This is a genomic window from Achromobacter arsenitoxydans SY8 (genome assembly GCF_000236785.1).
Lineage (GTDB): Bacteria > Pseudomonadota > Gammaproteobacteria > Burkholderiales > Burkholderiaceae_B > Achromobacter > Achromobacter arsenitoxydans.
In genome coordinates, this window is sequence record NZ_AGUF01000074.1 from 1 (window position 1) to 113,341 (window position 113,341).

General features: G+C 66.0%; 104 protein-coding genes, 1 tRNA gene and 1 pseudogene (1 of these 106 cut by a window edge). 57 read left to right on the forward strand and 49 right to left on the reverse strand.

Translation table 11 applies throughout. The features are described 5' to 3' along the window. Window positions 1-194: pseudogene (locus KYC_RS29070) on the reverse strand (acetylglutamate kinase); the annotation flags it as partial. A gap of 273 nt (window positions 195-467) precedes the next feature. Here KYC_RS29070 and KYC_RS22605 point away from each other — a divergent pair. Continuing rightward, window positions 468-1,256, forward strand: a complete 789-nt coding sequence (locus tag KYC_RS22605; protein ID WP_008166826.1) for a MetQ/NlpA family ABC transporter substrate-binding protein — start codon at window positions 468-470, stop codon at window positions 1,254-1,256. A gap of 103 nt (window positions 1,257-1,359) precedes the next feature. On the opposite strand, the gene KYC_RS22610 is transcribed toward KYC_RS22605, so the two are convergent. The 4 genes from KYC_RS22610 to KYC_RS22625 form a co-directional block, all read right to left on the reverse strand. After that, window positions 1,360-1,854: a peroxiredoxin family protein gene (locus tag KYC_RS22610; protein WP_008166827.1), complete on the reverse strand. Its 495-nt coding sequence runs from the start codon at window positions 1,852-1,854 to the stop codon at window positions 1,360-1,362. Then, on the reverse strand, window positions 1,851-2,591 hold the full coding sequence (locus tag KYC_RS22615; protein WP_008166828.1) for a BON domain-containing protein: 741 nt from the start codon (window positions 2,589-2,591) through the stop codon (window positions 1,851-1,853). The genes KYC_RS22610 and KYC_RS22615 overlap by 4 nt, the downstream gene beginning before the upstream one ends. Continuing rightward, window positions 2,588-3,181 carry a phosphoheptose isomerase gene (locus KYC_RS22620; protein ID WP_008166830.1) on the reverse strand — a complete coding sequence of 198 codons (594 nt, stop codon included), beginning with the start codon at window positions 3,179-3,181 and terminating at the stop codon, window positions 2,588-2,590. Before KYC_RS22620 ends, KYC_RS22615 begins: the two co-directional genes overlap by 4 nt. A gap of 95 nt (window positions 3,182-3,276) precedes the next feature. After that, complete coding sequence (locus tag KYC_RS22625) at window positions 3,277-3,759, reverse strand: YraN family protein (RefSeq protein WP_008166832.1); 483 nt, start codon at window positions 3,757-3,759, stop codon at window positions 3,277-3,279. Between the two features lie 65 nt (window positions 3,760-3,824). Here KYC_RS22625 and rsmI point away from each other — a divergent pair, with 65 nt between their 5' ends. Both rsmI and KYC_RS22635 read left to right on the forward strand, forming a co-directional pair. Continuing rightward, window positions 3,825-4,760, forward strand: coding sequence for a 16S rRNA (cytidine(1402)-2'-O)-methyltransferase (rsmI, locus tag KYC_RS22630; protein ID WP_008166835.1), 936 nt, complete (start codon window positions 3,825-3,827; stop codon window positions 4,758-4,760). A 3-nt stretch (window positions 4,761-4,763) separates the two neighbouring features. After that, on the forward strand, window positions 4,764-5,348 hold the full coding sequence (locus KYC_RS22635) for a methylated-DNA--[protein]-cysteine S-methyltransferase (RefSeq protein WP_008166836.1): 585 nt from the start codon (window positions 4,764-4,766) through the stop codon (window positions 5,346-5,348). A 12-nt stretch (window positions 5,349-5,360) separates the two neighbouring features. Here KYC_RS22635 and KYC_RS22640 read toward each other — a convergent pair whose 3' ends face one another. Both KYC_RS22640 and rapZ read right to left on the reverse strand, forming a co-directional pair. After that, entirely contained in the window at window positions 5,361-6,323 is a 963-nt protein-coding gene (locus KYC_RS22640) for a septal ring lytic transglycosylase RlpA family protein (protein WP_008166838.1), read from the reverse strand. Further along, window positions 6,320-7,192, reverse strand: coding sequence for an RNase adapter RapZ (rapZ, locus tag KYC_RS22645; RefSeq protein WP_008166841.1), 873 nt, complete (start codon window positions 7,190-7,192; stop codon window positions 6,320-6,322). The genes KYC_RS22640 and rapZ overlap by 4 nt, the downstream gene beginning before the upstream one ends. Window positions 7,193-7,377: 185 nt before the next feature. Between rapZ and KYC_RS22650 the strand changes: the two genes are divergently transcribed. Both KYC_RS22650 and KYC_RS22655 read left to right on the forward strand, forming a co-directional pair. Further along, window positions 7,378-8,136: a c-type cytochrome gene (locus tag KYC_RS22650; protein ID WP_081478096.1), complete on the forward strand. Its 759-nt coding sequence runs from the start codon at window positions 7,378-7,380 to the stop codon at window positions 8,134-8,136. A 12-nt stretch (window positions 8,137-8,148) separates the two neighbouring features. After that, a complete protein-coding gene (locus tag KYC_RS22655; RefSeq protein WP_008166845.1) occupies window positions 8,149-9,429 on the forward strand; it encodes a c-type cytochrome in 1,281 nt (426 codons plus the stop codon). 14 nt (window positions 9,430-9,443) lie between these two features. Here the strand turns inward: KYC_RS22655 and KYC_RS22660 are convergent, their stop codons facing one another. The 9 genes from KYC_RS22660 to KYC_RS22700 form a co-directional block, all read right to left on the reverse strand. After that, on the reverse strand, window positions 9,444-10,925 hold the full coding sequence (locus KYC_RS22660; RefSeq protein ID WP_008166847.1) for an aminotransferase-like domain-containing protein: 1,482 nt from the start codon (window positions 10,923-10,925) through the stop codon (window positions 9,444-9,446). A gap of 25 nt (window positions 10,926-10,950) precedes the next feature. Next, the gene (gene hprK / locus KYC_RS22665; protein WP_008166849.1) at window positions 10,951-11,877 is read right to left on the reverse strand and encodes an HPr(Ser) kinase/phosphatase; all 927 of its coding nucleotides are present in this window, start codon (window positions 11,875-11,877) and stop codon (window positions 10,951-10,953) included. Window positions 11,878-11,897: 20 nt separating this feature from the next. Beyond that, window positions 11,898-12,353: a PTS sugar transporter subunit IIA gene (locus KYC_RS22670; RefSeq protein WP_008166851.1), complete on the reverse strand. Its 456-nt coding sequence runs from the start codon at window positions 12,351-12,353 to the stop codon at window positions 11,898-11,900. A 336-nt stretch (window positions 12,354-12,689) separates the two neighbouring features. After that, window positions 12,690-13,028, reverse strand: coding sequence for a ribosome hibernation-promoting factor, HPF/YfiA family (gene hpf / locus KYC_RS22675; RefSeq protein WP_006216296.1), 339 nt, complete (start codon window positions 13,026-13,028; stop codon window positions 12,690-12,692). A gap of 221 nt (window positions 13,029-13,249) precedes the next feature. Further along, the gene (gene lptB, locus KYC_RS22680) at window positions 13,250-14,044 is read right to left on the reverse strand and encodes an LPS export ABC transporter ATP-binding protein (RefSeq protein WP_043519103.1); all 795 of its coding nucleotides are present in this window, start codon (window positions 14,042-14,044) and stop codon (window positions 13,250-13,252) included. 33 nt (window positions 14,045-14,077) lie between these two features. Continuing rightward, on the reverse strand, window positions 14,078-14,707 hold the full coding sequence (gene lptA, locus KYC_RS22685) for a lipopolysaccharide transport periplasmic protein LptA (protein ID WP_008166853.1): 630 nt from the start codon (window positions 14,705-14,707) through the stop codon (window positions 14,078-14,080). Next, on the reverse strand, window positions 14,704-15,336 hold the full coding sequence (lptC, locus tag KYC_RS22690) for an LPS export ABC transporter periplasmic protein LptC (protein ID WP_043519104.1): 633 nt from the start codon (window positions 15,334-15,336) through the stop codon (window positions 14,704-14,706). The genes lptA and lptC overlap by 4 nt, the downstream gene beginning before the upstream one ends. Before the next feature lie 37 nt (window positions 15,337-15,373). Beyond that, the gene (locus tag KYC_RS22695; RefSeq protein ID WP_081478097.1) at window positions 15,374-15,982 is read right to left on the reverse strand and encodes a KdsC family phosphatase; all 609 of its coding nucleotides are present in this window, start codon (window positions 15,980-15,982) and stop codon (window positions 15,374-15,376) included. Further along, complete coding sequence (locus tag KYC_RS22700) at window positions 15,979-16,968, reverse strand: KpsF/GutQ family sugar-phosphate isomerase (RefSeq protein ID WP_008166856.1); 990 nt, start codon at window positions 16,966-16,968, stop codon at window positions 15,979-15,981. Before KYC_RS22700 ends, KYC_RS22695 begins: the two co-directional genes overlap by 4 nt. A gap of 90 nt (window positions 16,969-17,058) precedes the next feature. On the opposite strand from KYC_RS22700, the gene purT reads away from it, so the two are divergent. From purT to KYC_RS22740, 8 genes are all read left to right on the forward strand, one after another. After that, on the forward strand, window positions 17,059-18,276 hold the full coding sequence (gene purT, locus KYC_RS22705) for a formate-dependent phosphoribosylglycinamide formyltransferase (protein WP_008166858.1): 1,218 nt from the start codon (window positions 17,059-17,061) through the stop codon (window positions 18,274-18,276). Between the two features lie 375 nt (window positions 18,277-18,651). Beyond that, window positions 18,652-19,197, forward strand: a complete 546-nt coding sequence (locus KYC_RS22710) for a GbsR/MarR family transcriptional regulator (RefSeq protein WP_008166861.1) — start codon at window positions 18,652-18,654, stop codon at window positions 19,195-19,197. 126 nt (window positions 19,198-19,323) lie between these two features. Further along, entirely contained in the window at window positions 19,324-20,898 is a 1,575-nt protein-coding gene (locus KYC_RS22715; RefSeq protein ID WP_008166864.1) for a cytochrome ubiquinol oxidase subunit I, read from the forward strand. A gap of 13 nt (window positions 20,899-20,911) precedes the next feature. Then, complete coding sequence (gene cydB, locus KYC_RS22720; protein WP_008166865.1) at window positions 20,912-22,066, forward strand: cytochrome d ubiquinol oxidase subunit II; 1,155 nt, start codon at window positions 20,912-20,914, stop codon at window positions 22,064-22,066. Window positions 22,067-22,083: 17 nt separating this feature from the next. Then, the gene (gene cydX, locus KYC_RS22725; RefSeq protein ID WP_008166868.1) at window positions 22,084-22,209 is read left to right on the forward strand and encodes a cytochrome bd-I oxidase subunit CydX; all 126 of its coding nucleotides are present in this window, start codon (window positions 22,084-22,086) and stop codon (window positions 22,207-22,209) included. A 77-nt stretch (window positions 22,210-22,286) separates the two neighbouring features. Next, window positions 22,287-23,954, forward strand: a complete 1,668-nt coding sequence (gene cydD, locus KYC_RS22730; protein WP_008166870.1) for a thiol reductant ABC exporter subunit CydD — start codon at window positions 22,287-22,289, stop codon at window positions 23,952-23,954. Continuing rightward, window positions 23,951-25,648, forward strand: coding sequence for a thiol reductant ABC exporter subunit CydC (cydC, locus tag KYC_RS22735; RefSeq protein WP_008166872.1), 1,698 nt, complete (start codon window positions 23,951-23,953; stop codon window positions 25,646-25,648). Before cydD ends, cydC begins: the two co-directional genes overlap by 4 nt. A 54-nt stretch (window positions 25,649-25,702) precedes the next feature. Then, entirely contained in the window at window positions 25,703-26,257 is a 555-nt protein-coding gene (locus KYC_RS22740; RefSeq protein ID WP_008166874.1) for an adenine phosphoribosyltransferase, read from the forward strand. A gap of 44 nt (window positions 26,258-26,301) precedes the next feature. Here KYC_RS22740 and KYC_RS22745 read toward each other — a convergent pair whose 3' ends face one another. After that, window positions 26,302-27,192 (reverse strand): LysR family transcriptional regulator, encoded by an 891-nt coding sequence (locus tag KYC_RS22745; protein ID WP_008166876.1) that lies wholly within the window; start codon window positions 27,190-27,192, stop codon window positions 26,302-26,304. Between the two features lie 381 nt (window positions 27,193-27,573). Here KYC_RS22745 and KYC_RS22750 point away from each other — a divergent pair, with 381 nt between their 5' ends. Together KYC_RS22750 and KYC_RS22755 are read left to right on the forward strand one after the other, a co-directional pair. Next, window positions 27,574-27,954, forward strand: coding sequence for a DUF4148 domain-containing protein (locus KYC_RS22750; protein WP_043519106.1), 381 nt, complete (start codon window positions 27,574-27,576; stop codon window positions 27,952-27,954). A gap of 442 nt (window positions 27,955-28,396) precedes the next feature. Further along, on the forward strand, window positions 28,397-29,509 hold the full coding sequence (locus KYC_RS22755; protein WP_008166880.1) for a porin: 1,113 nt from the start codon (window positions 28,397-28,399) through the stop codon (window positions 29,507-29,509). Window positions 29,510-29,663: 154 nt separating this feature from the next. Here KYC_RS22755 and ilvA read toward each other — a convergent pair whose 3' ends face one another. Then, entirely contained in the window at window positions 29,664-31,172 is a 1,509-nt protein-coding gene (gene ilvA, locus KYC_RS22760) for a threonine ammonia-lyase, biosynthetic (protein WP_008166882.1), read from the reverse strand. A 96-nt stretch (window positions 31,173-31,268) separates the two neighbouring features. On the opposite strand from ilvA, the gene KYC_RS22765 reads away from it, so the two are divergent. Both KYC_RS22765 and KYC_RS22770 read left to right on the forward strand, forming a co-directional pair. Next, on the forward strand, window positions 31,269-31,805 hold the full coding sequence (locus tag KYC_RS22765; protein ID WP_008166885.1) for a YqaA family protein: 537 nt from the start codon (window positions 31,269-31,271) through the stop codon (window positions 31,803-31,805). A 132-nt stretch (window positions 31,806-31,937) separates the two neighbouring features. Next, window positions 31,938-35,897, forward strand: coding sequence for a DUF3683 domain-containing protein (locus KYC_RS22770; protein WP_008166887.1), 3,960 nt, complete (start codon window positions 31,938-31,940; stop codon window positions 35,895-35,897). A gap of 82 nt (window positions 35,898-35,979) precedes the next feature. On the opposite strand, the gene KYC_RS22775 is transcribed toward KYC_RS22770, so the two are convergent. The 3 genes from KYC_RS22775 to KYC_RS29965 all read right to left on the reverse strand — a co-directional run bounded on the left by KYC_RS22775 (window position 35,980) and on the right by KYC_RS29965 (window position 38,100). Then, window positions 35,980-36,948, reverse strand: a complete 969-nt coding sequence (locus KYC_RS22775) for a Bug family tripartite tricarboxylate transporter substrate binding protein (RefSeq protein WP_008166889.1) — start codon at window positions 36,946-36,948, stop codon at window positions 35,980-35,982. A 155-nt stretch (window positions 36,949-37,103) separates the two neighbouring features. Next, complete coding sequence (locus tag KYC_RS22780) at window positions 37,104-37,823, reverse strand: YggS family pyridoxal phosphate-dependent enzyme (protein ID WP_008166891.1); 720 nt, start codon at window positions 37,821-37,823, stop codon at window positions 37,104-37,106. Window positions 37,824-37,953: 130 nt separating this feature from the next. Next, the gene (locus tag KYC_RS29965) at window positions 37,954-38,100 is read right to left on the reverse strand and encodes a hypothetical protein (protein ID WP_238531982.1); all 147 of its coding nucleotides are present in this window, start codon (window positions 38,098-38,100) and stop codon (window positions 37,954-37,956) included. On the opposite strand from KYC_RS29965, the gene KYC_RS22785 reads away from it, so the two are divergent. Continuing rightward, window positions 38,099-39,265 (forward strand): aminotransferase-like domain-containing protein, encoded by a 1,167-nt coding sequence (locus KYC_RS22785; protein WP_238531983.1) that lies wholly within the window; start codon window positions 38,099-38,101, stop codon window positions 39,263-39,265. The genes KYC_RS29965 and KYC_RS22785 overlap by 2 nt on opposite strands. Before the next feature lie 172 nt (window positions 39,266-39,437). After that, window positions 39,438-40,454 carry an amino acid ABC transporter substrate-binding protein gene (locus KYC_RS22790; RefSeq protein ID WP_008166895.1) on the forward strand — a complete coding sequence of 339 codons (1,017 nt, stop codon included), beginning with the start codon at window positions 39,438-39,440 and terminating at the stop codon, window positions 40,452-40,454. 9 nt (window positions 40,455-40,463) lie between these two features. Here KYC_RS22790 and KYC_RS22795 read toward each other — a convergent pair whose 3' ends face one another. From KYC_RS22795 to dprA, 3 genes are all read right to left on the reverse strand, one after another. After that, window positions 40,464-40,943 (reverse strand): hypothetical protein, encoded by a 480-nt coding sequence (locus KYC_RS22795; protein WP_008166897.1) that lies wholly within the window; start codon window positions 40,941-40,943, stop codon window positions 40,464-40,466. After that, window positions 40,940-41,848 carry a hydroxymethylglutaryl-CoA lyase gene (locus KYC_RS22800; protein ID WP_008166899.1) on the reverse strand — a complete coding sequence of 303 codons (909 nt, stop codon included), beginning with the start codon at window positions 41,846-41,848 and terminating at the stop codon, window positions 40,940-40,942. The genes KYC_RS22795 and KYC_RS22800 overlap by 4 nt, the downstream gene beginning before the upstream one ends. Window positions 41,849-41,961: 113 nt before the next feature. After that, entirely contained in the window at window positions 41,962-43,086 is a 1,125-nt protein-coding gene (dprA, locus tag KYC_RS22805) for a DNA-processing protein DprA (RefSeq protein WP_008166901.1), read from the reverse strand. A gap of 196 nt (window positions 43,087-43,282) precedes the next feature. On the opposite strand from dprA, the gene def reads away from it, so the two are divergent. Then, the gene (gene def / locus KYC_RS22810) at window positions 43,283-43,795 is read left to right on the forward strand and encodes a peptide deformylase (protein ID WP_008166904.1); all 513 of its coding nucleotides are present in this window, start codon (window positions 43,283-43,285) and stop codon (window positions 43,793-43,795) included. A gap of 160 nt (window positions 43,796-43,955) precedes the next feature. After that, window positions 43,956-44,897, forward strand: coding sequence for a methionyl-tRNA formyltransferase (gene fmt, locus KYC_RS22815; protein WP_008166906.1), 942 nt, complete (start codon window positions 43,956-43,958; stop codon window positions 44,895-44,897). Window positions 44,898-44,904: 7 nt separating this feature from the next. Here the strand turns inward: fmt and KYC_RS22820 are convergent, their stop codons facing one another. The 5 genes from KYC_RS22820 to KYC_RS22840 all read right to left on the reverse strand — a co-directional run bounded on the left by KYC_RS22820 (window position 44,905) and on the right by KYC_RS22840 (window position 47,972). After that, window positions 44,905-45,426: a class IV adenylate cyclase gene (locus tag KYC_RS22820; RefSeq protein WP_008166908.1), complete on the reverse strand. Its 522-nt coding sequence runs from the start codon at window positions 45,424-45,426 to the stop codon at window positions 44,905-44,907. Window positions 45,427-45,441: 15 nt separating this feature from the next. Then, window positions 45,442-46,068, reverse strand: coding sequence for a pyridoxamine 5'-phosphate oxidase family protein (locus KYC_RS22825; protein WP_008166910.1), 627 nt, complete (start codon window positions 46,066-46,068; stop codon window positions 45,442-45,444). 15 nt (window positions 46,069-46,083) lie between these two features. Next, window positions 46,084-46,710 (reverse strand): HAD hydrolase-like protein, encoded by a 627-nt coding sequence (locus KYC_RS22830; RefSeq protein ID WP_008166912.1) that lies wholly within the window; start codon window positions 46,708-46,710, stop codon window positions 46,084-46,086. A gap of 66 nt (window positions 46,711-46,776) precedes the next feature. Further along, window positions 46,777-47,343 (reverse strand): hypothetical protein, encoded by a 567-nt coding sequence (locus KYC_RS22835; RefSeq protein ID WP_008166914.1) that lies wholly within the window; start codon window positions 47,341-47,343, stop codon window positions 46,777-46,779. 38 nt (window positions 47,344-47,381) lie between these two features. Then, the gene (locus KYC_RS22840) at window positions 47,382-47,972 is read right to left on the reverse strand and encodes an LOG family protein (RefSeq protein WP_008166916.1); all 591 of its coding nucleotides are present in this window, start codon (window positions 47,970-47,972) and stop codon (window positions 47,382-47,384) included. 233 nt (window positions 47,973-48,205) lie between these two features. Between KYC_RS22840 and KYC_RS22845 the strand changes: the two genes are divergently transcribed. Further along, window positions 48,206-48,766: a ferritin-like domain-containing protein gene (locus KYC_RS22845; RefSeq protein ID WP_008166917.1), complete on the forward strand. Its 561-nt coding sequence runs from the start codon at window positions 48,206-48,208 to the stop codon at window positions 48,764-48,766. A gap of 80 nt (window positions 48,767-48,846) precedes the next feature. Here KYC_RS22845 and rimO read toward each other — a convergent pair whose 3' ends face one another. The 3 genes from rimO to KYC_RS22860 all read right to left on the reverse strand — a co-directional run bounded on the left by rimO (window position 48,847) and on the right by KYC_RS22860 (window position 51,445). Then, window positions 48,847-50,193 (reverse strand): 30S ribosomal protein S12 methylthiotransferase RimO, encoded by a 1,347-nt coding sequence (gene rimO / locus KYC_RS22850; protein WP_050814933.1) that lies wholly within the window; start codon window positions 50,191-50,193, stop codon window positions 48,847-48,849. 140 nt (window positions 50,194-50,333) lie between these two features. After that, window positions 50,334-50,585 (reverse strand): helix-turn-helix domain-containing protein, encoded by a 252-nt coding sequence (locus tag KYC_RS22855; RefSeq protein WP_008166919.1) that lies wholly within the window; start codon window positions 50,583-50,585, stop codon window positions 50,334-50,336. A 227-nt stretch (window positions 50,586-50,812) separates the two neighbouring features. Then, window positions 50,813-51,445, reverse strand: coding sequence for a LysE family translocator (locus tag KYC_RS22860; protein WP_008166920.1), 633 nt, complete (start codon window positions 51,443-51,445; stop codon window positions 50,813-50,815). 97 nt (window positions 51,446-51,542) lie between these two features. Here KYC_RS22860 and rsmB point away from each other — a divergent pair, with 97 nt between their 5' ends. The 7 genes from rsmB (at window position 51,543) to KYC_RS22895 (ending at window position 60,989) form a co-directional block, all read left to right on the forward strand. Then, window positions 51,543-52,880, forward strand: a complete 1,338-nt coding sequence (rsmB, locus tag KYC_RS22865) for a 16S rRNA (cytosine(967)-C(5))-methyltransferase RsmB (RefSeq protein WP_043519107.1) — start codon at window positions 51,543-51,545, stop codon at window positions 52,878-52,880. A 39-nt stretch (window positions 52,881-52,919) separates the two neighbouring features. After that, window positions 52,920-53,510, forward strand: a complete 591-nt coding sequence (locus KYC_RS22870) for a DUF4390 domain-containing protein (RefSeq protein WP_081478098.1) — start codon at window positions 52,920-52,922, stop codon at window positions 53,508-53,510. Next, entirely contained in the window at window positions 53,507-55,819 is a 2,313-nt protein-coding gene (locus tag KYC_RS22875; RefSeq protein WP_008166923.1) for an ATP-binding protein, read from the forward strand. The genes KYC_RS22870 and KYC_RS22875 overlap by 4 nt, the downstream gene beginning before the upstream one ends. Window positions 55,820-55,830: 11 nt before the next feature. Then, window positions 55,831-56,523 carry a response regulator gene (locus KYC_RS22880; protein WP_008166924.1) on the forward strand — a complete coding sequence of 231 codons (693 nt, stop codon included), beginning with the start codon at window positions 55,831-55,833 and terminating at the stop codon, window positions 56,521-56,523. Continuing rightward, complete coding sequence (gene trkA, locus KYC_RS22885) at window positions 56,520-57,899, forward strand: Trk system potassium transporter TrkA (protein WP_008166926.1); 1,380 nt, start codon at window positions 56,520-56,522, stop codon at window positions 57,897-57,899. The genes KYC_RS22880 and trkA overlap by 4 nt, the downstream gene beginning before the upstream one ends. 53 nt (window positions 57,900-57,952) lie before the next feature. Further along, a complete protein-coding gene (locus KYC_RS22890; protein WP_008166927.1) occupies window positions 57,953-59,422 on the forward strand; it encodes a TrkH family potassium uptake protein in 1,470 nt (489 codons plus the stop codon). A 328-nt stretch (window positions 59,423-59,750) separates the two neighbouring features. Beyond that, window positions 59,751-60,989, forward strand: coding sequence for a YbdK family carboxylate-amine ligase (locus KYC_RS22895; protein ID WP_008166929.1), 1,239 nt, complete (start codon window positions 59,751-59,753; stop codon window positions 60,987-60,989). Window positions 60,990-61,013: 24 nt separating this feature from the next. Here the strand turns inward: KYC_RS22895 and KYC_RS22900 are convergent, their stop codons facing one another. Next, window positions 61,014-61,949 (reverse strand): methyltransferase domain-containing protein, encoded by a 936-nt coding sequence (locus KYC_RS22900; protein WP_043519127.1) that lies wholly within the window; start codon window positions 61,947-61,949, stop codon window positions 61,014-61,016. 90 nt (window positions 61,950-62,039) lie between these two features. Here KYC_RS22900 and KYC_RS22905 point away from each other — a divergent pair, with 90 nt between their 5' ends. Then, window positions 62,040-62,750 (forward strand): ComF family protein, encoded by a 711-nt coding sequence (locus tag KYC_RS22905; RefSeq protein WP_420796126.1) that lies wholly within the window; start codon window positions 62,040-62,042, stop codon window positions 62,748-62,750. Window positions 62,751-62,855: 105 nt separating this feature from the next. Next, window positions 62,856-63,326, forward strand: a complete 471-nt coding sequence (locus tag KYC_RS22910) for a tRNA (cytidine(34)-2'-O)-methyltransferase (protein ID WP_008166933.1) — start codon at window positions 62,856-62,858, stop codon at window positions 63,324-63,326. Window positions 63,327-63,348: 22 nt separating this feature from the next. On the opposite strand, the gene KYC_RS22915 is transcribed toward KYC_RS22910, so the two are convergent. From KYC_RS22915 to KYC_RS22935, 5 genes are all read right to left on the reverse strand, one after another. After that, window positions 63,349-64,341, reverse strand: a complete 993-nt coding sequence (locus KYC_RS22915) for a Bug family tripartite tricarboxylate transporter substrate binding protein (protein ID WP_008166934.1) — start codon at window positions 64,339-64,341, stop codon at window positions 63,349-63,351. A 77-nt stretch (window positions 64,342-64,418) separates the two neighbouring features. Further along, window positions 64,419-65,498 (reverse strand): NAD(P)H-dependent glycerol-3-phosphate dehydrogenase, encoded by a 1,080-nt coding sequence (locus KYC_RS22920; RefSeq protein ID WP_008166935.1) that lies wholly within the window; start codon window positions 65,496-65,498, stop codon window positions 64,419-64,421. 16 nt (window positions 65,499-65,514) lie between these two features. After that, window positions 65,515-66,048: a protein-export chaperone SecB gene (gene secB / locus KYC_RS22925; protein ID WP_008166936.1), complete on the reverse strand. Its 534-nt coding sequence runs from the start codon at window positions 66,046-66,048 to the stop codon at window positions 65,515-65,517. A gap of 38 nt (window positions 66,049-66,086) precedes the next feature. Next, window positions 66,087-66,344: a glutaredoxin 3 gene (gene grxC, locus KYC_RS22930; protein WP_008166937.1), complete on the reverse strand. Its 258-nt coding sequence runs from the start codon at window positions 66,342-66,344 to the stop codon at window positions 66,087-66,089. A 54-nt stretch (window positions 66,345-66,398) separates the two neighbouring features. Then, a complete protein-coding gene (locus KYC_RS22935) occupies window positions 66,399-66,821 on the reverse strand; it encodes a rhodanese-like domain-containing protein (RefSeq protein ID WP_008166938.1) in 423 nt (140 codons plus the stop codon). Between the two features lie 196 nt (window positions 66,822-67,017). Between KYC_RS22935 and gpmA the strand changes: the two genes are divergently transcribed. The 7 genes from gpmA (at window position 67,018) to KYC_RS22970 (ending at window position 75,175) form a co-directional block, all read left to right on the forward strand. Continuing rightward, window positions 67,018-67,770 carry a 2,3-diphosphoglycerate-dependent phosphoglycerate mutase gene (gene gpmA, locus KYC_RS22940; RefSeq protein ID WP_043519108.1) on the forward strand — a complete coding sequence of 251 codons (753 nt, stop codon included), beginning with the start codon at window positions 67,018-67,020 and terminating at the stop codon, window positions 67,768-67,770. A 7-nt stretch (window positions 67,771-67,777) separates the two neighbouring features. Beyond that, window positions 67,778-69,358, forward strand: a complete 1,581-nt coding sequence (locus KYC_RS22945) for a murein hydrolase activator EnvC family protein (protein ID WP_043519109.1) — start codon at window positions 67,778-67,780, stop codon at window positions 69,356-69,358. A gap of 102 nt (window positions 69,359-69,460) precedes the next feature. After that, complete coding sequence (locus KYC_RS22950; protein WP_043519110.1) at window positions 69,461-70,906, forward strand: S41 family peptidase; 1,446 nt, start codon at window positions 69,461-69,463, stop codon at window positions 70,904-70,906. Next, a complete protein-coding gene (locus tag KYC_RS22955; protein ID WP_008166946.1) occupies window positions 70,903-71,661 on the forward strand; it encodes a HesA/MoeB/ThiF family protein in 759 nt (252 codons plus the stop codon). Before KYC_RS22950 ends, KYC_RS22955 begins: the two co-directional genes overlap by 4 nt. A gap of 104 nt (window positions 71,662-71,765) precedes the next feature. Next, window positions 71,766-72,956, forward strand: coding sequence for a GGDEF domain-containing protein (locus KYC_RS22960; protein WP_008166949.1), 1,191 nt, complete (start codon window positions 71,766-71,768; stop codon window positions 72,954-72,956). A 90-nt stretch (window positions 72,957-73,046) separates the two neighbouring features. Then, window positions 73,047-73,766, forward strand: coding sequence for a FadR/GntR family transcriptional regulator (locus KYC_RS22965; protein WP_008166951.1), 720 nt, complete (start codon window positions 73,047-73,049; stop codon window positions 73,764-73,766). Further along, window positions 73,763-75,175 (forward strand): FAD-binding oxidoreductase, encoded by a 1,413-nt coding sequence (locus tag KYC_RS22970; protein WP_008166953.1) that lies wholly within the window; start codon window positions 73,763-73,765, stop codon window positions 75,173-75,175. The genes KYC_RS22965 and KYC_RS22970 overlap by 4 nt, the downstream gene beginning before the upstream one ends. 1,014 nt (window positions 75,176-76,189) lie before the next feature. Here the strand turns inward: KYC_RS22970 and thiC are convergent. Further along, complete coding sequence (thiC, locus tag KYC_RS22975) at window positions 76,190-78,103, reverse strand: phosphomethylpyrimidine synthase ThiC (protein ID WP_008166955.1); 1,914 nt, start codon at window positions 78,101-78,103, stop codon at window positions 76,190-76,192. Between the two features lie 405 nt (window positions 78,104-78,508). On the opposite strand from thiC, the gene KYC_RS22980 reads away from it, so the two are divergent. Then, a complete protein-coding gene (locus KYC_RS22980) occupies window positions 78,509-79,069 on the forward strand; it encodes a SecDF P1 head subdomain-containing protein (RefSeq protein WP_008166958.1) in 561 nt (186 codons plus the stop codon). 97 nt (window positions 79,070-79,166) lie between these two features. On the opposite strand, the gene KYC_RS22985 is transcribed toward KYC_RS22980, so the two are convergent. Continuing rightward, window positions 79,167-79,616: a helix-turn-helix transcriptional regulator gene (locus tag KYC_RS22985; RefSeq protein ID WP_043519111.1), complete on the reverse strand. Its 450-nt coding sequence runs from the start codon at window positions 79,614-79,616 to the stop codon at window positions 79,167-79,169. Between the two features lie 120 nt (window positions 79,617-79,736). On the opposite strand from KYC_RS22985, the gene KYC_RS22990 reads away from it, so the two are divergent. After that, window positions 79,737-80,387 (forward strand): winged helix-turn-helix domain-containing protein, encoded by a 651-nt coding sequence (locus KYC_RS22990; RefSeq protein ID WP_008166963.1) that lies wholly within the window; start codon window positions 79,737-79,739, stop codon window positions 80,385-80,387. Here KYC_RS22990 and proB read toward each other — a convergent pair. From proB to KYC_RS23015, 5 genes are all read right to left on the reverse strand, one after another. Beyond that, window positions 80,384-81,520, reverse strand: a complete 1,137-nt coding sequence (gene proB / locus KYC_RS22995; RefSeq protein WP_008166964.1) for a glutamate 5-kinase — start codon at window positions 81,518-81,520, stop codon at window positions 80,384-80,386. The two genes, KYC_RS22990 and proB, sit on opposite strands and share 4 nt — an antisense overlap. A gap of 57 nt (window positions 81,521-81,577) precedes the next feature. Continuing rightward, window positions 81,578-82,714 carry a GTPase ObgE gene (obgE, locus tag KYC_RS23000; RefSeq protein ID WP_008166967.1) on the reverse strand — a complete coding sequence of 379 codons (1,137 nt, stop codon included), beginning with the start codon at window positions 82,712-82,714 and terminating at the stop codon, window positions 81,578-81,580. 202 nt (window positions 82,715-82,916) lie between these two features. After that, window positions 82,917-83,177 carry a 50S ribosomal protein L27 gene (gene rpmA / locus KYC_RS23005; RefSeq protein ID WP_006216229.1) on the reverse strand — a complete coding sequence of 87 codons (261 nt, stop codon included), beginning with the start codon at window positions 83,175-83,177 and terminating at the stop codon, window positions 82,917-82,919. Between the two features lie 34 nt (window positions 83,178-83,211). Then, window positions 83,212-83,523: a 50S ribosomal protein L21 gene (rplU, locus tag KYC_RS23010; protein WP_006216228.1), complete on the reverse strand. Its 312-nt coding sequence runs from the start codon at window positions 83,521-83,523 to the stop codon at window positions 83,212-83,214. 257 nt (window positions 83,524-83,780) lie between these two features. Next, on the reverse strand, window positions 83,781-84,539 hold the full coding sequence (locus KYC_RS23015) for an IclR family transcriptional regulator (protein WP_008166974.1): 759 nt from the start codon (window positions 84,537-84,539) through the stop codon (window positions 83,781-83,783). 124 nt (window positions 84,540-84,663) lie between these two features. On the opposite strand from KYC_RS23015, the gene KYC_RS23020 reads away from it, so the two are divergent. From KYC_RS23020 to KYC_RS23080, 13 genes are all read left to right on the forward strand, one after another. Then, a complete protein-coding gene (locus KYC_RS23020) occupies window positions 84,664-85,833 on the forward strand; it encodes a fumarylacetoacetate hydrolase family protein (protein ID WP_008166976.1) in 1,170 nt (389 codons plus the stop codon). A 179-nt stretch (window positions 85,834-86,012) separates the two neighbouring features. Beyond that, entirely contained in the window at window positions 86,013-86,978 is a 966-nt protein-coding gene (ispB, locus tag KYC_RS23025) for an octaprenyl diphosphate synthase (RefSeq protein ID WP_043519112.1), read from the forward strand. Between the two features lie 150 nt (window positions 86,979-87,128). Then, a tRNA-Pro gene (locus KYC_RS23030) sits at window positions 87,129-87,205 on the forward strand. Window positions 87,206-87,858: 653 nt separating this feature from the next. Beyond that, on the forward strand, window positions 87,859-89,118 hold the full coding sequence (locus tag KYC_RS23035; protein ID WP_043519113.1) for a nucleotide sugar dehydrogenase: 1,260 nt from the start codon (window positions 87,859-87,861) through the stop codon (window positions 89,116-89,118). Window positions 89,119-89,156: 38 nt separating this feature from the next. After that, window positions 89,157-91,637 (forward strand): hypothetical protein, encoded by a 2,481-nt coding sequence (locus KYC_RS23040; RefSeq protein ID WP_008166983.1) that lies wholly within the window; start codon window positions 89,157-89,159, stop codon window positions 91,635-91,637. After that, window positions 91,634-93,691 (forward strand): glycosyltransferase, encoded by a 2,058-nt coding sequence (locus KYC_RS23045; RefSeq protein ID WP_043519114.1) that lies wholly within the window; start codon window positions 91,634-91,636, stop codon window positions 93,689-93,691. Before KYC_RS23040 ends, KYC_RS23045 begins: the two co-directional genes overlap by 4 nt. Before the next feature lie 43 nt (window positions 93,692-93,734). Then, entirely contained in the window at window positions 93,735-94,889 is a 1,155-nt protein-coding gene (locus KYC_RS23050) for a polysaccharide biosynthesis/export family protein (protein ID WP_043519129.1), read from the forward strand. A gap of 7 nt (window positions 94,890-94,896) precedes the next feature. Further along, window positions 94,897-96,237 carry an ABC transporter permease gene (locus KYC_RS23055; RefSeq protein ID WP_008166989.1) on the forward strand — a complete coding sequence of 447 codons (1,341 nt, stop codon included), beginning with the start codon at window positions 94,897-94,899 and terminating at the stop codon, window positions 96,235-96,237. 9 nt (window positions 96,238-96,246) lie between these two features. After that, complete coding sequence (locus KYC_RS23060; RefSeq protein WP_008166991.1) at window positions 96,247-96,963, forward strand: hypothetical protein; 717 nt, start codon at window positions 96,247-96,249, stop codon at window positions 96,961-96,963. After that, a complete protein-coding gene (locus KYC_RS23065; RefSeq protein ID WP_008166993.1) occupies window positions 96,944-98,116 on the forward strand; it encodes a KpsE/RkpR family capsule polysaccharide export protein in 1,173 nt (390 codons plus the stop codon). The genes KYC_RS23060 and KYC_RS23065 overlap by 20 nt, the downstream gene beginning before the upstream one ends. After that, entirely contained in the window at window positions 98,109-100,028 is a 1,920-nt protein-coding gene (locus tag KYC_RS23070) for a Vi polysaccharide transport protein VexE (RefSeq protein WP_008166994.1), read from the forward strand. Before KYC_RS23065 ends, KYC_RS23070 begins: the two co-directional genes overlap by 8 nt. 11 nt (window positions 100,029-100,039) lie before the next feature. Next, complete coding sequence (locus KYC_RS23075; RefSeq protein WP_008166996.1) at window positions 100,040-101,248, forward strand: pectate lyase family protein; 1,209 nt, start codon at window positions 100,040-100,042, stop codon at window positions 101,246-101,248. Between the two features lie 177 nt (window positions 101,249-101,425). Then, complete coding sequence (locus KYC_RS23080; protein WP_008166998.1) at window positions 101,426-102,403, forward strand: glycosyltransferase family 9 protein; 978 nt, start codon at window positions 101,426-101,428, stop codon at window positions 102,401-102,403. Between the two features lie 105 nt (window positions 102,404-102,508). On the opposite strand, the gene KYC_RS23085 is transcribed toward KYC_RS23080, so the two are convergent. After that, window positions 102,509-104,596 (reverse strand): PhoX family protein, encoded by a 2,088-nt coding sequence (locus tag KYC_RS23085; protein ID WP_008166999.1) that lies wholly within the window; start codon window positions 104,594-104,596, stop codon window positions 102,509-102,511. 175 nt (window positions 104,597-104,771) lie between these two features. Beyond that, window positions 104,772-105,155, reverse strand: coding sequence for a SecDF P1 head subdomain-containing protein (locus KYC_RS23090; protein ID WP_043519132.1), 384 nt, complete (start codon window positions 105,153-105,155; stop codon window positions 104,772-104,774). Window positions 105,156-105,342: 187 nt separating this feature from the next. Here KYC_RS23090 and KYC_RS23095 point away from each other — a divergent pair, with 187 nt between their 5' ends. From KYC_RS23095 to KYC_RS23110, 4 genes are all read left to right on the forward strand, one after another. Next, window positions 105,343-105,858 carry a sigma-70 family RNA polymerase sigma factor gene (locus KYC_RS23095; protein ID WP_008167003.1) on the forward strand — a complete coding sequence of 172 codons (516 nt, stop codon included), beginning with the start codon at window positions 105,343-105,345 and terminating at the stop codon, window positions 105,856-105,858. Further along, window positions 105,855-106,850, forward strand: coding sequence for a FecR domain-containing protein (locus KYC_RS23100; protein WP_008167005.1), 996 nt, complete (start codon window positions 105,855-105,857; stop codon window positions 106,848-106,850). The genes KYC_RS23095 and KYC_RS23100 overlap by 4 nt, the downstream gene beginning before the upstream one ends. A 113-nt stretch (window positions 106,851-106,963) precedes the next feature. Further along, window positions 106,964-109,369, forward strand: coding sequence for a TonB-dependent siderophore receptor (locus KYC_RS23105; protein ID WP_008167007.1), 2,406 nt, complete (start codon window positions 106,964-106,966; stop codon window positions 109,367-109,369). 84 nt (window positions 109,370-109,453) lie between these two features. Then, on the forward strand, window positions 109,454-109,975 hold the full coding sequence (locus KYC_RS23110; RefSeq protein WP_008167009.1) for a sigma-70 family RNA polymerase sigma factor: 522 nt from the start codon (window positions 109,454-109,456) through the stop codon (window positions 109,973-109,975). A 49-nt stretch (window positions 109,976-110,024) separates the two neighbouring features. Here the strand turns inward: KYC_RS23110 and KYC_RS23115 are convergent, their stop codons facing one another. Beyond that, the gene (locus KYC_RS23115; protein ID WP_008167012.1) at window positions 110,025-112,145 is read right to left on the reverse strand and encodes a TonB-dependent siderophore receptor; all 2,121 of its coding nucleotides are present in this window, start codon (window positions 112,143-112,145) and stop codon (window positions 110,025-110,027) included. A gap of 196 nt (window positions 112,146-112,341) precedes the next feature. Then, on the reverse strand, window positions 112,342-113,341 hold the 3' portion of the coding sequence (locus KYC_RS23120; RefSeq protein WP_008167015.1) for a caspase family protein. Its footprint extends 458 nt past the window's final position; 1,000 of the gene's 1,458 nt are visible here — the last part of the coding sequence; its start codon lies off the right edge, out of view; it ends in the stop codon at window positions 112,342-112,344.

The window sequence follows — 113,341 nt, forward strand, 5'->3', positions numbered from 1 at the left end:
AGACCCACCAGCTTGAGCAGCACGACATCGTGCGCAAAGCTGCGCTGCAATCGCTCTTCCGTCATGGCGTTGCCGCCGTACTTGACCACGATGGTCTTGCCGTGAAATCGTCGGATATACGGCAGCGCTTCGGACAGCACAGCGGCTTTGACAGCAGGAGACGAAACGGCAGCAGGGTCGGGGGTGTCGGTCATGGCAGCTAAGTCGGCAAATAAGTAATCAGTAAAGTTGAAGGGCGGTAAAAAAATGCCTGCACAAGAACGCGTTTGGGACGCGCTAGCGCAAGCATACGACGGATTGTAGTACCCACAGGTTTCTTATGCTGCAAACCCATGTCCTTATGCCCGACAAATAACCGGCATTCAGGTAAATTGGGGGCGTTTTCGCAACGGCGCGCCCCGCAAAAGGGGGCCGATCCGTACTGGCGGGGCATCGCTCCCCATTTTTACCTATAAAAGAGGCAAGACATGCGTTTGAACTTCGTCCGTTCCGCCCTGGTGGCGTCGGTCCTCCTGGTCGCGGCCAACGCCGCCCATGCCGAAAAAGTGGTGGTGGGCGCCACCCAGGTGCCGCACGCCGAGATCCTTGAAGTGGTGAAACCCAAGCTCGCCAAGGAAGGCGTGGAGCTCGACATCAAGGTGTTCAGCGACTACGTGCAGCCCAACCTGCAACTGGCGGACAAGCAGCTGGACGCCAATTTCTTCCAGCACAAGCCTTATCTGGACTCCTTCAACAAGGACCGCAAGGCCACGCTGGTGCCGGTGGCCCTGGTTCACGTGGAGCCGTTCGGCGGCTATTCCAAGAAGATCAAGAGCCTGTCCGAACTCAAGGACGGCGCTACCGTCGCCATTCCCAACGATCCGTCCAACGGCGGCCGCGCGCTGGTCCTGCTGCAAAAGCAGGGCGTGATCAAACTGAAGGATCCGGCCAACATCCTGGCGACGGCCGCGGACGTGGTCGAAAATCCCAAGAAGCTGAAGTTCCGCGAACTGGAAGCCGCGATGCTGCCGCGCGCGCTGGATGACGTGGACCTGGCGCTGATCAATACGAACTATGCGCTGGAAGCCGGCCTCGTCCCGACCAAGGACGCGCTGTTCATCGAAGGCGCCGATTCGCCGTACGCCAATGTGCTGGTGACCCGCAGCGACAACAAGGACGCGCCGGGGATCAAGAAGCTGGTCGAGGCGCTGCACTCGCCCGAGGTGAAGACATTCATCCAGGAAAAGTACAAGGGCGCGGTGGTGCCGGCCTTCTGATGCAGGCCTGGCGGGCGGCTCGGACGCCCGCAGCTTACACATTCGCCCTGCCCATTAATCGCCCGCTACAGCGGGCGATTTTTTTAAGCGGGGTGTCGCGGCCTCAGCCTGCGGCCAGGGCTTTCTGGACGGTGGCGTGGAACTCGGCCTTGTCGTATTCGCCCAGGTAGCGCTTGATGATGCGCCCCTGCTTGTCGATCAGGAAGGCCGTGGGCGTGAGGCGGATGTCGCCGAAGGCGCGTGCGATATCGCCCTTGGTGTCCAGCGCGACCGGGAACGGCAGCTTGCGCGTTTCCGCGAAGTTCAGCACGAAGTTGGGCGGGTCGTAATTCATGGCGACCGCGATCGCCTCGTATCCCTTGCCCGCGTACTCGTTGTAGGCCGAGATCGTGTCGGGCATCTGCTTGACGCAGGTGACACAGCTGGTTGCCCAGAATTTGACCAGCACGACCTTGCCGCGCAGATCCTGCATGGAGAAGGTCTTGCCTTCCAGGGTGGTGAAGGTGACGTCGGGGGCCGTCTGGGCCGGGCGCAGGGCAAACCAGGCGCCGATGCCGACGGCCACGAGGACGGCCAGGGCTACGATGGCTTTTTTCATTTGATGGGCATTGCTTCTACGCCGCTGCTCGTGCCGGACGCGCCGTCGCTGCCAGCCGCGCCGGCGCCGCTTTCGATGGGCGCCTTGGTTTCTGTGGTGTTGGACTTGGAGCCGCTGCCCGACAACCGGATGGCTTCTTCGCGGCTGATGGTTTCGAAGAGCTTGACCACCTTGGCGACGCCGCCCACGTCCGCGGCGGCATTGGCGGCGTATTCGCCTTCGGCCTGGGTGACCTTGCCCATCAGGTAGACGACGCTGCGGTCGGTCGTCAGGGCAATGGTGCCCGAGGGCACGTACTTGGTGTTGATCAGGGCGGTCTTGACCTTGGACGTCAGCCAGGTGTCGTTGGAGCGCGTGCCAAACGAGGCGATGGGGCCCACGTTCAACTGGTTGATGACCTGCTTGACGTTTTCCACGCCCTGGGCGATGGCGGTGGCCTGGCTCTTGGCTTCTTCGGTGGGCACGTCGCCGGTCAGCAGCAGGTGGCCGCCGTAGGCCATGGCGTTGACCCGGGCCGTTTCGCCCAATTTCTGGGAGATCTGGCTTTGCGCCTTGAACGCCATGTTCTGGTCTTCGAGTTGGACGCCGGATGTGCGGCGGTCGGTCACGACGACGGCCGTGGTGGCGGCGGCGCCGCCCACGATCAGGGGCGCGCAGGCCGACAGCGAAAGCGCCGCGGTGGACAGCGCGGCGGCGAGCATGAGCGGGCGGACGGCGGGTCTGACGTCAGAAATCATTCGGTGTCTCCAAGCAGAAGAGCGTCTATGCCGTCGCACAGCGCGTGCAGCAGCAGAATATGGACTTCCTGGATGCGCATCGTGCGATCGCTGGGAACACATAAATGGACGTCCATCGGCGTAATGAGTTCCCCCATGACGCCGCCGCCCTTGCCGGTCAGGGCCAAAACGTGCATTTCGCGGGCGCTGGCGGCTTCCATGGCGCGCACCACGTTGGGCGAATTGCCGCTGGTGGAGATGGCCACGAGCACGTCGCCGGCCTGGCCGAAGGCGTTGACCTGCCGTTCGAAGACCTCGTCGAAGCCATAGTCGTTGCCGACCGCCGTGAGGATCGAGGTGTCGGTATTGAGGGCGATGCCCGCGAGCGGCAGGCGTTCGCGTTCGAAGCGGCCCACCAGTTCGGCGATGAAATGCTGCGCGTCGGCAGCCGAGCCGCCGTTGCCGCAAGCCAGAATCTTGCCGTTGTTCGCCAGGGCGCCGAATAGCACGTCCACCGCCACTGCCAGCGGCTCGGCCAGGACGTTCATGCTTTGTTCGCAAGCGGCCATGGCGTCGCGAAAGTGCGACGTCATACGAGAGGTCATATCCATGGGCGCGATTATCTCACGGGGCAGGACCGCCGTTCCGTCCAGGCGTAACGGCAATGGACGGGGCGTTGCCGGAAACGGCCGGATCCCGGCGCGGATCAGGGCAGCCAGAACGCGCCGCGCAGCCACTGCGGCTGGCCGTCGTCGAAGACCACGGCATCGAAGCGGGCGGCCGGGCACGCGCCGCCCCAATGGCGCCTGGCCAGTTCGGGCAGCCAATACGCCGCCGCGCGGGCGAGGCGGGCCTGCTTCTGGCGGCCGATGCTGGCAGCGGCGTCGCCATAGCGGCTGCGCGCGCGCGCCCGGACCTCGACGAAGACCAGCGTGTCGCCGTCGCGCATGGCCAGGTCGATTTCGCCGGCGCGGCACCACAGGTTGCGCGCCAGCAGCGTCAGGCCCCGCGACTGCAAGAGGCGCAGCGCGGCCGCCTCGTGGTGGTCGCCGCGGCGTTGCGTGGGCGAACGTTTCGGGGCAGGGCGGTCGGCCGCCGCGCGGCGGCTTGCTCGTCGACGTCGCCTGGCTGCGCGGTGGCGGGCCGCCAGGGCAAGTTCGCATGCAAGGCGCAGGGTGTCGTCCGTCATGGGATTCCTGGGGCGGCGGGCATAGGCGGCTACACTGACATGGTTATCCGTGTCAGCAGGCTGCAATGAATCAAAACGTCTCTTCCCCCGCCGCCGGCGATGCCTGGTCCCGCGTCGCCGAACGCGTGGCGGGGCAGCATTGGCCCGCCTCGACGCTCTATGTCGTGGCGACGCCGATCGGCAACCTGGGCGATCTGGGCCTGCGGGCCTGGCATGCCTTGCAGGGAGCCGACGTGATCGCCGCCGAAGACACGCGCGCCAGCCGCACGCTGCTGGACGCGTGGGGCGTGAGCACGCCGCTCATGGCCGCCCATCGCCACAACGAGGCGGCGGCTGCCCAGGCCATTTGCGAGCGCCTGGCGCAAGGCCAGCGCGTGGCCCTGGTGTCCGACGCGGGCGCGCCCGCAGTCAGCGACCCCGGGGCGCGCGTGGTCCGGGCGGTGCGCGCGGCGGGCTACGCGGTGGTCCCGGTGCCGGGGCCCAGCGCGGTGATCGCGGCCCTGATGGGCAGCGGCGTCACCACGGACGAGAATCCCGCCTATGCCTTCGCCGGCTTTCCGCCGTCCAAGGCCGTGGCGCGCCAGCGCTGGCTGCGCCAGTGGTGCGCTTTGCCCGCGCCCGTTGTGATGTTCGAATCGCCGCACCGGCTGTCGGCGGCCTTCGCGGATCTGCTCGAGGTCTGCGGCCCCGACCGCCAACTGACGGTAGCGCGCGAGCTGACCAAGCGCTTCGAGGAAATCGCGACCTTCCCGCTGGGCGAATCGGCGGCCTGGCTGGCGGCCGACTCGCACCGGGAACAGGGCGAGTTCGTGCTGATCGTCCATGCCCGCGAGGACGAGCAGGCAGACGATGACGCTGACCCGCGCATCGACGTCCTGCTCGACGCCTTGCTGGAATCAATGTCGGTGCGCGACGCCGCGCGTGTGGCCGCCAAGGTCACCGGGCAGGCGCGCGACGTGCTCTACAACCGGGCACTGACCCGCAAGAAAGCGGCGGAGTAAGCCATGGTGTACGCAACCGTCGTGTCGAACAAACCCGCCGATCCCCTGGAGCCGATCGCCTATCGGGACATGCCCACGCCATTGGGGGAGATGCGCCTCGTCGCCAGCCCCAAGGGCCTGCGGGGCGCTTGGTTTCTCGATCAGGACCTGCTGCCTTCTGCGGACGGATGGACTCTCGCGGACGACAACCCGATCCTGGAGCAGGCGCGCCGCGAACTGGACGAATGGTTTGCCGGCCGGCGCCGGACGTTCGATGTGGCGCTGGACCCGGTGGGCACCACCTTCCAGCATCAGGTCTGGCATGCGCTGTGCGCCCTGGATTTCGGCGCGCTCACCAGCTACGGCGAGCTGGCCCGCACGGTCGACCGGCCCAAGGGCGCGCAGGCGGTGGGCGGCGCCGTCGGCCGCAATCCGATCATCATCATCATTCCTTGCCACCGGGTGATCGGCGCGGATACTTCGCTGACCGGATTCGGAGGCGGGCTGCCGCGCAAGCAGGCGCTACTGGCGCACGAAGGCAACCGATACCTCAGCCGCAACGCGCGTGCGCGCCGGGTTTGCGAAGGCCAGGCCGAACTGCCCTGGTAGCCGGCCCCAAGCCTATTGGGAAGCAATGCTCGGCATGATGCCGAGCCGGTCCGACACGACCGGCACCGCGTTCAGGGCGCTTTGGCGGTCGGGGTAGGGGCCGATCCTGACGCGGTACAGGTTGTTGGCCTGCTCGACGGAAGCGGGCGGCGCGCCTTCGGCGCCCAGCTGCGTGTTGATGCGGCTGACCAGCGATTGCGCATTGCCCGGCTGGCTGAATGCGCCCACCTGAAGGTAGACATTGCCGCCAGCGCCCATGGGCGCCTGGCGGACAGGCGCGGCACCGGGCGCGGGCGCGACCGGCGGTTGGGCCGCGAGCGCCACGGGGACGGCGGCCACCGGCGCCTGAACCGGCGTGGATCCTATCGCCGAGGCGGGTTCGGGCTCGGGCGCGGCGGGTGTGCCCTGCGAGGCCATGCGACGGATCTCATCCTGCGGGATGGCCTCGACGATCACCTGGCCGCTGCCCGGGCCGATAATGCCCAGCTTGTAGGCCGCCACATACGACAAATCCATGATGCGGTCGCTGTGGAACGGACCGCGGTCGTTCACCCGCACGACGATCGTCTTCCCGTTGACCATGCTGGTCACGCGCGCGTAGCTGGGAATCGGCAGCGTGGTGTGGGCGGCCGTCATGGCGTACATGTCGTAGGATTCGCCGATGGATGTCGAATTGCCGTGGAACTTCTTGCCGTACCACGACGCGGTGCCGCGCTTCTTGTAGGGCTGCCCGCTGGTGTCCGGCACGTAACGCTGGCCGAACACGACATAGGGCCGGTTCGCGCCGCTGGCATAGGGCTCCAGCTTTGGCACCGCATCCGGAACCTGGTCCAGATTGGACGGCGGGTTGTCGTCCGGCCCGTCGTCTTTGTAGTACCCGCCGCCCTTTTTGCGTCCGCCGGTGGAAGAGCAGCCTGCCACGGCAATGGCCAGCAGCACCAGGAGGATGAGGTGTAGGGGGCGGGAAAGCGTCATGCGGATTCGTCGGGCAGTTGGGTGCGATGGCGCACCAGCAGAGGGTCGTGGTCGGCAAACCGCAGCGCCAGTTGCTCGACCACATAGACCGAACGGTGCTGGCCGCCGGTGCAGCCGATGGCGACCGTCAGGTAATTGCGCGTGTCCTGGGTGTATTGCGGCAGCCAGCGGTTCAGGAAGCCGGCGATGTCGTCGATCATCTGGCCCACTTGCTCGTAACCCGCCAGCCACGTGGCCACGGGTTCGTCGCGGCCCGTCAGCGGACGCAGGTTGCGGTCGTAGTGTGGATTGGGCAGGCAGCGCACGTCGAACACCAGGTCGGCGTCGCCGGGGACGCCGCGCTTGTAGGCGAAGGATTCGAAGGTGAGCACCAGCGGCGCGCGGTCGGCCTTGATCAGGTCGCGTATCCAGGCGCGCAACTGGCCCGGCGTCAGGTCCGACGTGTCGATCACGTGCTCTTGCTCGCGCAGCGGCGCGAGCAGTTCCCTTTCAAGGGCGATGCAATCAGTCAGCGACGGCGTCGTGCCGCCGCGCTGCAGGCGGTCGGTCAGCGGATGGCGGCGGCGGGATTCGGAGTAGCGCTGCACCAGCGTCGCGGTGCTGGCGTCCAGGAAGACCACGCGCAGGCTGGTGCCCATGGCGCGCAGCGCAGTGACCACGTCTGGCAGTTCGGCGAGTTCACCGGGGGACCGGACATCAATGGCGACGGCTACCCGCTCCATGCCGTCATCGCGGGCATTGGCGATGAACTCGGTCAGGAAACGGACCGGCAGATTGTCGACACAGGTATAGCTTGCGTCCTCGAGCATGCGCAGCGCGACGGATTTGCCGGAACCGGAAATACCGGTGACGAGGACGACTTTCAACATGGACATGATTGTGGCACGCTTTTCCAGGACGATGCCGGCGGGATAGCATCTGATATGGCCATAAACTCGAGATCTGCGCCTGTACCCGTCTGCGCGCCCTGACGTAAGCTTGGGGCCGGATACTTAGCAGATTCACTTTACGCGCCCCGCCGTCATGCGATTCGGGGGATTGGAATTCGACCTAGATGTTAGCCCTCATTTCCATTCGTAGTGTTTCACTGCCGCGGTTTTGGGCAATCTTCAGGTGGTTTGCCGCCGCAAGTGTTGCCTTTATGGCGACACCGGCGCTCGCCCAGCAGACTTCTGCGCAGGTCCTGCAGCCGGACACCATGGCGGCGCGCGTCGCCGCCTGTACGGCCTGTCATGGGGCGCAGGGCAAGGCGGGGGCCGACGGCTACTACCCCCGGCTTGCCGGCAAGCCGCAGGACTATCTCTATCATCAACTGCTGAATTTCCGCGACGGCCGGCGGCAGTATCGGCCGATGGCGCACCTGCTGGCCGGCCTGCCCGACGACTACCTGCGTGAAATGGCCGCGTTCTTTTCCGAGCAGCACGTGCCTTATCCGGCGCCGCCGCGGGCGGAGGCCTCCGCCGCCATGCTGGAGTCGGGCCGCAGGCTGGCCCTGGACGGCGACGCCGCGCGCGGCTTGCCCGCCTGCGCCTCCTGTCACGGCGCTTCCCTGAGCGGGGTGTTGCCGGCGATTCCGGGTCTGCTGGGCCTGCCCCGCGACTACATCAGCGCGCAGATCGGAAGCTGGAAGAGCGGCCTGCGGCGCGCGGCCGCGCCGGACTGCATGGCCGACATTTCCCACACGCTCACCCCTGCCGACATCGCTGCCCTTGCGGCGTGGCTGTCGTCGCGGCCCATTGCCGAGCCCTATGCGCCGGCCGCCGCGGATTCGCTGCGCCTGCCCGCGGAATGCGGCAGCCAGGCGCAACGTTAAGCGGGGGACCGGATGAAGTTCATGAAGAAAGTCCTGGGGATCGCGCTGCTGCTGGCGGTTGTCGCAATCGGCGGCCTGTACTGGCTGGGCACGCGCGACGACGCCACCACCGGCCCCGTTGCGGCCGGGGCCGACGGCGCGGCCCTGATCGAGCGGGGCCGCTATCTGGCGCTGGCGGGCAACTGCATGGCCTGCCACACCAGCCGCGGCGGCAAGGCGCTGGCGGGCGGCACGCCCATTCCGACGCCGTTTGGCACGGTCTACGGGCCGAACATCACCCCCGACGCCGAGACCGGCATCGGCGCGTGGACGGCCGACGACTTCTGGCAGGCGCTGCATAACGGCAAGTCCCGGGATGGCACGTTGCTGTATCCGGCCTTTCCGTACACCGAGTACACCCGCGTCACGCGCAGCGACGCCGACGCGCTGTTCGCCTATCTGCGCAGCGTTCCAGCCGTCAGCCAGCCCAGCCGGCCGCCGGAGCTGGATTTTCCGTATAACCAGCGCGCCCTGTTGGCCGCATGGCGCGCCTTGTACTTCAAGCCGGGCGTGCAGGAGCCCGACCCCGGCCAGTCGGTGCAGTGGAATCGTGGCCGCTACCTGGTCGAAGGCCTGGGCCATTGCGCCGCCTGCCACACGCCGCGCAACAGCCTGGGCGCCACGCGCTCGGCGGACGCGCTGGCCGGCGGCCTGATCCCGGTGCTGGACTGGTATGCGCCGCCGCTCACCAACGATATGGGCGCCGGTATGGGCCGCTGGACCGCGCAAGACATCGCCACGTTGCTCAAGACCGGCATTTCCCGCCATTCGACCGTCAGCGGGCCCATGGCAGAAGTCGTGCTGGGCAGCACGCAGCACCTGAGCGACGAGGATGCGCTTGCCATCGGCGTCTACATCAAGTCCCTGCCCGCCACGCCGGCCGCCGGCGCCACGGGCGCTGGCGCCGCGCCGGCGGCAATGGAACTGGGCAGCAAGCTCTATCTGCAGCAATGCGCGCAATGCCACCAGCCGGACGGCAAGGGCAGTGGATCGGCATGGCCCGCGCTGGCGAGCAATCCTACCGTGACGGCGCCTTCGGCGGTGAACGCTATCCGCATGGTGCTCGATGGCGGTTATGCGCCGGCCACCGCCGCGAATCCCCGGCCTCACGGCATGCCGCCGTTCGGGCAGGTGCTCAACGACAACGATATCGCGATGCTGGTGTCCTACATCCGCGGCAGCTGGGGCAACCAGGCGGGCGGCGTGACCCCGCTGGAGGTCAAGCGCGCGCGCGCCTCATCGACGTTGAACTAGGCGCCGCCGAAGGCTCAGCTCGACCGCGGCGGGCGCCGGGCTTCGCGGGATACGTTGGCGCTCGGGCGCATCCTGGCGGCCGGCGAGCAGGCTTCGCGCGCCAGCTCGCCCAGCACGCGGATGGCCGATTCGGTCCGGGCGTCCCACGGGTGACCGTAGTTCAGGCGCAGCGCGCTGCCGAACTGTCCGCTGGCGGAAAAGATCGGGCCGGGCGCTACGCTGATGCCGCGCGACAGGGCCTGTCGATGCAGCGCCAGCGCGTCGACGGCCGCTGGCAACTCCAGCCACAGGAAGAATCCCCCTTGCTGCCGGGTCACGCGCGTGCCCGCCGGAAACGCATGTGCAATCGCGTCGGCCATGCGCTCCTGCTGCGTCTGCAGGGTCTCGCGCAGGCGGCGCAGATGGCGGTCATAGCCGCCCTGTTCCAGGTATTCCGCGATCGCGCCCTGCGCGGGTCCGGATGCGGATAGCGTGGACGACAGCTTCAGGCGCTGCACGCGCTGCGCGTAGCGTCCCGCGCTGGCCCAGCCGATCCGGTAGCCGGGCGCAAGGCACTTGGAAAACGACGAGCAATGCAGCACCAGCCCCCGCGTGTCGTAGGCCTTGGCAGGAACCGGCCGCGCAGGTCCGAAGTACAGCTCGCCATAGACGTCGTCTTCGATCAGGGGGATGTCGTGCCGGGCAAGCAGCTCGACCAGCTGGCGCTTCCTGTCGTCGGGCATCAGGCTGCCCAGGGGGTTCTGGAACTGCGTCATCAGCCAGCAGGCGCGCGGCGCGTGGCGTTCGATGGCTGCTTCCATCGCTGCCAGGTCGATGCCGGTGCGCGGATGGGTCGGCACTTCCAGCGCCTTCAGTCCCAGTCTTTCCAGCGCCTGCAGGGCGCCGTAGAACGTGGGCGCTTCGACCATGACGGAATCGCCCGGCTGCGTGACCGCCTGCAGGCACAGGTTCAGGGCTTCGAGCGCGCCATTGGTGATGACGATGTCGCTGGCGGGAAGGTTGATGCCGCCGATCAGATAGCGCAGCGCGATCTGTCTGCGCAAGCGCGGATTGCCGGGGGCCAGATCGTCGACCGTATCGCGCGGATCCTGCCGCTTGAGATGCGCGGCCATGGCTTGCGCCAGCCGCGGCAGCGGAAACAGCAAGGGGGAGGGAAAGGCTGAGCCCAGCGGTGTGACGTCGCGGTTGCGGACGGAGTCCAGGATGTCGAAGATCCGCTCGCTGATCGCGAGCTCGGTTGATTCGCCGTCAGGGCATGAGGCCCCGGGCTCGGGCGGCAGCGACTCGGCCGGCACATTGACGTAATAGCCCGAGCGCGGCTGCGCGCGCACGAGGCCGCGCGCTTCGAGCAGGTAATAGGCCTGGAATACGGTGGAGGGGCTGACCCCCCGCGCCGAACAGGCGTCGCGTACCGATGGCAGCTTGTCGCCGGCGCGCAGCACGCCGGATGCGATTGATCTGGCGATCTCGTCGGCGAGGGTTTCGTAAAGGCTCACGATGCCGCAGGGCGACGGCGTGTGTTCATTTGCTGCTTTGGAGGATCGCCATGGCCTGGCGTTCCATGAATTCGCCAAGCGTGTCGATGCCGCGCAGCTTGAGTATCGTGTTGCGCACCGCGGCCTCGACCAGCACCGCCAGGTTGCGGCCCGCGGCCACCTGCAGCATCACCTTGCGCACGGGCAGGCCCAGCATGTCCTGCGTGATGTCTTGCAGCGGCAGGCGCTCGAATTTGTCCTGGGCGGTGGCGCGCACCAGGTGCACGATGAGCTTGAGGCGCATCTTCCGGCGCACCGAGGTTTCGCCGAAGATGGTGCGGATGTCGAGCAGGCCCAGGCCGCGCACTTCCAGCAGGTTCTGCAGCAGTTGCGGACAGTGGCCTTCGATCATGTTGGGAGCGGTACGCGAGAACTCCACGGCGTCGTCGGCCACCAGGCCGTGTCCGCGCGAGATAAGTTCCAGCGCCAGTTCGCTCTTGCCCAGGCCCGATTCGCCGGTGATCAGCACGCCCAGCCCCAGCACATCAAGGAAAACGCCGTGGACGGTGGTGGTGGGCGCAAGTTTCTTGCCCAGGTAGATGCGCAGCAGGTCGATGAGCTGCGCGGCGGCGACCGGCGTGGACAGGAGCGGCACCTGGTGCTGGTCGCATTGGTCGATGAGGTCCTGCGGCGGCGTCAGGCCGTCGGCCAGCAGGATCGCGGGGACACCGCCGATCAGCAGCTCGTCCATGTGGTGCATGCGGCGGCGCAGGTCGAAGCGCGTGTAGTACGCCAGTTCTTCCTGTCCGAACACCTGGATGCGCGACGGGTGGATGAGGTTCAGGTGGCCGACCAGGTCGGCGGCCGCCATGCCGTCATCGGGAATGGCGCGGTCCGCTGCGCCTTGGCCCGAGATCCAGTTAAAGGGGATTTTGTCGGCGTTGTCGTCGACGAGTTCCTGCACCGTGAGCATGGCAGCGCTTCCGCGTGATTTCAGAGTTTGCCGGTCGTGAGCATCTTGTGGACGATGGCCGGGTCGGGCTCGGTGGCCAGGGCCTCGCGCAACGCCTTGTTGGACATGAGCTGGGCGAGTTCGGCCAGGATGTCCAGATGCTGCTGCGTGGCCGTTTCCGGGACGAGCAGGCAGAGCAGCATCGACACGGGTTGTCCGTCGGGAGCGTCGAAGGGGATGGGCTGGGCCAGGCGGATGAACGCCGCCAGCGCCTGCTCCAGGCCCTTCACGCGGCCGTGCGGAACGGCCACGCCCTGGCCAAGGGCCGTGGAGCCCAGGCGTTCACGGGCGAACAGGCTGTCGAACACGAGCGCACGAGCCAGGCCATGGTTGTTTTCAAAAAGCAGGCCGGCTTGTTCGAACGCGCGTTTCTTGCTCGTTGCGAGCATATCGAGCACGACGTTGCCGGCGGGTAGGATGCGCGACAAATGATTCATCGGGTCATTATATGGTTTTATGACGCACTGCAATAATGGGCCTTTCCAGGCGGGCCCGACGACTGGGCGCCTAGGGGCGGCAGAGCGACAGCATAGACCGATAGCGCTCTGTTGTGGGCATTCTGGCGGCGGTAGCCGGACTGATGACGCAATTGCAGGGAAAACGCGAATCCGCCGGGGCGGGCCAGCGACAAAAGACGGAGTGGGGATTGGGGACTGCGGGGGGAGTTGCCGATGCCCCGGCTGGACGCAAGGTCTAGCGGGACACCGGGACTTAGGCAGGATCGAGTGATCGCTGTTTAGCTCGTCTCTCAGGGCGAGCGGTCATGAAGCGCGTTACTGCTGGGGTGGCGAGAGGCTCGCCGCTTGCCGCTTCACGGACTCCGCTGAGTGACTTCTTACCTTGTCCTTGTGCTTGATGACCTGACGGTCGACTTTGTCAGCAAGAAGGTCTATGGCTGCATAGAGGTTTTCATCGGTTGCTTCACAATGAATGTCTTTGCCGCTTAGACGCATGGTGATTTCGGCTCTATGCCGCAGGGGCTCTACCGAGAGCATGACCTGGGTATCGATGACGTGATCGAAATGCCGCAGCACTCGCGCCAGTTTGTTCATGACATATTCCCGGATGGCCGGGGTGACGTCGAGGTGACGACCGCAGATGCTCAGGTTCATAGTGTGCTCTCCTTCTAAAAGAGGAAAAAAGGTGCGCAAGATGCGCGATGGATTCGTTAGGCGTTCTCCTTCAATGAGCAGGTTCGTTTAGTACTAGTGTATAGACTCAGGCCGATAAAACAAGCTGACCTACCGCAACTACATGGCATTTTTATGGCTGAGCCCCTAGGGCTTATGCGCCGCTGTCTCGGGGCGCCCTAGGGTCTTCCCCAGGGGCGCTGTTACATGCGGAAGTGTTCGCCCAGATAGACGCGGCGCACCGCCGGGTCTCCCACGATCTCATCCGGGTGGCCGTCCGTCAGCACCTTGCCTTCGCTGATGATGTAAGCGCGGTCGCAGATGCCCAGGGTTTCGCGCACGTTGTGGTCGGTGATCAGCACGCCGATGCCGCGGCCCTTCAGGAAACGTACGATGCGCTGAATTTCGATGACCGCGATGGGGTCGACGCCGGCAAAGGGCTCGTCCAGCAGGATGAAACGCGGGCTGGTGGCAAGCGCCCGCGCGATTTCCACGCGGCGCCGTTCGCCGCCCGACAGCGAAATCGCCGCGTTGCTGCGGATGTGTCCGATCTGGAGCTCTTCCAGCAGGGATTCCATCTGTTCGTTGATCTTGGCGGTCGACAGGCTGCGGCCATCCGGCCCCACCTGCAGTTCCAGGACCGCGCGGATGTTCTGTTCGACCGTAAGGCGGCGGAACACGGACGCGTCCTGCGGCAGGTATGACAGGCCCATGCGCGCGCGCTTGTGGATCGGCATCGCGGTGATGACGGAGCCGTCGATTTCGATGCGGCCGGCGTCGGCGGGCACCAGTCCCACGATCATGTAGAAGCTGGTGGTCTTGCCCGCGCCGTTGGGGCCCAGCAGGCCGACGACTTCGCCGCTTACCACGGACAGGGAGACATCCTGCACGACCGTCCGGCCGTTATAGGTCTTGCGCAATCCGGTTGCGCGCAGGCTGCCCTGCTTGACGCCCGAAGGGGCGGAGGTCACGGGGGTCGGCACTGAAGGTTGGTTCATCGTGGCTGCGAGTGGTGTTGCATGGGGAGCGCTTCAGCGCCCTTTCTTGGCGGCCTGCTGCTTGCGGCATTCGGCTACGGCCGCGTCCGCCTTGGCGCGCGGTTCCGCGACCGAACGCACCCGGCCGCCGGCCGCGGCGGAGTTGGGGCCGCCCTGGGCTTCATAGGTGCCGGTCTTCTCGTTGTAGCGTACCCGTTCGCCCCGAATGGTATCGAACGGTTTCCCACAGACGTAACGGACCACCACGGCCTGGCCGATCAGGTCGAAGGTGCTATTGGTGCCGTCGTACTCGGCGCGCAGGCCCTTGCCTTCGATGAGCTCGAAGGTCTCGGGGCGTTCCTGGCGAATGGTGACCACCTTGCCCTTGTTGGCCGTGGCCGTGCCGTACTGGTTGCCCTTCGCGTCTTCGTTCATCTGCAGCGTGTCCGACGACAGGGTCATCAGGCCGCGCGTGAGATTGACGTTGCCCGTGAAGACGCTTTGCTTCTTCACGTCGTCATAGTGCAGGGTGTCCGACAGGATCAGCGTGCTGGGCTCTTCGGCCGGCGTGGCCGCCTTGGGCGCCGGGTCTGCCGCGTAAGCCGGCGCAAGCGCCGAGGCCGTCAGCAGGACGGCGCCGATCAGGCGGGTCGTCGGGGCAAGGAGAGTCCGGAGGTCGGTCATGGTTTTTTCTGGTCAGTGTTGTTGGCTGGAATTTCGGTGCGGCGCTGCTGTCTGCCTTCCGAACCGGCAATTTCAACGTCGGTCGAAGCCGAAACCTGCAATTGGCGCGTCTTGTTGTTGTAATGCATGCCCTTGCCCGTCATGCGCGAACGTCCCTTGAGGACAACCGCGGGCAGGTCGGTGTAGACGACGTCGTCGTCGGGCAGGATGATCAGCTGCTGGCTGCGCACGTCCAGCATGTCGTTTTCGGCGTCAGGCTGGCGCAGCACATGGGCGTCGCCGTCCATGACAATGCGCTTGCCGCCTTGTTCCATGACGGCCGTCTTGGAAACGGCGACCGTGATGGGGTTGGTCTCGCGCTGGCCCACCGCGCGCGGCGCGGTGATGTGATACGAATCATCGTCCGGAAAGTGTTCAGCGTACTCGCCTTCCAGGCGGTTGATGGGCTTGCCGGTGGGGTCGGTGCGCAGCATTACGAAGTTGCGCGACCAGGCGTCCATTTCATGCGTGACGCGACGCGGCGGGTCCACCTGGATGGCCCGCTGCGCGTAATCGGCGGCCCACCACGAGCTGGTGACCAGCACCAGCAGCAGGAACAGCGCGATCAATGAGGGAAAACGTTCTTTCATCAGGTTCGCCGCGAGGGCGTATTCGTTGACGGGGCGATCATTGGATGGCCCCGGGGCCCAGCAGCCCCGGTGCGGCGAGGAACCCGCCTAGGCGCCCTTGAGAGGCCAGCAGGAGATCGCAGCATTCACGGACGGCGCCGTTGCCGCCCTGGTGGGTGGACACCCAGTGGGCGGCCTGGCTGACGTAGCCGGGCGCGTTGGGCACGCTGGCCGCGAAGCCCGCGCGCTGCATGGCCGGCAGGTCGATGATGTCATCGCCCATGTAGCCGGTCTGATTCAGTTGGACACCGGAGCGCTGAGCAAGTTCGGTCAGGGCGCTGCCTTTGTCGCGAACGCCCTGGATGACTTCGGCAATTCCCAATTCGGCCGCGCGGCGCGCGACGATGGGGCCGGAGCGGCCGGTAATCAGGGCCACCTTCAGGCCGCCTTCCATCAGCAGCCGCAGCCCGTGGCCGTCCAGCGCGTTGAAGCGCTTTTGAAGTTCGCCGCTTTCGCCGTAATACAGGCTGCCGTCGGTGAGCACGCCGTCAACGTCGAAAACCATCAGGCGAACGGCCGCGGCGCGCTCGCGCACGGTGGAGGGAATACGGGCAAGCACCAGCGCTTCAGCCGGGTGAGTCACGGAAGCAGAAAGATTCATAGTCATACCACTTTAGCGGCCATCAGATCATGCATATGCAGGGCGCCCAGCAGGGCGCCGTCATTGTCCATCACCAACATGTGATTGAGCCGCTGTTCGTCCATCTGCCGGGCGGCCTCGACGGCAAGCGCGTCGGGATTGATGCTGCGCGGCGACCGCGTCATGCCGGCTTCCACCGTCAGGCTGCGTATATCGCCGTGCCGCGCGATCAGGCGGCGCAGGTCGCCGTCGGTGAATATGCCCAGCGGGCGGTGCTGGGCGTCTGTCACGACCGTCATGCCCATGCCTTTGGCCGACATGACTTCCAGCGCCTGCGACACGGGGGTGTCCGACAGGACGATCGGCAGCGCGTCGCCCTGGCGCATGACGTCGCGCACATGGGTCAGCAGCCGGCGGCCCAGCGCACCGCCCGGGTGCGAGCGGGCGAAATCCTGCGGGCCGAAACCGCGCGCTTCCAGGCAGGCCACGGCCAGGGCATCGCCCAGGGCCAGGGCTGCGGTGGTGCTGGCGGTGGGCGCCAGGTTCAGCGGGCAGGCCTCCTGGGCCACGCTGGCGTCCAGGTGGATGTCCGCCTGCCGGGCCAGTTCGGACTGGGGATTGCCGGTGATGGCGACCAGGCCGGCGCCCATGCGGCGCACCACGGGCAGGATGGTCAGCAGTTCTTCGCCGGATCCGGAATAGGAAATGGCGATCAACACGTCGTCTCGGGTGATCATGCCCAGGTCGCCGTGCACGGCTTCGGCAGCGTGGACGAAGAACGCGGGCGTGCCGGTGGAGGCCAGCGTGGCGGCGATCTTGCGGGCGATGTGTCCCGTTTTTCCGATGCCGCTCACGACCACGCGGCCGCGGCAGGCGAGCAGCAGGTCCACGACCCGGGTGAAGGCGTCATCCAGCCTGGCGGACAGGTCCTGCAGGCCCTGGCTTTCAATTTGTAGCGTTCTGCGCGCAGATGCCAGCGCGGTGCCGGACGATGTGGTGGGATGGTCGGTCATGGACGGATTTTAATATCAGTATGCTGGTTTGCCCCGGACTGGGGGGTATGGCATGCTGCCGAGTTCAAACTTCCTTTCCAGGCCCGCTCCATGTCCAGCATTTCCAGCCCCGTCTTTGGCACGCCGCTTTCCCCCCTGGCTACCCGCGTCATGTTGCTCGGGTCCGGGGAATTGGGCAAAGAGGTCATCATTGCCCTGCAGCGGTTGGGCGTGGAAGTCATTGCGGTTGACCGCTACGCCGACGCCCCTGGCCATCAGGTCGCGCATCGGGCGCATGTGGTCTCGATGACGGACCCGCAGGCCCTGCGGAAAATCATCGAACAAGAACAGCCGCACGTTATTGTCCCCGAAATCGAGGCCATTGCCACCAGTTTGCTGGTCGAACTCGAAGCCACGGGCGTGGCGCGGGTCACGCCCACCGCCCGCGCGGCCCAGTTGACCATGAACCGCGAGGGCATCCGCCGACTGGCCGCCGAAACCCTGGGGCTGCCCACGTCGCCCTACAGCTTTGTCGACACCGAGGAAGAGCTGCGCCAGGCCATCGACGGCGGCATCGGCTATCCCTGCGTCATCAAGCCGGTCATGTCTTCGTCGGGCAAGGGCCAGTCCGTGATCAAGAACGCCGACGATCTCGTCTCCGCCTGGCGTTACGCCCAGGAAGGCGGCCGGGTAGGGGGCGGCCGCGCCATCGTCGAAGGCTTTATCCGCTTCGACTACGAAATCACCCTGTTGACCGTGCGCGCCCGGGGCGCCGACGGCCAGGTCGAGACACGCTACTGCGAACCCATCGGCCACAAGCAGGTCGACGGCGACTACGTCGAAAGCTGGCAGCCCCATCCGATGTCGCCCGCCGCGCTCCAGCGCGCCCGGGACATCGCGCTGGCCGTCACGTCCGAACTGGGCGGGCTGGGCATCTTCGGTGTCGAACTCTTCGTGGCCGGCGACCAGGTCTGGTTCTCGGAAGTCAGCCCGCGCCCGCACGACACCGGCATGGTCACCATGATCACCCAGGCGCAGAACGAATTCGAACTGCACGCCCGCGCCCTGCTGGGGCTGCCCGTGGACACCAGCCTGCGCCAGCCCGGCGCAAGCAGCGTCATTTACGGCGGGGTCGACGCCGACGCGGTGTCGTTCCACAACGTGGCCGAAGCCCTGGCCGAGCCTGGCACCGACATTCGCCTCTTCGGCAAGCCCGAATCCTTCGTGAAGCGCCGCATGGGCGTGGGCCTGGCCGTGGCCGAGGACGTGGCCGCTGCCCGCGCCAAGGCCAAGCGCGTGTCCGCGGCCGTCACCGTCAAGGCGGGCTGATACCCCGCTGCACCGGGTTGCCGCGGGCCTGACTCCCGCCACTATTGCCGCATTTCCCCCGATAAACGCCACCCTTCCGGTGGCGTTTTTGCCATGGGCGGCGTCCGCGCGCCCTTGTTTTTCAGCGGGATAGTCCATCGCGGAGCACGGGCCAGATTCGGGGTCTATCCCCGATTAGTGTTGTATGGCTGTCACGTTCGACGGCTATTTTGGGCTGTTTGTCGCTTGAATGGCCAATGCTTGCGCCCTTGCCCCTACAAGTTGTGTGGTTTGCGCTTTCTCAGCGTTTGTTCGATAATTTCAGAAATTTCTGAAAGCAGAGTAACGATCTGTGTCGATCAAAGCTCCGCCGTCTTTCCTGTTGGCTGACTCATCATGGCGCTTTCCCCCCAAAACGAACGTTTCGTCCTGCACTTTGGCGAAATGGGCAGCCGTTGGGGCGTGAACCGCACCGTCGGCCAGATCTACGCACTGCTGTTCCTGGCGCCCAAGCCGCTCAACGCCGACGACATCGCCGAGGCGCTGGGCTTTTCGCGCTCTAACGTCAGCCTGGGGCTGAAAGAGCTGCAATCCTGGCGGCTGGTCAAGCTGGTCCACCAGGTGGGCGACCGCCGCGACTACTTCGAGACTCCCAAGGACGTCTGGGAGATCTTCCGCATCCTGATGGAAGAAAAGCGCAAGCGTGAAGTCGACCCCACGCTCACCCTCCTGCGCGACACCCTGCTGGAGCCGCCGTCGGGTCCCGACGAGGCTTACGCGCAACAACGAATGACCGAAATGCTGGAGCTCATCGAACTGTCCACCGGGTGGTTCGATGAGGTTCAACGACTGCCGCCCGAAACCCTGCAGAACCTGATGAAACTGGGTTCCAAGGTTCAGAAGGTGCTGGGTTTTGCCGGCAAATTGCGGGGCAAGGGCTGACACGCTCGACCTCGATTTTTCAGGAAACCTCTATGAAGTTGTATGCAACGCCCCTAACATGGCGCGAGAGACGGCCTGGGAACCATGCCGGTTGCCGCGGCGCGTCAACGCTTTGGGAGCAGCCCAATGATTGATCTCGACGTCGTGAATCTGTCGCGATTCCAGTTCGCCGCGACCGCGCTCTATCACTTCCTGTTCGTCCCTCTCACGCTCGGCCTGTCGTTCATGCTGGCCATCATGGAAAGCGTGTACGTCATGACCGGCCGCGCCATCTGGAAGCGGATGACGATGTTCTGGGGCACCCTGTTCGGCATCAACTTCGCGCTTGGCGTCGCCACTGGCGTCGTGATGGAGTTCCAGTTCGGTATGAACTGGTCGTATTACAGCCACTACGTTGGCGACATCTTCGGCGCGCCGCTGGCGCTTGAAGGGTTGATGGCCTTCTTCCTGGAAGCCACCTTCGTCGGCCTGTTCTTCTTCGGCTGGAACCGCATGTCCAAGGTCAGCCATCTGGTGGTGACCTGGCTGGTGGCGTTCGGCACCAACTTCTCGGCGCTGTGGATCCTGATCGCCAACGGCTGGATGCAGAACCCCGTGGGCGCGCTCTTCAATCCCGACACGATGCGGATGGAGATGACCGACTTTGCGGCGGTGCTCTTCAATCCCGTCGCCCAGGCCAAATTCGTGCATACGGTCAGCGCCGGCTACGTGGCGGGCGCCATGTTCGTCATGTCGATCAGCGCCTGGTATCTGCTCAAGGGGCGTCACATCGACCTGGCCAAGCGTTCCATGGCGGTGGCGGCGAGCTTCGGCCTGGCCGGGGCGCTGTCGGTGGTGGTGCTGGGCGACGAAAGCGGCTATCTCACCACTGAACACCAGAAAATGAAGATCGCGGCCATGGAATCCATGTGGGAGACCGAACCCGCGCCCGCGTCCTTCAACCTGATCGCCATCCCGAACCAGGCGGAACGCCGGAACGACTTCGCAATCGAGATTCCCTACGTCATGGGCATCATCGGGACGCGCTCGCTCACCACGCCGCTGCTGGGCATCAATGACCTGGTCCTGCGCGCCGAGAACCGCATCCGCGACGGCCTCGTGGCCTACGAGGCCCTGCAGAAGATCCGCGCCAATCCCAAGGACGTGGATGCGCGCATGGTCTTCGACAAGACCTGGCCCGACCTGGGCTACGCCCTGCTCGTCAAGCGCCACCAGCCCGACATCAGCAAGGTCACCGAGGCCGACATCAAGCAGGCGGCGCTGGACACCATCCCGACCGTGGCGCCGCTGTTCTGGGCGTTCCGCATCATGGTGGCGGTGGGCATGTACCTGATCGTGTTCTTCGGCGTGGCCTTCTGGCTGGCCTCGCGCGGCCGCCTGGACAGCCGGCCCGGCCTGCTGAAGGTGGCCGTATGGAGCCTGCCTCTGCCATGGATCGCCATTGAAAGCGGCTGGTTCGTGGCCGAATACGGCCGCCAGCCCTGGGTGATCGAAGGCGTGCTGCCCACGTACTACGCGGCCTCGGGCCTGACGATGACGGATCTGGTCGTCAGCCTGGCGATCTTCCTGGTGCTGTACACGATCCTGCTGATCATCGGCGTGAAGGTCATGTTGCACGCCATCAAGGCCGGACCGAAATCCGATGGGCCGGCGCCGGGCGCTGCCGCCGCCGATCCTGTCCGCGCCGCCGTGCGCGCTTAAGGGAGAGACGCAGATGGATAACCTCATTCCTTTCGACTACGGCACCCTGCGCGTGGTGTGGTGGGTGCTGCTGGGCGCCTTGCTCATCGGCTTTGCCGTCATGGACGGCTTTGACCTGGGCGTCGCCACGCTCTTGCCGGTCGTGGCCAAGACCGACGCCGAACGGCGCATCGTGATCAACGTGGTGGGGCCGGTCTGGGAAGGCAACCAGGTCTGGCTCATTACTGCGGGCGGCGCGATTTTCGCCGCGTGGCCGCTGCTGTATGCCGCCTCGTTCTCCGGGTTCTACCTGGCGATGATGCTGGTCCTGATCGCGCTGATCCTGCGGCCGGTTGGCTTCAAGTACCGCAGCAAGATGGAAGGCACGCGCTGGCGCAACCGCTGGGACGCCGTTCTGTGTTTTTCGGGCGTGGTGGCGTCGCTGGTGTTCGGCGTCGCCATGGGCAACATCATTCTGGGCGTGCCCTTCACGTTCGACGCGGTTTCGCTGCGGCCGATCTATGAGGGCCACTTTTTCCAGCTGTTCATGCCGTTTGCGCTGCTGGCGGGCGTGCTGAGCGTGGTGATGCTGGCCATGCACGGCGCGGTTCTGCTGGCCTGGCGCACGGAAGATCCCATTTCGTCGCGGGCGCGCAACTGGGGGCGGCTGACCGCCTTGCTTACGGCGGCGCTGTTCGTTGCGGGTGGCTTCTGGGTGGCGGGCAGCGTGCCCGGCCACACCATCACCAGCGCGGTGGACATGGCGGGTCCGTCCGACCCGATGCTCAAGACCGTATCGGTGCAGGGCGGCGCATGGATGGCCAACTACGCGAAGTGGCCGCTGATGTGGATCGCGCCCGCGCTGGGCGTGGCGGGCGCCGTGCTGGTGGCCTTGCTGCTGAGCGTGCGCGCGAACGTGCTGGCGTTCCTGTCGTCCTCGGTGTCGATCGCAGGCGTGATCCTGACGGTGGGCTTTTCGCTCTTCCCGTTCATCATGCCCTCGTCGACGAATCCGAAGGCGGGCCTGACGATCTGGGACGGATCCTCCAGCCACCTGACGCTGTGGATCATGGTGATTGCCGTCGCCATCTTCCTGCCTATCGTGACCGTCTACACCGGCTGGGTCTACCGCGTCATGCGCGGCAAGGTCACCCATGATTCGGTGGGCGACACGCCCAACTCGTACTGATTAAAGGAGCCTCCACCATGTGGTATTTCTCGTGGATACTCGGCCTGAGCCTGGCGTGCGCTTTCGCCATCCTCAATGCAATGTGGTTCGAGCTGCGCGAGGGTCATTCGCATGACCCGCGCGCCAGCCGCGACGACGAGTGAGCGGCGGCGCAAGCAGCCTGGAGCACGATCCCTCGGCAACCCTGCAGAAACCACCGCGCGAACAGTCGCGGTGGTTGATGACGCTTGCCAGGACGGCGCGGTTTCCGCTGATCCTGGCGGGGGCGGCGCCGCTGCTCAGCGGCGCGCTGCTCGTTGTGCAGGCGTGGCTGCTGGCCAGCGTGCTGGATGCCGCGATCGCCAGGCAGACGCCGCGGCATGAATTGCTGGGCGGCATTCTGGGCATTGCCGGGCTGATGCTGCTGCGCGCGTGTATCAGCTGGGCGGGCGAGCGCGCGGGCGCGGACGCGTCCGAGCGCATCAAGCGTCATGTGCGCCTGTCGCTGTTCCAGCGCCTGGTGCGGCATGGCCCGCACTGGAGCCGGGGCAAGGCTTCGGGCGAACTGGCCAGCGCGGTGGTGGATCAGGTGGAGGCGCTGGACGGCTTCTTCGCCAAGTATCTGCCCGCGATGGCCGCCGCGGCGATGCTGCCGGTCGCGTTCTCGGTCCTGCTGCTTCCCGTGGACGTGATCGCCGGCCTGGTGTTGCTGATCACGGCGCCGTTGATTCCGCTGTTCATGGCGCTGGTGGGGTGGGGCGCACAGGGCGCCAGCCGCCGGCACCTGCGCGCGTTTGCGCGCCTGTCCGGGTTCTTCGCGGACCGGCTGCGCGGGCTGTCCACCCTGAAACTCTACGGCCGGGCCCAGGCCGAGGCGGAATCCGTCGTGGCCGCCAGCGACGCGCTGCGCAAGCGCACGATGTCGGTGCTGCGCATCGCGTTCCTGTCTTCGGCCGTGCTGGAGTTCTTCGCCGCGCTGGGCGTGGCGGGCGTGGCGGTCTATATCGGACTGACCTATCTGGGGTTCCTGGACGTGCGCTGGACGCCGCTGACCCTGCAGGCCGGGCTGTTCTGCCTGCTGATGGCGCCCGAAGTCTACGCGCCGCTGCGCCAGTTCGCGGCCCACTATCACGATCGCGCCACGGCGCTTGCTGCCGTCACGCAGATCGCGGTCCTGTTCGACGGCTTGCCGCAGGACACCGCCGAGGGCGCGGCGCCGAAGGGGAGCATTCCCGCGCGGGCCGGCAAGGGCGCGCATCTTGTCTTGAGCGGGCTGCGCGTGGACGCGCCCGGCCGAGCGCAGGCCGTGCTGTCGGATGCCAGTCTGACGCTTGTGCCGGGCGAGCATGTGGCGTTGATGGGGCCCAGCGGCATCGGAAAGTCCACGCTGATCGAAGCGATCGCGCGCTTGCGCCCGGCTGGTGGCGACATTCGCATCGACGGCCTGCCCCTGGATGAATGGAACGAGTCCGCGCTGCGTCAGCGCGTGGCCCTGATCGGGCAGCGTCCCCAGCTGCTGGAGGGGTCGATCGCCGACAACATCCGGCTCGGCCGCCCTGACGCCACGGACGAGCAACTGCTGGAGGCGGCCCGGCGCGCCTGCGTCCTGGAGTTTGCGGACGCCTTGCCGCAGGGGCTGGGCACGCGGCTGGGAAGCCGGGGCCATGGGCTGTCCGGCGGACAGGCACAGCGCGTGGCGCTGGCTCGGCTGTTCCTGCGCGATCCCGGCCTGATTCTGCTGGACGAGCCCACTGCGCACCTGGACGACGCCACGCAGGCCCGGGTGCTGGACGAAATCCTGGAATTCTCCGCGGGCCGCACCTTGTTGCTCGCGACGCATGCGCCCTCGGTTGCCGCCCGGTTCAAACGGGTGGTGCGCGTGTCGGGCGGCAAAGTGGAAGAGGCATGAAGAATCTGTTGTTGCTCCTGCCGCTGTACGCGCGCCGTAAAAGCGGGCTTTTGCTCGCATTGTTCTGTGCGCTGGCGACGGTGGCTGCGGGCGTCGGCCTGTTGGGCGTTTCCGGTTGGTTCCTGACAGGCGCGGCGCTGGCGGGCGCGGGCGGCATGTTCAACCTGTTTGCGCCATCCGCCCTGGTGCGCGGGCTTTCCTTTCTGCGCATCGTGTCGCGCTACGCCGACCGGGTGGTCGGACATTCCGCCACGTTGCGCCTGCTGGCCGATCTGCGGGGGGTGGTGTTTGCTGCGCTGATCCGGCTGACGCCGCGCCAGCTTGCGCGCTATCGCAGCGGCGATCTGGTCGCGCGCATGACAGGCGACGTAGATGCGCTGGATACGGTGTTCCTGTTTGTGCTGGCGCCGCTGGCGACCGCGATCCTGGCGGGCGCGGTGCTGACCGCCGTGCTGGGCTTGTGGGTGCCGGCCGCCGCCCTGGTGTTCGCGCTGGCGTTGCTGGCGGCCTGCGTGGCGGTGCCGCTCTGGCTGCTGCGCGCAGCCCGCAAGCCGGGCGCGGCTGCCCAGGAAAGCGCCGCGGAATTGCGCGCCGCCACGCTCGACGCGGTGGACGGCCATGCCGACATGGTCGCGATGCACGCGCAGGCGGAAACGCTGGCGCATTTCGAGCGCCTCTGCGAGGCGAGTGCGCTTGCGCGCCGCAGTCAGGCGCGGGTGGCGGTAAGAGGGCAGTGGTTCCTGCAGATCGCCGCGGGCATCGCCGTGCTGGCCCTGCTTTGGTTCGGTTTGGCTACGCACGAGGCCGGGCGTATCGAGGGGCCCGTGCTGGCGGGGCTGTTGCTGGCCGTCATCGGCATTTTCGAGGTGGCAGGCCCCATCATGCGCGGCGCGTCCCGCATGGGGTCCGCGATATCGGCCGCGGGCCGCATCCGCGAAGTGACGCAATGCGGCCCCGACATGCAGGATCCGGCGGCGCCGCTTGCATTGCCCGACAATGGCGCGCTGGAACTGGAGCGCGTGCGCTTTGCCTATCCTGCGCGCACGTCGGGAGAAAGCCCGCTGGTGCTGGACGACATCAGCCTGCGCGTCGAACCCGGCGAGCGGGTGGCCATCCTGGGCGCCAGCGGCGCGGGCAAGTCCACCCTGCTGCATCTGCTCCTGCGCCTGGAGGACCCGCAGGGCGGGCGCGTGCTGTTCGGCGGGCGCGATGCGCGCGATTGCGCGCAGGCGGATTGGCACCGGCGGATCGCCTTGCTGTCGCAGGATGCGCCGTTGTTCCTGGGAACCTTGCGCACCAATCTGCTGATCGGAGATCCCGAAGCCGGCGACGCCGACTTGTGGCGGGTCCTGGAGGCGGCAAAGCTGGGCGACTTCGTGCGCGGTCTGCCCGACGGCCTGGACACATGGGCGGGAGAAACCGGCTCGCAATTGTCGGCCGGACAGGCCCGCCGGCTGTGCCTGGCGCGCGCGCTGCTGGCGCCGGCGGCCATCATTGTGCTGGACGAACCGACCGCGGGGCTGGACGCCGCGGCCGAGGCCGCGTTCTTCGCGGACCTGGAAAACGCTGTGCGCGGGCGTACGGTTGTGCTGGCCACGCATGCGGTCTTGCCGGACGCTGCGGTGCATCGCCGCGTCGAGCTGCGCGGCGGCCGGCTCTATGACTTGTCATCGCAGCCGGCAATCCTGGCTTAAGCGCGGTTGCGCGGTTATAGTTCGCCTTGCTTCAATTCTTCAGGGCCGCCCACCATGCAGACCGACAACGCCGAGTTCATCCGGCGCACCATCCGCAGTGTTCCGGACTGGCCCCAACCCGGCGTCGTGTTCCGCGACATTACGCCGGTGCTGCAGGATCCGCGTGCGTTCCGGGTTCTGATTGATCTCTTCGTCTACCGATACATGCGCCAGCGCCTCGACCTGGTTGCGGGCGTAGACGCGCGCGGATTCATCGTGGGCAGCGTGCTGGCCTATGAGCTCAACCTGGGTTTCGTCCCGGTGCGCAAGAAGGGCAAGTTGCCGTACCGCACCGTCGCGGAAGAGTACTCGCTTGAGTACGGCAATGCGGCGGTCGAGATGCACACGGATTCCGTGCGCACTGGCCAGCGCGTACTGCTGGTGGACGACCTGATCGCCACGGGCGGCACCATGCTGGCGGCGATCAAGCTGCTGCAGCGACTGGGCGCCAATGTGGTCGAGGCCGCCGCCATCATTGATCTGCCGGACCTGGGCGGGTCCGCCAAGGTGGCCGCCACCGGCACGCCGCTATACACCGTCTGTCAGTACGAGGCGGGCTCGACGACGTAACGATCGCCGCCCATCCGCGTCAGGCGGGGCTCCGGGTTGCCGTCTTAAGCGTCCGACAGGCGCGGCTGGATGAAGTCCAGGAACGCCTTCGTCTTGGCGGGCAGCATGCGCGACGGCAGCAGCGCAAACAGCGGCAGCGGCGTCAGGCTCCATTCGGGCAGCACGCGGACCAGGCCGGCCTGCTTGATGGCTCGCTCCATCGCATCGAACACCAGCAGCGGCGTGATTCCCAGCCCATGTCCGGCCAGGCGTCCCAGCATGCCGACGTTGTTCGCGGACAAGCGCCCCGACACCTGCACGCGTTCCACCTTGTCGCCCGAATGAAGCATCCAGAAGGATGATTCCTCGCGCATTGTGGGGCGCAGACATTCGTGGTGGGATAGATCCGCCGGTATCCGGGGCTCGCCGTGGCGCGCCAGGTAATCGGGCGACGCATACAACTGGTGCGCCATCAGCACGATTTTGCGTGAAATCAGGCTGGAGTCGGGCTGCTGCCCGAAGCGCAGGATGAGGTCGAACGGATTGCTGATGGGATCAATCGGGCGCATGCTCAGATCGAAGTCGCATTCGATCTCGGGATGCTGTTCGCGGAATTCCCGGATGACTGCCGGCAGGAATAATTGCGCCAGGCTGGTCGGCAGCGAGATGCGCAATCGCCCCTTGGGCTGCACGGCCATGTCCAGCAACTGGTCATGGGCGATGCGCGCCTCTTCCACGATGTGTCGGCAGCGTTCGAAGTAGATGGCGCCGGCTTCGGTGAGATCAATCTTGCGGGTGCTGCGGTTGAGCAAACGCATGCCCACGCTGCGTTCCAGCTCGCTGACTCGGCGCGACAGCGTGGACGTCGGGATGTTCAGGGCCTCGGCGGCGTGGCTGAAATTCTTGCGCTTGGCGACTTCGACAAAAAGCGCGATGTCGTTAAGCTGGATATCCATGGGGGCCTCGAGACTCAAAATTCCATTTCTGGCAGATTTGTATGATAAATGGAATTATTGTCCCGCCAGCAGAAATGTCTATTTCTCCACGCGGCACAACCATCCAGTGCGTGGAGAATTCATTTTCCGTTACCGAGCTTGCTGGAGGCTGAATGCCTGCAAGGCTTGCCGGCGCTTGATCCGCCAGGGGGATGGTCAGCGCTTGAGCACATTTGGCGGGATACGACTTGCAATTGTCCCACCGGTGCAAATATGTTCCCCAAAATAAGGGTTTTTACTAGGCTTTAATAGCCAGATACTTCGTCCCAGCAATCAAATTGTCATATCGCAGCTGCCAGCCTGGCAGAAGACGGTGTGCAAGTTTAGGATGGAGTCATCTCAATGAAAGCACTAGCTACCGCACTAATGGTCACCGCAACTCTGGTTGGCATGTCCGCCGCTCACGCCGATGGCAAGACGCGTGAACAGGTTCAGCAGGAACTGCAGGCCGCCAAGGCTGCCGGCCAGGTCACGTTCGGCGAACTGGACTATCCGCCCGCCGCCGCGCAGAACACCAGCCTGTCGCGTGAACAGGTTCAGCAGGAACTGCAAAGCGCCAAGGCCGCCGGCCAAGTGACGTCCGCTGAACTGGATTACCCGCCCAAGACCGTGTCGCAGTCTGCGGGCAAGACCCGCGAGCAAGTCCGCCAGGAACTGGCCGACGCCAAGGCCCGCGGCGAGTACACCTTCGGCGAACTGGACTACCCGCCCAAGGGCCGCTAAGCCCAGGCCGGATGTCCGGCAACCCGGAGGTCACGGAAAACCCCTCATGACGCCGAGGGGTTTTTTTTGGCCCTTCCTCCTTCATTGCTGAAATGTGTGGCGTTTATGCAGCAGAAACTGTCCGGCCGGATCGACAACTCTTGCCGATCCGAGAGGGGCAGGAGGATGATGATTTCGGGGCGCCGCCTCTTTGTGAGCAATGATTCATATTTGTTTTCAATGCGTTAGCGCAAACCATCCCGATCGCTGGGATTTAAGCAAGACGTCATTATCCCAACCATGGAAAGTAGTTCTTCGAAATCCTGGTTACTACGACTGGTTGCAAGTTGGACACTAGATTTAGTGCATGGGCCGCTGCGTTACCGGCAGCGGCTTGCAGGCCCCGCAATGTCACGCGGCGTGTCTGCGTTGTGCCTTCCATCTCGCCATTTTGGGGACTTATATGAAGAAGACGCTATTGGCCGTCGCGTTGCTGACCGGCTTTGCCGGCGCCGCGCAAGCCGCCGACTCCGTGACGCTCTACGGCTTGATCGACGCCGGTGTCGGTTACGAAAAAGTGAAGTTCGACGGCGCCTCGCAAAGCCGCTTTGGCGGCGTGCAGGGCGTGAGCAGCGGCTCGCGCTTTGGCCTGCGCGGCACTGAAGATCTGGGCGATGGCCTGCGCGCCGTGTTCACCCTGGAAGGCGGTTTCGGCCCCATGAACGGCAAGTCGCTGCAAAGCAACCGCCTGTTCGGCCGTCAAGCCACCGTGGGCCTGGACAGCGATTCCTGGGGCCGCCTGGAATTCGGCCGCCAGACCAACCTGGCGTCGAAGTACTTTGGCTCGATCGACCCGTTCTCGATCAGCTACAACACCGCCAACATGGGTACCACGTTCGGCAGCGCCAACACGATGCGCCTGGACAACATGGTCCTGTATCAAACCCCCAGCCTGGGCGGCTTCAAGGTTGGCGTGGGCTACTCGTTCAGCGCTGACGACACCGTCAGCGACAGCTCGCAGACCGGCTTCGCCACGGGCAACAACAACCGTGTGCTGACCGCTGGCGTGCAATACGTCAATGGCCCGCTGAACCTCGCCGCTGCCTACGACCGCTTCAATCCGTCCAACAACCAGGTTGGCGGCAAGAACGCGGCGCGCATCCAGGAATACATCGTCGGCGGTTCGTACGACTTTGAAGTCGTGAAGCTGGCGGCCGCTTTCGGCCAGACGCGCGACGGCTGGTTCATCGGCCAGAACATGGGCACCACGCCTGACGGCATGAACACCTTCGGCTCGTTCAAGCTGGCTGACGGCTTCCGTGCCAACTCGTACATGATCGGCGCGACCGTGCCCCTGGGCCGCCATGCCGTGTTCGGTTCGTGGCAGCGCGCTACCGCCAGCAACGACAAGCTGACGGGCGACGACGCCACGTTCAACGTGTACAGCCTGGGCTACACCTACGACTTCACCAAGCGCACCAACCTGTACGCGTACGCCTCCTACGGCGACAACTACGCGTTCCAGCGCGACGCCACCGATACGGCCGTCGCCATCGGCGTGCGTCACCGTTTCTAAGCAATAGGACGTCCGGCTGGACCTTGCTGAATGCGCGGCCCATTCTCCGTGGGCCGCCGAGTGACAGCGAACCCCCCCCTAATTGGGTTCAGCCGGGCGTGACTTGAGCGCAGAAGGGAAGGGCCTCCGCAAGGAGGCCCTCTCGCATTCTGGCCTACAGGAACAGCTTGTAGGCCGGGTTGTCGGTTTCGTTCCAGTGCGGATAGCCCAGCTCCGCCACGAAGTTCCGGAACTGCTTTTTGTCCGCCGGCGGCACCTGAATGCCGATCAGGATGCGCCCGTAGTCCGCGCCCTGGTTGCGGTAGTGGAACAGGCTGATGTTCCAGTCGGGATTCATGGCGTTCAGGAAACGCATCAGCGCGCCCGGGCGCTCCGGGAATTCAAAGCGGTACAGCAGTTCATTGCGCGCCAGCGCCGACCGGCCGCCCACCATGTGGCGCAAGTGGGTCTTGGCCATTTCATCGTGGGTCAGGTCCAGCGTGTCGAAGCCGTGGCGCCGGAAATTCGCGGCGATCTTGTCCGGCTCGGATGCCGACGAAACCTGGATGCCGACAAAGACGTGGGCGCGGTCCGCGTCCGAGATGCGGTAGTTGAATTCAGTGACGCTGCGCTCGCCGACCAGTTCGCAAAAGCGGCGGAAGCTGCCGCGCTGCTCGGGCATCGTGACCGCGAAGACGGCCTCGCGCATTTCGCCGACCTCGGCGCGTTCGGACACGAAGCGCAGGCGGTCGAAGTTCATGTTGGCGCCGCAGGCGATCGCCACGAGGGTCTTGCCTTTCAGGTGGTGTTCGGCCGCGTACTGCTTGGCGCCGGCCACCGCCATGGCGCCCGCCGGTTCCAGCACGCTGCGCGTGTCCTGGAAGACGTCCTTGATGGCGGCGCAGATCGCATCGGTGTTGACCACCACGTAATCGTCGACGTACTTGCGCGCCAGCTTGAAGGTTTCCGCGCCCACCATCTTGACCGCGGTGCCGTCCGAGAACAGGCCTACGTCGTTCAGTTGCACGCGCCGGCCCGCGCGCACGCTGCGCAGCATCGCGTCGGAGTCCTCGGTCTGCACGCCGATGATCTTGATCTCGGGGCGCAGCTGCTTGATGTACGCGGCCACGCCCGCGATCAGGCCGCCGCCGCCGATGGCCACGAAGATGGCGTCGATGGGGCCGGGGTGCTGGCGCAGGATTTCCATGCCCACCGTGCCCTGGCCGGCAATCACGTCGGGATCGTCGAAGGGGTGGACGAAGGTCAGCTTTTCTTTCTTTTCCAGGATCTGCGCGTGGGCGTAGGCGTCGGAGAAACTCTCTCCGGCCAGCACGACCTCGCCGCCCAGCCGGCGGACCGCGTCGATCTTCACCTGGGGGCTGGTGGTTGGCATGACGATGACGGCGCGGCAGCCCAGGCGGCTGGCCGCAAGGGCGACGCCCTGGGCGTGGTTGCCGGCCGACGCCGCGATGACGCCGCGGTTGCGCGCCGCGGGGCTGAGATTTGCCATCTTGTTGTACGCGCCGCGCAGCTTGAAGCTGAACACCGCCTGCGTATCTTCCCGCTTGAGCATGATCGTGTTCGACATCCGCTGGGACAGCAGGGGCGCTGTTTCAAGCGGAGATTCGACCGCGACGTCATAAACCTTGGAAGTCAGGATGCGTTTCAGATAATCAGTGGACATGGGCCGCGCGCGTAGCAAGAGTGGGGACGTGGGCAGGATTATTGCAGGGAATGCCTGGTCGCCTTGCAGGATACTCGCGGCTACACTGCCGCAACCATGGAAGAAAGTCTCTTATCCGCAGTTCATTGGCTGCTGGGGGTGCTGGCGCTGCCCTCGGTGGGCCTGTCTGCCATTTTCACGGTGTCGCTCGTGTCCGCCACCTTGCTGCCGCTGGGCTCCGAGCCGGCGGTGTTTGGCTACATCAAGCTTGCGCCCGAGATGTTCTGGCCCGCCATCCTGGTGGCGACGGCCGGCAACACGGTCGGCGGCGCCATCAGCTACGCCATGGGCCTGGGCGCGGAAAAGGCGGTCGAGCGCTGGAAGGAAAAGCACCCCCACCCGCACCCCGATGCGACCGAAGGCGGCCGCATGCGTGGCCGCTGGCACGAGCGCGCGCACGATTGGCTGCACCGTATGGGGCCGCCGGCGCTGCTGCTGTCGTGGCTGCCCGCGGTGGGCGACCCCCTGTGCGCCGTGGCCGGCTGGTTGCGCCTGTCTTTCTGGCCCTGCGTGTTCTATATGGCGATCGGCAAATTCATGCGCTATCTGTTCATGACCGCCGGCCTGCTGTGGTTCTTCCCGGGCAAAATCTAGCGCTGACAGCCGACTTAATAGGGGACGTATCATGCCGTCTTTGTCGCGCTTTCGGCTGGCTTCAGAGGGGTATTAGGGGTCAAGTCGGGACTCTGGCATAAAATACCGTTTTAAGGGCCCCCTCTTGCCGCCATGAACGCCCCACTCGCCAGCCCCATCTTGAACGGGGCGATGCCGCCCGCAGCACCCGCGCGCTTGCGCGAAATCCCCTACAACTACACCTCGTTCTCCGACCGCGAAATCGTTGGCCGGCTGCTTGGCGAAGACGCCTGGAGCCTGCTGACCGACCTGCGCGGCGAACGCCGCACGGGCCGTTCCGCCCGGATGCTCTACGAGGTGCTGGGCGACATCTGGGTGGTTCGCCGCAATCCCTATCTGCAGGACGATCTGCTCGACAACCCAAAGCGCCGCAAGCAGCTCATCGAAGCCCTGCATCACCGCCTGGGCGAGATCGACAAGCGTCGCGAGCCCGGCGCGCCCGCAGAAGCGGGGCACGATCCGCACCGCGACGAGAAGGTCGTCGGTCTGCTTGCCCGGGCCCGTTCGGCCATTGCCGCCTTCGAGGGCGAATTCGACCAGACCGCGATGATGCGCAAACAGGCGCAGAAGGTGCTGGGCCGCATCACGGCGCGCGACAACATCAAGTTCGATGGCCTGTCGCGCGTCTCGCACGTGACCGACGCGACCGACTGGCGCGTGGAATATCCCTTCGTGGTGCTGACGCCCGATTCCGAGGACGAAATCGCCGCGCTGGTGACCGCCTGTATTGAACTGGGGCTGACCATCGTCCCGCGCGGCGGCGGCACGGGCTACACCGGCGGCGCCATTCCGCTGACCTGGAAGTCGGCGGTCATCAACACCGAAAAATTCGACAAGCTGGGCAAGGTCGAGTCCTGTATTCTGCCCGGGCTCACCGAACCGGTCGCGGTCATCCATGCCGGCGCCGGCGTCGTGACCAAGCGGGTGTCCGAAGCGGCCGAGGCGGCCGGCTTCGTGTTCGCGGTGGATCCGACGTCCGCCGAAGCCTCGTGCGTGGGCGGCAACATCGCCATGAACGCCGGCGGCAAGAAGGCCGTGCTGTGGGGCACCGCGCTGGACAACCTGGCCTGGTGGCGCATGGTCGATCCCGACGGCAACTGGCTGGAAGTGACGCGCCTGGACCACAACATGGGCAAGATCCATGACGTGGAAGTGGCGCGCTTCGAGCTCAAGTGGTTCGACGGCAAAGGCAAGCCCGGCGAACGCCTGCTAAAGACCGAGACGCTGGAAATCCACGGCCGCGTCTTCCGCAAGGAGGGCCTGGGCAAGGACGTTACCGACAAATTCCTGGCCGGCCTGCCCGGCATCCAGAAGGAAGGCTGCGACGGCCTGATCACGTCGGCGCGCTGGGTGCTGCACCGCATGCCGCGCCACACGCGCACGGTCTGTATGGAGTTCTTCGGCCAGGCGCGCGACGCGATCCCGTCGATCGTCGAGGTCAAGGGCTACCTGGACGGCGAGGGCAAGGCCCGCGGCGCCATCCTGGCCGGCCTGGAGCACCTGGACGAACGCTATCTGCGCGCGGTGGGCTACGCCACCAAGAGCAAACGCGGCGTGCTGCCCAAGATGGTCCTGATTGGCGACATCGTCGGCGATGACGACGACGCGGTGGCCGCGGCCGCCAGCGAGGTCGTGCGCCTTGCCAACACCCGCCACGGCGAAGGCTTCGTGGCCGTCAGTCCCGAGGCCCGCAAGAAATTCTGGCTGGACCGCTCGCGCACCGCCGCGATCGCCCGCCACACCAACGCCTTCAAGATCAACGAAGACGTCGTGATCCCGCTGCCCCGCATGGGCGAATACACGGATCACATCGAGCGCATCAACATCGAACTGTCGACCAGCAACAAGCTCAAGCTGCTGGGCGAGCTGGACGCCTACCTGTGCACGCCGCTGCCCGTGGGCAAGGCCGACGACACGGACATCGAGACCACGCGCGCCGAAGTGCTGGCCGAACGCACCCGCCAGGCGCTGGAGCTGATCGCCGCCACGCGCCAGCGCTGGCAATGGCTGCTGGACAATCTGGACCTGCCGCTGGGCGAGGCGCTGCCGCAACTGGAGGGCCTGGGCCTGGGCGAGCTGCACAAGACGCTCACCGACCGCCTTGCCGCGCAGCCGGGCGCGCGCGTTTTCGATGTGGTTCAGGATCGCACCATCCGCGTCTCCTGGAAGACCGAAGTGCTGGCGGGCCTGCAGCGCGCGTTCTCGGGCGCCGCCTACAAGAAGATCGTCGACGAACTCGTCGCCATCCACGGCCGCGTGCTCAAGAGCCGCGTGTTCGTGGCGCTGCACATGCACGCGGGCGATGGCAACGTGCACACCAACATTCCGGTCAACTCGGATGACTACGAGATGCTGGGCGAGGCCCATGCGGCGGTCGAGCGCATCATGCAGATCGCCCGCGATCTGGACGGCGTGATTTCGGGCGAGCACGGCATCGGACTGACCAAGTACGAATTCCTGACTGAAGCGGAGTTGGCGCCGTTCCAGGACTACAAGCGCCGCGTGGACCCCAATGGCCACTTCAATGCCGGCAAGCTTATGCCGGGCGCCGACCTGCGCCACGCCTGGACGCCCAGCTTCAACCTGATGGGCCACGAGTCGCTGATCATGCAGCAAAGCGACATCGGCGCCATTTCTGAATCCATCAAGGACTGCCTGCGCTGCGGCAAGTGCAAGCCGGTGTGCGCCACTCACGTGCCGCGCGCGAACCTGCTGTATTCGCCTCGCAACAAGATCCTGGCGACCTCGTTGCTGGTGGAAGCCTTCCTGTACGAAGAGCAAACCCGGCGCGGCGTCAGCCTGAAGCACTGGGAAGAATTCGAGGACGTGGCCGACCACTGCACGGTGTGCCACAAGTGCTACAACCCCTGTCCGGTCGACATTGATTTCGGCGACGTGTCGATGAACATGCGGGCGGTGCTGCGCCGCATGGGCCGCAAGTCGTTCAATCCGGGCACGGCCAGCGCCATGTTCTTCCTGAACGCCAAGGACCCGGCCACGATCAACGCCACCCGCAAGGCGATGGTGGGCGTGGGCTACAAGGTGCAGCGCGCTGCGCATGACCTGTTCTCGGGCCTGGTGAAGAAGCAGACCGCCACGCCGCCGGCCACCGTCGGCAAGCCGCCGCTGCGCGAGCAGGTCGTGCACTTCGTGAACAAGAAGATGCCCGGCGGGCTGCCCAAGCAGGCCGCGCGCAAGCTGCTGGACATCGAAGACGCCAACTACGTGCCTATCATCCGCGATCCCAAGGCCACCACGGCCGACACGGAAGCGGTGTTCTACTTCCCGGGCTGCGGTTCGGAGCGCCTGTTCTCGCAGGTGGGCCTGGCCACGCAGGCCATGCTCTGGCATGCGGGGGTACAGACCGTGCTGCCGCCGGGCTACCTGTGCTGTGGCTATCCCCAGCGCGGCAACGGCATGACCGACAAAGCCGAGCAGATCATCACCGACAACCGGGTGCTGTTCCACCGCGTGGCCAACACGCTGAACTACCTGGACATCAAGACGGTGGTGGTCAGCTGCGGCACCTGCTACGACCAGCTAGCCGGCTATGAATTCGAGAAGATCTTCCCGGGCTGCCGCCTGATCGACATTCACGAATACCTGCTGGAAAAGGGCATCAAGCTAGAAGGCGCGAAGGGCGTGCGCTACATGTACCACGACCCCTGCCATACGCCGATGAAGCTGCAGGAGCCGATGAAGACGGTGCGCGCGCTGGTGGGCGATGGCGCGGTCAAGAGCGACCGCTGCTGCGGCGAATCGGGCACGCTGGCGGTCAGCCGCCCGGACATCTCCACGCAGGTGCGCTTCCGCAAGCAGGAAGAACTGCTCAAGGGCGATGCCGCGATCCGCAGCGACGGCTTCACGGGCGACGTCAAGGTCCTGACCTCGTGCCCGTCGTGCCTGCAGGGCCTGTCGCGCTATGAAGGCGATACCGGCATGGAAGCCGACTACATCGTGGTCGAGATGGCGCGCCACATCCTGGGCGAAGGCTGGATGGAAGACTACGTTCGCCGCGCCAACGCCGGCGGGATCGAACGGGTCTTGGTGTAGCAGTCACGCAGCGCAAAAAAAAGCCGCGGTCGGATGACCGCGGCTTTTCCTTTTCTGGCGCCTGGTGGCGCGCGGCGGACGATCACTCCAGCTTGATGTTCGCTTTCTTGATCACGTCTGCCCAGGCGCTGCGCTCCTGTTCGGAGTAGGCCTTGAAGTCCTGCGCGGACATCGGCATGGGAATGACGCCCATGTCCAGCATCTTCTGCGAGACGGCCGGCGTCTTCAGCGTGGCGTCCAGGTCGGCCGACAGCTTCTTCACGACCGATTCCGGCAGGCCCGCCGGACCCACCAGGCCCTGCCAGGCGTAGGCGGTGAAGTTGGCGACGCCTTGTTCGGCCATCGTCGGCGTATCGGGAAGCACGGAGACGCGCTCCGGCGTGGCGGCGGCCAGCACGCGCAGCTTGCCGGCCTTGACGTTGGGCAGGCCCGAGCCCAGGTCAATGAACATCATGTCGACTTGTCCGCCCAGCAGGTCCTGGATGGCGGGCGCGGCGCCCTTGTACGGCACGTGCAGCACGTTGACGCCGGTGCGCTGCTTGAACAGCTCAAGCGCCAGGTGGTGTGGCGAACCCGGGCCGGCGGAGGATGCCGTCAGCTTGCCGGGTTCCTTCTTGGCCGCTGCAAGCACGTCGTCGACCGTCTTGAAGGGCGAGTTGACGTTCACGGCCAGCAGCAGCGGGAACTTGGCGATGCCGCCGATGTAGGTGAACTTGGCGGGATCGTAGGACAGCTTGGCGTACAGCGACGAATTGAATGCGAGCGTGCCGGAGTCCGCCGTCCCGACCATGTAGCCGTTCGGTTCGGCCTGGGCGATGGCCGTGGCGCCGATGATGGTGCCCGCGCCGGGGCGGTTCTCGACCACGATGGTCTGGCCCAGCGTCTTTTCCAGGCTGCTTGCCACGGTGCGCGCCACGACGTCCGTGCCGCCGCCGGCGGGGTAGGGGACGATCCAGCGGATCGGTTGCGTGGGCCAGGATTGGGCGGAAGCCGCGGTGGCGGCCAGCGATAGGGCGGCAAGCGCCAGCAAGCGCTTTGCGTGCTTGTGCATGGGGTGTCTCCTCGTGCGGGATGTCGTGGCGCGGCGCTTGCGTCGTTGATCGTCGTCAACTTGCGCCGCGATTATTTTTGCGTCGCTATTATGCCTTGCGTCTACGCAAAAAGGGGCCCGCGCATTGGGCCCCGTCAATCGCCGCACGCCCCTGGCTACTGCGGATCCGGATAGCTGCGGGCGCCGAAAACGGCGGTCCCGATGCGCACTTCGGTGGAGCCTTCTTCGATGGCCAGTTCGAAGTCGCCGCTCATGCCCATCGACAGACGATCCAGCGAAATGCCCGGGATGTTCTCCTGCGCGAGACGGTCGCGCAGTTCGCGCAGCGCGCGAAAGCACGCCCGGACTTCTTCGGGGTCGGGGGAGTTCACCGCCAGCGTCATCAGGCCCCGCACGCGCAGGGTCGTGAATTCGGCGGCGATGCGCCGCAGGAACGCAGGCACGTCCTGGGGCGCCATGCCGTATTTGCTGGGTTCGGACGAGGTCTTGACCTGCACCAGCACGTCGATGCTGCGGCCTTCGTTCTGCAGGCGGCGGTGCAGGGCCTCGGCCAGGTCCGGCCGATCCAGCGACTGCACCTCGGCGGCGTCGCGGGCGGCGTCCTTGGCCTTATTGGTCTGCAAATGGCCGATCAGCACCCACTGCAGCCCCTGGCCAGCCAGCGCGGCGGCCTTCTGGCGGATTTCCTGTGTCTTGTTCTCGCCGAAGCGCGTCAGCCCCAAGGCCATGGCCTCGCGGATGGCGTCCACGCCGAATGTTTTGCTGACGGGCAGCAACGTCACGCTTTCGGGGGGGCGGCCGGCGCGTTCGCAGGCCTGGGCGATGCGTTGCTGGATCTGGGCAAGGCGCCCGGCCATGGTGTCGATGGCGGTCATGCAGCTCTCTTGGAGGGACAGGATGTCCCATAGTGTAGGACCTGCCTGGACCGCTACGCCACGCGGCCCGTTTCCGGCGTTGACCCTGCGTAATCGGCAGGCTTAGAATTTGCGGAGATTTGTTTATATTTCAAAGTTCTATGCCGTCCGGCGCCGCCCATTCGGGCGACACGTCCCCCTTTATTTCCAGCCCCATCGCCATGTCCAGTGCAGCGCCCGAATACGCCTTTGCCACGCCATTCCTGAATCCCCCTGCCTCGCCGATCCGATCGCTCATGCCTTATGCCATGCGCCCGGGCACCATTTCGCTGGCCGGCGGCTATCCGGCGCAAGAACTGTTCGACGTCGACGGCCTGTCGATCGCATCGACGCAGGTCATGGCCCGGCTGGGCGCCTGCCTGCAGTATTCCAACATCGACGGGCAGGCCAGCCTGCGCCATGAATTGGCGCGCCTGTCCGCGGCGCGCGGCCTGCACTGCAACGCCGATACCGAACTGGTCGTGACCGGCGGATCGCAGCAGGCCCTGGCCCTGCTGACCCGCGTCATGCTGCAGCCGGGCGACCACGCCATCATCGAGTCGCCGGCATTCCCGAATTCCGTGCAGGCCCTGCGCTACACCGGCGCCACGGTCCATACCGTGCCCTCCGGCCCCGACGGCATCGACGTGGACGCCCTGGACGAACTGGCTGCCCGCGTCAAACCCAAGATGGTCTGCGTCGTCGCCTCGTTCTCCAATCCCTGCGGCGCCACCATTACGCGGCAGCGCCGTTTGCGATTGCTGGAACTGGCCGTCAAGCACCGCTTCCTGATCGTCGAAGACGACCCCTACAGCGAGCTGCGCTTTGCCGGCGAGGCCGTGCCGCCCATCGCGGCCCTGGCCGAAGGCGAAGCCCGCCACTGGGCGGTTTACCTGGCCAGCATGTCCAAGACGATGGCGCCCGCGCTGCGGATCGGCTGGCTGGTCGCGCCGCCCGAGATCCGCCGCCGCTGCGTCAGCGCCAAGGCGGCCGACGACATGGCGTCGTCGGCATGGATCCAGGAAGTGGTGGCCCAATACCTGGCCAACGGCCGTTACGACGAGCACGTGCCGCGCATCCGCGCCGCCTATGGCCTGCGTTGCGACGCCATGGCCGACGCCCTGGCGCGCGAGCTCAACGGCCGCATCACGTTCAGCAAGCCAGAGGGCGGCATGTTCTTCTGGGCGCGCCTGACGGGCGACGTGGACGCTACCCGCCTCTTGCCCTACGCCATCGAACACGAAGTGGTGTACGTGCCCGGCAAGGCCTTCTATGCCGAGGCGGCGCAGGCCGACCTGTTCGCCATGCGCATGTCGTTCGCCACCATGAATGAAAGCCAGATCGCCCAAGGCATGGTGCGCCTGGGTCGCGCGCTGGATGCTTGCCAGGCCAACGAACCTGTGTCGATCTCGCTGGCCGCTTGACCGCGCGCAGCCCCCTGCGCGCTGACCGTTGCTATTCTTGTGCCCAGCCGCCGGCGTGCGCGTCGGCGGCATACCTAAATAAGCGCTTGTTATTTGGTCGGGGCGCTTCATGTCTATAAGCTTCTTGCCTCGGCGCGTCCCCGCGCCAGGTGGCAGAACAGGAATCCAGGTCATGAATATTGCAAAAGGGTTGGTGGGCGCGGCGCTCTTGATGGCGGCGGCGCAGGGCGCGCAGGCGGCAACGTTGGACGTCGTGCGCCAGCGCGGCGCCGTGGCTTGCGGCACGACCACGGGCTTCGCGGGCTTTTCCGCGCCCGACGCGCAAGGAAAATGGCAGGGCCTGGATGTGGACCTGTGCCGCGCCATCGCCGCAGCGGTCTTCGGCGACGCGAACAAGATCAAGGTCGTGCCGCTCAATTCGCAGCAACGCTTTACCGCGCTGCAGTCCGGCGAGGTCGACGTGCTGACGCGCAACACCACCGTGACGCAGCAGCGCGATACCGCGCTGGGCATCATCCACGCTGGCATCAACTTCTACGACGGCCAGGGATTCCTGGTGCCGAAATCGCTGGGTGTGAAGAGCGCCAAGGAAATCAACGGCGCCACGATCTGCCTGCAGACCGGCACGTCCAACGAGAACACGCTGGCCGACTGGGCGCGCGCCAACAACGTGACCTACAAGCCGGTCGTGATCGAGACCTTCAACGAAGTGGTCAACGCCTTCGCGGCTGGCCGCTGCGACGTGTTCTCGACCGACGCGTCGGGCCTGGCGTCGATTCGCATTTCCAAGCTGCAGAATCCCGACGACTACGTCGTGCTGCCCGAGATCATCTCCAAGGAGCCGCTGGGCCCGTTCGTGCGCCAGGGCGACGACGCCTGGCTGAACATCGTGCGCTGGTCGCTGTCGGCGATGATCGAGGCCGAAGAATACGGCGTGACTTCCGGGAATGTGGACGAACAGGCCAAGAGCGCCAACCCCAATATCAAGCGCATCCTGGGCGTGACGCCGGGCAGCGGCGCCAATCTGGGGCTGGACGAAAAGTGGGCCTACAACATCGTCAAGCAGGTGGGCAACTACGGCGAAAGCTTCGAGCGCAACGTGGGCGAGGGCAGCCCGCTCAAGATCAAGCGCGGGTTGAATGCGCAATGGACGCAGGGCGGGCTGATGTACGCGTTGCCGATCCGATAACTCCGTGTGTCAGGCACCCGAGGATTTGTAGAGTTGTGCAATCTTCACAAACGCAGCTCGCAACTCCCGCGTGCCCCCCTGGAAGATCACCGGCCTTCCCCGGTGCGTGAAAATCACCAGCCGCTTTGAAAACAGCATGGGCACGAAGCGCGCGTAGCGCACGTCTTCCCAGGCCACCTCGCGCCGCGTGAACCAGGTCTGGCGCAAGCCGCGTTCGTCGATGGTGGTGATGGACGTCTGCATGTGCCAGGACACGAATAGCAGGCCCACGAAGCACAGCGCCACCACCACGGCCAGCAGGGTGTCGAAGGGCTGCGATGGCGCGCGGATCGCGGTGGTCACCACCTGCACGCCCAGGATGGCCAGCAGCACCCAGGTCAGGATGCGCACCCAGTCCGGCCATGCCTGGCCCGCCAGGGGCAGCGGGCCGATGGCGCGTAGCAGCGCCGCATGGTCTTCGGGCGCGGGGGAGTCGGTGGCGTCGGTCATGCGGCCCGTTTGGCGGCGACGGCGTTGCCGGCCCGGCTGGAACCCTTGCGGTTCAGGTGCGCCGACATCCACTGCCCGATATCGACGACGGCATCGAAATCCACGCCCGTATCAATGTCCAGCCCGCGCAGCATGTAGAGCACGTCTTCGGTGGCGACGTTGCCGGTGGCGCCCTTGGCGTAGGGGCAGCCGCCTAGGCCCGCCACCGAGGTGTGGAAAATGGAGATGTCCGTTTCCAGCGCGGCCAGGATGTTGGCCAGGGCCTGGCCGTAGGTGTCGTGGAAATGGCCTGAAATGCGGGCCGGGTCGACCACGCGGGTGACGGCGGCCATTACTTCGCGCACCCGCTTGGGCGTGCCCACGCCGATGGTGTCGGCGACGTCGATCTCGTCGACCTGCATGGCCAGGTAGCGCTGCGCCACGTCCACCACGGATTCGATCGGAACCTCGCCCTGGTACGGACAGCCCAGCGCGCAGCTGATGCTGCCGCGCACGCGGATGCCGGCTTCGCGGGCGGCCTGCACCACGGGTTCGAAGCGCGCGATGGATTCGGCAATGGAGCAATTGATGTTTTTCTGCGAGAAGGCCTCGCTGGCGGCGCCGAAGATCACGATTTCATCTGCGCGCGCGGCCAGCGCGCCTTCGAATCCCTTCATGTTGGGCGTCAGCACGGAATAGATTGTGCCCGGGCGGCGTTCGATGCGCGCCATCACGTCCGCACCGTCGGCCATTTGCGGCACCCATTTGGGCGACACGAACGAGGCGGCTTCCACGTTCGGAAACCCTGCGGCGGCCAGGCGGTTGACCAGTTCCACCTTGATGTCGGTGGGGACGAATTCCTTTTCGTTCTGCAGACCGTCGCGAGGCGACACCTCGACGATCTTCACGCGGGAGGGCAATGCCATGTCTCTTCCTGTATCGGTATTGGGTGACCGGCGCTACAAGACTGCGGCGCTATCGCTCATATTAGCGCCATCGCACGCGGCGTTGCTGCGGCCCGGGCGCCCGCGAACCGGCACTAGGGCAAACGCTGGTAGCGGCCATCGTCCAGGCGGGCGACGCGGCCCTGCAGTTCCAGTTCGACCAGCTGCGCCTGCAGGGTGGCGGTGTCGAGGCCGCTACGGCCCTGGATGGCATCCAGATGCAGGGGATCGAAGCCCAAGGCGTCCAGCACTGGATGGGCGGGCAACTGCGCCTGTGGCCGGGAACGCGCGACGCTAGCCAATGAGGAGCCCGGGACCGGACCGCCGCCTAGTTCGTCGGTGATGTCGCTGGCGGTTTCCACGAGCTTGGCGCCCTGGCGGATCAGCGCATGGCAGCCGCGCGACAGCGGTGAATGGATGGAGCCGGGAATGGCAAATACTTCGCGCCCGCTTTCGCCCGCCAGCCGTGCGGTGATCAGCGAACCGCTCTGTTTGGCGGCTTCCACTACCAACACGCCGCGCGCCAGGCCCGCCACGATGCGGTTGCGTTTGGGAAAGTGCTGGGGCAGGGCCCCGGTGCCCAGCGGCAGTTCGGACACCAGCGCGCCGTGCGCCGCGATGCGGTGCGCCAGGTCGCGATGGCGGGCGGGGTAGATGCGGTCGATACCCGTGCCCATGACCGCCACGGTGCCGGCGCCTTGCGGACCGGCGTCCAGTGCGCCTTCGTGCGCGGCGGCGTCGATGCCTAGCGCCAGCCCGCTGATGACCCGCCAACCGTGCCCGGCCAGGTGACGGGCGAAGGCGCGCGCATTTTCCTGGCCGCCGGGCGTGGCGTTGCGCGCGCCCACGACCGCCAGCGACGGGCCCTGCAGAAAGGCGGGGTCGCCCGCGACATAGAGCAGGATGGGCGGGTCCGCAATGGTGAGCAGGCTTTGCGGGTAGGTGGGGTCCGCCAGCGTCAGGACGTGGCGGCCCGGCGCCTGCACCCATTCCAGCGCGCTTTCCACCTGGGCCGCCATGTCGGCCGGCATGGGGGCGGCCAATTGCCGCGCCAGCGTATCGGGCACGTGGCGCGATAGCGCGGTGGCGCGTTGCGCGTAGATCTGGTCGGGCAGGCCCAACGCGCTCAGGAGCATGCAGGCGGTGGCGGAACCGATGTTCGGTTCCAGGGACAACCGCAGCCAGGCGGATAGTTCGTCGGGGGTTTGCGTGAGCGGCATGGAACAGGCGCGAGAAAGGCGTCGTGGGTCCGAGAGTGTCGCATGCGGGACGCGCGGCCGCAGCGGCCAGGGTGGACGGAAATGCGCGGTGCCATAGCAATGTCCGCAATCTCGGAATTAGCCGAAAACTATTAGAAATCAAGACTCTAATGAATTAAACTCTTATGCACGCATCACTACTGGCGATCCCCTTTCAATGGCTTTACTTCCCATCCTTCGCTACCCGGACCCGCGCTTGCATAAAAAGGCCAAGCCGGTCGCCGAGGTCGATGACCGCATCCGTCAACTCGTGCGCGACATGGCCGAAACCATGTACGACGCGCCGGGCGTCGGCTTGGCCGCGACGCAGGTCGACGTGCACGAGCGCGTGGTCGTGATCGACGTGTCCGAGGAAAGCAATCAGCTGCTGACCCTGATCAACCCCGAGATCACCTGGCGCAGCGACGACTACAAGATCTACGAAGAGGGCTGCCTGTCCGTGCCGGGCGTCTACGACGAAGTCGAGCGCGCCTCTCGTATCCGCTGCAAGGCGCTGGATATCGACGGCAAGCCGTTCGAGTTCGAAGCCGACGGCCTGCTGGCCGTGTGTGTGCAGCACGAACTGGATCACCTGGAAGGCAAGGTGTTCGTGGAATACCTGTCCAATCTCAAGCAGAACCGCATCAAGACCAAGCTCAAGAAAGCCGAGCGCGAAGCTCTGCGCGCGTAGAGGCGGGCCCACCCCCTACCCGCTTGGGCGGGGCCCCTCCAGGGGCGGCGCTGGCGAACCGGCTGAGCCGGATCCGCGGCGCCCCGGATTGGGCAGAACCCCTTTATTTCGGGCATGCGCCGTTGTCTGGCCATCCCGCTCATTCTTTCCTGTCATCACCATGCGCATCGTCTTTGCCGGCACGCCGGAATTCGCCCGTATTGCGTTCGACGCCCTGCGGGCCGCGGGCCACGATATTCCCCTCGTCATGACGCAGCCGGACCGGCCTGCCGGGCGGGGGCTCAAGCTTACGCCCAGCCCGGTCAAGCAGGCCGCGCTGGACGCCGACATCGAAGTCGCCCAGCCGCGCAGCCTGCGGCTCGATGGCCGTTATCCCGATGAGGCCGCGCAGGCCCGCGAGCTGCTGGAACGCGTCGCGCCGGACGTCATGGTGGTGGCCGCCTACGGCCTGATCCTGCCGCAATGGGTGCTGGACCTGCCGCGCCTGGGCTGCCTGAACATCCACGCCAGCCTGCTGCCGCGCTGGCGCGGCGCGGCGCCGATCCAGCGCGCGATCGAAGCGGGCGACGCGCGCACGGGCGTGACCATCATGCAGATGGACCAGGGCCTGGATACGGGCGACATGCTGCTCGAACGCGTCGTGCCGATCTCGGACGAGACCAATGCGGCGCAGCTGCACGATGCGCTGGCGCTTGCCGGTGGCGAGGCGATTGTCGAGGCGCTGGAAGCACTGGCCAAGGGTGCGCTGACCCCGCGCAAACAGCCGGAAGAGGGCGTGACCTACGCCGCCAAGCTGGACAAGGCCGAGGCCGCGCTGGACTGCGTCCAGCCCGCCGAACTGCTGGCGCGCCGCGTGCGGGCGTTCAATCCCGTGCCGGGCGCCACGATCCGCCTGCCTGGCCTGCCCGACGCGGTGAAGGTCTGGCGCGCCCAGGCGCTGGACGAGGCCACGACGGTGGCGCCCGGCAGCGTGGTGCGCGTGGACGCGACGGGCGTCGATATCGCCACCGGCAAGGGCGTGCTGCGTCTGCTGGAATTGCAGAAGGCGGGCGGCAAGCGCCAGCCGGTGGATGTGTTCGTGCGCGGCTGGCAGCCAGGCTGAATAGGGATCAGGGCTGGCCGCAGCCAGCCAGCAGATCCACGTAGGCGCCGGGCAGCAGCTGTTCCGGCGCGACGCCAAGGCCCGCCATCAGGGTGCGGGCTTCTTCCATGCCGGCGTGCGCGCTTTCGCCGTCGCGCAACACCACTTCAAGTTCCAGAAATTCGCCCAGGCCTTCCACCCGGTCCAGATGGATGCGGGTGCGTCCCGCCATGAACAGCGTCCGGTGCTTCTTCACGCGCCCGGCCAAGCCATAGGCCAGGGTCAGCGCCTCGCGCAGGGAGTCGGGAGCGTCCGTGGGCGAGATCACGTAGAAGCTCTCTTTGGGGCCCGAGTCGTCGGCGCGCTGATAGAAGATCAGCTCGCCCGAGCCGTCCGCGAAGGCGCGCAGCTTCAGGCGGCCGTTGGCGCACGCGAAGAACGTGTCGTCCTGGTGGATGAAGACGGGTTCCTGCCCGGACAGCGCGGCCGCCAGGGGTTCGATGGCCGCCAGGCTCTCGACCCGCGCCTTGATTTCCACGTTGCGCGCCATGTGTGCCGCCCCGGGTCAGTACAGTGAGCCGGCCACGCGGGCGGGCAGGTCGCGGTCGTAGGCGACGCCGTCAAATGTGCCGGATGTCAGGTCGGAAAGGATGCGGCCGACGCTGGGCAGCGCGGTGCGCGCAATCTGCGTCTGCGGATCCCAGAGCCGCGAGCGCAGCAGGGCGCGCGAGCACTGGAAATACACGGTGTGCACGTCGATGACCAGCACCGAGCGCGGCAGCTTGCCGTCCATCTCGAAGCGCGCGAGCAGGGCCGGATCCACGCTGACGCGCGCCGCGCCGTTGACGCGCAGGGTCTCGCCCACGCCTGGCACCAGGAAGAGCAACGCCACGCGCGGATCGGCGATGATGTTGAGCAGGCTGTCCATGCGGTTGTTGCCGCGGCGGTCCGGCAGCAGCAGCGTTTTCTCGTCTTCCACCACCACGAATCCCGCGGGGTCGCCGCGCGGCGACGCGTCCAGCCCGCCGGGGCCCGAGGTCGCCAGCACTGCGAACGGCGCGGCCTCGATGAAGGCGCGGTAGTGCGGATGCACGTGGTCCACTTCCTTCTTCATGGAGGCCTCGCCGGGCGCGCCGTATAGCGCCTGCAGCGCATTGGCGTCGGTGACCAGATGGGCGGGATCAATATGCATGGCAGGATTCCGGTGTTATGCCAGGGTATCGGGCAGGTCGGCGACCGTCAGGAACAGCTCATCGGGCCCGCGGTCGCGCAGGGCCTCCAGGTGGTTATAACCCCAGGCAACCGACCCGACCCGCACGCCCGCTTTGCGGGCGGCGTCGATGTCGCGCATCTCGTCGCCCACCAGCAGGAAGCGCTCGGGCGCGGTGCCGTGCTGCTTGAGCAGACGGTCGATCTTGGCCGCCTTGCCGAACAGATCCGTGCCGCATTCGTAGTCGTCGAACAGCGCGGCCGTGTCGGCGCCCAGCACGCGCTGCACGTTCTCGACGGAATTGGAGCTGACCACCGCCAGGCGCAGGCCCTTGGCCTTCAGGCGGGCCAGCGCGTCCGGAATACCGTCGAACAGTTGCACACTGGGGTCGATCTCCTGCATCAGGGAACGCACGTGCGACATGATCGCCGGCAGCTTCCACAGGGGGATGTTCAGGAACTTAAGGATTTCGGACGCTTCGCGGCTGCGCAGCTGTTCGCGTTCCGATGCGTCGATCTTGCGGAAGCCGTATTTGTCCGCGACGGTGTTCAGGATGGAATTGAACCAGGGCATGGTGTCGGCCAGGGTTCCGTCGAAGTCGAATGCTGCAATGTCGTATTTCAAGTCTTGAATCCAGTGCCGGCGTGCGGGCCTGGGCCTGCGCACGCCGGAAGAAGCCTTGGGCAGGCCCTACATGCCGTGGGGATGAAGCAGATAGTGCACGACCGGCGCCAGGCCTTCAAGCGGCGGCGCGCTCGCAACCACGCGGGCCGCGTTGGTCCAGGGATAGTCCAGCCCCAGCAGCCAGCCGAACACCGCGGCGGTATCGCCGACGGGCAGGGTCACCATGGTCTCGATGGTGATGGTCAGGCGGGTGGCCCGGTAGGGGTCGGACTGGAACCCCCAGTCGTATCGTCCACAGCCCACCCGCACGTTGCCCGTGGCCTTTTCCGTCATGCCGACGATCCAGTCGCACTGGTAGTCGGACAGGCGGGCGCCGGCCTCGGGGCGGGACAGATAGAACGTGTAGACGTTGTCGTAGGTCTGGCCAAACTTGCGCACCAGCGTGTCGGTGATGGCGGCCAGGCCGTGGGATTCTGGCGGAAACGCGATGGCCTGCGTGCGCAGCGCCATCTTCAGCACGGCATCCGGCGCGAACGCGCGTGCCATGTAGTGGGGGCGGTTCTCGTCCTTGGCGTGAAAATAATCGCGCAATACGGACTCGGTGCAGGCGGGGGACAGCGAATCGGTGGGCATTGCGGGGGCTTCCGTAGAGATCTCGGCTGAATGGGAAATCAGGGCTGCCTGACCGGATCGAACCATTTCGAGACGTTGGGCGGCTCGTAGATGGCGTAGCGATCCAGCAGCAACGCGGGGTCTTCCTCAACCACCAGCATGTCGCGGTGCTGAGGGCGGATGAATGCTTCTTCGACGGAGTGGTCGATGAACTGCATGAGCGCATCGTAGTAGCCCGCGATGTTCAGCAGGCCGCAGGGCTTCTGGTGCATGTTCAGTTGGGCCCAGGTCCAGACCTCGAAGAACTCTTCCAGTGTGCCGGCGCCGCCGGGCAGCGCGACAAAGCCGTCGGCCTTTTCCATCATCATGGCCTTGCGCTCGTGCATATTCTGCACCATGTGCAATTCGGTCAGGCCCAGATGCGCCTGTTCCTTTTTCAGCAGCAATTCCGGGATCACACCGATCACGCGGCCGCCGCCGGCCAGCACTTCATTGGCCACCACGCCCATGATGCCGACCACCGAGCCGCCGTAAACCAGGCCCAGGTCGCGCTTGACGAGTTCCCGCGCCAGCACGCGCGCCTGCTCGATGTACTCCGGGCGAGTGCCGGGGTTTGAACCGCAATACACGCAAATATTCTTCAGGGTCATAAGTGGGGCGGAGATTGCCGGCCGCGTTACAAATTACGTCACGTGGCCTTTCGGAAAGCCGATAGTTTACGCAAGGTTGGAGAGGCGGTTTGCGGGGCGGGGCGGGCGGCGATCCACGCGCCGGGGCAATGTTTGGACACAGCATGATCCTTCACGGTCGGTAGACTGAATGGTGCGAAACGACTGGAAGTCCAGCGTCGTGCTGCTTTCACTGACCAAGAGGAGCTAACGATATGGAACAAGCAACCCGCACCCCGCAGCAGGCCAACCGCCCGTTCGAGATGGACGTCAAGGCGATCCGCGCAAAGGCGCGCAAGGACATAGAGTCCGGCGCGGTCACCGATACCTACCGCGCCGACCGGCAGACTGTGCTCAAGCTCCTGAATGAAGCGCTGGCCACCGAGATCGTCTGTGTGCTGCGCTACAAGCGCCATTACTTCATGGCGCGCGGCCTGAACGCCGAACCGGTGGCCGCTGAATTCGCCGAACATGCCACGCAAGAGCAGCAGCATGCCGACATGCTTGCCGAACGCATCGTGCAGCTGGGCGGCGAGCCGAACCTGTCGCCCAAGGGGCTGCTGGACCGCAGCCATTCCGAGTATGTCGAGGGCAAGTCGCTGGAAGAGATGATCAAGGAGAACCTGATCGCCGAGCGCATCGCCATCGACAGCTACCGGCAGATGATCGAATACCTGGGCGAGCAGGACTCCACCACGCGCCGCATGCTGGAAGAGATTTTGGCCGTGGAAGAAGAACACGCCGACGACATGTCGGATTTCCTGGCCAAGACCTGAGGCCCGCGCGCGTCGGACCCGGCAGGTTCAAGCGCCGGCAGGGGGATAGCCCGCCTGCCGGCGCTTTCATGGAATCGCGCTTACAGCGCGTCGGCCCAGAGGTCGTATTCGTCCGAGTCGGTGACGCGCACGCGCACCATGTCGCCCGCCTTGAGGGGCTTGTCGGAACTGACGTAGACACAGCCGTCGATCTCGGGGGCGTCGCCGGCGCTGCGGCCGACGGCGCCGTCCTCGTCCACTTCGTCGATCAGCACGTCGATCTCGCGGCCCACCTTCAACGCCAGGCGTGCGGTCGAGATGGACTGCTGCAGCGCCATGAAGCGTTCCCAGCGGTCCTGTTTGACGTCATCGGGCACGGGGTCGTCCAGCAGGTTCGCCGGGGCGCCTTCCACCGGCGAATACTGGAAACAGCCGACGCGGTCGAGCTGCGCTTCCTGCATCCAGTCCAGCAGGTACTGGAAATCTTCTTCGGTCTCGCCGGGGAAGCCCACAATGAAGGTCGAACGGATCGTCAGGTCGGGACAGATCTCGCGCCAGCGCTTGATGCGCGCCAGCGTTTTGTCTTCGAATGCCGGGCGCTTCATGGCCTTCAGGATGCGCGGGCTGGCGTGCTGGAACGGGATGTCCAGGTAGGGCAGGATCTTGCCTTCAGCCATCAGCGGGATGACCTCGTCCACGTGCGGATACGGATACACGTAGTGCAGGCGCGTCCAGACGCCCATCTCGGACAAGGCCATACAGAGTTCGGTCATGCGGGTCTTGACCGGGCGGCCGTTCCAGAAGCCGCTGCGGTACTTCATGTCCACGCCGTAGGCGCTGGTGTCCTGCGAAATCACCAGCAGTTCCTTGACGCCCGCCTTCACGAGGCGCTCGGCTTCGCTCAGCACGTCGCCCACCGGACGGCTCACCAGGTCGCCGCGCATCGAGGGGATGATGCAGAAGCTGCAGCGGTGGTTGCAGCCTTCCGAGATCTTCAGGTAGGCGTAGTGGCGCGGCGTGAGCTTGACGCCTTGCGGGGGCACCAGGTCCACGTAGGGATTGTGGTCCTTCTTGGGCGGCGCGGCGTCGTGGACGGCGCGCACCACCTCTTCATATTGCTGCGGGCCCGTCACGGACAGCACGCTGGGGTGCACGTCGCGGATCACGGATTCCTCGACGCCCATGCAGCCGGTCACGATGACCTTGCCGTTTTCGGCGATGGCCTCGCCGATGGCTTCCAGCGATTCCGCCTTGGCGCTGTCGATGAAGCCACAGGTATTGACGACCACGACGTCAGCGTCGTTGTACTCGGGCGTGACTTCGTACCCTTCGGTGCGCAGCTGCGTCAGGATGCGTTCGGAGTCGACCAGGGCCTTCGGACAGCCCAGGGAAACGAACCCCACGCGCGGGGCGCGGCCGGGGTTGGCTTCCTGAGCGGCCGCGGCGATAGCGTCCAGGGTCGAGTTGGCGTCGTTGCTGGCGGCAGTGCCGGCGCCTTTGCCGGGCCGGGAATGTTCAAAAACTTCCAATCTAATTCACCGTAGGTTCGCGCACGGGCAATCCGCGTGCGGGGGTAATCGTCAAATATTCAGGGCCAGGCAGGAGCATCCTGGGAGGAAAGCTCGCGCAGTGTTTCGGGGGACAGCATGGCGACCCGCAGCAGCGTCTGAGCGGCGCCGGAGGGGTTGCGCCGGCCCTGTTCCCAATCCTGCAAGGTGCGCACGCTCACGCCCAGCAACTCCGCGAAATCCGCCTGCGGCAGGCCGACGCGATTGCGCGCTTCGCTGATATGCGACGCCTGCCACCGGACGGACCGGGCGGGCGGGACAGCCTTCTTCATAACGTATTCAATGGGATGGACGGCGCGGCATTTCTGCGCCAACCGAATTCAGGCTGGCGGCCGCACCGTAGGCAATAGCGGGGTAGCGCAGGATTATACGGCATTGCCGTATGCGGGGGTAGTAAAGGCCCGGGAGTCGTTGCAACAGGGCACGGACGATATTTGCGGAATCGGGGACGGAAACGCTCTGCGTCGGCGTTCCCATGACGGTTCCCGAGCCGCCCGGCTCAGGGCGCTGCGCGCCGATACAGCGCCAGCGTACCCGCCAATCCGATCAGCAGCCCCCCGCAGACGCGATTCAGCCAGCGCAGTCCGCCGCCCTGGAAGGCGCGCACCATTTGCGCGCCCAGCGCCGCGTAGGCCAGCATCGTCGCCACGTTCATCAGCGCCATGACGGCGGCCAGGATGGCGTACTGCGTGGGCAGCGGGGCGGCCGGGTTGATGAATTGCGGCAGGAAGGCCGACATGAAGAGCAGGGCCTTGGGGTTGGTCAGGGCGACGACGAAGCTGCGCAGCCCCAGGGCCAAGCCGGTCGGCCGGTCGGTGCGCGCCTGCACGGATGGCATCGCCAGCGCCGCGTCCGCGCGCAGCAGCTTCCAGCCCAGCCATGCCAGATACGCTGCGCCCGCCCACTTGACGACCTGGAAGGCAATCTCGGACGCCGCCAGCACCACGCCCAGGCCGCAGGCCACCGCGCCGATCAGGATCAGGTCGGCCAGCACCGCGCCGCCCATGCCCCAGCAGGCCGCGCGCACGCCGTGGCGCGATCCGTTGCTCATGGCGAGCAGGACAGTGGGCCCGGGGGTGATGATGGTGACGGCAGAGGCCAGGATGAAAAGCAGCAGGGTGGCGAGGGTCATGCAAGGGGGCTCCGGGACAAGGGGTCAGTGTGCCGCGCCCGCCGCCGTCCGTCCAGGTCCGGGCTACCATAGCGGTCTTACTCTTTGATTTATCACCATGTCCACGCGTTCCGACTCCCCCAATCTGGCTCCTCCGCTTTCCTCTGTTCTTCTTGCCAGCGCAGGGGTGGTGGAGGACGTTCTGGAAGGGCGTTCCCTGACGGAAGCCCTGGCGGATGTCGAATCGTCCCTGCGTCCCGCCACCCAGGCGGTCTCTTTCCATGCCATGCGCTATCTGGGCTGGGCCGACGCCGTGGGCCGCGAGATGGTGCAGCGCTATCCCAGCGTCCTCTTCGAATCCCTGCTGCTGGTGTCGCTGACCCTGCTGAAAGAAGAAGGCGACGCCGCCGTCGCCTTGCCCGGCATGCCGGTGTACGCGCCCCACACCGTTGTGGACCAGGCGGTGACCGCGGCGTCCGGCACGCGCAGCCTTGCGTCCTATAAAGGCATGCTCAACGCCTGCCTGCGGCGCTTCCTGCGCGAACGCGCCGCGCTGGAGGCCGCGGTGGCCGACAGCCCCGAGGCGAAATGGAACCATCCCGGCTGGTGGGTCAAGCAACTGACCGTGGCTTATCCGCGCCAATGGCAGGAGATCCTGGCGGCGGCCAACGTGCCGGCGCCGCTGACCTTGCGGGTCAACCGCCGGCGCGCCAGCCGCGAACAGGTGCTGGCGGCGTTCCAGGACGCCGGCCTGGCGGCCGAGCCCGTGGGCCAGTCCGGCCTGGTGCTCGCCACGCCCAAGCCCGTGACGCAGCTGCCCGGCTTTGCCGAGGGCTGGTGGTCGGTGCAGGACGCGGGCGCGCAATTGGCGGCCGAGCTGCTGGCGCCCAAGGACGGCATGCGCGTCCTGGACGCCTGCTCGGCGCCGGGCGGCAAGACGGCCCACCTGTTGGAGCTGGCCGATATCAACCTCCTGGCTTTGGATGCCGATGCGGACCGGCTGGCCCGGGTGGAACAGAACCTTGAACGCCTGGGCCTGGCGGGCGCGCATGTCCAGGTCAAGGCCGCCGATGCTGCCGACCTGGACGCCTGGTGGGATGGCAAGCCCTTCGACGCGGTGCTGGCGGACGTGCCTTGCACGGCTTCGGGCATCGTGCGCCGCCACCCGGATATCCGCTGGCTGCGCCGGGAAAATGACCTGCGCCGCACGGCCGCCCTGCAGGCCCGCATCCTGGACTCGCTGTGGGCCACGGTGGCGCCGGGCGGCCGCCTGCTCTACGTGACCTGCTCGGTGTTTCCCATCGAAGGCACGCGCCAGGCGCTGGAATTCCTGCAGCGGCACCCGGAGGCGACGCGGCTGGATGCCCCGGGCCAATTGCTGCCAGTTGCGGTCGATGCAACACCGGCGGGCCAACACGACGGATTTTTCTACGCCTTGTTTGCCAAGCAGTCCTGAATCCCGAAGAATAGGGGCATGACGTAGTTCCGGTGCCGTATGTCCATTATTTCGCGCTTATTTCTTGGGTTGTTGCTGGTATCTGCCTTGCTTTCTTTTGCGCCGGGTGGCGAGGCGCATGCCTCCGACGCCCGGGTCACGCGGGTAGAGCCAGTATTGCGCGGCGGCAACCTCGAGATCGACGCGGACATCGAATTCGAGCTGAACCAGCAGTTGCGGGATGCCGCCCAGCGCGGCGTCCCGCTGTATTTCACGGCGGACCTCACCATCACCCGGGAACGCTGGTACTGGTTCGACAAGTCCCTGGTGGACACGTCCCGTACCTGGCGCGTGGTCTATAACGCGCTTACCCGGCAATGGCGCGCCGGAGTGGGCGAACTGTCGTTTCCGGTCGCCTCCCTGGACGACGCCATGAGCGTCATCCGGCATATCCGCAATTGGCGGGTGGCCGACGCCGGCGATTTCGACGCCGGTGTCGAGTACGGCGGGCAGTTGCGCCTGCGCCTGGATACGTCGCTATTGCCCAGGCCGTTCCAGGTCAACGCCTTGAACAGCAGTTCGTGGGCGCAGGCGACGCCCTGGATGGACTTCTCGTTCATGTTGAACGACAAGGAGAAAGATCCCTCATGAGGCTTTTGCTTCGGCTGGCCCTGATGGTCGGCGCCGTGAGCGGGCTGGCGCTGCTGGGCCTGTTGGCCTGGTCCACCGGCAACGCCTCGCGCTTTGCGCGCTACTACGACACGCTGCTGGTCCTGAACGGCATCTTCGCGCTGGCCCTCTTCATCTGGGTGGTGGCGCTAACGGTGCGGCTGGCCCGGCAGATCCGCCGGCGCCAGTTCGGCGCGCGGCTGACGGCGCGCTTTTCGCTGGCGTTCGCCTTGATCGGCGTGGTGCCCGGGGCCCTGATCTACACCGTGTCGGTGCAGTTTATGTCGCGGTCCATCGAATCCTGGTTCAACGTGCGCGTGGACACGGCGCTGGAAGCCGGCCTGAACCTGGGCCGCGCCGCGCTGGATTCCCTGTTGGCGGACCTGGACGTGCGCGCGCGGTCCATGGCTATGGAGCTAAGCCGCAACACCGACAGCGGCGTGACCCTGGCCTTGACGCGCCTGCGCGAAGCCAACGGCGTGCAGGAAGCCATGGTGTTTACGGGCAGCGGCCGCATGGTGGCGTTTTCGACCAGCCAGTACGGCCAGCTTTTGCCCGCCATGCCGCCTCCCACCGTCATGAACCAGTTGCGGCTGGCGCGCGGCTATTCCGCAGCCGAGGCCGACGACCCGGTCGCGCCGGGCGCGGAGGGCGGCCTGCACCTGCGCGTGGTGATCCCGCTGAACGGGCCCGACAGCTACGACAACCTGCTGGGCCCTGCTTCGGAGCCGCGGTGGCTGCAACTTCTGCAGCCGGTGCCCGAACAGATCGCGCACAACGCCAACCTGGTGCAGCAGGGCTTTCGCGACTACCAGGAACTGGCGCTGTCGCGGCTGGGCCTGCGCAAGCTGTACGGCATCACGCTGACGCTGGCCCTGCTGCTGGCCGCGTTCGGCGCCATCGCGGTGGCGCTGTCCCTGTCCAAGCGGCTGGTGCGGCCGCTGCTCAGCTTGGCGGGCGGGACGCAGGCGGTGGGCGTGGGCGACTACCGGCCCCTGCCCGAACCGCCCGAACGCGACGAGGTCGGCCAGCTCACCCGCTCGTTCAATGCCATGACGCGCCAGCTCGACGAGGCGCGGCGCATGGTCGAAAGCAACCGCCAGCAGCTCGAGCGTTCCAACGTCTATCTGGAAAGCGTGTTGTCCAACCTGTCGTCCGGGGTGCTGGTGTTTGACGAGTCTTTCCGCGTCACCACCGTCAACCAGGGCGCCCAGACCATCCTGGGCGCCGACTTGCGTTCCGTGATCGGCCGTCCGCTGGAGACGGCCGACGGCATGCTGGAGTTCGCCAACATCGTGCGCCAGGCGTTTTCCGCGCACGCGGCGGTGGGCTCCGAACGCCAGCACTGGCAGCAGCAGTTCGAAATCAGCCCGGCGCAGGCCGATGGCCTTGCCACGCCGCAGCCGCTTACGTTGCTGGCCCGGGGCACCCATCTGCGGGTGGACGGGCGCGGCAACGGCTATCTGGTGGTGTTCGACGACATTACCGAGGTGATTTCCGCCAACCGCACGGTGGCCTGGGGCGAGGTGGCCCGCCGGCTGGCCCACGAGATCAAGAATCCGCTGACCCCGATCCAGCTTTCCGCCGAGCGCCTGGCCATGAAGCTCGAGGGCAAGCTGCCCCCGGCCGAAGCGCAGATCGTTGAACGCTCCACCAACACCATCGTCAACCAGGTGGCCTCGCTCAAGCAGATGGTGGACGACTTCCGCGAATACGCCCGCACGCCGCCGGCCGTCATGCAGCGCATCAACTTCAATGCGCTGGTGGCGGACGTGCTGTCGCTGTACGGCTGGGAGCCCGACGGCGTGCCGCGCGCCGCCGAAAAGGCCCTGAACCTCGACGTAAGCCTGGGGGCGGACCTGCCCGACATCGAAGGCGACCCGACCCAGTTGCGCCAGGTGATCCACAACCTGCTTTCCAACGCCCGCGACGCGATCGCGGAACTGGGCGGGCAGGGGCGGGTCAGCGTCACGACGCAGCTCATGCGCAGCGAACAGCCCGACCGCGCCGAGCATCAAGCCCTGCGCTTTACGGTCGCGGACACCGGACCGGGCTTCCCGCCGCAGGTCATGCAGCGCGCGTTCGAGCCCTACGTAACCACAAAGTCCCACGGGACTGGGTTAGGATTGGCAATCGTGCGCAAGATCGTCGAAGAGCATGGCGGGCGTATCGACCTTGCAAACCGCAAGGAAGGAGGCGCGCGGATTTCCATCTTGTTGACCCGGCTGGCTCCCGGGGCCGATACTATGGACGCGACCGCGCAAGAAAAGGATAATGCGGCTACGCAATAGGTGGATGCTTTATGGCCAGAATTCTGGTGGTTGACGACGAAGTCGGTATACGCGAGCTTTTGTCGGAAATCCTTTACGACGAGGGACACACGGTCGAACTGGCCGAAAATGCGGCGCAAGCACGTGCTGCACGTCTTCGCATGCGTCCCGATCTGGTGTTGCTGGACATCTGGATGCCCGACACCGATGGCGTCAGCCTGCTGAAAGAGTGGGGCTCGCAGGGCCTGCTCGACATGCCGGTGATCATGATGAGCGGCCACGCCACCATCGACACCGCGGTCGAGGCCACCCGCATCGGCGCCATGGATTTCCTGGAAAAGCCCATCACGCTGCAGCGTCTGCTCAAGACGGTCGCCGCGGGCCTGGCGCGCGGCCGCGTGCCGCATCCGGCGCCCGTCGCCGCCAGCCCGGCCGTCGCCAGCCCGGTGGTGGCCCTGGAAGATGAACTCGACCCGCCGGCCCTGGCCGCCGTGTCCGCCAACGAAGCGCCGGCCACGTCCAACGGCCAGCTTGGCAGCATCTCGCTGGATCAGCCGCTGCGCGAAGCGCGCGACGAATTCGAGCGCATCTATTTCGAATACCACCTGGTCAGGGAAAGCCACAGCATGACGCGCGTGTCCGAACGGACCGGGCTGGAACGCACCCACCTCTACCGCAAGCTCAAGCAATTGGGCATCGAGTCCGCGCGCAAGCGCAGCACATGAAGATCCTGATCATGGGCGCTGGTCGCGTAGGCACCAGCGTGGCGGAAAACCTGGTGTCCGAACAGAACGACATCACGGTCATTGATTCCGATCCTTCCCAGCTTCAGTACCTGCAAGAACACTTCGACCTGCGTGTCGTCCTCGGAGACGGCTCGCAGGTATCGGTGCTGGAAAACGCCGGCGCCGCGGATACCGACCTGTTCATCGCCTGTGCGGCGTCCGACACCGCCAACATGGTCGCGTGCAAGATCGCGCGCCAGCTCTTCAACATTCCCCGCCGCATCGCCCGTATCCGCTCCGCCGAGTTCCCCGAACATCCGGAACTCATGAGCGAGGACGGCTTTTGCATCGACGCGCTGATCAGCCCCGAGCGCAGCGTCACGACCTACCTGCACAGCCTGATCGAATTCCCCGAAGCCCTGCAGGTGGTGGAGTTCGCCGAGGGCCGCGTCAGCGTCGTGACCGTCCGGGTCGGGGCGGGCAGCCCGATGGCGCATTCTTCCGTCGACAAGCTGCGCGACGTCTGGCCGGACGTGAAGGCGCGCGTCATCGACGTGCTGCGCGGCGGCCGGCCGCTGCGGGCCGGCAGCGGCACCGTGATCGCGCCGGGCGACGAGGTCGTGCTGGTGGTGGATTCGGACCACGCGCGCCGCGCGGTGCGGCAGCTGCGCGACGCCGAACGGGCGGTGCGCCGTGTGATGATCGCGGGCGGCGGCAATATCGGCCTGCGCCTGGCGCGCCAGCTCGCCGAGGAAAAATACAGCGTCCGCATCATCGAGCACGACCTCAAGCGCTGCGAATACCTGGCCACCCAGCTGCCCGACAGCGTGCTGGTTCTGCACGGCAGCGGCACCGACGAGGCCTTGCTGGAACGCGAGAACATCGAAGACATGGACACGTGGCTGGCCCTGACCAGCGACGACGAGGACAACATCATGTCCTCGCTGCTGGCCAAGCGCCTGGGCGCGCGCAAGGTGATTGCGCTGATCAATCGCCAGGCATACGGCGAACTGATGCAGGGCAGCCATATCGACATCGCCGTTTCGCCGTCGCAGGCCACCATGAGCGAGCTGTTGCGCCACGTGCGCCGCGGCGACGTGGCCGCCGTCCACCGGCTGCGCCAGGGCGTGGCCGAGGCGCTGGAAGCCATCGCCCACGGCGACCGCTCCACCTCGAAGGTGGTGGGCCGCCCCGTGGGCAAGATCAGCCTGCCCAAGGGCGCCAGCATCGGCGCGCTGGTCCGCGGCGAGGAAATCATCCTGCCGGACGCCGACACGGTCATCGAAACCGACGACCACGTGATCGTCTTCGTGCCCTCGCGCCAGCAGATGCCGCGCGTGGAAAAGCTGTTCCAAGTCTCGGCGTCTTTCTTCTGATGCGCCGCGCGTTCGCCCCTTTCCGCGGGCCTCGAGCGGCCGGATAAGCCCCCATGAAGCGCGTCCTGGCCACCCTCTATATCCTGGGCCTCACCATGGTGATGTTCGCCCTCACCATGCTGATTCCGCTGTTCATTGCGTATGTGGGGAGCGATGGGGCGCGGGATGCCTTCCGGGACGGCTTCCTGATCTCGGTGGGCATCGGCGGGGGCCTGGTCGCGCTGACCCGCCGCAACCGCAGCGAACTGCGGGCGCGGGACGGCTTCGTGCTGGTGTCGGCGGTATGGGCCGGTCTGCCGCTGCTGGCGGCCATTCCGCTGCTGCTCTACTTCCACGGCGCGGGGCTGCCGCTGTCGTTCACCGGCGCCTACTTCGAGGCCATGTCGGGGCTGACGACCACGGGCGCCACGGTGCTGACCAACCTGGACACCCTGCCGCCGTCGATCAACCTGTGGCGGGCGACGCTGATCTGGATCGGCGGCATGGGCATTCTGGTGCTGGCCGTGGCGATCCTCCCGCTGCTGGGCGTCGGCGGGCACCAGGTGGTGCGGGCCGAAACCCCCGGGCCGATGAAAGACGAACGGCTCACTCCCCGCATCGCCAGCACGGCCAAGGCCCTGTATGCGGTCTATTTCGTGTTCTCCATTCTCTGTTTCCTGGCCTACCGGCTTGCCGGACTGTCCTGGTTCGAAGCTTGGTGCCACATGGCCACCACCATGGGGCTGGGCGGTTTTTCCACCTGGGACGACGGCTTCGCGCATTTCGATTCGGTGGCGGTGGAAATGGTGGCCATGGTGTTCATGCTGATCGCCGGCATCAACTTCGCCACGCATTTCAACGCTTTCCGCCAGCGCAGTCCGCGCGCCTACCTGCGCTGCCCGGAGGCCATCCCCTATCTGGTCATCGTGCTGGGCGTCGGGCTGGTCATCTCGGCGTATCTGCTGGTCAAAGGCGTCTACAGCGAGCCGCTGGAGGCGTTGCGCTACGGCATGTTCAACACGATCTCCATGGCGACCACCACTGGCTATGCCAACACGGACTTTGCGCAGTGGCCCCTGTTTGCGCCGCTGACAATGCTGCTGCTGTCCGGGTTCGCGACGTCGGCCGGGTCGACGGGAGGCGGGATCAAGATGATCCGGGCGATCCTGCTGGTCAAGCAGGCCCGCAATGAGCTCGTGACAATGTTGCACCCGCATGCCGTCAGTCCGGTCCGCATCAACGGCCGGGCGGTCGAAACGCGGACGATGTCGTCAGTGCTGGCTTTCATGCTGTTCTATGGCCTGTCCATCGCGGTGTTCACCAGCCTGCTGCTGCTGTCCGGGCTGGACCCCATCACGGCGTTCTCGGCGGTGTTCGCCAGCGTCAACAACACCGGCCCGGGGCTGGGTCCGGTGGGGCCCATGGGCAGCTTCGCCGTGCTGTCCGACTTCCAGATCTGGGTCTGCACCTTCGCCATGCTCATCGGCCGCCTGGAACTGCTGACCGTGCTGGTGCTTTTCACGCCGATTTTCTGGCGCAAGTAAGGCCCGCCAGGGCTGAATTTTCTAAGGGATAACCCTGATTGGGGTTATCCCACCCCTTCCCAAAAGCCCCTTCAGTACTGGCTTCGCGCCGGTCTTCGGCCGGCAGGCCGCGCCATTCCTGCGTTGTAAGTGCTTGCTCGCTTTTCTTCAGAGGGCAAAACCGGATGCATCTCGATGTTGCACACAAATGTCACGATTTTCAATCGTATTGCCACAAACCTGCGGCTATCATGCGTTCACAAGCCGCCGTCTAGTGCCCCCCGGGAAGTTGCCGGGCTTCAAGGTCGAACGGCGCATACCTTCATCCAAACATTCAAAGGAGTCCGAGATGGAACAGATCCCGTTCATTTCGTCGGCCCCCAACACCCTGGGCATCGAACTCGAGCTGCAACTGATCGACCCCCGAAGTTTTGACCTGACGGCAGCCTCCGACGAACTGTTGGCCCAGATGGCCAACCACCCCATCGCCGACCGCGTTAAACCGGAAATCACGCGGTCCATGATTGAGCTGAATTCCTCGGTGCATGAGCACCCGATGGGCCTCCTGGCCGAAATGCGCGAAATGCGCGATGCGCTGGTCGAAGCGGCCGATGCGGTCGGCGTGTCGGTCGCCGGCGGCGGCGCTCACCCGTTCATGCGTTGGCAGGAACGGTCCATCTCCGACACCCCGCGCTTCCAGTACCTGGCCGAAATGTACGGTTACCTGGCGCGTCAATTTACGGTTTTCGGCCAGCACATCCATCTGGGGGTGAAGAGCGGCGACGACTCGATCCGGCTGCTGCGCCGCCTGTCGCCCTACGTGCCGCATTTCATCGCGCTCTCGGCCTCTTCGCCGTACTGCGAAGGGGTGGACACCCTGTTCTCGTGCTCGCGCCTGAATGCGGTCAACAGCTTCCCGCTGGCCGGCCACATGCCGCCGGAAGTGAAGGACTGGTACCAGTTCGAGGCGCATCTGTCCCAACTGCGGGCCTATGGCCTGGCCGAGAGCATCAAGGACCTGTACTGGGACATTCGTCCCAAGCCGGAATACGGCACCGTGGAGATCCGGGTTTGCGATACGCCCCTGACCGTGGAGCGCGCCTGCCAGATCGCCGCATTCGCCCAGGCGCTGGCCGTGCTGCTGATGCGCGAGGACGATCCCAGCGACAACGCCTGGCTGTCCTACCGCAGCAATCATTTCCAGGCCTGCCGCTTCGGCTTGCAGGGCAGCTACGTGACGCCGGACGGGCAGCGCCTGCGCCTGATCGACCATCTGCGCGCCTTGTTCCAGCGCCTGATGCCGGTGGCCGAAGAGCTGGGCACGGGCGACATGATCGCCGCCCTGCGCGACGAAGCCATGCGCAGCGGCAACGATGCCCGCTGGCTGCGCAGCCAGTATCACCGCCTGCGCGATCTGCCGCTGATGGTGGAGGCCATGTCGAATGCGTGGCGTGGCGAAGCGGCGCCTGCCGCGGCGCCGGCTGAACCCACGGCGGTGTTGCGCCGGCGGATCCGCGCGACGTCCGAGCCCATGCAGGGCCTGGCGGCCTCGGAGCCCGGCGTCACCGTGCCGGAGCGCCTGCACTAGGCAGGCGCGGCGCGGAACGCCCGTTCAGGGAGTTCCGCGGTGCCTGCCGCCGATCGCGCTGACGGACAGGCGGGTCTCTCCCGCCACCGTGCGGTGCGTAGCGGCGCGCCAGGCGTGGCCATAGGCCACTTCGATACTCAAGGCGATCAGGCCGTCCGCGTTGCGTTGCGCTTCCAGCGCGTCGCACAGGCGGGCGCGCCAGTCGCGGCCCACCAGTCCGCCGCGGCGGCCTTCGGCGGGATTGCCGCCGAGCGCGCGCACGTCCTGCAGCAGCTTTTCCGGGCTGCGGTAGGTCAGGGTCAGGATTTCCTGGTCCATGACCGGATCCGCGAAACCGTTTTCCACCAGCAGGTCGCCGAAGTCGTGCATGTCCACGAAGGACGGCGTGGCGGTGCGCAGGCCCGCGTCAGTCAGGGCCTGCCGCAGTTCGCGCAGCGTGGCGGGCCCCAGACAGGAGAACATCGCCAGTCCGCCGACCTTCAGGATGCGGCGCCATTCGGCCAGCACGGCGTGCGGTTCGCGGTGCCAGTGCATGGCCAGGTTCGACCAGACCAGTTCCAGCGATTCGGGGGCGAGACCCGTTTGCGCCAGATCCGCATTGACAAAGGCCGGGGCGGCCGGGCCGCGGCGCGCCAGCTTGCCGATCCAGGCCGACAGGCCGCCGGGCGCGTGGCGCTTGCGGGCTTGCTGCAGCAGCGGCTCGCAATTGTCCAGGCCGGTGTAGGCGGCCTCGGGATATCGCTCGCGCAGCAGCGGCAGGTTGTCGCCGGCGCCGCAACCCGCGTCCAGCATGGCTTGGGGCTGGGCCCGGATGTATTGCAGGCGCCCCAGCATGCGCCGCGCCACCTCGCCGTAGAGAAACTGAGCGTCGGACAGGTCGCCGCGGCGGGCGAACTGCCTGGGCACGTCGGCGCTGACGAGGGGCAGAGAGGGCAGGGTTGCGGATTCTGGCAGGGACATTTCGGTCGCGCCCAAGGGGTAGGCCCGGGGCGGAGCATGGTTTCATGAGGGATGGCACACATTATTGCCCATCCCGGCCGCAGGTTCCGATTGCCCCTACGGGACATGGGGCGACGCCTGCTGTCGCGGGTGGGTTGCGAATGCCCGCTGTGCGGTGCGCGGGTGGCGGGGGCTCGGCTTTGCGCGGGCTGCCAGGCCGACATCCTGGCCGCGCCGCCGGGCGCGGGTCCGCGCTGCCCGCGTTGCGCGCTGCGGCCGGCCGGCGCCGCGCTGCATTGCGCGGCGTGCATGGCGCAGTCGTGGGCGTTTTGCCGCAGCGTGGCGGCTTTCGACTACGTGCCGCCCGCTGATGCGCTGATCCTGATGCTCAAGACCCGGCTGCGGCTAAACACGGCGCCGGTGCTGGCGCGGCTGATGGCCCAGGCGCTGCGCGCTGGCGCTTCGTTGCCCTCCGATATCCTGCTGGTCCCCATTCCCGCCAGCCGCGCGTCCCTGCTGCAACGCGGCATGAACCCCGCGGCCGAGATCGCCCGCAGCCTGGCGGCGGAGCTGGGCGTGCCCGGGCCGCGGCACCTGCTGCGCCGGCGTCGCGAGTCTCCTCGCCAGGCCACCCTGGGCCGGCGCGCCCGGCAACGGGGCGCGGCGGGCCTGTTTCTTTGCGTGGAACCCCTTCATGGCCGCCACGTCGCGGTGGTGGATGACGTCATGACCACGGGCAGCACCGTCAATGCCGCGGCTGCCGCGCTGCTGGAGGCGGGCGCGGCCAGCGTGACAGCGCTGGTGGCGGCCCGCAGGCCGTGAGCCGCCTGCCGGTCGCTCCGCCCGCCGAGACGTGCCGGCAAATCGGCGACAATCCCGCATGCGCGGCCAGCCCTGGCCGCGGCCCTGTCCACCTTTACGTCCGCCATGTTCCACGTCATTCTCGTCTGCCCGGAGATCCCTCCCAATACCGGGAACGCCATCCGGCTATGCGCCAATACCGGCGCTCAACTGCATCTGGTGCGTCCCCTGGGGTTTGAACTGGATGACGCCCGCATGCGGCGGGCGGGGCTGGACTATCACGAGTGGCAGCCGGTGCGCGTGCATGACACGCTGCGGGAAGCCCTGGCCGATACCGGCGCGGCGTCCTCCAGCATCTACGCGCTGACCACGCATGCGCAGCGCAGCGTGGCCGACGTCGGCTTCAAGCCTGGCGACGTGTTCGTGTTCGGCCGCGAGTCGGCCGGCCTGTCGGACGAGCACCAGGCGATGTTCCCGCCCCAGCAACGGCTGCGGCTGCCGATGCGCGCCGGTCAGCGCAGCCTGAACCTGTCGAACGCCGTGGCGGTCACGGTGTTCGAGGCCTGGCGGCAGCAGGGCTACGAAGGGGGCGCGTAGGCGCCGCCCTCCGGTCGGCACATCAGTCCAGCGACAGCTTCAGCTTGCTGATCACCTGGTCCCAGCGCGCCTTTTCATTCTTGATGCGGGCGGTCAGGGCTTCCGGCGTGGAGGACGCGGGTGTGAAGTACTGCAGCGCCAATTGCTTGCGGACGGCTTCGCTGCCGATGATGCGGGCCAGCTCGCTGTTGAGCCGCTCGACGATGGGCGTAGGCGTACCGGCCGGGACCAGCACCGCATTCCAGGAAATGGCCTCGAAGTCGGGGTAGCCCTGGGAGGCCATGGTGGGGACGCCGGGCAGCGCATCGCTGGGCTGCAGGCTGGTGACGGCCAGCAGCTTCACCTTGCCGTCGCGGGCCTGGGGCGCGGCGATGGCGGGAACCATGAAGCCGGCCTGCACGTCGCCGCCGATGATCGCGGTGATGACCTGCGGGAACCCGGAATAGGGGATGTGCGCCAGGTCGACGCCGGCGCTTTCCTTGAACATCTCCATCGCCAGGTGGGCCGAGCTGCCGGGGCCAACCGAACCGTAGTTCAGCGAGTTTCCGCGGCTTTTGACCAGCTTGACGAAGTCCTGGACGTTGTCCACCTTGAGGCTGCCCGGCACCACCAGCACGTTGGGGCTGGTGCCCACCAGCGACACCGGATCCAGGTCGGTCAGCGGGTCGTAGCCCAGCGTCTTCTTATATAGCGTGGGGGCGGTGACCAGCGGGCCGTTGATCGTATAGAGCAGCGTGTAGCCGTCGGGCTTGGCCTGCGACACGATGCGCGTGCCGATGTTGCCGCCCGCGCCCGGCTTGTTGTCGATCACGATGGGCTGGCCCAGCGCCTGGGACAGCGGCTCCGAGATCGTGCGCGCGAGGATGTCGGGAGACGAGCCGGGCGGGAAGGGCACAACCATGTGGATCGGACGATCAGGCCAGTCCGCGTGGGCGGCAGCGGGCAGGATGGCGGCCAGGCTCAGGCACAGTCCGCGCAGCAGCGGGCCGACCCGGAACTTGCGGGTTTGCGTCATGAAGGATGTCTCCTCGGGGTAGGTGTCGTGTGTTGTTGTCGGTGGGGGATCGGGACGTTCCGCCTGGGCGCCACGCTTCAGGCGGGACCGGACGGGCCTTGCAAGGGATTGCCGGAATCGGCCCCTTCGTTGCGGGCGTCCCGCGCCAGCAGGGCGGAGACCGCCGTCATGGGGGCGACGCCGTCGAATAGCACCGCGCAGACGGCTTCGGTGATCGGCAGTTCGACATTGATGGCGCGCGCGCGCTCCAGCGCGGCGCGGGCGCAGCGCACGCCTTCGGCGGTGATGCCGCTGGCCAGGATGTCGGCCAGTTTGCGGCCGGCGCCGATTTCCAGGCCAACGCGGCGGTTGCGCGACAGTTCGCCGGTGGCGGTCAGCACCAGGTCGCCCAGGCCGGTCAGCCCGGCGAAGGTCTCGGCCTGCGCGCCCAGCGCCACGCCAAAGCGGGTCATCTCGGCCAGCCCGCGGGTGATCAGCGCCGCGCGGGCATTGGTGCCCAGCGCAAGGCCATCGCAGATGCCGCAGGCGACGGCGATCACGTTTTTCAGCGCGCCGCCGACCTCGACGCCGATCAGGTCGGTGCTGGCGTAGACGCGCAGCGCCGCGCCGTGGAACGCGGCAGTGGTGGCATCGCGCAAGGCGGGGCTGCTGCTGGCGACGGTCAGCGCCACAGGCAAGCCCTGGGCGACTTCGCGCGCGAACGACGGGCCGGACAGGGCGCCGCCGGTGGCGCCAGGCAGGGCCTCGCGCATGATTTCATGGGGCAGCCTGGCCGTGTCGGCTTCAAAGCCCTTGCACGTCCAGACGATGGGGGTGTCTTCCAGGCCCAGGGCCGGCAGCCGGCGCGACAGTTCGTCGCAAATGGCGGTCAGGCCGGCGACCGGCACGCCCAGCACGATCAGCCGGTGGCCGCCGTCATCCTGCAGGCAGCGCAGGGTGGCGTCCAGGTCGGAGGAAAACTGCAGATTCTTGGGCAGGGAAACGCCCGGCAGATAGCGGGCGTTTTCGTGCGTGGCGGCCATGGAGGCCGCCTGGGCGGCGTCGCGCGCCCAGAGTTGGGTGGGGTGGCGGCGGCTGGCGGCCGCCGCCAGGGCGGTGCCCCAACTGCCAGCACCCAGGACGGCGACGCGCAGGCGCGGCGGAGCGGGCGGGTTCATGGGGCGCCGCGGGTGCTTACTGGCGGGTGGCGCCGGGCGGCAGGATGATGCCCGAGTCGCTGCCGTTGCCATTGGCGGCGGCTTGCTGCTGTTGCAGTTCGGCGATGCGCTGTTCGTACAGGGCCTGGAAGTTCACTTCCGTCAGGTGCAGCGGGGGCATCGAGGTGCGGGTGATCGCGTCGGCGATGTTGGCGCGCAGGTAGGGGTACAGCATCGTCGGGCAGACAATGCCCAGCAGCGGATCGAGCTGCTCTTCCGGGATGTTGGCGGCTTCGAAGATGCCGGCTTGCGTGCCTTCGACCAGGTACACGACCTTGTCGTTGATGCGCGTGGTGACGGTGACCGTGACGGTGGTTTCGAACACGGTTTCAGCCAGGCGTTGGCCGCCCACGGTGATGCTCACTTCCACCTGGGGCGCTTCCTGTTCCAGGAAGACGTGCGGCGCGTTCGGCATTTCCAGCGAAAGGTCTTTCAGGTAGACGCGCTGCAGGTTGAACGAGGGCGCGTCGTTGCCGCCTTCTTGCTGGGTGTTTTGGTCTTGATCAGCCATGAGTGTTTCCGTTGGAGGGAGAGGCAAAAAGGGGGCGATTAGCCGTTCAGCAGGGGGGTGAGGCCACCCGAGCGGTCCAGGGCCATCAGGTCGTCGCAACCGCCGACATGGGTATCGCCGATGAAGATCTGGGGGACGGTGCGCCGGCCGGTGCGTTCGATCATGACATCGCGCTGGGACGGTTCCCGGTCGATCTGGATGATTTCCAGGTCGGCGACGCCGCGCTGCTCAAGCAGCGACTTGGCGCGCGCGCAGTAGGGACAATAGTCCTTGCTGTACATGACAACTTTGTTCATAGGGGCGCTCCGGTGTGTACAAGAGTGGGTAGATGGGGGCAATGCCCCCGAAATTCAACCCTTCTGGGTGACCGGCAGGCTGGCGGCCGACCAGGCGCGCATGCCGCCTTCGAGCGGCACGACGTCGGCAAAGCCCTGGGCGCGCAGCTTGGCGGCGGCGCGGGCCGAGTCGCGGCCGGAGTCGCACACCACCACCAGCGGCTTGTTCTTGGGCAGCGAGGCGGCCTTCTGTTCGATGTCGGCGGCCGGCACGTTACGGGCCTGGGCAATGTGGCCGGCCTGGAATTGCTCGGCCGGACGCACGTCGACCCAGACGGCGTTGCGCTGGTTGACCATCTGGATGGCTTCGGTCGTGCTGACGGCGGACCCTGTCCGGCCCTTGCGCAGCGCGGGGATGATCAGCATCACGCCGGACACCACTGCAACGGCGACAATGAAAATGTTGTTTTTATCGAGCAAGAATTGCAAAAGGTCCACGGGGCTTCCTGTAGTACGTCGGCAGGGCGTTGGCCTGGGGCCGGCCTGCCTGGTAGGGGCGAACCCTGATGCGCCGCGTCCAGGAAATGGACGCGGTGCGCCGGGGCAAAATCACGGGCAAAATCACTCAATTATAAAATGAGCGCATTCCTTAACCATCCTCTAACTTTAACCCGCGCCGCGCGCGACCCGAACCATGCATAAACTCGTACTGATGCGTCACGGCGAAAGCCAGTGGAACCTGGAAAACCGTTTCACCGGCTGGACCGACGTCGACCTTACCGATACCGGCCGCGAGCAGGCCCGCAAGGCGGGCGAACTGCTCAAGAAAGAGGGCTATACCTTCGATCTGGCCTATTCCTCGGTGCTCAAGCGCGCCATCCGCACCCTGTGGATCGCGCTGGACGCCATGGACGCCATGTACACCCCGGTCGGCGTGAACTGGCGCCTGAACGAGCGCCACTACGGCGCCCTGCAGGGCCTGAACAAGGCTGAAACCGCCGCCAAGTACGGCGACGAGCAGGTGCTGGTGTGGCGCCGCGCGTACGCCATCGCGCCGGAGCCGCTGTCGCTCGACGACGAGCGCCACCCGCGCTTCGACAGCCGCTACGCCAAGATTCCGGCCGACCAGCTGCCCGCCACCGAGTGCCTGAAGGACACCGTGGCCCGCGTGCTGCCTTTCTGGAACGAATCCATCGCTCCGGCCATCCGCTCGGGCCGCAAGGTGCTGATCGCCGCCCACGGCAACAGCCTGCGCGCCCTGATCAAGCACCTGGACAACGTGTCGGACGACGACATCGTCAACCTGAACATTCCCACCGGCCAGCCGCTGGTCTATGAATTGGATGATGACCTGCGTCCCATCCGCCACTATTATCTTGGCGATGCCGCCGAGATCGAGGCGGCGATGGCTGCCGTGGCAGCCCAGGGCAAGGCCAAGAAGGACTGATATCTCTATGCGTCGCGCGGCAGGGTTGTTGTTGGCGGTCATATTGGCAGGTGGGGCGGTGTCCGCCCGCGCCGCGCCCAGCGACCTCGCCGGACGCCAGTCCGACGCCGAAAAGCAACAGGCCGCGTTGCGCGACCGCATCGAGAGCCTGCAGAAGGACATCGACGGCCGGGAGGCCGCCCGCAAGGAAGCGGCCGACGCCCTCAAGCAGTCGGAATCGGCCATTTCCCGGATCAACCTGCGCCTGAAGGAACTGGCCGAGGCCAACCGCCAGGCGCAGGCTGACCTGACCTCGCTGGAAAAGCAGATCGTCGCGCAAGAGGCCGTGCTGGCCAAGCGTCGCGTCGAACTCGCCGACCAGCTGCGCACCCAATACACCAGCGGCCTATCGCCCTGGACTGCGCTGCTCTCCGGGGACGATCCCCAAGTGCTGGGCCGCAACCTGGGCTACCTGGACTACGTGTCGCAAGCCCGGGCCGACGCCGTGAAGGCGCTGCGGGCCGACATCGACCGCCTGGCGGCGCTGCAGACCCGCGCGGACGACCGCCGCGCCGAAATCGAGAAAGTCGTCGCCGAAACGTCCGAGCAGAAGACGGCGCTAGTCGCCCAGCAGAAAGAGCGCGCCACCCTGCTTGCCCAACTTGAGGGACAGATCGCCGCCCAGCGCGCCGAAGCCAACAAGCTGGGGCGCGACGACCAGCGCCTGTCGCGGCTGATCACCGATCTGGATGCGGCCATCGCCAAGCAGATCGAAGAGGCCCGCAAGGCGGAAGAGGCCCGCAAGAAGGCCGAGGAGGCCCGCCGGATCGAAGAAGCGCGCCGCGCCGCCGAAGAAGCCAGGAAGCGTGCCGAGGCCGAACGCCGGGCCCAGGAGGCCCGCAAGAAGGCCGACGCCGACCGTAAGCTTGCCGAAGACAGCGCCCGTCGCGACCGCGATGCCCGGGAAGCCGCCCAGGCGCGCGAACAGGTCGAAGCGGCGGCCCGCCAGCAACGCGGCCCCGTCGCCGTGGCCGACCCGGACGCCGCCGGCCTGCGTGCGGCCGACCAGCGGCAAACCCGCATCGCTACCCCGGACGAGCCGCCTCAGGCAAAACCCGCGGATCCCCCCAAAAAGGCGGAACCTGTCGAGGAGTCCTCCACTCAAACGCGTAATGCGCCGCCCCAGCAGGCCGCTCGCGCGGCGCCGCCGGTCGGCGGCGGCAACGGGCTGCGCCACGGACTGACCATGCCGGTGCGCGGTCAGGTGCAGGGCAGGTTCGGGGTCGACCGCCCGGATGGCGGCGTATGGCGCGGCGTGGTGCTGCGCGCGCCCGAGGGCACGCCCGTCAAAGTGGTGGCCCCGGGCACTGTGGTCTACGCCGATTGGCTGCGTGGCTTTGGCAACCTCATCATTGTGGATCATGGGCAGCAGTATCTGACCGTCTATGCTTACAACCAAAGCCTGCTCAAACGGGTAGGAGATTCGGTGACAGGTGGGGACACGATTGCTACCGTGGGCGCAACCGGCGGGCAAGTGGAATCCGGCCTATACTTTGAAATTCGCCATCGTGGCGCTCCTGTGGACCCGGCCCAGTGGCTGGCGCAGTAGATTGGTGTAGTTGGCGTATACGCTGTTGACAAATACATGTCGTTGGTAAAACCGTTGGTAATTACCAAACCCATCGGCGAAAACACAATTCGGGAAGTGTGCATGGGCACTCGTAAGTTTCGCGGTTTCGGTCTGATTGCCATCGGTGCGGTGGCTGGTGTGTTGCTTAGCGTGGGTGTGACCGCGGTCGCCCAGCGCGGCAGTCCCCTGCCTCTGGACGAACTCAGGCAACTGAGCAATGTGTTTGCCGCCATCAAGAACAACTACGTCGAGGCCGTCGACGACAAGACCCTGATCGACAACGCCATCTCCGGCATGGTGTCGAACCTGGATCCCCACTCCGCCTACCTGGATGCCGACGCGTTCCGCGAAATGCAGACGGCGACGCAAGGCGAATTCGGCGGCCTGGGCATCGAGGTCGGCGCGGAAGACGGCTTCGTGAAGGTGATTTCGCCCATCGAGGACACGCCCGCCGCGCGCGCAGGCGTGATGGCCGGCGACCTCATCATCAAGATCGACGACACGCCCACCAAGGGCATGACCCTGAACGAAGCGGTCAAGCTCATGCGCGGCGCGCCCAAGTCGCCCATCACCCTGACCATCATGCGCGCCGACCGTCCGCAGCCCATCGTGCTGAAGATCGTCCGCGACATCATCAAGGTGCGCAGCGTGCGCAGCAAGATGCTGGACAACGGCATCGGCTACGTGCGCGTCGCCCAGTTCCAGGAAAAGACCGGCGCCGACCTGGCCAAGCAACTGAAGGACCTGGGCGCCAAGGAAGCGCCCAAGGGCCTGGTGCTGGACCTGCGCAACGACCCGGGCGGCCTGCTGACCAGCGCCATCGGCGTGTCCGGCGCGTTCCTGCCGCCTGACACCCTGGTGGTGTCCACCGACGGCCGCACGCCGGACGCCCGCCACAAGTACATGGCCACGCCGTCCGAGTACGCCCGCGGCGAAAGCAACTACCTGTCCGGTCTGCCGGCCTGGACCAAGACCGTGCCGATGGTCGTGCTGGTCAACGTCGGTTCGGCCTCGGCGTCCGAAATCGTGGCCGGCGCGCTGCAGGACCACAAGCGCGCCAAGGTGCTGGGCAACCGCACGTTCGGCAAGGGCTCGGTGCAGGTCATCCTGCCGCTGTCGGAAACCACCGCGGTCAAGCTCACCACGTCGCGCTACTTCACGCCCAGCGGCCGTTCCATCCAGGCAACCGGCATCGAACCCGACTACGTCGTGGCCGATACCGCCGAAGGCGACCTGTTCCGCCTGCCGCGCGAAGCCGACCTCCAGCGCCACCTGTCCAACCAGCAGACCGCCAACGAAGTGAAGTCCAGCGCCGACCAGGACAACACTGAACTGCCGGCCAAGGTGTTCGAATTCGGCGGCAAGGACGACTTCCAGCTGCAGCAGGCGCTGAACCTGCTCGCCGGCAAGCCGGTGCAGAAGGGTTCCGCCCGCGCCCAGGCCAAGGCTGACGCCAAGGCCGGCGGCGGCACGCCCCAGCGCATGAAGATCACGCCGTCCGGAGTCGAGCCCAGCAAGGACAAATGAACGACGAGCAACTGCTGCGCTACGCCCGCCACATCCTGCTGGATGAACTCGGGATCGAGGGGCAGGAAAAACTGCTGGCGGCGCGTGTGCTCATCGTGGGGGCGGGTGGACTGGGTTCGCCCGCCGCGCTTTACCTGGCGACCGCCGGCGTGGGCGACATCACGCTGGCCGACGACGACGTCGTCGAACTGAGCAACCTGCAGCGCCAGATCCTGCACACCACCGCAAGCGTCGGCCGGCCCAAGGCCGAATCCGGGCGAGACATGCTGGCCGCGTTCAACCCGCAGGCCAGGGTCCATGCGCGCGTCGAACGCCTGAAGGATCAGGCCCTGTCCGACGCCGTTGCCCAGGCCGATCTGGTGCTGGACTGCACCGACAATTTCACGACCCGGCACGCCATCAACCGCGCTTGTGTTCAGCATCGCAAGCCGCTGGTCTCGGGCGCCGCCATCCGCTTTGACGGCCAGGTCAGCGTGTACGACCTGCGCGACGACAACGCGCCCTGTTACCACTGCCTGTTCCCCGAGGCCGACGACATCGAGGAAGCCAATTGCGCCACCATGGGCGTCTTTGCGCCGGTCGTCGGCATCATCGGCAGCATGCAGGCCGCCGAAGCGCTCAAGCTGCTGTCCGGCGTGGGCGAAAGCCTGTCCGGCCGCCTGCTGTGGCTGGACGTCCGCACCATGCAATGGCGCAGCGTAAACGTGCAGCGCGACCTCGAATGCGCGGTCTGCGGACACCGCGCCCGGACCTGAAATTGGCCCCTATTGCACTTGGGAACAATACTAAAGCTTTGAAATACCTGCTATAACGCCAGGCAGCCTACTGAAATCGGGTAGATGGCTATGGAAGTGACGGCGTGGATACAGGACTGAAGTTCAGCTTGCCCAAATGGCGGCTGACGCGTTGGCTGACGCATTCGGGGCAGGATACGCCCGCGGATATCCGCGCGGCGCTCATCGCCAGTCTGTTCGGCACGCTGCCCATTTTTGCCGGCGGGGTCATCAACACGCTCATGATCTCCGGCGTGGTCACCTGGCGCCGCCCCGAACCCCTGTATGTGTCGTGGCTGATCCTGGAGGTCGTCCTGGCCCTGGTCCGCGTCACCATCCTCAGGATGGCCCTGCGCGCCGCGCCCAAGGGGGGCAACACCCACACCGACCTCTACATCCTGCTGGCGCTATTGTGGGCGTTCAGCGTGGGCTACGGCGTCTTCATCACATTCATCAACGGCGACTGGCTCGCCGCGACGCTGGCCGGCGTGTCCTGCGGCGCCATGGCGGGGGGCATCTGCTTCCGCAACTACGGCGCGCCCAGGCTGGTTGGGGCCATGATCTTCCTGAGCCTGGGGCCCATGTGCCTGGGCGCGCTTTTCACAGGCGAATGGGTGACGGCGATTGTCTTTATCCAGATTCCCTTCTATCTGATCAGCATGAGCGTCGCCTCCCACAGGCTCAACCGCATCCTGGTGTCCACCATGCTGGCCGAACGGGACAGCGACCGCCGCGCCAGCGAGGACGCGCTGACGGGGCTGGCCAACCGCGCCGGCCTGCAGGCGGCGCTGGAGCGGGTGTGCTCCAGCGCGCGTGGGCACGATAGCGCCGCTGCGCTCCTGTACATGGACATGGACGATTTCAAGCGCATCAACGACACCCACGGCCACGCGGGCGGGGATCAGGTGCTCAAGACCATCGCGGACCGCATGCGCGCCATGTTGCGCGTGGACGACGTGGCGGCCCGCATCGGAGGCGACGAGTTCATCGTGCTGGTGACGGGCATCGACGCCACCGCCGCCCTGCGGCTGGGCGAGCATCTGCTGCGCGATGTTTCGCAGCCCATTACCCTGGCGGACGGCTCGCGCGTCAGCGTAGGCCTGTCTATCGGCATTTCGATCCTGTCGAACGCCAATCGGACCCCCCAGGCCGCCCTGGACTCCGCGGACGCCGCCCTGTACCGGGCCAAGGCGCAAGGCGGCCGCCGCTGCGTCGTCGACGCGATCGACCCCTGCGCCGAGAGCGAAGACCTGCCCGGCGCCTCCCTCGCGGCCTGAGACAACCGCCGGCCGTCGGGTCGGCCCTGTTCGGAAGGGCGCACATCAAAAGTTATCAGATAACCTGAGAAATCTGTCTATAATCCCGGCATGTTGACCAAGAACCTCACCCTCACGGAGCAGGTCGCCCGCCAGCTCGCCAGCGAAATCGCCGACGGCGTCCATCCCGTCGGCGCCAAGCTGCCGGCCGGCCGCGTCCTGGCTGAGCAATATGGCGTCAGCGCCGCCGTGATCCGCGAGGCCACGGAGCGCCTGCGCGCCCAAGGCCTGATCCAGAGCCGCCAGGGCTCCGGCAGCACCGTCGTGTCGCGCACCGGCGCGCAGGGCTTCCAGGTGTCCTCCGGCATCGCCGTGAGCCGCGAGAAGCTGGCCAATGTCTACGAACTGCGCATGGAACTGGAAGGCGGCGCCGCCGCGCTGGCCGCCGTCCGCCACGACGCCGCCGACCTGGCCGCCATGGAACAGGCGCTGGCCTGCCTGGAATCGCATCTGGACCATCCGGAGCAGGGCGTGGAACACGATATCTCCTTCCACGTCGCCATCGCGGCCGCCACCCACAACAGCTACTACCAGGATCTGCTGCAGTACCTGAACTTGCAACTGCGCCTGGCCGTCAGCACCGCGCGGTCCAACAGCCGGCTGCAAGAAGGTCTGACAGCCGCCGTCCACCAGGAACACGTCGCCGTGTTCGAGGCGATCCGCGCGCGCGACCCTGACCGCGCCCGGCACGCCGCCATCCGCCACCTGCAGCAGGCAGCAAGCCGGCTGCAACTCGATCTACCCTTTCCCGCCGCCAGGCAGACATCATGAGCGCTACCGATTTTTCTCAACGGCTGGTCCAAGCCCTGGGCCCCGACACCGTCTTCACCGACCCGGCGGATATCGCCCCTTGGCTGTCCGACTGGCGCGGCCTGTACAACGGGCAGGCTCAGGCGGTGGTCCGCCCTAGAACCACCGCCGAAGTCGCCGCCTGCCTGGCGCTGTGCCAGGAGGCCGGCGTTCCGGTCGTCCCCCGCGGCGGCAACACCGGCCTGTGCGGCGGCGCGACGCCTGATGGCGGCGCCCGCAACGTGGTGCTCAGCCTGGACCGCATGAACGCGGTGCGCTCCATCGACACCGTCGCCAACACCATGGTCGCGGAAGCCGGCGCCATCCTCGGCAACCTGCGCCGCGCGGCGCAGGACGCCGGGCGCCTGCTGCCGCTCAGCCTGGCCGCGGAAGACTCCAGCCAGATCGGCGGCAACGTCGCCACCAACGCCGGCGGCGTGAACGTGGTGCGCTACGGCATGGCGCGCGAGCTGGTGCTGGGCCTGGAAGCCGTGCTGCCCACCGGAGAAATCTTCCATGGTTTGCGCACCCTGCGCAAAGACAACACCGGCTACGACCTCAAGCAATTGCTCATCGGCTCGGAAGGCACGCTGGGCGTGATCACCGCAGTGGCGCTGCGCCTCTTTCCGCGCACCGACGTGCGCTCGGTCGTGCTGGCGGCGGTCGAATCTCCCGCTCAGGCCTTGCAGCTGTTCGAGATCCTGTTCGAGCAGTGCGGCGCGCGCCTGCAGGCGTTCGAGTATTTCTCGGGCGACTGCCTGGACCTGGTGCTGACGCATGCCGAGGGCGTTCAGGAACCTTTCGACCAGCGCTATCCGGCCTATGTGCTGGTGGAGCTGGCGGACACGGCGGACGAAGCCGGCCTGAACACGCTGCTGGAAACGGTGATCGGCACGGCGCTGGAACGCGGTCTGTGCCTGGACGCCGCCGTGTCGGCGTCGCTGGCGCAATTGCAGACCCTGTGGAAATTGCGCGAAGAAATCTCCGAGGCGCAGCGCGCCGATGGCCCGCACCTGAAGCACGACGTGTCGCTGCCGATCGAGCGCATCCCCGACTTCATGGAGTCGGCCGAGGCCCGCGTGCGCGCGCTATACCCAGACATCCGCCCCTTCATCTTCGGCCACTTCGGCGACGGCAACCTGCACTACAACCTGTCGCGCCCGGCCGGCGCCGACCGCAACTGGGTCGCCGAGCATGGCGCGGCGATCACGGACGCGGTGCTGGACGAGGTAAATCGCTACGGCGGGAGCATTTCGGCGGAACACGGGATCGGGCAGCTGAAGCGCGATCATTTCTTGCATAGCAAGGACCCGGTTGAGCTGCGATTGATGCGAGAGATCAAGAAGGTGATGGATCCTGCGGGGATCATGAATCCTGGGAAGCTGCTTTGAGGGATTCTTGAGGCGTCGGGCTTGTGCCTGATCAGAGCTTCGTAGGTTCTGCTTGTGTTGTGCATGGGTTCTAGTTCTTCGTAGGTCGCCCGTCGCCGCGGTCGCCGTGTCCGCGAGCGCCCACGATTGCGGTCCGGAGCGTTCGCTCCGGACTGCCCCGTCGTCATCGTCGTTGTCGCCTCCGGCGACTGCCTTCCGATTCCCTCGGGCGCATCGAGGTTGCTCGCAGCCACGGCGCCCGCGACGCCGAGCTACGTCGATCTTGAGGTGATGCGCTACAAGACCTGTGGTCAGCGCAGGGAATCTGCAGGGTCGCCGATTGCAGCCGCGCGGGCGGCAGCAATCGGCATATGGGTGTTTGCTCGTCCTGCGGTGTTCGCTCGCGCGCATGCGGCGGGTGGTTTGCTGATGGCGCCTCGCCGTTGGGTAGGGAACGGTGATGGGCGGCGCGCAGGGTCTCATGCGAAGGGTGTCTTACACCCCCCGAGATGCCGCTGCAAGTTGAATTCCGTCTCACTTGGGTGTTAGACACCGGCGGAGCGTAGCGTCGTCGCGGAGCAAAATTTCTCCATGGACCCAGCTACTCGGCAAGAACCAAAAATAGAGAGCCGCCACACGCGTAGCGTCATCCCCCCGACGCAAGACAACGCGTAAGCCCCCCAAGGCCGCCCGCGCGGCCGGCCGGGGGCGGGCCCCGCAAGCTATTTCTCTATTTCCCCAGCGTTGGCGAGAAGCTTAAGAACCCCGTCCGTCCCAGCAACGGCGAAGACCAAACCGCCAGAGCCCGGTGTGGCGTGGGCCTGGGGTGGGCGGGGCGTGTAGATGCGCCCGGCGGAAACCGAAGGGAGCCGAAGGCGGACGAGGTTGAGCGCGGGGGGGGGCCGCCGAGGCCAGTCCGGAGCGAAGGCTCCGGACCGCAATCGTAGCCCCGCCCGCCCCAGGCCCACGCCGCGCCGGGCGTCTCAAGAACCGAGCCCGGCGTCTCAAGAACCCAGTCCGGCGGCGCACAACTACCTATTGCCGGTGATAAACCTCAGCCCCCTTCTTCACAAACTCCACCGACTTCTCCTGCATCCCCTTCTGCAACGCCTCCTTCTCGCTGACGCCCTGAGCCGCCGCATAATCCCGCACATCCTGCGTGATCTTCATGCTGCAGAAATGCGGCCCGCACATCGAGCAGAAGTGCGCCACCTTCATGGAGTCCTTCGGCAGGGTCTCGTCGTGGAATTCCTTCGCGGTGTCCGGATCCAGCCCCAGGTTGAACTGGTCGTCCCAGCGGAACTCGAAGCGCGCCTTGGACAGCGCGTTGTCGCGGATCGCCGCGCCCGGATGGCCCTTGGCCAGGTCGGCCGCGTGCGCCGCGATCTTGTACGTGATGATGCCGTCCTTCACGTCCTTCTTGTTCGGCAGCCCCAGGTGCTCCTTCGGCGTCACGTAACAGAGCATCGCCGTGCCGTACCAGCCGATCAGCGCCGCGCCGATGCCCGACGTGATGTGGTCGTAGCCCGGCGCGATGTCGGTGGTCAATGGTCCCAGCGTATAGAACGGCGCTTCATGGCAATGTTCCAGCTGCAGATCCATATTCTCTTTGATCATCTGCATCGGCACGTGGCCCGGGCCTTCGATCATCACCTGCACATCGTGCTTCCAGGCCACCTGCGTCAGCTCGCCCAGCGTCTTCAGTTCCGCGAACTGCGCCTCGTCGTTGGCGTCATAGCCTGAACCCGGACGCAACCCGTCGCCCAACGAAAAGCTCACGTCGTACGCCTTCATGATCTCGCAGATCTCTTCGAAGCGCTCGTACAGGAAGCTCTCTTTGTGATGCGCCAGGCACCACTTCGCCATGATCGAGCCGCCGCGGGAAACGATGCCCGTCATGCGGTCGGCCGTCATGGGGATGAACGGCAGGCGCACGCCCGCGTGGATCGTGAAGTAGTCCACGCCCTGCTCGGCCTGTTCAATCAGCGTGTCGCGGAAGATCTCCCAGGTCAGGTCCTCGGCCTTGCCGTCCACCTTCTCCAGCGCCTGGTAGATCGGCACCGTGCCGATCGGCACGGGCGAGTTGCGGATGATCCATTCGCGGGTTTCGTGGATGTGTTTGCCCGTGGACAAATCCATCACCGTGTCGCCGCCCCAGCGGATCGCCCACGTCATCTTCTCCACTTCCTCGCCGATACCCGAGCTGACCGCGGAATTGCCGATGTTGGCGTTGATCTTCACCAGGAAGTTGCGGCCGATGGCCATCGGCTCCACTTCGGGGTGATTGATGTTGGCGGGAATAATGGCGCGTCCGCGCGCGATTTCGGCGCGCACGAACTCCGGCGTGATGGCGGCGGGGATGGCCGCGCCGAACGACTGTCCCGGATGCTGGCGCAGCAGGCGCTTGACCATCTTTTCGCCGTCCGGGCCGCTGTCGCGCAGCGTCTGCAGGTAATGCTCGCGGCGCAGGCTCTCGCGGATCGCCACGTATTCCATCTCGGGCGTGATGATGCCGCGGCGCGCATAGTGCATCTGCGACACGTTGGCGCCGGCCTTGGCGCGGCGCGGCGGACGCTGCAGGTCGAAACGCATCGCCGTCAGCTTGGGATCGGTCAGACGTTCCTTGCCGTAATCGCTGGTGGGGCCCGCCAGCACTTCCGTGTCGCCGCGCTCTTCGATCCATGCGCGGCGCAGTTCCGGCAGGCCGCGGCGGATGTCGATCCTGGCTTCGGGGTCCGTGTAAGGGCCGCTGCAGTCATACACGGTCAGCGGCGGGTTCTTTTCCCCGCCGAACATCGTCGGCGTGTCGTCCTGCTCGATCTCCCGGAACGGCACGCGGATGTCGGGGCGAGAGCCCACTTCATACACGCGGCGGGATTTGGGCAGCGGTGCGACGGCCGCCGCGTCGACTTCGGCGGTAGCGGCCAGGAATTTGGGATTGGCGTTCATGGAAAGCTCCAAGCGAGTGGTTGGAGCCGATCGGGAATGGACTCCCGCCAGGCGTGCAGGGACGCGTGGCGGGAATACGGCTCCCAGCATCGGCATTATCCGTACTGGTACGAAGGGACTCTCTCAACCCGTCGCCGCCGTGAAGGCGGGACGAGTACCCCTGCGCGAAAGCGAAGTATAGAGCCTGGGCGCGATCGTGCGCCGCCATCGCCCATTGCTCGCCGCAGCAGGCAAAAAAGCGGGCTGGCCGATCCGGACAAAGCAGGGCTGGTATTACTGCTTTACATTTTGATTCAGACTCAAGAGACACCGTCATTCAGGTTCGGTACACTTTTTTCGACCAGCCGCGTGTACAGTCTTAGTGTCTTACCGTCCGGCATCAGCCCACTTAAGAAGGAATCGAGCATGCAACTGAACCTACGCACATTGGCGCCCGCCTTGGTTGTCGTGACATTGGCGCTAGCGGGTTGCAAGACCGCCCCGACTAAGACGTCCGACACCACGGCCACTCCCCAGGCTGGCCAGCAGGCCGCAACGCCCGCCGCGGCATCGCGGGTGGATTTCTACCTGGCCAAGCGCGAAGCCGGCCCCGGCCTGCGCGAAGTCAATCTGCCTGACGGCAAACTCTATCTCCAGGAAACGCCCGTCCTGACCCGCGCCGACCTGACCGACGCGGCCGCGCTCGTCGATCGTCAAGGCCAGAATTTCGTCGGCCTGCGCTTCTCGGAATCTGGCGCACGCAAGCTGACCTCGGTCAGCACCAGCAACGTCGGCAGCGTGCTGGCCCTGGTCATTGATCAGGAACTCGTCGCTGCGCCGCTCATCGGTGAACCCCTGAATCGCGGCGTGCTGGCTTTCGGCGTGCCCTCGGCCCAGGCCGCCTCCGAAATCGCCGCCAAGATCCGCGGCGACGCCGCAACCCCGCCCGCGGGTGGCGCGGCCCCGGCGCCCGCCGCCAAGCCCTGATACGGGCGACGCAAAAAAACCGGCTCGCAAGAGCCGGTTTTTTTTGCGAGGCCATTCAGAAGGCCTGGCTGCCCTGTGCGGGCGCTGGTGATTTGCCTCAGCCTATCTTGCGGCCGCGCGGCTTGATGCCGCGCCGTAGCAACGTCGTTTCGATAAAGGTCTGCGTCAGGGCTTCAAGCATTACGCGGTCTTCGGCGGTAAGCGATTCGAATTGCGAGGGCGAAATATTGGGAAAAGGCCAGGGCGCCATCGGGCGCGGCCGCCCGCCCGAACGCGGGCTGGATTCGGCGACGCCCGAGACCGGCAGCGTATTGCTCAGGTCGTAGCCGTCCATGGGCATTTCCATGGGGCCCTTGCCGGTTTCAAGCCACTCGACTTCGACCTTCAGGACCTGCGCCAGCTTGCGCGCGGACCGGCTTGAGTGCCGCAAACCACTTTCGTAGCTGCCGATTGCACTTTGCGAGATGCGCACCATGCGGGCGAGCGTCTTCTGCGTGTGACCACGCAAAAGGCGGGCGTGCTTCAGTCGGTCTGAGAATGTTTTCACAAGGCGATTGAAGCTTGCAGGTCTGTCACTTTGGTGGCTATAAATATTACTTAGGTGATAACTTGCAAAGGCAATCTCATGCGGGAGCGTGGCAGCGTACTCGTCGTGCAATCTGATGAAATGGCAGGTAAGAATTTTGCTGCCGCGCTGCGCCAGTACCAATGGAAAGTCCATGTCGTCGCTTCCTTGCCGGGGCTGCGCAAGCACCTGCGGCGCTACGGCGCCGACGTGGTGGTGCTGCGCGGCCCGTGTCCCGGCTTGCCCGATTTTGTCGCCCTGCTGCGCCACACCGTGCCCGGCCTTGCCGTGGTCTGGCAGGCATGGAACGTCGGCGGGGCTGAACGTGCCGCGGCCCTGGACGCCGGCGTGGATGCCTGCGCGTCGGCCGGCATGGAAGCGCTTGAATGGGACGCCCTGCTGCGCAGCCTGTATCGGCGCGGGCATCGCGGCGCGTCCGCATGGCGAGTCCTGGGACCGGAACGCACGCTGGCCGGGCCCGCCGGCGAACGTCTGCCGCTGACCGTGCGCGAACGCGCCTTTTTCGTGCGTTTGTTCGATGCCCCTGGCCATTGCCTGCATCGCGAAAGGTTCTTTCCCAACGTCGCAAGCGATCCGCGGGCTGGCGCGCGGCGGGTCGATGTCGTTGTGTCGCGGCTGCGCACCAAGGCGCGCCGTTTCAATATCGAACTGCCGGTGCTGGCGGTGCGCGGGTGGGGCTATATCTTGCTGCCCTATGGCGTCGCCACGTCCCCGCGCGCGGATGCCCCTTAAAGCACCACCAGGTTGTCCCGGTGCATGAGCTCGGGTTCGGTCATGCTGCCCAGGATGCGCGCGATCTGCGAAGACGGCTGGCGCAGGATGCGGCGGGTGTCGGCCGACGAATAGTTGATCAGGCCCCTGGCGCATTCGCGGCCTTCGCTGTCCACGCAGGCCACGACGTCGCCGCGTCCGAACTCGCCTTCCACGTCGGTCACGCCGATGGGCAGCAGACTCTTGCCCTCGCGCAGCAGCGCTTGCACCGCGCCATCATCCAGCACTACGCGGCCGCGCAGGCGCAGGTGGTCGGCCAGCCATTGCTTGCGCGCGGACCACACAGGAAGAACGGCGCGCAGTTCGCTGCCGATGCACTCGCCCTGCGCCAGGCGCGTAAGCACGTTGCGTTCGCGGCCCGACGCGATGACCGTGTGCGCGCCGCTGTGCGCCGCGCGCTTGGCGGCCAGCACTTTGGTCAGCATGCCGCCGGTGCCGATGCCGCTGCCGGCGCCGCCCGCCATGGCCTCCAGGGCGGGATCGCCAGCCTGGGCGTGCGACATGAACCTGGCCTGCGGGTTCTTGCGCGGATCGGAGTCGTACAGTCCGCGCTGATCCGTCAGGATGATCAGCGTGTCGGCTTCGATCAGGTTGGTGACCAGCGCGCCGAGCGTGTCGTTGTCGCCCAGCCGGATCTCGTCGGTGACCACCGTGTCGTTTTCGTTCACGATCGGCACGACGCCCAGACGCAGCAACGCAAACAGGGTGCTGCGGGCGTTCAGGTAGCGGTGGCGGTCGGCCAGGTCTTCGTGCGTAAGCAGGATCTGCGCGGTGCGCAGGCCGTATTCGGCGAATGCCGCCTCGTAGGCCTGGCACAGCCCCATCTGGCCCACGGCCGCCGCCGCCTGCAGTTCATGCATGACGGACGGGCGCTTGCGCCAGCCCAGCCGCGCCATGCCTTCGGCAATGGCGCCGCTGGACACCAGCACGATCTGTTTGCCCTGCTTGTGCAGGGCGGCGATCTGGGCGGCCCAGTGCGCGACCGCCGCGCGGTCCAGGCCTCGGCCTTCGTTTGTGACCAGCGATGAGCCGACTTTGGCGACGATGCGCTGGGCGTTGGTGACGACGGAAACGGCGGGTGATTCAGCAGACATGATGGGGGCCGGCTGCGGCGCGAGTAAAGACGTAATCGTAGGGACAGCGATTATGGCTTATTCGTCGCTGCCGCGCGGCGCGGCCGGCTTGTCGGCATCGGTGCGCGTGTCGTCGAAGCGCGGGTCCGGCGCCACGTAGGTGCCGTCGGCCTGGTCCTGCGCCAGCTGTTCCTTTTCGCGTTCGGCGTCCAGGTAGTCTTGCAGCGCGTAGATCAGGTCCTGGGTGCCTTCGCCCGACAGGCCGGAGATGCCGAACACCGGACCCTTCCAGTCGTAGAGCTTGAGGAAGCGGCGCTTGGTGTCCTCGGGATCGGGCACCATGTCCAGCTTGTTAAGGATCAGCCAGCGCGGCTTGGCGGCCAGTTCGGGATCATAGCGGCGCAGTTCCTCGACGATGGCGCGCGCGTCCACGACGGCCTGCTCGACAGGATCGGCGTCCGGGTCCGGCGTGGACACGTCCACCAGGTGCAGCAGCACGCGGGTGCGCGCCAGATGGCGCAGGAACAGGTGGCCCAGGCCGGCGCCTTCGGAGGCGCCTTCGATCAGGCCCGGAATGTCGGCCACCACGAAGCTGCGCGACGGCGAGGTGCGCACCACGCCCAGGTTGGGATGCAGCGTGGTGAAGGGATAGTCGGCGATCTTCGGCTTTGCGTTGGAAATGCGCGTGATCAGCGTGGACTTGCCGGCATTGGGCAGGCCAAGCAGGCCGACATCGGCCAGCACCTTCAATTCCATGCGCAGGTAACGGTGTTCGCCTTCTTTGCCCGGCGTCCACTGCTTGGGAGCGCGGTTCACGCTGGACTTGAAATGCATGTTGCCCATGCCGCCCTGGCCTCCAGCCGCCAGCACGACCTTCTGGTCGTGCTTGTTCAGGTCGAACAGGACTTCGCCGGTTTCGGCGTCATGGATCACGGTGCCCACGGGCACGCGCAGGGTGATGTCCGGAGCGGCCGCGCCGTATTGGTCGGATCCGCGGCCGTTTTCGCCGCCTTTGGCGCGGTGCAGGCGCGCGTAGCGGAAGTCGATCAGCGTATTGATGTTGCGATCGGCCACCGCGAAGATGCTGCCGCCGCGGCCGCCGTCGCCGCCGTCCGGTCCGCCCTTGGGGATGAATTTTTCGCGGCGAAAGCTCGCCACGCCATTGCCGCCTTTGCCGGCGACCACTTCAATGGTGGCTTCGTCTACGAATTTCATGATGTATGCGCGTGTAGTGGGTGAGGGCGGACGTCCGGAAATGGGGAACCGCCGGGAGGCAAACGAGAGCTTACTCGCCTATTGCCTTGAAACAAAAAAGCCCTGCCGCACGCGACAGGGCTTTTGCCGTTCGGGAACGCGGCGGACCGCGTTCCTGACCGTGTTGGCCAGCGGACTCGGCGTCCGCGGCCTTGCTGTCCGATTACTCGGCAGCGACGATCGAAACGGTCTGCTTGTTCAACGCGCCCTTGAAGCCGAATTGAACCTTGCCGTCGATCAGCGCGAACAGGGTGTGGTCCTTGCCCATGCCGACGTTCACGCCAGCGTGGAAGCGAGTGCCGCGCTGACGCACGATGATCGAACCAGCGGGAATCAGTTCACCGCCGAATGCCTTGACGCCCAGACGCTTCGATTCTGAGTCGCGTCCGTTTCGCGTAGAGCCGCCGCCCTTTTTCTGTGCCATGTTTAGCTCCTGCTAAGTGGTACCGAGTCGCTTCTTAAGCCGTGATGGCTTCGATGCGGATTTCGGTGTAGTTCTGACGGTGGCCTTGACGCTTCTGATAGTGCTTGCGACGGCGCATCTTGAAGATCTTGACCTTGTCGTGGCGGCCTTGCGCAAGAACCGTTGCCTTGACCACAGCGCCGGAGACGAGGGGCGTGCCAACTTTCAGTTGGTCGCCTTCGCCCACGGACAGCACTTGGTCCAGGGTGATTTCTTGCCCAATGTCAGCCGGTATCTGTTCTATCTTGAGTTTTTCGCCAGCGGCAACGCGATACTGCTTGCCACCGGTTTTTACGACCGCGTACATGGGGTGTTCCTTAAATAGGTAAATGGGTTCGTTCACGCTGCCTGCCCTGCTGGGCAAGGTTGCCGCCTTGGCGGGCGCCCTATGAATTTCCGGGCTCCGAAGCTGCAGACTTCGTTGCAAGCTAAGTTGCCAAGTGGCTTGGCGTAAACAACCGACGTAATTCGGGCATTGCTGACCGAATCCAGGATATTAGCCTGGGACTTTCCGAAAGTCAAAAAGCTGTTGCGGCGTAAGGGCTTAGGTGTGGCGTGCAGGCTTCAGCCGCCCGGGATCACCCGCAGCGCGATGTCCCGCGCCACGCGGCGGATGCCCTCCATGACTTCATGCCGGTGGGCGTCGTCGAGCCGGTCGGTGGGGATGGATGTGCTGACCGCCACCCGCTTGCCCAGCGGCGTGACGCCAACATAGGCCGCATAGCAGACCAGGCCGGTGGCGACCTCTTCCTGGTCCTGGGCGAGTCCGGTCTGGCGCACGCTGTCCAGCTCGCGGTGCAGGGCGGCGGCATCGGCGATCGTGCGGTCCGTGACGCGGGGCAGGGCGCCGGGCAGGCAGGCCGCAAGTTCTTCGGGCCGCAGGCTGGCCAGCAGAGCCTTGCCCAGCGCGCAGGCGTGGGCGGGCAGCCGCAAGCCCAGGTCCGACACCAGCCTGACCGGCCGGCGCGCGTCTTCGCGCGCCAGATAGACCACGTCGAAGCCGTCCAGCGCCGCCAGTTGCACGACCTCGTTGCTGCGGGCCACGAACGCGCCCGCAGCCTGGCGGAACGCCGGCTGCAGGCCGTCGTGGCGCAGGTAGGCGGAGCCCAGCGCCATCAGTTCCAGTCCGATGACGTAGCCGCCGTCCCGGCGCTCGATCCAGCGGCGTTGCTCCAGGCAGTCCAGCAGGAGGTATAGCGTGCTCTTGGGCAGCTGGCAGGCCTGGGCCAGCTCGGCGGCCTTGACGGGGGTGGGGCGGTCGGAAAGCACCCGCAGGATGTCATGGGTCCGCCGGATGGCGGGAACGTCGTAGTCAGCGGCCATCAAGCGATGAATTCCAATAGGTTGGACAGAAAGTCATGATGTTGGACATGATAAATGAAGTCCCCTAGACTGCCTTGCACCGCAAGACAGAATGCCGAACATAGGGCACGGAGCGAGGAGACTCATGAATCAAGACAGCCTATTGCCTGCCGATCTTACGCAGGCGTTGCTGGTGGGCCGCGTCTGGCGTCCCGCGCCGGTCGATGGCCCCAGCGTGGTCGTGGTGCGCGGCGGCCAGGTGGTGGATATCACCGCGGCGGCCCCCACCGTATCGGATCTGCTCGACCACCCGGACCGGGTGGCGTTGGCGCGCGAGGCCAAGGGGGAATCCCTGGGCGATGTGCAATCCTTGATGGCCGCCACGCTGCAAGGCGCGGACGGGCCGCGGCTGCTGGCCCCTTGCGACCTGCAGCCGGTGAAGGCGGCGGGCGTCACCTTCGCCATCAGCCTGCTGGAGCGCCTGATCGAGGAAGAAGCCGGCGGCGACGCCAGCCGCGCGGAAGAAATCCGCGTGCGGATGCGGGCACTGATCGGCTCCGACCTGTCCCGGCTGCGCCCCGGATCGCCCGAGGCGGTCAGGCTGAAGGCGGAACTGGTCGGGCGCGGCCAATGGTCCCAGTACCTTGAGGTCGGCATCGGCCCCGACGCCGAAGTCTTTTCCAAGACGCCGCCGATGGCGTCGGTGGGCTTTGGCGCGCGCATCGGCGTGCTGCCTGAGTCGCAGTGGAACAACCCCGAACCCGAGATCGTGCTTGCGGTCGACAGCCGCGGCGAGGCCGTGGGCGCCACGCTGGGCAACGACGTAAACCTGCGCGACATCGAAGGTCGCAGCGCCTTGTTGCTGACCAAGGCCAAGGACAACAACGGATCCTGCGCCATCGGCCCGTTCATCCGGCTGTTCGATGGCGATTTCACGATGGACAGCGTGCGCGGCGCGGACGTGTCGCTGCGCATCGAGGGCGCCGACGGATTCGAACTGGACGGCGTGAGCCACATGCGCGAAATCAGCCGGGATCCGCTGGACCTGGTGCGCCAGACCCACGGCGCGCACCACCAGTATCCCGACGGCTTCATGCTGTTCCTGGGCACCATGTTCTCGCCCAGCAAGGACCGCAAGGGGCCGGGCACGGGCTTTACCCACCTGATGGGTGATCGCGTCATCATCGCCTCCGAGCGCCTTGGCGCGCTGGTCAACGAGCTGCGGCTTTCGACGGAAATCCCGCCCTGGACCTTTGGTGTGCGCGCGCTGTACGCCAACCTTGCCGCCCGCGGCCTCCTGCCCCACGGACGCTGATCCGGCGCGTAGGCGCGACCCCGGCGGGGCGGCTCGGGCCGGGCCTTGCCGCTTCCGGCAGGCCCGTCCGGATTTCCCCCGCACTCCCCGTATAATCCGTGGTCGAATCCCCCGCCGCCGCTGGCGGGCCCAGCGGTAAGAGCCGTCAGGCGGCTCGCTTCACACTTGTCGGATACGTCTTGAATCTCCCCGCGCTCATTGCCCCCATTGCTGACGATATGAAAGCCGTCGACGCGGTTATCCGCGAGCGGTTGAATTCCGATGTCGTCCTGATCCGCACGATCGGCGACTACATCATTGGGGCCGGCGGCAAGCGCATGCGCCCCGCCATGGTGCTGATGGTGGCGCGCGCCCTGGGGTACGAGGGCACGCATCATCAACTGCTGGCCGCCGTGGTGGAATTCATTCACACGGCCACGCTGCTGCACGACGACGTGGTCGACGAATCCGACCTGCGCCGAGGCCGCGAAACCGCTAATGCCGTGTTCGGCAACGCGGCCAGCGTGCTGGTGGGCGACTACCTGTATTCCCGCTCGTTCGAGATGATGGTCGAGGCCGACTCGATGCGCATCATGAGCATCCTGTCCGAAGCCACCACGGTGATCGCCGAGGGCGAGGTGCTGCAGCTCCTGAACGTGCATGATCCGGACGTCTCCCAGGAACGCTATCTGCAGGTCGTGCGCTACAAGACCGCCAAGCTGTTCGAGGCCGCTGCCCAGGTGGGAGCGGTGCTGGCCGGCGCCACGCCCGAGCAGGAAGCCGCCGCGGCCGCCTATGGCCGCCATGTGGGCACCGCGTTCCAGCTGGTCGACGACGTGCTGGACTACAGCGGCGACGCCGCCGCCCTGGGCAAGAACGTGGGCGACGACCTGCGCGAGGGCAAGCCGACCCTGCCGCTGATCCGCGTCATGGAAGTGGGCACCCCCGAGCAGCAGCAACTGATCCGCGACGCCATCAAGACGGGCGACGCCGACTTCGCCGCCGTGGCCGCCGCCATCCAGGCCACGGATGCCCTGGAGCACGCCCGTCAGGCCGCCGTGGCCGAGGCCGAACTGGCCCGCCAAGCACTTTCGATCTACCCCATTTCCCCTTTTCAAAATTCTCTGTTAGAATTCTGCGCTTTCGCGGTGAATAGAGATCGCTGACCAAAAAAGGGCAGCGATGCTGGTAGCAAAACAGCGAGGGTTCACAAAGCTGGTCTGAGCAATCGGATCTGGCGAAAGCGGAAAGAGCAGTAGTAGTAGAAGCAGTAAGTATTTGGCGGCACTGAGCATCGCCGAATAAGTTGTAAAGATCGGGGCGTAGCTCAGCCTGGTAGAGTACTGCGTTCGGGACGCAGGAGTCGGAGGTTCGAATCCTCTCGCCCCGACCACTTCTTTGTGGTCGAATTCATGAAGGTGTTTCCCGACACCTTTGGCTGAAAGCCGGTATCGCGCAAGCGTGCCGGCTTTTTTGCATTTGTTTTCCGCGCCGATATCCCCCCAGGCCTGGGCATGAGGGGGTATTAAGGTCCAAAGCCTGGGGATATAGGCCGATCCGGGGCATGCCGCTTGCTGAAGATAATGGCCCTCGCGTATTCATTTCACTGCGATTTTTTATATTGCCTTACGAAATTAGTAAATAAGATAGCGAAATGGAATAATGATTTTTCAGTTTGGTTAAACCAGACCAAGAAAAACGACTCTTAACATTCGCTAACATTCAACACCGCCTTCTTGTTGCGGTTTGTGTAATGAATGTAATTTTTCTAGGGATTCCCCGGGTTTATTACGGGTTGTCCTGATTTATTTCCACAGCAATAAAAATCTTTAGAAAAAAGTTTGCTGTGCGGCACCTCTACGATGCCCTGGCTCGCTACCCAACAGATTTAACCGGGAGCTGAGCGAATCATTTTTAGCTATATGTTCGCCCTATACGGCAATCGTATTTCGATTTGATGTCGATTTACATGCCGTTGGGTGTCGATTTCTAGTGTCTGCGACACGACGAAAACAGTGAGGTCCCCCCGTGGTAAAGAGAATCGCAGTGTGTGGCCTTGGATATGTCGGCCTTCCCGTGGCCGTGGCATTTTCCAAGCGCTTTGATGTCATCGGCTTTGATGTGGACAAGCGGAGAATCGCACGGCTGAAAGAGGGTGATGACTGGACCGGCGAGATCGAACGCGACGTATTGCTTGCTTCCCCCATGCAGTTCACCGACAAGCTGTCGGAACTGGAAGGCTGCGACTTTTTCGTGGTTGCCGTCCCGACGCCCGTCGACGAGAAGAACAATCCCGATTTTTCCCTGCTGGTGCGCGCGTGCCAGTCGCTGGGCCCCGTCCTGCGTCCGGGCTCCATCGTGGTGTTCGAATCGACCGTCCACCCCGGCGCCACCGAGGAAATCTGCGGCCCCGAGCTTGAAAGGGTCTCGGGCCTGCGTTGCGGCATCGACTTCAAGCTGGGCTACAGCCCCGAGCGCATCAACCCGGGCGACCGCGAGCATCCGCTCGAAAAAATCGTCAAGATCGTGTCCGGCCAGGACGAGCAATCGCTGGAAGTGATTGCCGGGGTCTACGAACAGATCATCGACGCGGGCGTGCACCGCGCCTCGTCCATCAAGGTCGCCGAGGCGGCGAAGGTGCTGGAGAACACCCAGCGCGACATCAACATCGCCCTCATGAACGAGATGTCGAAGATCTGCGATCTGGTCGGCATCCGCACGTCGGAGGTCCTGGCGGCCGCCGGCACCAAGTGGAACTTCCTGAAGTTCACGCCCGGACTGGTGGGCGGCCACTGCATCGGCGTCGATCCCTACTACCTGACGTCCAAGGCCCAGGAACTGGGCTATCACCCCGAAGTCATCCTGTCGGGCCGCCGGATCAACGACGGCATGGCCGCGCACGTCGCTTCGCGCCTGGTGCAGCAACTTGCGCGCAGCGGCCGGCTGAACGCGTCGACCCGCGTGGGCATCCTGGGCATGACGTTCAAGGAAAACGTCCCCGACATCCGCAATTCGAAGATCGTCGACCTCTACAACGCGCTCGGCCAGTACGGCATTACGCCGGTTGCGTGCGATCCGATGGTCGATCCGGAGCAGATGGAGCACGAATACGGCATCAAGCTCGTCGAGCGTGACCAGTTCCAGGACATGGACGTCCTGATCCTGGCGGTGCCGCATCGCGAAACCATGGACTCCATCTGGGAAGACCTGCCGAAACTGGTCAGGAACGGCGGCATGGTGTGCGACTTGAAGTCCGTCCTGGACGCCAAGCGCCTGCCGTCCGACCTCTTGTACTGGACTCTCTAAGTTCAGGTCGTTGCCCATCAATACAGGAGAGACCCTGAATGACTGCTTTTACCATCGCTCCGATAGGAACCTGCCGCATCCATACGCCGCTGCGCGATGCCGTGGGACGCTACCCGATCAAACTGCAACTGGGCCGCAACTACGGCTTCGTGCACACCGCCGCCGAAGCGCTGCAGCAGGCGCGCTTCATGTTCGACCAGGCCGACATCCCCGCCGACGTCCAGCGCCTGATCTTCCGCCCCTCGAATGGCGAGCAGGCCCGCCGCGGCACGCACAAGCCGGCCGATCTGTACATGGTCGAGCTGTCCTCGCGCAAGCTCCTGGCCATTGACGGCTATCCCATCCAGTCCAACTACCTGGTCCGCTACTTCAGCGAGTTCTTCGCTGACCGGGCGCGCACCCGCCAGTTCTGGTCCATGGCCAACGCCGACCGGCTTGCGGAGCGTCGCGCCCTGCTGGACCAGGATCCGGTCTTCAAGAGCCTGAACCCGGACGACCGCGACCTGCTCGCCCGCATCGTCAAGCGCGACCAGACGGACGACGAGATCGAGCAGGAAATGCGCCAGCTCGTCGAGCTGCTGGGCCGGGACAAGGTGGTGTTCGTCACGCACGTCAACGCCACGACGCCGGACAACGTGACCATCGAACAGCGGGCGCAGCTGATTGCGGCCGTGACCGCCGCCGCCCAGCGCATCGGCGTGCCGTGCTACGACCCGACGCCGCTGATGAACAAGATCGGCCAGGCCGACGCGATGGAGGACGGCGGGCTGGACCTGACGCATTACACCCCGGTCTTCGCCGAGCGCCTGTACACCGATTGGTACAAGAATTTCATGCGTCCGCGCATGAGCACGTCCACCCCGCAACCCTCGGTCCCCAAGCTTGCGGCCGACGAGAGCGTCGAGCGCATCGAAAAGCTCTGGGATTCGGGCGATCTGCGCGAAGCTTCGCGCCGCGTGCGCGACGTGCTCCGCCGCTATCCCGCCATGCCCGACCACGTGCTGCTGTTCGCGCGTTTCCAGGAAGAGCTGGGCGACTACGAAGGCTCGCTGGCGCTGCTGGGCGGCACGGACGGCGCCCTGGCCTCGGGCAGCAAGGCCGAGCTGATCCTGATGCGAAACGAGTTCAAGCTGGGTCGTCATGAGGCGGCTTACTCGCTGGCGGCAAGCCTGCTGGGCGACGAGATCGAAACGCCGGAGATCGTCCGCATCGCGGCGGTGTCGGCGGGCCACCTGGGCTACGTCGACGAAAGCCTGGGCAACTGGAAGCAGCTGTTCCGCATTTCCTCGCCGCAGGACGCGACGGCGGTGGAAGCGGCCGACACGGTGCTGTCGCTGCTGCAGACCGCGGGCGACATGGAAGCGGCCATCCGCTGGGTTCATGAGGTCCGCGCGGTGATTCCGAACTACGGACGCGGCTTCGCGGTGCTGTGGCGCGACCGGCTGCTGGCTGGCGACCGCGACGCGCTGCGCGACCTGGCCGGCGAGCATCCCTTGCTGGAGGATGCCGACGCCCTGGAACTGGTCAAGGAAGCCTCGTGGCGCGGTTGCATCATGGCCGCGGCAACGCTGGCGGCGTCTTGCAGCCTGGCCAAGAGCGAGCAGGAGGAGATCAGCGCGTGGCTGCAGACGCAGTCGTCGACCTGGGCCGATGAGGGCAATCGCGCGCTGGAGGAAGGACGCCTGCGCGACGCGGCAGAGCGCATTTGCGCGCACCGCCTGCTCAATCCCGACGCGCTGGCCGGTGCGCGGGCGCAGCGCGCGTTCGAACGCGCCATGCGTCTGGGCGTTCGCGCCGCGCTGGTGGCGGGCAACCACAAGGAAGTGATCGAGCTGACCAATCTGGCCATCGACACCAACGTGGACTTCCCCGAACTGCACGCGATGCGCGGCCGCGCCGCCGACGCGCTGGGCGACAAGAAGACCGCGATGCGCCATCTGGAACAGGCCGCAACCGGTGACGCTGCCCCGTTCAGCGCCAAGCTGCACTTTGCCCGCGTCGCGTTCAACGGCGGCTGGTACGGCGAAGCCATCGACGCTTACAAGGGCGTGCTGGCCCATTCGTCCGCCGACCAGAGCGCCCGCGACGAAGCGGAGCGTCAGCTGGGCAGGCTGGGGCCGCGCGCGATCCGCGGCGCGCGCCAGATCCTGTCCGAAGGGGACCATCAGGGCGCTTGGAACCTGCTGGACCGCGTGGCCCAATCGTGGCCCGGCATGCCGGAAGTGGATCACGAGAAGCGTCGCATCCTGGCCTATCTGTACGCCGAAGCGCGCGCGCTGGAATCGTCGAGCACGACCGAGCGCCTGGCCCTGGGCGAGCGCATTGTGAACCTCGTGCCCGATGATCCCATCGGCCTGCGCCTGGCCGCCGTGGGCGCCATGCGTCTGCACCGCTTCGAACAGGCCCTGCCGTACTGGAAGAAGCTGCAGGAACGTTCCGAGAACCCGGCGCAGTACGACCATTACATCGAGCGCTGCCTTGTCTGGATCGAGAAGATCAACCGGAGAAAGGCAGCATGAATCCACCTCTGATTACCGAGCGAGTGGACGCCAAGTCCGATCTTCAGCAAGTTCAAGCGCAGTTGGAGGAAATCGTTGCGGCATCGGGGCGGGTTCAGGTCGCTCAGGAAAACCTGGCGCGGGCCAAGACGCTTGCCCGCGATCACATGGAAGACTCGACAATCCGCTTCCTTGTGCTTCGCCTGCAGGAGTCGGCGGGCCTGAACGAGGGCATGGCCGAGCAATGGGCAACCTTGCTCGAGGAATGCCCGGAAGACCTGCAGATCGTGCGCTATTGCGCGACGCGGCTGGTGAAGGAACGGCACCTGGACGAAGCCATGGCGCTGGTCGACCGTCACCTGCCGGCCGATACGACGAATCCTGACCGCCTGTTTTCCCGGGCGAAGCTGCTGAGCGACATCCGCGCGCACGAGCAGTCCGACGCGCTGTTCCGGCGTCTGATCTCGCAGCACACGGATCGCAACATGCGCGTGGAGTTTGCCAAGCGTCTGCGCAAGCGTGGCCTCCTGGCCGACGCGTGGGATGCGATCGCGCCTGTGGCCAAGCACCTGACGCCGGGCAGCAAGGCGGCCGAACTGGCCGAGGGGCTGGCCAGCGACTACGCGTTCTACCAGCGCTTTGAATCCGAAGAGTCGCTGGCGGGCAAGGACGTGCGGATCGTGTCGATGAAGCACGCAATCCTGCATTTTCGCAACCGCACGATTACCGAGAACACGCCGGAGAAGCCCGTCTCGGTGGCGCTGGTGACCGGCAGCCTGGGACCCGGCGGCGCCGAGCGCCAGCTGACCCGCCTGGCGGGCGAACTGACCCGTCTGGCCGCGTCGCCGGACCAGCAGCCGCCCGACATCCTCATGCGGCCCAAGAAGGTCGAGGTGCTGGTCAAACAGCACACCGAGCCGTCCGGGTCGCCCAAGAAGCAGGACGACTTCTTCCTGCCGGTGCTCATCAAGGCGCGGATTCCCGTCACGGAAATCAACCGCCTGCCGGCCATCTCGGTGGCGCACCAGTCCGTGCCGGAAGGCAGCCTGGGCCGCCTGCTCGAGCAGCTGCCCCCGCCCGTGCACTACGGCGTGACGCGGCTGGCGCCGGTGTTGCGCGCCAACCGGTTCGACGTGGTGAGCCTGTGGCAGGACGGCACGTGCCTTTTTGGTGCGCTGGCGGCGCTACTGGCCGACACGCCGACGATCCACCTGGTGTTCCGCGGCCTGCCGCCGAACATCCGCAAGGACCGGTTCCGCGAAGAGTATCCCGAGCTGTTCCAAGCGCTGGCCCAAGTGCCGGGCGTGGTGTTCGTCAGCAATAGCCGCAAGGCCGCGGAAGCGTATGCCGAGTGGCTGGACCTGCCGCTGGAGCGCTTCCACATCCTCTACAACGGCGTGCCCGATCTGGCGACCGACGCGTCGGAAGCCGACAAGGAAAAGTGGGAAGCCTTCCATGAGCGCACCAAGGACGCCACGGAAACGATCGGCGGCGTGTTCCGCCTGGAGCCGGACAAGCGTCCCCAGCTCTGGATCAAGATGGCGGCGCTTTACCTGAAGGAGCGGCCACAGGCGCGCTTCTTCATCGTGGGCGACGGCCGGCTGCGCGAGAACATCGAGGCACTGGCGCAGGAGCACGACGTGTTGGACCGGCTGCTGCTGGTCGGGCTGTCGAATCACGTGGGCTACTGGTATTCGCAGATGGACGCCAGTGTGCTGCTGTCGCGCTACGAGGGGCTGCCGAACGTGCTGATCGAGGCGCAACTGCTGGGCGTGCCCGTGATCTCCACACCGGCGGGCGGCGCGGAAGAGTGCTTCGTCGAGAACGAGACGGGCCATCTGCTGAGCTGCGTTGATCATCCCGACATGCACGAAGCGTGCGAGAAGGTCTTGAACATGGTGGATCAGGTACGCAGCAATGCGGACCTGCGGGCGAACAGCCGTCAGCGGGCTCAGAAGCTGTTCTCGCTTGACGCGATGCTCACCAAGTTCATGAGCATCTGCATGCCCGCCATGACCGAGTCCGAGAACGACGAGCGCATCGACGTCGCACCCAAGCGCCTGATGCAGGCGTGATTCGCAGTTGCTCTTTTTTAAAGTGTTGAAGCTGAAGGAACCTATGCTAATGAACGTCCCGGCCCTGGGTGTGCGGCGCCACGCGACGCTTGCCATGCTGCTGCTTGCAGCGCTGACACTTACGGGTTGCCAGCTCCCACGGTCCGGCCCGATGCTCAGTGAAATGACGGGGGCTCACGATGACAAGGACGTCATCGTGATGCCCGTGTCGCGCGAACTCGCGCAGAAGAGCAGGGTGCCCGAGGTGGCCGACTTCCCCGTGCGCTACCGCGACCTGACCGAGGCGGGCTTTGACCGCCTGGTGCCCGGCGACGGTATCAACGTGAAAGTGTGGGAGCGCGGCGGCCTGGGCGTTTTTGCGGCGGATCCGTCGGGCGTGAGCGACCTGGGCAACCAGGTCGTCGATCGTTCCGGCAATGTCTCCTTCCCCATCATCGGCAAGTTCCGGGCCGAGGGCCAGACCCTCGGCCAGCTGCACGACAGCGTGGTGAAGCGTTTGAGCAAGCTGGTGTCCGGCGCCGACGTCAGCGTGACGCGCGCCGCGGACGCGCGCGGACAGGTGGTGACGGTGCAGGGCAACCTGACCAAGCCCGGCATGTATCCCATCACGCAGACGGCCCAGCGCCTGAGCAGCGCGCTGGCGCAGGCGGCGCCGGTGCAGGAGAATCCCGAGCAGATGATCATCAGCCTGCGCCGCGACAATCAGGTGGCCTCGGTGCGGCTGTCGGATATCTACCGCAACCAGAACAACGACATTCTGTTGCGGTCGGGCGATGTTATTACCGCCTACGATTCCAAGGAGTTCCTGACCGTGCTGGGCGCGGCCGGCACCCAGGGGCGCGTGGCCATCAGCAAGCGCAATTACACCGTGCTGGATGCGCTGGCAGATTCCCGCGGCCTGGACGACAAGCTGGCGGATCCGCGTTCCGTGTTCCTGTTTACGCCCGCGAAGGCCGGCGCGGAAGGCAAGCCGGACTTGCTGCCCGTGGTCTATCAGTTCGACCTGACCCGTCCGGAGCAGGTGGCGCTGGCGCGCGAATTCACGGTGCATGAAGGCCAGGCGATCTACATCTCGGACGCGCCGTTCACGCAGGTGCAGAAGGTGCTGTCGGCCTTCCGCGTCACGATGAGCGCGGGCTTCAGCGCTACGCGGGCCATCGACAGCGACTCGGGCGGCTCGTCCGGCATCTCGCAATAGCGTGTCGATGAGTAACGAGGATCGGATCAAAGGCTGGCGCTCGCGCCGGAAAAGCAGCAACTACACGGTAGGGTCCGGCGTCGCCGACTGGCGGCTGGATCCAGCCGCCCTGTTCGAGGCCAAGGCCACGCCGGCCGTCCTGCTCAAGCCGCTGCTCGCCCGCCTGCAGGGCGAGCCCCACGATTCCGTGGCGGCCCGGCGGGCGGTGTATGAGGCTGTGCAGGCGGAGCTTGAGTCTGAAATCGCGCGCAGCGAGGTCGACGAGAACGTTGCCGACTTTTCCCGGCGGCGCCTGCGCATCATCGTGCGCCTGCTTGAGCAGGATATCCGCGCGGGCGTGGAGGTTTTTGCGCCGGGCTACATGCCGGCCAAGCTGGTGGCCGAGGACGAGCGCCTGGCCGCGGCGCATGCGCGGCGCGCGGAAAGGCGCAAGCAGGACGAGGCGCGCGAGGCGCGGCGCCACGCGTCGCGCAACGATATCGCGCTGGAAATCGAGGTTGGGCGCGACGAGACGGGCGATCTGGCGATCCTGCGGGACCGGCTGCGCTTTCTGCACGGGTCGCACCCGGCGGAGATGGCCGGCAAGGCCCGCCCTGTGGGGCGCACGCTGATGGCGATGTTCATCTACCAGCTGCGCGTGATGCACGGCGAGAGCCGCATCGCGCTGGTGTGGGCGCTGGTCGGCCCCGTGGTGCTGCTGACGCTGATTTCGTCGCTGTACATCCTGATGGGCACGCACTACATCCTGGGCATGGATGTGCAGACGTTCTCGCTGTTGGGCGCGACGACCTGGATCATGTTCCGGCAGATCGCCTTCCGGAGCAGCACGGCCTACGTGTCTGCCCGCGGCCTTCTGAATTTCCAGGGCGTGACGCCGCTGATGTGCGCGCTGGTGCAGTCGCTTATCTATGTGTCGGTGTATCTGGTGGTGTTCGGGGTCCTGATCAGTGCTGGCCACGCGATCGGTCTGATCACGCTGCCGCAAAGCTGGGCGGGATTCATTCTGTTTGTTGTGCTGATGGGATGTTGTGGCGCCGCGATGGGGGTGCTGTTCGGGTCGATTGCGACCTACTGGCACTTCTTTCTTCGGCTTGCGCCGATCATTGAGCGCTTCCTGCAGATCTTTGCCGCCGTATTTTTCGTGTCGGAGCAATTTCCTGAGCAATTGCGTCCGTGGATGCTCTGGTCGCCGTTCGCGCATGGCATGCAGCTGCTGCGCTCGGTGTACTTCCAGGCGTACGAGTCGCACGACGCCAGTCTGGGTTACTTCCTGACCTCGCTGGTGTTCCTGATGGTGGTCGCGCTGATCGCCGAGCGACTGGCGCGCCCCAATGTCCAGCCGATGTGAGGTAGGAAGATGATCCATCTCAATGGCGTCACCGACGAACCCTATGCCTTCGGCAGCAGGCAGCCGCTGCTGACCAACGCCAATCTCGACATTCCGGCCGGGCGCTACGCCTTGCTGTCGCCCGCGCCGGAAATGCATCGCCAGCTGGTGGACGTGCTGTGCTGCCTGCGTCCGCCGCGCCAGGGCTTCGTCAAGCACGATGGCAACGTCTCCTGGGCGATCGGCCGGCAAGGCTTTATCCGCGGCAAGGCGAATGGCCTCTCCATGATCGACTTCGTCAGCGAAATGTACGAGATCGACCCCGACGCGACCTACGAACTGGTCGCGGACCTGATCAGCGACCCCAAATGCCTGGCTAAGCCCATGGAGCATTGGCCGCTCTACGCACGGCAGGAATTTTCGTTCGCACTGGCGCTTGCGCCGGCGTTCGACGTCTACGTGATCGAAGGGACCATTCCTTTCGAACCCTGCCGCTTCACCCGCCTCTGGCTTGCTCTGTTCGAAGAGCGGCTGGTGGGCCGGACACTCATTTTCTCCAGTTACCGCCAGAATCAGTTGGCGGACTACTGCTTCAAAGGCTTGATCTATGAACGAAGTGCGCTCAGCATCGAAGACGACCTCGACCAGTGCCTCCGCAAGTACCCCCCGCGACGATCTCGGAGCGACTCCGGCACAGGCGACGACGTCCTCGGAGGCGGCTTCGACGATGGCCAGATCGGGTTCTGAGGGCGGCTCCGAGATCGAGCGCCGGCGCAGCGAACGCCAGTCGGCCCTGCGCGAGCGCCGCCGCCATCGCTGGATCAACGCGCTGATTGTCTTGGCGCCGGTGGCGCTGGCGCTGTTCTATGTCAGCTTCGTCGCCACGCCGCGCTATGAGGCGGAATCGCGGTTTTTCGTGCAGTCGGCATCCGGCCAGCAAGGCGGCGCGGGCGCGGCGGCCAGCCTGCTTACCACCGGAAATTCGGGCGGCATGCTCGGCGGTTTCGTGGACGGTTGGGCGGTGGCCGACTTCCTGAAGTCGCGCGACAGCATGCAGCAGCTCGACAAGAAGGTCGGCCTGCGCCGCTATCTGGCGAATACCGGCCTGGACCCGCTGAATCGCCTTTCGGAAGATTCCAGCGAGGATGACCTGTATCGCGCCTATCAGGCGTCGGTGCAAGTTTCGTTCAATGCGTTGGAACAGATCGACGTGCTGCGCGTCAGCGCGTTCTCGTCGGAGGACGCTGCCACGCTGTCCAAGGCGTTGATCGGCCTGGCCGAGGAATTCGTGAGCTCGATGAACATGAAGGGCGTCGCCGACAAGCTGAAGGTGAGCGAAGAGTCGATGAAGCTGGCCGAGGAGAAGGCGCTGGCGGCTCGGGACGCGCTGACGGCATGGCGCACGACGCATGGAAACATTGACCCCACCGCCACGGTGTCGATGCTTCTGAATCTGTCGAGCCAGCTTGAAAGTGAACTCAGCAGCGCGCAGATCAATCTGGATAAGATCCGGGCGCTGGGCAACAAGGACCACTTCATGCTCAAGCCCGCCCAGACGCAGGTCGCGGCATTGAAGAAGCGGCTCGCATCCGTGCGCTACCGGTTGAGCGGAGACGGCAATACGGAAGCCAAGCAGCTCAAGTCTTACGAGGCGCTGCGCAACGCCCAGGTGTTCGCGGATTCGAACCTGACGCTGGCGCAGCAGTCGTACCAGCAGGCGATGACGGACGCGCTGCGCCTGCAGCGGTATCTGTCCATCATCGCGCAGCCGGTTCCCACGGACCGGCCCAGCAGCCCGCGCACGGGCATCCTGCTGTTGCAGGCGTTGGCGCTGGGCTTTGTGCTCATGTTCATCGCTCGCGTGGCGATGGCTTTGTTGAGGGGGCTGCGTCATGGTTGACACGGTTATCGAAAGCAGCCGGCCGGCGGCCGGCGCCGAAGCGCGGGAAGCCACCGCGCGCCTGCGTGAAGTCATTGCTCGGATCCTGGCCTCGGACGACCCCGAGCGCGATATGGCCGAGCTGGAGCCTGCGCTGCGGCAGACCCGAGACGGCTGGCGCGATGTCCGCCGGCTGCTGGTAGCGCCTTACATGCGAGAAACGCGGTTCGCGCCCGCGGTCGCCGCGCTGCGCGTGCTGATCGCTGTTTATCCCGAGCGTGCCGACGATCGCCGCCTGCTCGCCAGCGTGCTCGGCCGCATGGGCCAGTGGGATCGGGCGATCGCCGAGGCGGACGCCGCTGCCGGCATTGAGCCCGGCAATGTGGCGCTGCATGCCGCGCGGATCCAACTGCGTGTGCAGGCCGACCGCGTGGCCGAGGCGGCTGACGTCGCCCGGACGACTCTTGCGCTGGCCCGGAGCGAGCCGGGCGAAGCGCATTCCTGGATGATGGCGTTCGTGCGCAACGGCGACGCGGCCGAGGCGGCGGGCATCGCCGCCGCGCTGGATCCCGACAAACTGCCAAACGAGCGCGTTGCCACGATGGCCGTGCGCGCCCTGATGGAAGACGGCCGCAACGTGGCGGCGATCGGGCTGGGCGACGCTGCGCTGCGCGCGGGCCAAGACTGCGCGGCCCTGCGTTCATCGCTGGGGCTTGCGCACCTGCGCCGCGGCACGGAAGCGGATCGCAAGGAGCATGCGGTAGGGCATTTCGAAGCGGGGCTGAAGGCGGCGCCGGCGGACGTGAGGCTGTTGACGCTCTATGGCGAAACCCTGTTGCGCGCCGGGCGCTACAAGGAATCGGTGGCGCCGCTGGCGCGGGCCATCGAACTGGCGCCGGAACTGGAGCAGACGCGCGGTCTGTATGCACGGGCGCTGCGCTACACCATGCAGTACGACGACGCGGCGGATCAGTTGTTGAAGCTGGTGGAGAAATCCCCGGAAAAGCTGCTGTGGCAGCGCTCGGCCATCGGCGCGCTGTCGCAGGCGGGCCGCAAGGCCGAGGCGGAGGCGTTGTTCGAGCAATATGTCGCCCGGCGCGGCGCGCTGCTTCCGGGCACGTTCCAGGAAGCCCTGGCCCGCATGGAAGAAAGGCTGGATACCGCGCCCATCCCGCAGGCGCGCCTGGACTGGGCGTGGTCGATGCGCGGCGACAAGACCATTGATCGGGCGGCCTGGGAGCGCCGGGCGCGCTGGGGCCACATGATCGACCATCTGCTGTTCGACTGGCTGGAATGCCGCGAGGACGACGTCGAAGAGGCGATGCATCTGCTGGGCGAACTCGACACCGGCGAACGCTTCTTTGCGCCGCTGCTGGCGGCCGGACGCGGCGTCGTTGTCGCCACGGCGCACGTCGGCCCCATGTATGCCGGGTTGATGGCCCTGGAACTGGTGGGCATTCCGTCGCGCTGGCTGGCGACGGCGCCCAGCATCGCCCAGAGCAGCTATTCCGCCGCATTGATTTCCACCGCCGACCAGACCGAGGCGCAGGTCGCCAAGGCGTGCATGCGCGCGATCAACGGCGGCTATGTGCTGTGCCTGGCCATCGACGGCGCCGCCAATCCCGCCGCGCCGCGCACGACCTTCGAAGGGCAGGACGTCACCTATTCCAGCTTCGCGTCCCACCTGGCGCATCGCCTGGGCGTGCCGTCGGTGTTCTACGCGCCGCGCTGGGAGAATGGCCAGGTCGCCTACACGCTGGAGATGCTGCCGGCGGCCAATCCGGGCGAGGATGCCGAAGCCTATGCGCAGCGCTGGCAGAAGGCGTACTTCGAACGGCTTCGTGAACACCTGGCGAGCGCGCCGGAGAACCTGCGCCTGAGCGGCGGCATCTGGCGCCACGTCACGTCCGCGGATCGCTCCGCTCAAGAGTAGGAGCAGTCTGGATGCGTGCAGGAAAGAAGATCTCGGCCTGGCTGATGGCGCTGGCCGGCCTGTATGGCGGCGCGGCGGCGGCCAGCGGGCAGTGCGCCACGCCGGATGAACAGTGCCCCTTCGTTGCCGAATTGCTGCAGCAGCGCGAAGGCTATGGCGCCAAGGCCACCGGCGGGCTGGGCGGCAAGTTCGTCGAGGTTACCTCTGACAGGGACTCGGGGCCCGGGACGCTGCGCGCCGCCCTGAAGCAGGCCCGCAAGGGACCGACGTGGATACGCTTCGCGTCCGATATGACCATCGTCCTGGATTCCCAGTTGCGCGTGCCGTCCAATACCACCATAGACGGGCGCGGCAAACGGGTGGCGTTGATCGACGACGGCCTGGGCGTCTATGGCGTCCAGAACGTCATCCTGACGCACCTGACCATAGACGGACGCCTGAACCGGCTTACACAGGCCGTGAACGTGGCCAACAACAGCCGCGACGTATGGGTCGACCACATGGACCTGTCGCGGATGTCAGACCGTCTGCTCAACGTGAAGAACGGTTCGACCGACGTCACGATCTCGTGGACGAAGTTCCACAACTCGAACAAGGTCATGCTGCTCAACAACATTACCTCGAAGGATCTCTTTCATAACTACGACCGCGATTCGATCGCGCGCGTAACGCTGCATCACAACTATTTCTTCAACACCGTGCAGCGCAATCCCCGGGCGCAGTTCGGCACGTTCCATCTGTTCAACAACCTGGTGGAAAACTGGGATTTCTACGGCATGAGCTTCAGCCTGGAAGCCAAGGCCCTGGTCGAAGGCAACATCTTCAATAACGACGCGCAGCGCCAGTGCGTGGAGCCCGAGTTCTTTCCGACGGTGGAAGGCATCAATGTGAACTACTGCCGCTATATCCCCGTGGCGCCCAAGCGCAGCGCGCTGGAGAACGGCGAGTCGGATCGCGGCGCCTATGAAAAGCGCAAGGCCCAGCACGGCTACACCCGCGATTACAAGGCCTTCCTGCGGTTGAAGGACAACCTGTACCTTGGCGATGCGAAGCCGGTGTTGCAGGATTACCGCCCGGAGGCGGCGCCGATCCCGCCTTACTGCTACGGCTACGAGAAACCGACCAAGGAGTTGGCCGAGAAAATCCGGAAGTTCGCGGGCAATACCTCCGGGGATACCCCGCTGCCCGAGTCTCGGACGGGCGCGGGTTGCGAAAAATGATGCCCGGCAGCGTGTGAGACCCATCATTTTCAGACACGTCTGATTGTTCTCTGGCAGCAAAGGAATGAAGCTTGCTATCCGCATCTGCAGGTGCGGATTCCAGGCAGGAACGGACTGCGCGGTGGCGCCAACCGCGCGTTGTCCGAGTCCGCGCTCAATTCCTATGAGTCAGGGGTCATGTCCGATATTGTCGTTTTTGTCCGAAGCCAGTCGCGATATGGCGATCAGGTTGTCGCGTTTCCCGCGCTTTATCTGCTGAAGAAATGGTGGCCTGACAGGCGGATTCGGGTGGTGTCCCGGTATGAAGTGGGGCATTACTACACCAGCTTGCCTTGGGTTGACGAATTCGTTTGCGCCGATGCGTTCGGCGACCAGCTCAAGGCGCTTCCCAGCGGTGCGTGTGCGTCCCTGTCGCTGCACCATAGCAGCGAGCGTTTCGCGCTGATCAACCTGTTGCGCCGGCCCGCGCTGCGCATGGGTTTCAAGAACCGAAGGCTGGGCGATTGCGTGTGGACGCATTCCTACACAAAGGACATCCGCGAGTACATCGGCCTGGCCAACCTGCGGTTGCTGGAAACCCTCCGCGGGCACGACGCGCAGTCCACCGCCCGCGAGTGCTTTTCCCAGATCGCAGCGCCGTGCGAAGGCAAGGTGAAGCCGGCGGAAATCGTGTTGATTCCAGGAGGCGGATCGGGCGAATTCAAGCGGTGGTCGCTGGATCGCTACCTGGCCCTGGCAGACATGCTCCAGGCGCAGCTCGGAGGGTGCGCGGAGTTCACATTTGTTCTTGGACCCGCAGAAGCCGCCGAGCATGAACGCCTGGCGCGCATGCAGCGGCGGGATTTTCGTCTGGCGTTCTGCCGGCCGGTGGCCGAGTTGGCGGCGCTGATGCAGCACGCACGCTTGATCGTTTCAAACGACTGTGGCCCATCCCACATTGCACAGGGCGTCTGCGTGCCTTACGTAGGCGTGTTCAATGATTCCAATCCGGAGTGGTTCTGGGCCCGTGAGTACACCCGGGCAGTCGTGCCGCAAGACGTATCGGCCGGCATCAATTCAATCCCTGCGGATCGCGTTTTCCAGGCCTGCCTGGCCGTGCTTGAGGAGCCGCTGCTATCCGATTATGCGAGCGTCGACGCGGTCGGCATCTGGTGATCAGGGCATTTCCGCTACCTTTCCCGCATGTAGAAAAGCCACCCGAAGGTGGCTGTTTTCACGCTTGCGGGCGGGGTGAACCCGCTACCCCGCCCGGGCGCGTCATCAGACGCCTAGCGGTCCGCCGTCGGCGCGCTGGATCACCACCGTCGACGAACGCGCGCGCACGGTGCCCGTGGTGGCGGTCGTCGCATCGTCCGTATCGTAGGCCGGCCAGTTCACCGGGTGCTGGATGTTCAGGAAGATGGTGGTGTAGTCCGGCGTGAAGGCAAAGCCGGTGACTTCGGCCTCGTTCGGGCCGACGAAGAAGCGGCGCAGGTCGGCCTGGTTGGTCGCGTTGATCGCGGGGCCGGTGCCCGTGCTGTCGGCCAGCGCGCCCGGGATCACGGCCAGCATCTGGTCGTTGGTCGCCTTGGCCACGTTGTTGTTGCGGCCGCCGTCGATGCCGTTGTCGGTCTGGATCCACAGGATGCCGCGCGGATCGAAGCCCAGGCCGTCGGGGCTGGCCAGCTGGTTCAGCGTGGTCAGGCCGGAACGGTTGGTGTCGGCGTCGGCGCCGGCATCGGAGCCGAACACGAAGATGTCCCACTTGAACTTGGTCGAGCCGGGCTCGTCGTGCCAGCGCACGATGTGGCCGTTGACGTTGTTCAGGCGCGGGTTGGGCGGGTTGGTTCCCTTGCCGGCATTGCGGCTGCTGTTGTTCGTCAGCGTCAGGTAGATGTCGCCGTTGGTCGGGTGCGTGGCCGTCCATTCGGGGCGGTCCATCGGCGTGGCGCCGACGAAGTCGGCCGCGCCGCGCGTGTTGATGATGATGTTCTCGAGGCTGCCGAATTCATCGGCCAGCGTGCGGCCGCCCGCGCCAACGGTGGCGCCGGTCAGGGCGATCCATTCGCCCGTGCCGTCGGCGTCGAAGCGCGCAACGTACAGCGTGCCCTTGTCGAGATACTTGGCGCCGACAGCGAGGCGGTCGGTGCGTTCGGCGTCCTTCGGATCCCACACGGCTTCCGAGACGAAGCGGTAGATGTATTCGAAGCGCGAATCGTCGCCGCTGTAGAAGGCCAGGGGCTTGCCGGCTTCCGGCTTGCCGTAGGCGCAGCCCTCATGGGCGAAGCGGCCCATCGCGGTGCGCTTGGTGGCGATGCTGTTTTCGTCGAACGGATCAATCTCAACCAGATAGCCGAAGCCGTTGACTTCGTTGCGCCAGTCCTGCGTGAAGTCGGCGCCGCTTTCGGTGACGTTGAAGCGCGCGAATTCGCCCTGGACTTCCAGCGGATCGGCGGCGCCCGTTTCCCAAAGGTAGCGGCCTACGTCGTCGGACACGCCTACGCGCAACTGCTCGCGCGGCTGGGTGCCCGTGTTCACGAAGCAGGCGGCCCAGTTTTCTTCAGCGGTGATGTAGGTGCCCCAGGGCGTGTAGCCGTTGCCGCAATTGTTGTTGGTGCCGCGCACCATCGTGCCGTTGGGTGAGTACGGGGTCTTGACCCAGTCCGTGCCGCCCACCGGACCGGCCAGCTTCATGGGCGTTGCCGACGTGAAGCGGCGGTTGTAGCGGGAGTTGTGGACGATGTTCCAGCGGCCGTTCTCGCGGCGCACGTGCAGGATTGCCACGCCATGCGCGTTGATTTCCTTGCGGATTTCCTCGATGGGACGCTTGCCGGCCACGAGGGTCGCGCCGGTGGGGTGCAACGTCTTCTGATCAATGTATTCGTGGTTGACCGCCAGCAGGCCTTCGGTGGAGCTGCCGTTGATCGGGAAATAATGCATGCCGTCATGGTGCATGCCGGTGGAATTGAGCAGGTCCGCCGAGGTGTTGTTGCCGTTGCGGTCCCAGGGATTGGCGTTGTCGTTGAATGGCGTGCCCCACGGGGCGAACACGTGGGCGATGTAGCCGGCGGGGACGACGCAGGCGTCGGTCATCGACGTGGGCAGGGACTCGAAGCCCAGCTTGACCGGGGCCGCGGGCTGTTCGCCGGGCACTTCCGGCGTGGGGTTCGGGTTGCCGCCATCCACGGCGTCGTCATCGTCATCGCTGCTATTACAGCCGGCAAGGCCCAGGCTGGTCATCGTCGCGAAGGCGGCGGCGATGCCGCCGCGCATGACCATGCGGCGGGACATGTTCTTTTCCAGAATCTCGCTGAAGGGGCTGCTCTGGCTGGGGTTGCGGACGGTCTTGTCGGAGATGGACTTGCTCATTTGAACTCCTGGCGTTGGGTCTGTGCCCGATGGGGACGAGCAATACTAGAAGTCCGAAGTGAAAGGTTAATGACAGATGACTGAAACTCCGCGTGGTTCCAACTGCATGTCAAAAACAAAAGGCTGACGCCGTTTTCGCGGCGTCAGCCTTGGCGGCGTGGGAGCGAGAGCGCGGCTAGCGGTTCTCGTCGTCCAGGGTCAGGCCGCCGCCTTTCATGATGCCTTGGGCGATCTCCTCGGCCGACTTGCCGGCAAAGCCATGTTCGCCGGCCGTGATGCGCAGGCTGTCTCCTTCGAGCGGACTCATCAAGGTGGCCGAGGACAACAGGATGCCGTTCGAGCGGAACTGGATGCGCTTGCCTACGCGGTCTCGGGTGAAATCGGCCAGCGCCTTCGTGCTGTCGGGCTTGAGCTTGATGTCGACGACGCGGGCGTTGGTGTGCGGATCGGCGCCGGGGGTGGCCTGCTCGACCTGCAGCACGACCGACTCGGCATGCGCGGCCAAGGGCAGGAGGACGGCGATCGCTGCCGTCCATGCGGCGTGTCTCAATGAGGGCATGGTGAACTCCTTCTGATAGACCGCCTCCATCCTAGCCGATGTCGCGCCTGCACCCTGCGCCGCCTGGCGAGCAAAGCGCCGCGGTCCCCGCCGGCAAGGGGAGAGGCTGCCGCAGTCAATGGATAATGGTTATCATTGCCATTTTCTGGCATCCGCGCCAGGCAGCAAAAACTTGGGGATCCATGCCATGTCCAGCAGCGATGCGAGTTTGCACCGCCAGGCGGAGACGCTCTATGCCGAACATCACTCCTGGCTGGCGGGCTGGTTGCGTCGACGCATGGGCGGGGAGGAGGCGGCCGCCGATCTGGCGCAGGATACGTTCGTCCGCATTCTGACGGCCAGGGAGACGCCGGCCTTGCTGGAGCCCAAGGCGTTTTTGGCGACAATCGCGCGTCGCCTGCTGGCAAACCACTACCGGCGGGAAGCGATCGAGCGTGCTTATCTGGATACCCTTGCCAGCCTGCCCGAGACGCTCGCGCCCAGCCCCGAGGAACGCCGGCAGGTGCTGGAGACGCTGTGCGCGATCGACAGGGCCCTGGACGCCTTGCCGGCCAAGGCGCGCGAGGCATTCCTGCTGGCGCAGCTGGAAGGAATGAAGTACGAAGACATCGCATTGCGCTTGGGCGTGACGACGCGCACAGTAGGCAATTACATGGTGCGCGCCGTGCAGGCGTGCTTTTTTGCCCAGGAACATTCCGCATGAGCCGCCAGGCCCCCGGTACGATGTACGCGGGCGGCTTGCCCCTGGCGCCGCGGGTGGCGCAAGAGGCCTCGCGCTGGTACGTGCTTTTCCTGTCCGGCGCGCAGACCGAGGAAGACAAGCGCGCCTGGCGGGACTGGAGGGCCGCCGATCCCGACCACGAACGCGCTTGGGCCCATCTGGCGCTTGCCGACGCGCGGATGCGCGACCTGCCGGCAAAGGCCGCCTATGAAGCGCTGTCGGCCGGACGCCACCAGAAGGGCCGGCGCAAGGTTCTGTTTGCGGCCGCCTTTGCGGCAACGTGCATCGGTCCGGCGCTCTGGGCTGCCGACAGGAATCGCTGGCTGCGTATTTCGCCGGACTACGCCACCGGCGTGGGCGAGCGGCGCGACGCGGTCCTGGAGGATGGAACCCGGATCACGCTCAACACGGATACGCGTGTTGATGCCAGCTTCGAGGCGGGAGCGCGCATCCTGAGCCTGCGGCGCGGGGAACTTCTGGTCGCCACGGGCCGCGCGCCGGGCTACGCCGCCATGCCGTTCCGTGTCGATACCGCCTTTGGCCGCATAACGGCGCGGGGCACGCGCTTTGCGGTGCGCCTGCGGGCCGATGCCGTACATGTCGCGCTGCTTGAGGGCGCGGTGGAAATACAACCTTCGGAGCGTGCCGGCGCCGCCCTGACGCTGGCGCCAGGACAGACCGCGCGATGCACCCGGCAGCGGGTAGACCTGGCCGGTCCAGTGGGCGCTGGCGACACGGCCTGGCTACGGGGGGAGCTGGCCGCCGACGACATGCCGCTGGCCCTGTTCCTGGAGGAACTGAGCCGATACCGGCCCGGTGTGATTTCGTGCGACGAGCGTGCTGGCCGCCTGAGGGTCTCCGGCCTGTTTCCCCTGGAAGACACGGACAGGGTGCTGGACGCGGTGGGCCGGCTGTTGAAGGTCGGCATTACTCGCCGCACGCCGTATTGGGTCGTGGTCTCTGCCCCGGCCTGAGCCTGGGGGACGCGAGCCTTACAAAAAAAATCCGCGGGCCTTTCCGGTTTTGGCTTTTCGCGTGTCCTCCTTGGTGAACAGGACCGAAATTCAACATACCGACATCGGAAAACATGGCCAGCATGAGACGCGACGGCTTGCGCGCGACTCGTCCCCGCAAGAGGACGGGCGGGCACACCTGGGCCTTCGCGGCGGTGCTGGCGCTGGCGGCGCTGGCGGGGAAGTCCGTCGCCGCGCTGGATGCGCCGGCGGCGCGCGCCAGCCTCAGCCAGCCCTACGCGGTGCCGGCTGGCTCGTTGGTGAGCGTGTTGCAGCGGATCGCCAGCGAGGCCGGCGTGCTGGTCTACTTCGACCCAGCGCTCACGCGCGACCTTTCCAGCGATGGCCTTAATGGTCGCTACACCGTCGAGCAGGCGTTTGAGCAAGTGCTTTCCGCCCATGGCCTTGAGGCGCGTCAGGACCTGCCCGGGAGCTATCAGGTTCTGCCGGCGTGGACGCCTTCAGCCGAGTTGCTGCCCCTGACCCGGGTGGAGGGCGCGGCGGTCGGCGCCGATGGCTTCGTGGCGCGCTCCGCCACGGCCGCCACCAAGACCGCGACCCCGATCAATCGAATTCCGCAGTCCGTGTCCGTGGTGACGGCCCAGGAAATGCAGGCCCGTGCCGCGCGCACGGTGACACAGGCCCTGCAGTACACGCCCGGGGTGCAGGTCAATAACTTCGGCAGCAACGAGGTGCGCAACGACTGGCTTGTGCTGCGCGGCTTCGACGCGAAGCTGACGGGCGATTACCGCGACGGCCTGAGCCAGATGCCTTACGACCAGATCCGCGCGCGCGTGCCCGCTTACGCGCTGGAGAGCATCGAGGCGGTGCGCGGGCCTTCTTCTTCGTTGTATGGGCAGGTGGCGCCGGGCGGCATCGTCAATCGGGTGACCAAGCGCCCGACGGATGTGGAACTGCGGGAAATAGCGGTGCAGGCCGGGTCTTTCGACAATCGCCAGGCTTTTCTGGATCTGGGCGGCGCCGCTGGCGAGCGCGGCCGCGCCAGTTACCGGCTGACCGCCACGCTGCGGGATGCCGGCACGCAGGACAAGTATGACGATGGCCACCGCTACCGCGACGACCTGGCATATGTCGCGCCGGCATTCCGATGGGGCGGCGCGGATACGTCGCTGACCGTTCTGGCGCATTACCAGCGCGACCGCAACGATGGCGAGTCGCGCGCCTACTACCCGACGCGGACGCTGGTGGGCGACTACGGCTATGACCGGAACGAGCGTGACTTCCACAGCGTGGGCTACCTTTTCGAGCATCGCATCGGCGATGCTTGGATGGTCCGGCAGAACGCGCGCTATCAGTCCGGCAGCGCGACACTTCGCAACCTTTATCCGTTGGCGCTCGGCGGCGACGGGCGCACGCTCGCCCGCATGCAGCTTGCGGCGCGCGAACGCGCCGACGGCGTGGCGGTGGATACTCAGATCGAAGGCGTTATCGAAGGCGCAGGCCTTCGGCACACCGTGCTGGCTGGGCTGGACTACCGCAGACTGACGGGCCGCCAGGAGTATCGCCAGGCCGCGGCGCCCGCGCTGGATATCGAAAATCCGGTTTACAACCAGCCGATCGCCATGCCCGGTGCGGATCAGGCCATCCTGGACCTGCGCCAGGTCAGTACGCAAATGGGCCTGTACCTGCAGGACCAGATCCAGGCAGGCGACTGGACGCTGACGCTGGGCGTGCGCCACGACCGCCTGGCCGACGAGACGGACGATCATCTGGCGGGAACCCGTGTCCGCGCACGCGACGACGCGTTGACCTGGCGGGCGGGCGTCTCCTATGCCTTCGCTTCAGGCGCCGCGCCCTACGCCAGTTATGCCACGGGCTTTCTGCCGCAACCCGGAACCGACTTTGGCGGATCGCCGTTTTCTCCGGCGGAATCTAGGCAGGTCGAGGCGGGAATGAAGTATCAGCCCCCGGACTCGCGGGACCTTTATACGCTCGCGGTCTTCGATCTGAATCAGCGCAATGCGCTGTCTGCCGATCCGGATCCGGCGCATGCGGGCTTCAGCGTGCAGTCGGGGCGCCTGCGATCCCGGGGCCTCGAACTCGAGGCCAAGATCAGCGCGCGCGAGGGCTGGGACCTGGTGGCCGCCTACACGTACAACCTCGTCACCAACGAATCCAGCAACGACGGCGGGCAGGGCAAGACGCCCATCGTCACACCGCGCCACATGGCGGCGCTTTGGGTGGGTCACCGGTTCTCGCGCGGGGCCCTGGCCGGCTGGCAGGCCGGCTTGGGGGCGCGCTACATCGGGTCGACCTACGTGGATGTGGCGAACACGATGAAGAACCGCGGCGCCACGGTGTTTGACGCCCAGCTGGCCTATGACGCGGGCGCCTGGCGCTTCTCCGTCGACGCAATGAATCTGTTCAATCAAGAAGCCGTGGTCTGCCGAAACGACCGCGTCAATTGCCGCTATGGCGTCGAACGCACGGTGCTTGCCGCCGTGGCGTACCGCTATTGAGCCTGCCGCGACGGCAACTTCCGCATTGCAAGGGAATCGCCGCAGCCGGGTCGGCCGCGGGGCCCAGAAAAGAGGAGAGGCATCATGCCGCACGCGGCCTGCGCCAGGGATACCCTGGCCGCCCTGTATCAGACGCACCGCCGGCAGCTGCTGCATACGGCGGCGCGCATACTCGGATCAAGAGACCTGGCAGACGATGTGGTGCAGGACGCCTATCTGAAACTGCTTGAGCGTCCCGCGCCGGAAGACCTGCGCGAGCCGGTGGCCTATTTGTTCCAGACCGTCCGCCACCTCGCCATCGACTACCTGCGGCGGCGCGCCCTGGAGTCGCGCCTGTTCGCGGGGCATGATGGCGTGGAGCATGCGGTGTCGAACGCGGTGGCGGAGGACGCGGCGGTAAGTCACCAGGCGCTGGCGCTCGCGGCGCAAGCCCTGGCCAGGATGTCCTCGCGCACGCGCCGGGCGTTCGAACTGCATCGGTTCGAAGGTTGCTCGCAACGGGATGTGGCGCGCGAGCTCGGCGTGTCGGCCACGCTGGTCAACTTCATGATCCGCGACGCCGATGCCGAGCTGAGCCCCTGCAGAGAATATCTGTTGCCTGGATAGTCCGGGCAGCCGCCCGCCGTCGCGCTGGCGCCGGCGGGCGGTTCGGCTGCTACCAGCGGTAGGCGACGGATGCGATCACCGTCCGCTCAAGGCCATAGCGGCAGTTCAGCGTGTTGTTGCGGCAAACGATGGTTTCCCGGTTGAAGAGGTTGGTCGCATCAACCGCGAACCGCCAGCCATCCACCTGGTAATGCACGCCGGCATCCACCATGAACGAGGATCCGTTCTCGATGGTGTTGGCCACGTTGACGTAGGTCTTGCCGATGTAGCGCACGCCCGCGCCGAAGCCCAGGCCCTTGAAGACCGTGTCGGGCAAGGTGTAGTTCATCCACGCCGAAGCCATGTGGCGCGGCGTGACGATGGGCGTGTTGCCCTCTTCCGCCGGGTTATTGCTCTTATTCACCTTGACGTCGTTCAATGTGTACGACGCAATCAGGTCGAGGCCGCGCGTCAGGTTCGCCTTGCCCTCCAGCTCGATGCCTCGCGATCCGATTTCCCCCGTCTGGACGCTGAAGTTCGTGTTGCGCGGATCCGGCGTCAGCGCGTTGCGCTGCGTCAGGTCGAACACCGAGATCGCAACCAGGCTGTTGGATCCGGGAGGCTGGTACTTCACGCCGAACTCGTACTGCTCTCCCCGGGTTGGCTTGAACGGCGTGCTGTCCATGCTGACGCCGCTCTGCGGCAGGAACGACGTTGAGTAGCTGACGTAGGGCGTGACGCCGGAATCAAAGAGGTAGGCCAGGCCAAGGCGGCCGGTGAAGGCCGTGTCGCGCTGCTCGACAGTGGTGTCCGTGAGGCGGTTGCGGCTGGATCCGCGCGCCCAGTCCTGCCGGCCGCCCAGGGTCACGACCACCTTGTCGACCCTGATCTGATCCTGCACGTAAACGCCCAGCTGCCGGTTCACGTCTTTCTGGTCGATGATGGTGTTTGCCGCGGATGGGTACGGGATATTCTGGCCGTAGACCGGATTATCCAGATCCAGATCGGGCGCCATGCCTTGGCGATACCACTGCTGGCCGTCCTGGAACTTGTAGTCCAGGCCCGCCAGCAAAGTGTGCGAGACGCGTCCCAGCTGGAACCGGTACTCCGCCTGGTTGTCGATCACGACGCCGTCGGCGCTTTCCTTGGAGACCAGCGCGTAGCGCTGAATGGTGTGTCCGTCCGGCCGCAGGCGCAGATTGTAGAGATCGCGCTGGTCCAGTTTTCCGTATTGGTAGCGCGCATTCTGGCGCAGCGTCAGCGCGTTGTTGTAGCGGTGTTCCAGCAAATAGCCGATGGCGTACTGCCTGCGGTCATACCTGTTGAAGTCGTAGTCCCCGACCGGCACATGCGTGGGATACACAGGGCGCGACTCGCCATCTGTGCGATCGCGCTGGAAGTTGGTCAGCAGCGTCAGCGACGTGTCGGCGTTCGGCCGCCAGGTGAAGGCGGGAGCGATGTAGGCCAGGTCGTCCGGATAGCGGTGGCTGGAATCGTATTTGACCTGGGTGCCCGCATCGCGCAGGATGCCGGTCATGCGGTACAGGTACTTTCCGTCCTGGTCGATCGGTCCGCCTATGTCGAACGCGGCCTGGCGCCGGTCGAAGTTGCCGGCCTGCAGCACGACCTCGCCGAACGCCTCGTCGGTCGGACGCTTCGTAATGCGATTCACCAGCCCGCCCGGCGCCACCTGGCCGTACAGCACGGACGATGGACCGCGGATGACTTCCACGCGCTCCAGCGCATAGGGGTCGGTACGGGCCCGGATCTGGTCGTAGGGAAGCTGGCTGAGGCCGTCGCGGAAGTCTCCGGTCAGCTTGGCATCGAAGCCGCGCAGCACGATCCAGTCGTTGCGGACTTCCGCGCCGCCGAAGTTCGTGATCTGCACGCCCGGCACGTACTGAATTGCCTGTGAGACCGTCTGCACGGCGCGATCCCGCATTTCCTCGGCCCCCACGACGGAGACCGACTGAGGGATCTCCAGCAGCGGCGTCGCGGTCTTGCTGCCGGTGGTGGTTTCGCGTGCCACATAGCCCTGGATCGGACCCGTGGCCGCGTTATCCGGTGCGTCGCCGCGGACGTTGATGGAAGGCAGCGTTTGCACGCCCTGCGTGTTGGGAGGGGCTGGCTGCGCATGCGTGGGCGCGGCCAGCGCCAGGCCGAGCAGCAGCGGGTAGCGCCTTTGGCGCATGCGCGCTCGCGGCGCGATCTTGGAAGTTGTCATCGGACGGTCGGGTAAGGGTGGGCCTCGTCGGCGGAGCGGATCGCGTGCGCGCGGCAGCAGATCCAAGTCCTATTGCTAGACGAACGAGGGGCCTGTCCGTTTAAGCCCGAAGCGATGGTTGCCTGATTGGCGGCCGGGACCGGCGCTGCGCGGTCCCCGACACTCAGGGCTGGGCTGGCGGCCGCACGCCCAGCGCCCGCATCCACGGCGTGTCCGGCAATCCCTGGATGGGCGGCATGCCGGGCTGCGGAAAGCCCGGCGGATTGCGCACGGCGTCCTGCAGCACCGCTGTCCACTCGCGCGGATCGACGGGTTCGCCCATGCGCACCTTCAGGTCCAGCAGGTCCAGCGCGGCGCGGCGATGGCCGGCCTCGGCGGCGGCGCGGAACAGCCGCTCGGCCGCGTTGTAGTTCTTGGGAACGCCCCGGCCCATCCCGGTAAGCTCGCCCAGGTAGGTTTGCGCGGGCGCGAAGCCCTGGTCGGCCGCCCGCTGGTACCAGAGGGCGGCGGTCTGGTAGTTCTGTTCCACGTGGTCGCCGTTTTCGGCGACCAGCCCCAATGTGGTCATGGCCACGACGTCGCCGGCCCTGGCGCGCGCGACCAGAGATTCGAGCCGCGGTTCGTCCAGATATTGCGCACCGCGCTCGATCTCGTATTCCCACGCGCTCATGCGGGCCTTGATCAGGTCGCGTCCCAGCGTGGGCGAGGGGCCCCTGCCAGGCTGTGGAGGCTGGCCGCCGGGCGTTGCGGGCGTCTGGCCGTCGGCCAGGCTGGTGAAGGTGACGGCGCCGACGAGGCTGCTCGCGTAATGCGGGACCTGCCGGTACGCGGTGGCGACCTGCACATCGCCCGTCAGTTGCTTGAAGAAGTTTTCCACGGGCGCCGACGCGGGCAGCGTGTCCAGTCCTTGCGCGAAATAAAAGGCGTAGGGACTGTGGCGAGGGCCGTCGCGGCCAAAGCCGTCCTCGGCCGTTGCGCCGGGCTGCGTCGAGAATGCGATCAGTTCGCCGCCCGCCGGGACGGTATGGACCAGCCCGGCCGCCGGGGCGCCGCGCGTCAGATTGGTGCGGCAGGCGTCCAGAACCAGCAGGCGCGCCCGGATGCCGGCGCGGCGCAGCGTCTGCGATACGCGTCGCAGGCTCAGGGAGTTCTGCTGCGCGGCG

Coding starts and splice junctions, on each gene's coding strand:
- KYC_RS22605 (WP_008166826.1), top strand. CDS start 468: ATGCGTTTGAACTTCGTCCGTTCCGCCCTGGTGGCGTCGGTCCTCCTG.
- KYC_RS22610 (WP_008166827.1), bottom strand. CDS start 1,854: ATGAAAAAAGCCATCGTAGCCCTGGCCGTCCTCGTGGCCGTCGGCATC.
- KYC_RS22615 (WP_008166828.1), bottom strand. CDS start 2,591: ATGATTTCTGACGTCAGACCCGCCGTCCGCCCGCTCATGCTCGCCGCC.
- KYC_RS22620 (WP_008166830.1), bottom strand. CDS start 3,181: ATGGATATGACCTCTCGTATGACGTCGCACTTTCGCGACGCCATGGCC.
- KYC_RS22625 (WP_008166832.1), bottom strand. CDS start 3,759: ATGACGGACGACACCCTGCGCCTTGCATGCGAACTTGCCCTGGCGGCC.
- rsmI (WP_008166835.1), top strand. CDS start 3,825: ATGAATCAAAACGTCTCTTCCCCCGCCGCCGGCGATGCCTGGTCCCGC.
- KYC_RS22635 (WP_008166836.1), top strand. CDS start 4,764: ATGGTGTACGCAACCGTCGTGTCGAACAAACCCGCCGATCCCCTGGAG.
- KYC_RS22640 (WP_008166838.1), bottom strand. CDS start 6,323: ATGACGCTTTCCCGCCCCCTACACCTCATCCTCCTGGTGCTGCTGGCC.
- rapZ (WP_008166841.1), bottom strand. CDS start 7,192: ATGTTGAAAGTCGTCCTCGTCACCGGTATTTCCGGTTCCGGCAAATCC.
- KYC_RS22650 (WP_081478096.1), top strand. CDS start 7,378: ATGTTAGCCCTCATTTCCATTCGTAGTGTTTCACTGCCGCGGTTTTGG.
- KYC_RS22655 (WP_008166845.1), top strand. CDS start 8,149: ATGAAGTTCATGAAGAAAGTCCTGGGGATCGCGCTGCTGCTGGCGGTT.
- hprK (WP_008166849.1), bottom strand. CDS start 11,877: ATGCTCACGGTGCAGGAACTCGTCGACGACAACGCCGACAAAATCCCC.
- KYC_RS22670 (WP_008166851.1), bottom strand. CDS start 12,353: ATGAATCATTTGTCGCGCATCCTACCCGCCGGCAACGTCGTGCTCGAT.
- hpf (WP_006216296.1), bottom strand. CDS start 13,028: ATGAACCTGAGCATCTGCGGTCGTCACCTCGACGTCACCCCGGCCATC.
- lptB (WP_043519103.1), bottom strand. CDS start 14,044: ATGAACCAACCTTCAGTGCCGACCCCCGTGACCTCCGCCCCTTCGGGC.
- lptA (WP_008166853.1), bottom strand. CDS start 14,707: ATGACCGACCTCCGGACTCTCCTTGCCCCGACGACCCGCCTGATCGGC.
- lptC (WP_043519104.1), bottom strand. CDS start 15,336: ATGAAAGAACGTTTTCCCTCATTGATCGCGCTGTTCCTGCTGCTGGTG.
- KYC_RS22695 (WP_081478097.1), bottom strand. CDS start 15,982: ATGACTATGAATCTTTCTGCTTCCGTGACTCACCCGGCTGAAGCGCTG.
- KYC_RS22700 (WP_008166856.1), bottom strand. CDS start 16,968: ATGACCGACCATCCCACCACATCGTCCGGCACCGCGCTGGCATCTGCG.
- purT (WP_008166858.1), top strand. CDS start 17,059: ATGTCCAGCATTTCCAGCCCCGTCTTTGGCACGCCGCTTTCCCCCCTG.
- KYC_RS22710 (WP_008166861.1), top strand. CDS start 18,652: ATGGCGCTTTCCCCCCAAAACGAACGTTTCGTCCTGCACTTTGGCGAA.
- KYC_RS22715 (WP_008166864.1), top strand. CDS start 19,324: ATGATTGATCTCGACGTCGTGAATCTGTCGCGATTCCAGTTCGCCGCG.
- cydB (WP_008166865.1), top strand. CDS start 20,912: ATGGATAACCTCATTCCTTTCGACTACGGCACCCTGCGCGTGGTGTGG.
- cydX (WP_008166868.1), top strand. CDS start 22,084: ATGTGGTATTTCTCGTGGATACTCGGCCTGAGCCTGGCGTGCGCTTTC.
- cydD (WP_008166870.1), top strand. CDS start 22,287: ATGACGCTTGCCAGGACGGCGCGGTTTCCGCTGATCCTGGCGGGGGCG.
- cydC (WP_008166872.1), top strand. CDS start 23,951: ATGAAGAATCTGTTGTTGCTCCTGCCGCTGTACGCGCGCCGTAAAAGC.
- KYC_RS22740 (WP_008166874.1), top strand. CDS start 25,703: ATGCAGACCGACAACGCCGAGTTCATCCGGCGCACCATCCGCAGTGTT.
- KYC_RS22745 (WP_008166876.1), bottom strand. CDS start 27,192: ATGGATATCCAGCTTAACGACATCGCGCTTTTTGTCGAAGTCGCCAAG.
- KYC_RS22750 (WP_043519106.1), top strand. CDS start 27,574: ATGAAAGCACTAGCTACCGCACTAATGGTCACCGCAACTCTGGTTGGC.
- KYC_RS22755 (WP_008166880.1), top strand. CDS start 28,397: ATGAAGAAGACGCTATTGGCCGTCGCGTTGCTGACCGGCTTTGCCGGC.
- ilvA (WP_008166882.1), bottom strand. CDS start 31,172: ATGTCCACTGATTATCTGAAACGCATCCTGACTTCCAAGGTTTATGAC.
- KYC_RS22765 (WP_008166885.1), top strand. CDS start 31,269: ATGGAAGAAAGTCTCTTATCCGCAGTTCATTGGCTGCTGGGGGTGCTG.
- KYC_RS22770 (WP_008166887.1), top strand. CDS start 31,938: ATGAACGCCCCACTCGCCAGCCCCATCTTGAACGGGGCGATGCCGCCC.
- KYC_RS22775 (WP_008166889.1), bottom strand. CDS start 36,948: ATGCACAAGCACGCAAAGCGCTTGCTGGCGCTTGCCGCCCTATCGCTG.
- KYC_RS22780 (WP_008166891.1), bottom strand. CDS start 37,823: ATGACCGCCATCGACACCATGGCCGGGCGCCTTGCCCAGATCCAGCAA.
- KYC_RS22785 (WP_238531983.1), top strand. CDS start 38,099: ATGCCTTATGCCATGCGCCCGGGCACCATTTCGCTGGCCGGCGGCTAT.
- KYC_RS29965 (WP_238531982.1), bottom strand. CDS start 38,100: ATGAGCGATCGGATCGGCGAGGCAGGGGGATTCAGGAATGGCGTGGCA.
- KYC_RS22790 (WP_008166895.1), top strand. CDS start 39,438: ATGAATATTGCAAAAGGGTTGGTGGGCGCGGCGCTCTTGATGGCGGCG.
- KYC_RS22795 (WP_008166897.1), bottom strand. CDS start 40,943: ATGACCGACGCCACCGACTCCCCCGCGCCCGAAGACCATGCGGCGCTG.
- KYC_RS22800 (WP_008166899.1), bottom strand. CDS start 41,848: ATGGCATTGCCCTCCCGCGTGAAGATCGTCGAGGTGTCGCCTCGCGAC.
- dprA (WP_008166901.1), bottom strand. CDS start 43,086: ATGCCGCTCACGCAAACCCCCGACGAACTATCCGCCTGGCTGCGGTTG.
- def (WP_008166904.1), top strand. CDS start 43,283: ATGGCTTTACTTCCCATCCTTCGCTACCCGGACCCGCGCTTGCATAAA.
- fmt (WP_008166906.1), top strand. CDS start 43,956: ATGCGCATCGTCTTTGCCGGCACGCCGGAATTCGCCCGTATTGCGTTC.
- KYC_RS22820 (WP_008166908.1), bottom strand. CDS start 45,426: ATGGCGCGCAACGTGGAAATCAAGGCGCGGGTCGAGAGCCTGGCGGCC.
- KYC_RS22825 (WP_008166910.1), bottom strand. CDS start 46,068: ATGCATATTGATCCCGCCCATCTGGTCACCGACGCCAATGCGCTGCAG.
- KYC_RS22835 (WP_008166914.1), bottom strand. CDS start 47,343: ATGCCCACCGATTCGCTGTCCCCCGCCTGCACCGAGTCCGTATTGCGC.
- KYC_RS22840 (WP_008166916.1), bottom strand. CDS start 47,972: ATGACCCTGAAGAATATTTGCGTGTATTGCGGTTCAAACCCCGGCACT.
- KYC_RS22845 (WP_008166917.1), top strand. CDS start 48,206: ATGGAACAAGCAACCCGCACCCCGCAGCAGGCCAACCGCCCGTTCGAG.
- KYC_RS22855 (WP_008166919.1), bottom strand. CDS start 50,585: ATGAAGAAGGCTGTCCCGCCCGCCCGGTCCGTCCGGTGGCAGGCGTCG.
- KYC_RS22860 (WP_008166920.1), bottom strand. CDS start 51,445: ATGACCCTCGCCACCCTGCTGCTTTTCATCCTGGCCTCTGCCGTCACC.
- rsmB (WP_043519107.1), top strand. CDS start 51,543: ATGTCCACGCGTTCCGACTCCCCCAATCTGGCTCCTCCGCTTTCCTCT.
- KYC_RS22870 (WP_081478098.1), top strand. CDS start 52,920: ATGTCCATTATTTCGCGCTTATTTCTTGGGTTGTTGCTGGTATCTGCC.
- KYC_RS22875 (WP_008166923.1), top strand. CDS start 53,507: ATGAGGCTTTTGCTTCGGCTGGCCCTGATGGTCGGCGCCGTGAGCGGG.
- KYC_RS22880 (WP_008166924.1), top strand. CDS start 55,831: ATGGCCAGAATTCTGGTGGTTGACGACGAAGTCGGTATACGCGAGCTT.
- trkA (WP_008166926.1), top strand. CDS start 56,520: ATGAAGATCCTGATCATGGGCGCTGGTCGCGTAGGCACCAGCGTGGCG.
- KYC_RS22890 (WP_008166927.1), top strand. CDS start 57,953: ATGAAGCGCGTCCTGGCCACCCTCTATATCCTGGGCCTCACCATGGTG.
- KYC_RS22895 (WP_008166929.1), top strand. CDS start 59,751: ATGGAACAGATCCCGTTCATTTCGTCGGCCCCCAACACCCTGGGCATC.
- KYC_RS22900 (WP_043519127.1), bottom strand. CDS start 61,949: ATGTCCCTGCCAGAATCCGCAACCCTGCCCTCTCTGCCCCTCGTCAGC.
- KYC_RS22910 (WP_008166933.1), top strand. CDS start 62,856: ATGTTCCACGTCATTCTCGTCTGCCCGGAGATCCCTCCCAATACCGGG.
- KYC_RS22915 (WP_008166934.1), bottom strand. CDS start 64,341: ATGACGCAAACCCGCAAGTTCCGGGTCGGCCCGCTGCTGCGCGGACTG.
- KYC_RS22920 (WP_008166935.1), bottom strand. CDS start 65,498: ATGAACCCGCCCGCTCCGCCGCGCCTGCGCGTCGCCGTCCTGGGTGCT.
- secB (WP_008166936.1), bottom strand. CDS start 66,048: ATGGCTGATCAAGACCAAAACACCCAGCAAGAAGGCGGCAACGACGCG.
- grxC (WP_008166937.1), bottom strand. CDS start 66,344: ATGAACAAAGTTGTCATGTACAGCAAGGACTATTGTCCCTACTGCGCG.
- gpmA (WP_043519108.1), top strand. CDS start 67,018: ATGCATAAACTCGTACTGATGCGTCACGGCGAAAGCCAGTGGAACCTG.
- KYC_RS22945 (WP_043519109.1), top strand. CDS start 67,778: ATGCGTCGCGCGGCAGGGTTGTTGTTGGCGGTCATATTGGCAGGTGGG.
- KYC_RS22950 (WP_043519110.1), top strand. CDS start 69,461: ATGGGCACTCGTAAGTTTCGCGGTTTCGGTCTGATTGCCATCGGTGCG.
- KYC_RS22955 (WP_008166946.1), top strand. CDS start 70,903: ATGAACGACGAGCAACTGCTGCGCTACGCCCGCCACATCCTGCTGGAT.
- KYC_RS22965 (WP_008166951.1), top strand. CDS start 73,047: ATGTTGACCAAGAACCTCACCCTCACGGAGCAGGTCGCCCGCCAGCTC.
- KYC_RS22970 (WP_008166953.1), top strand. CDS start 73,763: ATGAGCGCTACCGATTTTTCTCAACGGCTGGTCCAAGCCCTGGGCCCC.
- thiC (WP_008166955.1), bottom strand. CDS start 78,103: ATGAACGCCAATCCCAAATTCCTGGCCGCTACCGCCGAAGTCGACGCG.
- KYC_RS22980 (WP_008166958.1), top strand. CDS start 78,509: ATGCAACTGAACCTACGCACATTGGCGCCCGCCTTGGTTGTCGTGACA.
- KYC_RS22990 (WP_008166963.1), top strand. CDS start 79,737: ATGGCAGGTAAGAATTTTGCTGCCGCGCTGCGCCAGTACCAATGGAAA.
- proB (WP_008166964.1), bottom strand. CDS start 81,520: ATGTCTGCTGAATCACCCGCCGTTTCCGTCGTCACCAACGCCCAGCGC.
- obgE (WP_008166967.1), bottom strand. CDS start 82,714: ATGAAATTCGTAGACGAAGCCACCATTGAAGTGGTCGCCGGCAAAGGC.
- rpmA (WP_006216229.1), bottom strand. CDS start 83,177: ATGGCACAGAAAAAGGGCGGCGGCTCTACGCGAAACGGACGCGACTCA.
- rplU (WP_006216228.1), bottom strand. CDS start 83,523: ATGTACGCGGTCGTAAAAACCGGTGGCAAGCAGTATCGCGTTGCCGCT.
- KYC_RS23015 (WP_008166974.1), bottom strand. CDS start 84,539: ATGGCCGCTGACTACGACGTTCCCGCCATCCGGCGGACCCATGACATC.
- KYC_RS23020 (WP_008166976.1), top strand. CDS start 84,664: ATGAATCAAGACAGCCTATTGCCTGCCGATCTTACGCAGGCGTTGCTG.
- KYC_RS23040 (WP_008166983.1), top strand. CDS start 89,157: ATGACTGCTTTTACCATCGCTCCGATAGGAACCTGCCGCATCCATACG.
- KYC_RS23045 (WP_043519114.1), top strand. CDS start 91,634: ATGAATCCACCTCTGATTACCGAGCGAGTGGACGCCAAGTCCGATCTT.
- KYC_RS23050 (WP_043519129.1), top strand. CDS start 93,735: ATGCTAATGAACGTCCCGGCCCTGGGTGTGCGGCGCCACGCGACGCTT.
- KYC_RS23055 (WP_008166989.1), top strand. CDS start 94,897: ATGAGTAACGAGGATCGGATCAAAGGCTGGCGCTCGCGCCGGAAAAGC.
- KYC_RS23060 (WP_008166991.1), top strand. CDS start 96,247: ATGATCCATCTCAATGGCGTCACCGACGAACCCTATGCCTTCGGCAGC.
- KYC_RS23065 (WP_008166993.1), top strand. CDS start 96,944: ATGGCCAGATCGGGTTCTGAGGGCGGCTCCGAGATCGAGCGCCGGCGC.
- KYC_RS23070 (WP_008166994.1), top strand. CDS start 98,109: ATGGTTGACACGGTTATCGAAAGCAGCCGGCCGGCGGCCGGCGCCGAA.
- KYC_RS23075 (WP_008166996.1), top strand. CDS start 100,040: ATGCGTGCAGGAAAGAAGATCTCGGCCTGGCTGATGGCGCTGGCCGGC.
- KYC_RS23080 (WP_008166998.1), top strand. CDS start 101,426: ATGTCCGATATTGTCGTTTTTGTCCGAAGCCAGTCGCGATATGGCGAT.
- KYC_RS23085 (WP_008166999.1), bottom strand. CDS start 104,596: ATGAGCAAGTCCATCTCCGACAAGACCGTCCGCAACCCCAGCCAGAGC.
- KYC_RS23090 (WP_043519132.1), bottom strand. CDS start 105,155: ATGCCCTCATTGAGACACGCCGCATGGACGGCAGCGATCGCCGTCCTC.
- KYC_RS23095 (WP_008167003.1), top strand. CDS start 105,343: ATGTCCAGCAGCGATGCGAGTTTGCACCGCCAGGCGGAGACGCTCTAT.
- KYC_RS23100 (WP_008167005.1), top strand. CDS start 105,855: ATGAGCCGCCAGGCCCCCGGTACGATGTACGCGGGCGGCTTGCCCCTG.
- KYC_RS23105 (WP_008167007.1), top strand. CDS start 106,964: ATGGCCAGCATGAGACGCGACGGCTTGCGCGCGACTCGTCCCCGCAAG.
- KYC_RS23110 (WP_008167009.1), top strand. CDS start 109,454: ATGCCGCACGCGGCCTGCGCCAGGGATACCCTGGCCGCCCTGTATCAG.
- KYC_RS23115 (WP_008167012.1), bottom strand. CDS start 112,145: ATGCGCCAAAGGCGCTACCCGCTGCTGCTCGGCCTGGCGCTGGCCGCG.